Source organism: Streptomyces sp. NPDC031225, assembly GCF_055570355.1.
Genome location: NZ_JBVIHJ010000012.1, coordinates 1 through 104,833 on the forward strand (window position 1 = coordinate 1; position 104,833 = coordinate 104,833).

Annotated in this window: 96 protein-coding genes and 1 pseudogene; 44 read left to right on the top strand and 53 right to left on the bottom strand. The window is 70.8% G+C overall.

Features of this window, described 5'->3' with window-relative positions; translation table 11 throughout:
• Positions 1–89: 89 nt before the first annotated feature.
• Both ACZ48Z_RS21015 and ACZ48Z_RS21020 read right to left on the bottom strand, forming a co-directional pair.
• A complete protein-coding gene (locus ACZ48Z_RS21015) occupies positions 90–509 on the bottom strand; it encodes an IS3 family transposase (RefSeq protein WP_468737370.1) in 420 nt (139 codons plus the stop codon).
• On the bottom strand, positions 506–841 hold the full coding sequence (locus ACZ48Z_RS21020; RefSeq protein WP_468737371.1) for a transposase: 336 nt from the start codon (positions 839–841) through the stop codon (positions 506–508). Before ACZ48Z_RS21020 ends, ACZ48Z_RS21015 begins: the two co-directional genes overlap by 4 nt.
• 64 nt (positions 842–905) lie before the next feature.
• On the opposite strand from ACZ48Z_RS21020, the pseudogene ACZ48Z_RS21025 reads away from it, so the two are divergent.
• Positions 906–1,736: pseudogene (locus ACZ48Z_RS21025) on the top strand (IS5 family transposase).
• Positions 1,733–2,155, top strand: coding sequence for a hypothetical protein (locus tag ACZ48Z_RS21030; protein WP_468737372.1), 423 nt, complete (start codon positions 1,733–1,735; stop codon positions 2,153–2,155). Before ACZ48Z_RS21025 ends, ACZ48Z_RS21030 begins: the two are co-directional and overlap by 4 nt.
• Before the next feature lie 77 nt (positions 2,156–2,232).
• Here the strand turns inward: ACZ48Z_RS21030 and ACZ48Z_RS21035 are convergent, their stop codons facing one another.
• From ACZ48Z_RS21035 to ACZ48Z_RS21070, 8 genes are read right to left on the bottom strand one after another with little or no spacing between them, the layout of a single operon-like run.
• Entirely contained in the window at positions 2,233–2,565 is a 333-nt protein-coding gene (locus tag ACZ48Z_RS21035; protein WP_020130530.1) for a metal-sulfur cluster assembly factor, read from the bottom strand.
• The gene (gene sufU / locus ACZ48Z_RS21040; protein ID WP_468737373.1) at positions 2,562–3,026 is read right to left on the bottom strand and encodes a Fe-S cluster assembly sulfur transfer protein SufU; all 465 of its coding nucleotides are present in this window, start codon (positions 3,024–3,026) and stop codon (positions 2,562–2,564) included. The genes ACZ48Z_RS21035 and sufU overlap by 4 nt, the downstream gene beginning before the upstream one ends.
• A 14-nt stretch (positions 3,027–3,040) precedes the next feature.
• Complete coding sequence (locus ACZ48Z_RS21045) at positions 3,041–4,297, bottom strand: cysteine desulfurase (protein ID WP_468737374.1); 1,257 nt, start codon at positions 4,295–4,297, stop codon at positions 3,041–3,043.
• On the bottom strand, positions 4,294–5,058 hold the full coding sequence (gene sufC / locus ACZ48Z_RS21050) for a Fe-S cluster assembly ATPase SufC (RefSeq protein WP_468737375.1): 765 nt from the start codon (positions 5,056–5,058) through the stop codon (positions 4,294–4,296). Before sufC ends, ACZ48Z_RS21045 begins: the two co-directional genes overlap by 4 nt.
• A 7-nt stretch (positions 5,059–5,065) precedes the next feature.
• Positions 5,066–5,383: a bifunctional 3-phenylpropionate/cinnamic acid dioxygenase ferredoxin subunit gene (locus ACZ48Z_RS21055; protein WP_389109025.1), complete on the bottom strand. Its 318-nt coding sequence runs from the start codon at positions 5,381–5,383 to the stop codon at positions 5,066–5,068.
• Positions 5,383–6,600, bottom strand: a complete 1,218-nt coding sequence (sufD, locus tag ACZ48Z_RS21060; protein WP_468737376.1) for a Fe-S cluster assembly protein SufD — start codon at positions 6,598–6,600, stop codon at positions 5,383–5,385. Before sufD ends, ACZ48Z_RS21055 begins: the two co-directional genes overlap by 1 nt.
• Positions 6,601–6,657: 57 nt before the next feature.
• Positions 6,658–8,079: a Fe-S cluster assembly protein SufB gene (sufB, locus tag ACZ48Z_RS21065; protein ID WP_468737377.1), complete on the bottom strand. Its 1,422-nt coding sequence runs from the start codon at positions 8,077–8,079 to the stop codon at positions 6,658–6,660.
• Positions 8,076–8,819, bottom strand: a complete 744-nt coding sequence (locus tag ACZ48Z_RS21070; RefSeq protein WP_468737378.1) for a helix-turn-helix transcriptional regulator — start codon at positions 8,817–8,819, stop codon at positions 8,076–8,078. Before ACZ48Z_RS21070 ends, sufB begins: the two co-directional genes overlap by 4 nt.
• A 161-nt stretch (positions 8,820–8,980) precedes the next feature.
• Here ACZ48Z_RS21070 and ACZ48Z_RS21075 point away from each other — a divergent pair, with 161 nt between their 5' ends.
• The 3 genes from ACZ48Z_RS21075 to ACZ48Z_RS21085 all read left to right on the top strand — a co-directional run bounded on the left by ACZ48Z_RS21075 (position 8,981) and on the right by ACZ48Z_RS21085 (position 11,646).
• On the top strand, positions 8,981–9,853 hold the full coding sequence (locus ACZ48Z_RS21075) for an AAC(3) family N-acetyltransferase (RefSeq protein WP_468737379.1): 873 nt from the start codon (positions 8,981–8,983) through the stop codon (positions 9,851–9,853).
• A 10-nt stretch (positions 9,854–9,863) separates the two neighbouring features.
• The gene (locus tag ACZ48Z_RS21080; RefSeq protein ID WP_468737380.1) at positions 9,864–10,787 is read left to right on the top strand and encodes an ABC transporter ATP-binding protein; all 924 of its coding nucleotides are present in this window, start codon (positions 9,864–9,866) and stop codon (positions 10,785–10,787) included.
• 88 nt (positions 10,788–10,875) lie between these two features.
• Positions 10,876–11,646, top strand: a complete 771-nt coding sequence (locus tag ACZ48Z_RS21085; protein WP_468737381.1) for an ABC transporter permease — start codon at positions 10,876–10,878, stop codon at positions 11,644–11,646.
• A 7-nt stretch (positions 11,647–11,653) separates the two neighbouring features.
• Here ACZ48Z_RS21085 and ACZ48Z_RS21090 read toward each other — a convergent pair whose 3' ends face one another.
• Positions 11,654–15,001 (bottom strand): ABC transporter substrate-binding protein, encoded by a 3,348-nt coding sequence (locus ACZ48Z_RS21090; protein WP_468737382.1) that lies wholly within the window; start codon positions 14,999–15,001, stop codon positions 11,654–11,656.
• A 145-nt stretch (positions 15,002–15,146) separates the two neighbouring features.
• On the opposite strand from ACZ48Z_RS21090, the gene ACZ48Z_RS21095 reads away from it, so the two are divergent.
• Together ACZ48Z_RS21095 and ACZ48Z_RS21100 are read left to right on the top strand one after the other, a co-directional pair.
• Positions 15,147–16,049, top strand: coding sequence for a hypothetical protein (locus ACZ48Z_RS21095; RefSeq protein WP_468737383.1), 903 nt, complete (start codon positions 15,147–15,149; stop codon positions 16,047–16,049).
• 104 nt (positions 16,050–16,153) lie between these two features.
• Entirely contained in the window at positions 16,154–17,176 is a 1,023-nt protein-coding gene (locus ACZ48Z_RS21100) for a COX15/CtaA family protein (RefSeq protein ID WP_468737384.1), read from the top strand.
• Positions 17,177–17,237: 61 nt separating this feature from the next.
• On the opposite strand, the gene ACZ48Z_RS21105 is transcribed toward ACZ48Z_RS21100, so the two are convergent.
• From ACZ48Z_RS21105 to ACZ48Z_RS21115, 3 genes are all read right to left on the bottom strand, one after another.
• Positions 17,238–18,344 (bottom strand): amidohydrolase family protein, encoded by a 1,107-nt coding sequence (locus tag ACZ48Z_RS21105; protein ID WP_468737385.1) that lies wholly within the window; start codon positions 18,342–18,344, stop codon positions 17,238–17,240.
• A gap of 431 nt (positions 18,345–18,775) precedes the next feature.
• Positions 18,776–19,111 carry a hypothetical protein gene (locus tag ACZ48Z_RS21110; protein ID WP_468737386.1) on the bottom strand — a complete coding sequence of 112 codons (336 nt, stop codon included), beginning with the start codon at positions 19,109–19,111 and terminating at the stop codon, positions 18,776–18,778.
• A 44-nt stretch (positions 19,112–19,155) separates the two neighbouring features.
• On the bottom strand, positions 19,156–20,109 hold the full coding sequence (locus ACZ48Z_RS21115) for a heme o synthase (RefSeq protein ID WP_468737387.1): 954 nt from the start codon (positions 20,107–20,109) through the stop codon (positions 19,156–19,158).
• Positions 20,110–20,462: 353 nt separating this feature from the next.
• Here ACZ48Z_RS21115 and tkt point away from each other — a divergent pair, with 353 nt between their 5' ends.
• The 5 genes from tkt to pgl are packed head-to-tail and all read left to right on the top strand — an operon-like array spanning position 20,463 to position 27,156.
• Positions 20,463–22,550, top strand: a complete 2,088-nt coding sequence (gene tkt, locus ACZ48Z_RS21120) for a transketolase (RefSeq protein ID WP_468737388.1) — start codon at positions 20,463–20,465, stop codon at positions 22,548–22,550.
• Between the two features lie 32 nt (positions 22,551–22,582).
• Complete coding sequence (gene tal, locus ACZ48Z_RS21125) at positions 22,583–23,701, top strand: transaldolase (RefSeq protein ID WP_468737389.1); 1,119 nt, start codon at positions 22,583–22,585, stop codon at positions 23,699–23,701.
• 4 nt (positions 23,702–23,705) lie between these two features.
• Positions 23,706–25,229, top strand: coding sequence for a glucose-6-phosphate dehydrogenase (gene zwf / locus ACZ48Z_RS21130; protein WP_468737390.1), 1,524 nt, complete (start codon positions 23,706–23,708; stop codon positions 25,227–25,229).
• Positions 25,226–26,377 carry a glucose-6-phosphate dehydrogenase assembly protein OpcA gene (gene opcA, locus ACZ48Z_RS21135; protein ID WP_468737391.1) on the top strand — a complete coding sequence of 384 codons (1,152 nt, stop codon included), beginning with the start codon at positions 25,226–25,228 and terminating at the stop codon, positions 26,375–26,377. The genes zwf and opcA overlap by 4 nt, the downstream gene beginning before the upstream one ends.
• Complete coding sequence (gene pgl, locus ACZ48Z_RS21140; RefSeq protein ID WP_468737392.1) at positions 26,374–27,156, top strand: 6-phosphogluconolactonase; 783 nt, start codon at positions 26,374–26,376, stop codon at positions 27,154–27,156. Before opcA ends, pgl begins: the two co-directional genes overlap by 4 nt.
• A gap of 399 nt (positions 27,157–27,555) precedes the next feature.
• Here the strand turns inward: pgl and ACZ48Z_RS21145 are convergent, their stop codons facing one another.
• The 11 genes from ACZ48Z_RS21145 to ACZ48Z_RS21195 form a co-directional block, all read right to left on the bottom strand.
• Positions 27,556–27,891: an RNA polymerase-binding protein RbpA gene (locus ACZ48Z_RS21145; protein ID WP_082412914.1), complete on the bottom strand. Its 336-nt coding sequence runs from the start codon at positions 27,889–27,891 to the stop codon at positions 27,556–27,558.
• 214 nt (positions 27,892–28,105) lie between these two features.
• Complete coding sequence (gene secG / locus ACZ48Z_RS21150; protein ID WP_468737610.1) at positions 28,106–28,336, bottom strand: preprotein translocase subunit SecG; 231 nt, start codon at positions 28,334–28,336, stop codon at positions 28,106–28,108.
• Positions 28,337–28,440: 104 nt separating this feature from the next.
• Positions 28,441–29,217 carry a triose-phosphate isomerase gene (gene tpiA, locus ACZ48Z_RS21155; RefSeq protein WP_468737393.1) on the bottom strand — a complete coding sequence of 259 codons (777 nt, stop codon included), beginning with the start codon at positions 29,215–29,217 and terminating at the stop codon, positions 28,441–28,443.
• A 6-nt stretch (positions 29,218–29,223) separates the two neighbouring features.
• Entirely contained in the window at positions 29,224–30,435 is a 1,212-nt protein-coding gene (locus ACZ48Z_RS21160) for a phosphoglycerate kinase (protein ID WP_468737394.1), read from the bottom strand.
• Positions 30,436–30,566: 131 nt separating this feature from the next.
• Positions 30,567–31,577 carry a type I glyceraldehyde-3-phosphate dehydrogenase gene (gene gap, locus ACZ48Z_RS21165; RefSeq protein WP_468737395.1) on the bottom strand — a complete coding sequence of 337 codons (1,011 nt, stop codon included), beginning with the start codon at positions 31,575–31,577 and terminating at the stop codon, positions 30,567–30,569.
• 214 nt (positions 31,578–31,791) lie between these two features.
• Complete coding sequence (locus tag ACZ48Z_RS21170; RefSeq protein WP_468737396.1) at positions 31,792–34,743, bottom strand: M14 family metallopeptidase; 2,952 nt, start codon at positions 34,741–34,743, stop codon at positions 31,792–31,794.
• Positions 34,744–34,889: 146 nt separating this feature from the next.
• Positions 34,890–35,879 carry a DNA-binding protein WhiA gene (whiA, locus tag ACZ48Z_RS21175; protein WP_468737397.1) on the bottom strand — a complete coding sequence of 330 codons (990 nt, stop codon included), beginning with the start codon at positions 35,877–35,879 and terminating at the stop codon, positions 34,890–34,892.
• Complete coding sequence (locus tag ACZ48Z_RS21180; RefSeq protein WP_468737398.1) at positions 35,870–36,937, bottom strand: gluconeogenesis factor YvcK family protein; 1,068 nt, start codon at positions 36,935–36,937, stop codon at positions 35,870–35,872. The genes whiA and ACZ48Z_RS21180 overlap by 10 nt, the downstream gene beginning before the upstream one ends.
• On the bottom strand, positions 36,934–37,893 hold the full coding sequence (gene rapZ / locus ACZ48Z_RS21185; RefSeq protein ID WP_468737399.1) for an RNase adapter RapZ: 960 nt from the start codon (positions 37,891–37,893) through the stop codon (positions 36,934–36,936). Before rapZ ends, ACZ48Z_RS21180 begins: the two co-directional genes overlap by 4 nt.
• Positions 37,890–40,001 (bottom strand): excinuclease ABC subunit UvrC, encoded by a 2,112-nt coding sequence (uvrC, locus tag ACZ48Z_RS21190; RefSeq protein WP_468737400.1) that lies wholly within the window; start codon positions 39,999–40,001, stop codon positions 37,890–37,892. Before uvrC ends, rapZ begins: the two co-directional genes overlap by 4 nt.
• A 53-nt stretch (positions 40,002–40,054) precedes the next feature.
• Positions 40,055–40,729 (bottom strand): response regulator transcription factor, encoded by a 675-nt coding sequence (locus tag ACZ48Z_RS21195; protein ID WP_468737401.1) that lies wholly within the window; start codon positions 40,727–40,729, stop codon positions 40,055–40,057.
• A 248-nt stretch (positions 40,730–40,977) separates the two neighbouring features.
• Here ACZ48Z_RS21195 and ACZ48Z_RS21200 point away from each other — a divergent pair, with 248 nt between their 5' ends.
• Positions 40,978–41,139, top strand: a complete 162-nt coding sequence (locus ACZ48Z_RS21200; RefSeq protein WP_468737402.1) for a hypothetical protein — start codon at positions 40,978–40,980, stop codon at positions 41,137–41,139.
• A 111-nt stretch (positions 41,140–41,250) separates the two neighbouring features.
• Here the strand turns inward: ACZ48Z_RS21200 and ACZ48Z_RS21205 are convergent, their stop codons facing one another.
• Together ACZ48Z_RS21205 and ACZ48Z_RS21210 are read right to left on the bottom strand one after the other, a co-directional pair.
• Entirely contained in the window at positions 41,251–43,989 is a 2,739-nt protein-coding gene (locus ACZ48Z_RS21205) for a PAS domain S-box protein (protein WP_468737403.1), read from the bottom strand.
• Positions 43,990–44,233: 244 nt separating this feature from the next.
• Positions 44,234–45,622: an extracellular solute-binding protein gene (locus ACZ48Z_RS21210; protein WP_468737404.1), complete on the bottom strand. Its 1,389-nt coding sequence runs from the start codon at positions 45,620–45,622 to the stop codon at positions 44,234–44,236.
• 207 nt (positions 45,623–45,829) lie between these two features.
• Here ACZ48Z_RS21210 and ACZ48Z_RS21215 point away from each other — a divergent pair, with 207 nt between their 5' ends.
• From ACZ48Z_RS21215 to ACZ48Z_RS21230, 4 genes are all read left to right on the top strand, one after another.
• Positions 45,830–46,204 carry a response regulator gene (locus ACZ48Z_RS21215; RefSeq protein ID WP_468737405.1) on the top strand — a complete coding sequence of 125 codons (375 nt, stop codon included), beginning with the start codon at positions 45,830–45,832 and terminating at the stop codon, positions 46,202–46,204.
• A 692-nt stretch (positions 46,205–46,896) separates the two neighbouring features.
• Positions 46,897–47,853, top strand: a complete 957-nt coding sequence (locus ACZ48Z_RS21220) for a hypothetical protein (RefSeq protein ID WP_468737406.1) — start codon at positions 46,897–46,899, stop codon at positions 47,851–47,853.
• 168 nt (positions 47,854–48,021) lie between these two features.
• Positions 48,022–49,143, top strand: coding sequence for a LacI family DNA-binding transcriptional regulator (locus tag ACZ48Z_RS21225; protein WP_468737407.1), 1,122 nt, complete (start codon positions 48,022–48,024; stop codon positions 49,141–49,143).
• A complete protein-coding gene (locus tag ACZ48Z_RS21230; RefSeq protein WP_468737408.1) occupies positions 49,140–50,051 on the top strand; it encodes a carbohydrate kinase family protein in 912 nt (303 codons plus the stop codon). Before ACZ48Z_RS21225 ends, ACZ48Z_RS21230 begins: the two co-directional genes overlap by 4 nt.
• A gap of 133 nt (positions 50,052–50,184) precedes the next feature.
• Here the strand turns inward: ACZ48Z_RS21230 and uvrA are convergent, their stop codons facing one another.
• Positions 50,185–53,184, bottom strand: coding sequence for an excinuclease ABC subunit UvrA (gene uvrA, locus ACZ48Z_RS21235; RefSeq protein WP_468737409.1), 3,000 nt, complete (start codon positions 53,182–53,184; stop codon positions 50,185–50,187).
• 224 nt (positions 53,185–53,408) lie between these two features.
• On the opposite strand from uvrA, the gene ACZ48Z_RS21240 reads away from it, so the two are divergent.
• The 6 genes from ACZ48Z_RS21240 (at position 53,409) to ACZ48Z_RS21265 (ending at position 58,491) form a co-directional block, all read left to right on the top strand.
• Complete coding sequence (locus tag ACZ48Z_RS21240) at positions 53,409–54,095, top strand: maleylpyruvate isomerase family mycothiol-dependent enzyme (RefSeq protein WP_468737410.1); 687 nt, start codon at positions 53,409–53,411, stop codon at positions 54,093–54,095.
• A 126-nt stretch (positions 54,096–54,221) separates the two neighbouring features.
• Positions 54,222–54,860, top strand: coding sequence for a dihydrofolate reductase family protein (locus ACZ48Z_RS21245; protein WP_468737411.1), 639 nt, complete (start codon positions 54,222–54,224; stop codon positions 54,858–54,860).
• Positions 54,861–54,963: 103 nt separating this feature from the next.
• Positions 54,964–55,620, top strand: a complete 657-nt coding sequence (locus ACZ48Z_RS21250) for an MBL fold metallo-hydrolase (RefSeq protein ID WP_468737412.1) — start codon at positions 54,964–54,966, stop codon at positions 55,618–55,620.
• 350 nt (positions 55,621–55,970) lie between these two features.
• Positions 55,971–56,855 (top strand): ABC transporter substrate-binding protein, encoded by an 885-nt coding sequence (locus ACZ48Z_RS21255; protein ID WP_468737413.1) that lies wholly within the window; start codon positions 55,971–55,973, stop codon positions 56,853–56,855.
• Positions 56,852–57,742 carry an amino acid ABC transporter permease gene (locus ACZ48Z_RS21260; protein ID WP_468737414.1) on the top strand — a complete coding sequence of 297 codons (891 nt, stop codon included), beginning with the start codon at positions 56,852–56,854 and terminating at the stop codon, positions 57,740–57,742. The genes ACZ48Z_RS21255 and ACZ48Z_RS21260 overlap by 4 nt, the downstream gene beginning before the upstream one ends.
• Positions 57,739–58,491: an amino acid ABC transporter ATP-binding protein gene (locus ACZ48Z_RS21265; protein ID WP_468737415.1), complete on the top strand. Its 753-nt coding sequence runs from the start codon at positions 57,739–57,741 to the stop codon at positions 58,489–58,491. Before ACZ48Z_RS21260 ends, ACZ48Z_RS21265 begins: the two co-directional genes overlap by 4 nt.
• 35 nt (positions 58,492–58,526) lie before the next feature.
• Here ACZ48Z_RS21265 and aroQ read toward each other — a convergent pair whose 3' ends face one another.
• Positions 58,527–59,000, bottom strand: a complete 474-nt coding sequence (aroQ, locus tag ACZ48Z_RS21270; RefSeq protein WP_468737416.1) for a type II 3-dehydroquinate dehydratase — start codon at positions 58,998–59,000, stop codon at positions 58,527–58,529.
• Between the two features lie 86 nt (positions 59,001–59,086).
• On the opposite strand from aroQ, the gene ACZ48Z_RS21275 reads away from it, so the two are divergent.
• Both ACZ48Z_RS21275 and ACZ48Z_RS21280 read left to right on the top strand, forming a co-directional pair.
• Positions 59,087–60,133, top strand: coding sequence for a S66 family peptidase (locus ACZ48Z_RS21275; RefSeq protein WP_468737417.1), 1,047 nt, complete (start codon positions 59,087–59,089; stop codon positions 60,131–60,133).
• Positions 60,134–60,185: 52 nt separating this feature from the next.
• Positions 60,186–61,499 carry an MFS transporter gene (locus ACZ48Z_RS21280; RefSeq protein WP_468737418.1) on the top strand — a complete coding sequence of 438 codons (1,314 nt, stop codon included), beginning with the start codon at positions 60,186–60,188 and terminating at the stop codon, positions 61,497–61,499.
• Here ACZ48Z_RS21280 and ACZ48Z_RS21285 read toward each other — a convergent pair.
• From ACZ48Z_RS21285 to ACZ48Z_RS21315, 7 genes are all read right to left on the bottom strand, one after another.
• A complete protein-coding gene (locus ACZ48Z_RS21285; RefSeq protein WP_468737419.1) occupies positions 61,489–62,580 on the bottom strand; it encodes a calcium:cation antiporter in 1,092 nt (363 codons plus the stop codon). The two genes, ACZ48Z_RS21280 and ACZ48Z_RS21285, sit on opposite strands and share 11 nt — an antisense overlap.
• Positions 62,581–62,626: 46 nt before the next feature.
• Positions 62,627–62,929, bottom strand: a complete 303-nt coding sequence (locus ACZ48Z_RS21290; RefSeq protein ID WP_468737420.1) for a hypothetical protein — start codon at positions 62,927–62,929, stop codon at positions 62,627–62,629.
• 131 nt (positions 62,930–63,060) lie between these two features.
• Complete coding sequence (locus ACZ48Z_RS21295) at positions 63,061–64,062, bottom strand: TerC family protein (RefSeq protein ID WP_468737421.1); 1,002 nt, start codon at positions 64,060–64,062, stop codon at positions 63,061–63,063.
• Positions 64,063–64,289: 227 nt separating this feature from the next.
• On the bottom strand, positions 64,290–66,350 hold the full coding sequence (locus tag ACZ48Z_RS21300; protein ID WP_468737422.1) for a TerD family protein: 2,061 nt from the start codon (positions 66,348–66,350) through the stop codon (positions 64,290–64,292).
• 52 nt (positions 66,351–66,402) lie between these two features.
• Positions 66,403–66,981, bottom strand: a complete 579-nt coding sequence (locus tag ACZ48Z_RS21305) for a TerD family protein (protein WP_468737423.1) — start codon at positions 66,979–66,981, stop codon at positions 66,403–66,405.
• A 134-nt stretch (positions 66,982–67,115) separates the two neighbouring features.
• Positions 67,116–69,251 carry an excinuclease ABC subunit UvrB gene (gene uvrB / locus ACZ48Z_RS21310; RefSeq protein ID WP_468737424.1) on the bottom strand — a complete coding sequence of 712 codons (2,136 nt, stop codon included), beginning with the start codon at positions 69,249–69,251 and terminating at the stop codon, positions 67,116–67,118.
• Between the two features lie 73 nt (positions 69,252–69,324).
• Positions 69,325–70,194: an MHYT domain-containing protein gene (locus ACZ48Z_RS21315; protein WP_468737425.1), complete on the bottom strand. Its 870-nt coding sequence runs from the start codon at positions 70,192–70,194 to the stop codon at positions 69,325–69,327.
• Between the two features lie 280 nt (positions 70,195–70,474).
• On the opposite strand from ACZ48Z_RS21315, the gene ACZ48Z_RS21320 reads away from it, so the two are divergent.
• Positions 70,475–71,344, top strand: a complete 870-nt coding sequence (locus ACZ48Z_RS21320) for a glycerophosphodiester phosphodiesterase (protein ID WP_468737426.1) — start codon at positions 70,475–70,477, stop codon at positions 71,342–71,344.
• Positions 71,345–71,400: 56 nt separating this feature from the next.
• Complete coding sequence (locus ACZ48Z_RS21325; RefSeq protein WP_468737427.1) at positions 71,401–71,955, top strand: methylated-DNA--[protein]-cysteine S-methyltransferase; 555 nt, start codon at positions 71,401–71,403, stop codon at positions 71,953–71,955.
• Between the two features lie 85 nt (positions 71,956–72,040).
• On the opposite strand, the gene ACZ48Z_RS21330 is transcribed toward ACZ48Z_RS21325, so the two are convergent.
• Entirely contained in the window at positions 72,041–72,469 is a 429-nt protein-coding gene (locus ACZ48Z_RS21330) for a VOC family protein (RefSeq protein ID WP_468737428.1), read from the bottom strand.
• 102 nt (positions 72,470–72,571) lie between these two features.
• Here ACZ48Z_RS21330 and ACZ48Z_RS21335 point away from each other — a divergent pair, with 102 nt between their 5' ends.
• Together ACZ48Z_RS21335 and ACZ48Z_RS21340 are read left to right on the top strand one after the other, a co-directional pair.
• The gene (locus ACZ48Z_RS21335; protein ID WP_468737429.1) at positions 72,572–73,477 is read left to right on the top strand and encodes a pseudouridine-5'-phosphate glycosidase; all 906 of its coding nucleotides are present in this window, start codon (positions 72,572–72,574) and stop codon (positions 73,475–73,477) included.
• Entirely contained in the window at positions 73,474–74,538 is a 1,065-nt protein-coding gene (locus tag ACZ48Z_RS21340) for a carbohydrate kinase family protein (RefSeq protein WP_468737430.1), read from the top strand. Before ACZ48Z_RS21335 ends, ACZ48Z_RS21340 begins: the two co-directional genes overlap by 4 nt.
• Before the next feature lie 35 nt (positions 74,539–74,573).
• Here the strand turns inward: ACZ48Z_RS21340 and ACZ48Z_RS21345 are convergent, their stop codons facing one another.
• Positions 74,574–75,368, bottom strand: coding sequence for a methyltransferase domain-containing protein (locus ACZ48Z_RS21345; protein ID WP_468737431.1), 795 nt, complete (start codon positions 75,366–75,368; stop codon positions 74,574–74,576).
• Between the two features lie 211 nt (positions 75,369–75,579).
• On the opposite strand from ACZ48Z_RS21345, the gene ACZ48Z_RS21350 reads away from it, so the two are divergent.
• Positions 75,580–76,707: a magnesium and cobalt transport protein CorA gene (locus ACZ48Z_RS21350; protein WP_468737432.1), complete on the top strand. Its 1,128-nt coding sequence runs from the start codon at positions 75,580–75,582 to the stop codon at positions 76,705–76,707.
• A 22-nt stretch (positions 76,708–76,729) separates the two neighbouring features.
• Here ACZ48Z_RS21350 and ACZ48Z_RS21355 read toward each other — a convergent pair whose 3' ends face one another.
• Both ACZ48Z_RS21355 and ACZ48Z_RS21360 read right to left on the bottom strand, forming a co-directional pair.
• Positions 76,730–77,161 carry a CBS domain-containing protein gene (locus ACZ48Z_RS21355; RefSeq protein ID WP_468737433.1) on the bottom strand — a complete coding sequence of 144 codons (432 nt, stop codon included), beginning with the start codon at positions 77,159–77,161 and terminating at the stop codon, positions 76,730–76,732.
• Between the two features lie 323 nt (positions 77,162–77,484).
• Positions 77,485–78,117, bottom strand: coding sequence for a nucleoside/nucleotide kinase family protein (locus ACZ48Z_RS21360; RefSeq protein WP_468737434.1), 633 nt, complete (start codon positions 78,115–78,117; stop codon positions 77,485–77,487).
• 138 nt (positions 78,118–78,255) lie between these two features.
• Here ACZ48Z_RS21360 and ACZ48Z_RS21365 point away from each other — a divergent pair, with 138 nt between their 5' ends.
• From ACZ48Z_RS21365 to ACZ48Z_RS21375, 3 genes are all read left to right on the top strand, one after another.
• The gene (locus ACZ48Z_RS21365) at positions 78,256–78,975 is read left to right on the top strand and encodes a DUF2293 domain-containing protein (protein WP_468737435.1); all 720 of its coding nucleotides are present in this window, start codon (positions 78,256–78,258) and stop codon (positions 78,973–78,975) included.
• Between the two features lie 174 nt (positions 78,976–79,149).
• Positions 79,150–79,629: an anthrone oxygenase family protein gene (locus tag ACZ48Z_RS21370; protein WP_468737611.1), complete on the top strand. Its 480-nt coding sequence runs from the start codon at positions 79,150–79,152 to the stop codon at positions 79,627–79,629.
• 472 nt (positions 79,630–80,101) lie between these two features.
• Complete coding sequence (locus tag ACZ48Z_RS21375; RefSeq protein WP_468737436.1) at positions 80,102–81,589, top strand: glutamate synthase subunit beta; 1,488 nt, start codon at positions 80,102–80,104, stop codon at positions 81,587–81,589.
• A gap of 153 nt (positions 81,590–81,742) precedes the next feature.
• On the opposite strand, the gene ACZ48Z_RS21380 is transcribed toward ACZ48Z_RS21375, so the two are convergent.
• Positions 81,743–82,228 (bottom strand): carboxymuconolactone decarboxylase family protein, encoded by a 486-nt coding sequence (locus ACZ48Z_RS21380; RefSeq protein WP_468737437.1) that lies wholly within the window; start codon positions 82,226–82,228, stop codon positions 81,743–81,745.
• Positions 82,229–82,275: 47 nt separating this feature from the next.
• Here ACZ48Z_RS21380 and pdxR point away from each other — a divergent pair, with 47 nt between their 5' ends.
• Complete coding sequence (gene pdxR / locus ACZ48Z_RS21385; protein WP_468737438.1) at positions 82,276–83,754, top strand: MocR-like pyridoxine biosynthesis transcription factor PdxR; 1,479 nt, start codon at positions 82,276–82,278, stop codon at positions 83,752–83,754.
• A gap of 322 nt (positions 83,755–84,076) precedes the next feature.
• On the opposite strand, the gene ACZ48Z_RS21390 is transcribed toward pdxR, so the two are convergent.
• Positions 84,077–84,334: a DUF397 domain-containing protein gene (locus ACZ48Z_RS21390; protein WP_328746489.1), complete on the bottom strand. Its 258-nt coding sequence runs from the start codon at positions 84,332–84,334 to the stop codon at positions 84,077–84,079.
• Positions 84,335–85,195 carry a helix-turn-helix domain-containing protein gene (locus tag ACZ48Z_RS21395; RefSeq protein WP_468737439.1) on the bottom strand — a complete coding sequence of 287 codons (861 nt, stop codon included), beginning with the start codon at positions 85,193–85,195 and terminating at the stop codon, positions 84,335–84,337.
• Between the two features lie 255 nt (positions 85,196–85,450).
• Between ACZ48Z_RS21395 and ACZ48Z_RS21400 the strand changes: the two genes are divergently transcribed.
• The 3 genes from ACZ48Z_RS21400 to ACZ48Z_RS21410 all read left to right on the top strand — a co-directional run bounded on the left by ACZ48Z_RS21400 (position 85,451) and on the right by ACZ48Z_RS21410 (position 88,674).
• On the top strand, positions 85,451–86,113 hold the full coding sequence (locus ACZ48Z_RS21400; protein ID WP_468737440.1) for an ATP-binding protein: 663 nt from the start codon (positions 85,451–85,453) through the stop codon (positions 86,111–86,113).
• On the top strand, positions 86,104–86,550 hold the full coding sequence (locus tag ACZ48Z_RS21405; protein ID WP_468737441.1) for a hypothetical protein: 447 nt from the start codon (positions 86,104–86,106) through the stop codon (positions 86,548–86,550). The genes ACZ48Z_RS21400 and ACZ48Z_RS21405 overlap by 10 nt, the downstream gene beginning before the upstream one ends.
• Before the next feature lie 180 nt (positions 86,551–86,730).
• Positions 86,731–88,674, top strand: coding sequence for an ABC transporter ATP-binding protein (locus ACZ48Z_RS21410; RefSeq protein ID WP_468737442.1), 1,944 nt, complete (start codon positions 86,731–86,733; stop codon positions 88,672–88,674).
• Between the two features lie 2 nt (positions 88,675–88,676).
• Here the strand turns inward: ACZ48Z_RS21410 and ACZ48Z_RS21415 are convergent, their stop codons facing one another.
• From ACZ48Z_RS21415 to ACZ48Z_RS21430, 4 genes are all read right to left on the bottom strand, one after another.
• Positions 88,677–88,859: a hypothetical protein gene (locus ACZ48Z_RS21415; protein ID WP_328746496.1), complete on the bottom strand. Its 183-nt coding sequence runs from the start codon at positions 88,857–88,859 to the stop codon at positions 88,677–88,679.
• 173 nt (positions 88,860–89,032) lie between these two features.
• Positions 89,033–89,722 carry a DUF899 domain-containing protein gene (locus tag ACZ48Z_RS21420; protein WP_468737443.1) on the bottom strand — a complete coding sequence of 230 codons (690 nt, stop codon included), beginning with the start codon at positions 89,720–89,722 and terminating at the stop codon, positions 89,033–89,035.
• Between the two features lie 109 nt (positions 89,723–89,831).
• Entirely contained in the window at positions 89,832–90,047 is a 216-nt protein-coding gene (locus ACZ48Z_RS21425; RefSeq protein WP_468737444.1) for a hypothetical protein, read from the bottom strand.
• Between the two features lie 119 nt (positions 90,048–90,166).
• The gene (locus ACZ48Z_RS21430; protein WP_468737445.1) at positions 90,167–91,543 is read right to left on the bottom strand and encodes an amidohydrolase; all 1,377 of its coding nucleotides are present in this window, start codon (positions 91,541–91,543) and stop codon (positions 90,167–90,169) included.
• A 158-nt stretch (positions 91,544–91,701) separates the two neighbouring features.
• On the opposite strand from ACZ48Z_RS21430, the gene ACZ48Z_RS21435 reads away from it, so the two are divergent.
• On the top strand, positions 91,702–92,649 hold the full coding sequence (locus ACZ48Z_RS21435) for an endonuclease/exonuclease/phosphatase family protein (RefSeq protein WP_468737446.1): 948 nt from the start codon (positions 91,702–91,704) through the stop codon (positions 92,647–92,649).
• A 20-nt stretch (positions 92,650–92,669) separates the two neighbouring features.
• On the opposite strand, the gene ACZ48Z_RS21440 is transcribed toward ACZ48Z_RS21435, so the two are convergent.
• Positions 92,670–94,616 carry an FUSC family protein gene (locus ACZ48Z_RS21440; protein ID WP_468737612.1) on the bottom strand — a complete coding sequence of 649 codons (1,947 nt, stop codon included), beginning with the start codon at positions 94,614–94,616 and terminating at the stop codon, positions 92,670–92,672.
• A gap of 262 nt (positions 94,617–94,878) precedes the next feature.
• Positions 94,879–95,664 (bottom strand): nucleotidyltransferase domain-containing protein, encoded by a 786-nt coding sequence (locus ACZ48Z_RS21445; protein ID WP_468737447.1) that lies wholly within the window; start codon positions 95,662–95,664, stop codon positions 94,879–94,881.
• A gap of 164 nt (positions 95,665–95,828) precedes the next feature.
• On the opposite strand from ACZ48Z_RS21445, the gene ACZ48Z_RS21450 reads away from it, so the two are divergent.
• The 4 genes from ACZ48Z_RS21450 (at position 95,829) to ACZ48Z_RS21465 (ending at position 98,411) form a co-directional block, all read left to right on the top strand.
• Complete coding sequence (locus ACZ48Z_RS21450) at positions 95,829–96,470, top strand: hypothetical protein (RefSeq protein ID WP_468737448.1); 642 nt, start codon at positions 95,829–95,831, stop codon at positions 96,468–96,470.
• 65 nt (positions 96,471–96,535) lie between these two features.
• The gene (locus ACZ48Z_RS21455; RefSeq protein WP_468737449.1) at positions 96,536–97,459 is read left to right on the top strand and encodes a GNAT family N-acetyltransferase; all 924 of its coding nucleotides are present in this window, start codon (positions 96,536–96,538) and stop codon (positions 97,457–97,459) included.
• 92 nt (positions 97,460–97,551) lie between these two features.
• Positions 97,552–97,965 carry a RidA family protein gene (locus ACZ48Z_RS21460; RefSeq protein ID WP_468737450.1) on the top strand — a complete coding sequence of 138 codons (414 nt, stop codon included), beginning with the start codon at positions 97,552–97,554 and terminating at the stop codon, positions 97,963–97,965.
• Positions 97,962–98,411: a GNAT family N-acetyltransferase gene (locus ACZ48Z_RS21465; protein ID WP_468737451.1), complete on the top strand. Its 450-nt coding sequence runs from the start codon at positions 97,962–97,964 to the stop codon at positions 98,409–98,411. The genes ACZ48Z_RS21460 and ACZ48Z_RS21465 overlap by 4 nt, the downstream gene beginning before the upstream one ends.
• A 444-nt stretch (positions 98,412–98,855) precedes the next feature.
• On the opposite strand, the gene ACZ48Z_RS21470 is transcribed toward ACZ48Z_RS21465, so the two are convergent.
• Positions 98,856–99,575, bottom strand: coding sequence for an aspartate/glutamate racemase family protein (locus ACZ48Z_RS21470; RefSeq protein WP_468737452.1), 720 nt, complete (start codon positions 99,573–99,575; stop codon positions 98,856–98,858).
• 4 nt (positions 99,576–99,579) lie between these two features.
• Positions 99,580–101,052 carry an NCS1 family nucleobase:cation symporter-1 gene (locus ACZ48Z_RS21475; protein WP_468737453.1) on the bottom strand — a complete coding sequence of 491 codons (1,473 nt, stop codon included), beginning with the start codon at positions 101,050–101,052 and terminating at the stop codon, positions 99,580–99,582.
• Between the two features lie 158 nt (positions 101,053–101,210).
• Between ACZ48Z_RS21475 and ACZ48Z_RS21480 the strand changes: the two genes are divergently transcribed.
• Positions 101,211–101,879: a GntR family transcriptional regulator gene (locus ACZ48Z_RS21480; protein ID WP_468737454.1), complete on the top strand. Its 669-nt coding sequence runs from the start codon at positions 101,211–101,213 to the stop codon at positions 101,877–101,879.
• Here the strand turns inward: ACZ48Z_RS21480 and pip are convergent.
• Both pip and ACZ48Z_RS21490 read right to left on the bottom strand, forming a co-directional pair.
• The gene (gene pip / locus ACZ48Z_RS21485; protein WP_468737455.1) at positions 101,876–102,844 is read right to left on the bottom strand and encodes a prolyl aminopeptidase; all 969 of its coding nucleotides are present in this window, start codon (positions 102,842–102,844) and stop codon (positions 101,876–101,878) included. The two genes, ACZ48Z_RS21480 and pip, sit on opposite strands and share 4 nt — an antisense overlap.
• 74 nt (positions 102,845–102,918) lie before the next feature.
• The gene (locus ACZ48Z_RS21490) at positions 102,919–103,623 is read right to left on the bottom strand and encodes a uracil-DNA glycosylase (protein ID WP_468737456.1); all 705 of its coding nucleotides are present in this window, start codon (positions 103,621–103,623) and stop codon (positions 102,919–102,921) included.
• 142 nt (positions 103,624–103,765) lie between these two features.
• Here ACZ48Z_RS21490 and ACZ48Z_RS21495 point away from each other — a divergent pair, with 142 nt between their 5' ends.
• A complete protein-coding gene (locus ACZ48Z_RS21495) occupies positions 103,766–104,578 on the top strand; it encodes an RNA-binding S4 domain-containing protein (protein WP_468737457.1) in 813 nt (270 codons plus the stop codon).
• Positions 104,579–104,833 lie beyond the last annotated feature (255 nt).

Consider the following 104,833-nt stretch of genomic DNA (forward strand, 5'->3'; position numbering starts at 1 on the left):
CGTAGGCGTCCGTCCGGTGCCCACGCAGCCCACAGCACTCGAACAGTCCGCCTGACTACCCGTGCCGTCGGACCGTTCTTAACTCCGGATTAGGTGATGTCACCGACCAGTTTCCGCCCCGGGGCGGCGGCCGTGAAGTCGCGGCCGATCAGGTCGTGAGCGGGCACCGCCTTCTTCGCCGGACGGGTCAGCGACCGGCGCTTGCGCCAGGTGACCCCGGTGATGTCGCGCTCACGCATGATCCGCTCCACTCGCTTGCGGTTGACCCGCCGGTCCAGCCTGCGCAACTCGGCATGGATGCGCGGCACTCCGTAGGTGCACCGGGAGGCGATGTGCAACACGATGATCTCGTGGGCCAGGGCGTCGTCGGCGGCCCGGCGGGTGGCGCGGGCCGGCTCGCCGGCCAGCCAGGCGTAGAAGGAGGACCGGGCCACCTTCAGCAGCCGGCACAGCAGAGCAACAGGGTGGGTGGTCTTCTCCGCCTCGATGAACGCATACACCTCGCTCATCGATCGCTCTCCTTCGCGAAGAAGACCGCCGCTTTTCGCAGCACCTCGATCGTCTCGGCCTGCTCACGGCTTTGGCGCCGCAGCCGGCTCAGCTCTTCCCGCTCCGCGCTCGTCAGCTCACCCGGCGACCCCTGCCCGCGGTCGATCGTGTCCTGCTTGACCCAGTTCCGCAGCCCTTCGGCGCTGACCCCGATCTCCCGAGCCACCTCGGTGACGGTCTTGCCGGAGGACCGGACCAGCGCGACCGCGTCGCGCTTGAACTCCTCCGAGTACCGCCTGCTGCGGTTGCTCTTAGAGGGCGGTATGCGAGTTGGCAGGTGATTTGTCGTCACCTGAACGTGTGGGACTGCGGCATCCCTGCCGGTCGGAGGGCTCGGGCGTGCTGGGCTGAGGACCGTGAGCGAGCGCAAGCCGTACAAGACCGACCTGTCCGACGTGCAGTGGGCGTTGATCGAGCCGGTGATTGTCGCGTGGAAGGCCGCACACCGTTCGGTCAGCGGCCACCAGGGCCGGTACGAGATGCGGGAGATCGTCAACGCGCTCCTCTACCAGGGCCGTACCGGCTGCCAGTGGGACCTGCTCCCGCACGACCTGCCGCCGCGCGGCGCGGTGATGTACTACTTCACCAAGTGGCGCGACGACGGCACCGACCGGACCATCCACGACCTGCTGCGCTGGCAGGTGCGGGAGAGGGCGCGGCGGAAGGCGGACCCGAGCCTGGTGGTGCTCGACACCCAGAGCGTGCACGCGGCGGCCGGGGTGCCCGCGGAGTCGACGGGGTGTGATGCGGCAAAAAAGTACCGGGCCGCAAGCGCGGCCTGGCCGTTGACGTGTTGGGCCTGGCGATCGCGGTGGTGGTGCTCGCCGCGTCCGTGCACGACAACGCCGCCGGCATCGCGCTGCTGGACAAGGTCGCCGCCGACACTGACACCGTGCAGAAGGCCCTGGTCCACCAGGGTTTCAAGAACGCCGTCGTCGCGCACGGGGTGCAGGTCGGCATCGAGGTGGAGATCGTCGAGCGCAACCCGGCACAGACCGGGGTTCGTGCCGATCCTCAAGCGGTGGATCGTGGAGCGCGCCTACGGGATCTTGATGCTGCACCGCAGGCTGGTGCGCGACTACGAGCACCTGCCGCGCAGTTCGGAGTCGCGGGTGTACTGGGCGATGACCGCAGTGATACTGCGCCGACTGACCGGGGCCACCGCTGCAGCCTGGCGCAGCACATGACCGGCGGGGAGCTGACCCTCGGGGCGGTGCTGGCTCGGCTGGAGGAGCGGGAACGCGAGATCGCCGCGCAGGCCGAGACGGCGGGAGAACAGATCGCGCAGCTGACCGCACGGCTGGACGAGCTCGGCAGGGCCGCCGAGGAGGTCCGGATCACCCGCAAGACGCTGCTGGAGCTGCCCGATCCGCAGCCATCCGCGCCGCCGGCACCGAAGCTGCCCGACCATCCGGCCTACCAGCAGATCCTGGCGGTATTCACCGCGGCCGACGCTCCGCTGCGGGCGCGGCAGGTGTGCGAGGCGATGGACCTGGAGATCGCACCCAACAACATCAACAACACCCGCCTCAAACTCAAACGGCTGACCGAACGCGGAATCCTGGTCGAGACCGAGCAGGGCTTGTTCACCCAGCCACGGCCATAGCCGCCCGGCAACCCCGCGGCCAGCCCGCTTGCTCCTCCCGAAAGGGATAAACGGACATCAACTCACGTACCGCCCTCTCAGACGTTGAACCCGAGCGCCCGAAGCTGCTCCCGGCCGTCGTCCGTGATCTTGTCCGGGCCCCACGGCGGCATCCACACCCAGTTGATGCGGAGTTCGTTGACGAGGCCGTCCGTGGCGGACTTGGCCTGGTCCTCGATGACGTCCGTGAGCGGACAGGCCGCGGAGGTCAGGGTCATGTCGATCGTCGCGATGTTCGCGTCGTCGATGTGGATGCCGTAGATCAGGCCGAGGTTGACGACGTCGATGCCCAACTCGGGGTCGACGACGTCGTACAGCGCCTCACGGACTTCCTCTTCCGAGGCCGGCTTCATCTCAAGGGTCTCGCTCATGCCGTCTTCCTTTCGGCGTCGGCTCCCAGCGCCTGGGCCGTCGCGTCCTTCCACGCCATCCAGCTGAGGAGAGCGCACTTGACCCGGGCCGGGTACTTGGAGACACCGGCGAACGCGACCGCGTCCTCCAGCACCTCCTCCATCGCGTCGTCGGGCTCGATACGGCCCTTGGACTGCATCAGTTCCAGGAAGGTCTCCTGGATCCGCTGCGCCTGAGCCAGGTCCTTGCCGACCAGCAGATCGTTCAGGACGGACGCGCTGGCCTGGCTGATCGAGCAGCCCTGGCCCTCGTACGAGACGTCCTCGATCGTCGTGCCGTCGTACTTCACCCGGAGGGTGATCTCGTCGCCGCACGTCGGGTTGACGTGGTGCACCTCGGCGTCGCCGTCCCTGAGACCGCGCCCGTGCGGGTGCTTGTAGTGGTCCAGGATGACTTCCTGGTACATCGAATCAAGCTTCACGTCTCAGCCGCTCCTCAGCCGAAGAAGTTCCGTACGTGCTCCAGCCCCTCGATCAGTGCGTCGATCTCGGCCGGCGTGGAGTACAGATAGAACGACGCTCGCGTGGTCGCGGGAATTCCGTACCGCAGGCAGACCGGCCGCGCGCAGTGGTGGCCGACCCGGACCGCGATGCCCTGCTCGTCGAGGACCTGGCCCACGTCGTGCGGGTGGATGTCGCCGAGCGTGAAGGAGATCGCCGCGCCCCGGTCCTCGGCCGTGGTCGGGCCGATGATCCTGAGGTCGGGGATCTCCGTCAGGCGCTGGACCGCGTACTCGGTCAGCGCGTGCTCATGGGCGAGGATCTTGTCCATGCCGATGGCGTTCAGGTAGTCGATCGCCGCGCCCAGACCGACCGCCTGCGCGACCGGAGGGGTGCCCGCCTCGAACTTGTGGGGCGCCGGGGCATACGTCGACGAGTGCATCGACACGGTCTCGATCATCTCGCCGCCGCCGAGGAACGGGGGCAGGTCCTCCAGGAGTTCCTGGCGGCCCCACAGCACGCCGATGCCCGTCGGACCGCACATCTTGTGACCGGTGAAGGCCACGAAGTCGGCCTGGAGGGCCTGTACGTCCAGCGGCATGTGCGGCGCGGCCTGTGAGGCGTCGATGCAGACCAGGGCGCCGACCTCCTGCGCCCGGCGCACTATCGCCTCGACCGGGTTGACCGTGCCCAGGATGTTGGACACCAGCACGAAGGAGACGATCTTCGTCTTCTCCGTGATGATCTCGTCGATGTTGGACAGGTCGAGACGGCCGTCGTCGGTGAGGCCGAACCACTTCAGCTTCGCGCCGGTGCGCTGCGCGAGCAGCTGCCACGGCACGATGTTGGAGTGGTGCTCCATCTCCGTGATGACGATCTCGGTCTCGTCGTCCACGCGGTAGGGCTCGTCGGCCCAGCCCAGCATGTTGGCCACGAGGTTGAGCGATTCGGAGGCGTTCTTGGTGAAGATCACCTCGTCGCGGCTGGGCGCGTTGATGAACGCGGCGACCTTGTCGCGCGCGCCCTCGTACAGCGCCGTGGCCTCCTCGGCGAGCACATGCACACCGCGGTGGACGTTGGCGTTGTAGCGCTCGTAGTACTCACTCAGGGCGTCCAGTACCTGGCGCGGCTTCTGCGAGGTCGCCGCGTTGTCCAGGTAGACGAGCTTCCGGTCGTCGTGGACCATGCGGTCCAGGATCGGGAAGTCCTTGCGGATCGCCTCTGTGTCGAGGAGGCCCGGCAGCTGTGTCACTCGGATGCGCCACCCTTCGTGTAAGCCTCGTAGCCCTCGTTCTCCAGCTTGTCGGCGAGCTCGGCGCCGCCGGACTCGACGATCCTGCCGCCTGAGAAGACGTGCACGTGGTCGGGCTTGATGTAGCGCAGGATGCGCGTGTAGTGCGTGATCAGCAGGGTGCCGACCTCGCCGGTCTCGCGGACGCGGTTGACGCCTTCGGAGACCACCCGGAGCGCGTCGACGTCGAGGCCGGAGTCGGTCTCGTCGAGGATCGCGATCTTGGGCTTGAGCAGTTCGAGCTGGAGGATCTCGTGGCGCTTCTTCTCGCCGCCGGAGAAGCCCTCGTTGACGTTGCGCTCGGCGAAGGCGGGGTCCATGTGGAGACGCTGCATGGTCTCCTTGACCTCCTTCACCCAGGTGCGCAGCTTGGGGGCCTCGCCGCGGATGGCGGTGGCGGAGGTGCGCAGGAAGTTGGAGACCGAGACGCCGGGGATCTCGACCGGGTACTGCATGGCCAGGAACAGGCCCGCGCGGGCGCGCTCGTCGACCTCCATCTCCAGGACGTTCTCGCCGTCGAGGGTGACGGTGCCGCCGGTGACGGTGTACTTCGGGTGACCCGCGAGCGAGTAGGCGAGGGTCGACTTGCCGGAGCCGTTGGGGCCCATGATGGCGTGCGTCTCGCCCTGCTTCACGGTCAGGTCGACGCCCTTGAGGATCTCCTTCGTGGCGTTGTCGGCCTCGACGGTGACGTGCAGGTCGTGGATTTCAAGCGTTGCCATGGGTACCTCAGGACTCCTGGTTGAGGGAGACGAGAACGTCGTCCCCTTCGATCTTTACGGGGTATACGGGGACGGGGCGCGTCGCGGGCAGGCCGGACGGCTTGCCGGTTCTGAGGTCGAACGCGGAGCCGTGCAGCCAGCACTCGATCTGGCAGTCCTCCACCTCGCCCTCGGAGAGCGAGACGTTCGCGTGGGAGCAGATGTCGTTGATCGCGAACACCTCTCCCTCGGTACGGACGACCGAGACCGGCGTGCCGTCGAGTTCCACCCGCTTCGGGGTGTCCTCCTCCAGCTCGCTCAGCCCGCAGGCGCGTAGGTAGGCCATCAGACGGTGGCCTCCAGCTCCTCGTCGATCTTCACGAGAAGGCGCTCTTCGATGTCGGCGACGCCGATCTGCTGGACCAGTTCGGCGAAGAAGCCGCGGACCACCAGGCGCCGGGCCTCGTCGGCCGGGATGCCGCGGGCCATCAGGTAGAAGAGCTGCTCGTCGTCGAAGCGGCCGGTCGCACTCGCGTGCCCCGCTCCGACGATCTCGCCGGTCTCGATCTCCAGGTTCGGCACGGAGTCGACCCGGGCGCCGTCGGTCAGCACCAGGTTGCGGTTCATCTCGTACGTGTCGGTGCCCTCGGCCTTGGCCTCGATGAGCACGTCGCCGATCCACACGGCGTGCGCGCCTTCGCCCTGGAGCGCGCCCTTGTAGACGACGTTCGACTTACAGTGCGGGGCGTTGTGGTCGACCAGGAGGCGGTGCTCCTGGTGCTGGCCCTTGTCGGTGAAGTAGAGCCCGAACAGCTCGGCCTCGCCACCGGGTCCGGCGTAGGAGACGCGCGGGTTCAGCCGTACGAGGTCACCGCCGAAGGTGACGACGACCGACTTGAAGGACGCGTCCCGGCCGACGAGGGCGTTGTGCTGCGCCACGTGGACGGCCTTGTCGTCCCAGTCCTGGACGGAGACGACGGTCAGCTTGGCGCCGTCACCGAGCACGTACTCGACGTTGGCGGCGAGCACGGCGTCACCGGTGTGGTCGATGACGACCACGGCCTCGGCGAAGGCGCCCAGCTCGATCACCTGGTGACCGAAGGCGGTGCCGCCCTCGCCGTGCACGGCGATCCGGACGGGCTCGGTGAGGACCGTCTCCTTGGGGACGGTGATCACGCCGGCCTTCTCGAACGCGGAGTACGCCTGGGCGGCGACGCGGTCCACCGGGGTGCCGGCCCTGCCGAGGCGCGCGTCGTCACGGCCTACGGCCTCGACGATGACGCCCTCGGGGGCCTGGACGTCGACCTTCACGCCGTCGCCGCCGGCGATCGCGGTGCCGTCGTGCAGCCCGCGCAGGCGCTCCAGCGGGGTGAACCGCCACTCCTCCTCGCGTCCGTGCGGGACCGGGAAGTCCGCCACGTCGAAGGACGGGGGCGCGCTCATGCGCGTGGCGACGGTCGACTCGGCGGCCACCGCGATCGAGCCTGCGGTGGTGCTGCCCACCGGTGGGGGTCCCCCCGCACGAGTGGATTCGAGTGTGGGGGCGTTCTGAGCCTCAGCCATGGCTGTCGGTCTGCTCTCTTCCTACGTCAAGAAATCTTCGGGCTTCAGGGGGGCGGGTCAGCCGACCGCACCCTCCATCTGCAGCTCGATCAGCCGGTTGAGTTCGAGGGCGTACTCCATGGGCAGCTCCTTCGCGATGGGCTCGACGAAGCCGCGCACGATCATCGCCATCGCCTCGAACTCGCTCAGACCACGGCTCATCAGGTAGAAGAGCTGGTCGTCGGAGACCTTGGAGACGGTCGCCTCGTGGCCCATGGACACGTCGTCCTCGCGGACGTCCACGTAGGGGTACGTGTCGGAGCGGGAGATGGTGTCGACGAGCAGCGCGTCGCACAGCACGTTGGACTTGGAGCCGTGGGCGCCCTCGGCGATCTCGACGAGACCGCGGTAGGAGGTACGGCCGCCGCCTCGCGCCACCGACTTGGAGACGATGTTGGAGGAGGTGTTCGGCGCCATGTGGACCATCTTGGAGCCGGCGTCCTGGTGCTGGCCCTCGCCCGCGAAGGCGATGGAGAGGGTCTCGCCCTTGGCGTGCTCGCCCATCAGGTAGACGGCCGGGTACTTCATGGTGACCTTGGAGCCGATGTTGCCGTCGATCCACTCCATGGTCGCGCCCTCGTACGCCACGGCGCGCTTGGTGACCAGGTTGTAGACGTTGTTCGACCAGTTCTGGATGGTCGTGTAACGGCAGCGGGCGTTCTTCTTGACGATGATCTCGACGACCGCGGAGTGCAGCGAGTCCGACTTGTAGATCGGCGCCGTACAACCCTCGACGTAGTGCACGTAGGCACCCTCGTCGACGATGATCAGGGTCCGCTCGAACTGGCCCATGTTCTCGGTGTTGATGCGGAAGTAGGCCTGGAGCGGGATCTCGACGTGCACACCCTTCGGCACGTAGATGAAGGAACCGCCCGACCACACCGCGGTGTTCAGCGACGCGAACTTGTTGTCGCCGACCGGGATGACGGTGCCGAAGTACTCCTTGAAGAGCTCCGGGTGCTCCTTCAGCGCGGTGTCGGTGTCGAGGAAGATGACGCCCTGCTCCTCCAGGTCCTCGCGGATCTGGTGGTAGACGACCTCCGACTCGTACTGGGCGGCGACACCGGCGACGAGGCGCTGCTTCTCGGCCTCCGGGATGCCCAGCCTGTCGTAGGTGTTCTTGATGTCCTCGGGCAGGTCCTCCCAGGACTCCGCCTGCTTCTCCGTGGAGCGCACGAAGTACTTGATGTTGTCGAAGTCGATGCCCGACAGGTCCGAGCCCCAGTTGGGCATGGGCTTCTTGTCGAACAGCCGCAGGCCCTTGAGGCGCAGCTTCGTCATCCACTCCGGCTCGGACTTCTTGGCGGAGATGTCCTTGACGACGTCCTCGTTGATACCGCGCTTCGCAGAGGCGCCGGCGGTGTCGGAGTCGGCCCAGCCGTATTCGTACGTGCCCAGGCCCTCGAGCTCAGGGTGGGCAGTCTCCGTGGGGAGAGTCATGCGGGGTTCCTCCCGGCCGTGCTTGCAGATGCGTTAAGGGTGTTCTTGGAAATCTTGGGGATGAACGTCGTGCAGACGCCGTCGCCGTGGGCGATGGTCGCGAGCCGCTGGACGTGCGTGCCGAGGAGCTGGGAAAAGATCTCCGTCTCGGCGTCGCACAGCTGCGGGAACTTCTCCGCGACATGGGCCACCGGGCAGTGGTGCTGGCAGAGCTGCTCGCCGACCGGTGCGCTGCGCGCCGTAGCAGCGTACCCGTCCGCGCTCAGCGCCTTGGCCAGGGCTTCGGTGCGGTCCTCGGGGGCGGCGGCCTCGACGGCCTCGCGGTACCCGGCGGCCTGTTCCGTGATCCGCGCGCGGGCGAAGGCGACGACCGCCTCGTCCCCGCCGAACCGCTCCTGGATCCAGCGCAGGGCGTCCGCGGCGAGTTTGTCGTAGGACTGGTCGAAGGCGTCCCGGCCGCAGTCGGTGAGCGCGAAGACCTTGGCGGGACGGCCACGCGTCCGCGCGCCGTAGACCCGCTGCTCGCGTGCCTCCACGACGTCGTCGGCCACCAGCGCGTCCAGATGGCGTCGTACGGCCGCATGGGTCAGGCCCAGCCGTCCGGCCAGCTCGGCGACGGTCGAGGGGCCGTGGTCCAGGATGGATCGCGCGACGCGGTTGCGGGTGGACCGCTCACCGGTCGCGAGCTCCTCCTGCGGGGCCCCCGTGGGGGTCTCCCGAGCCTCGCCGACGTTTTTCACAACGCCATTGTTGCGTAATTCCTCAGGACCAGGCAACCCGCGTCCCGTCCACCGGACGGTGCCTTGCATCACTTAGGCATCCCTAACCTGACCTGCGGGAACGATCTTTGATCGATCAAAGCGGTGGCGTTTCGGCGGCCGGTCCTGGACACTCCGTAAGCATGCCGAAACCCCCTCCCACCGGCCCTCTTGTCACCCGCGGCACCATCGCCTCCGAGCTGCGTGAGCTGGGTGTCCGCAGCGGCGAGACCCTGCTCGTGCACTCCTCCCTCAACTCCCTCGGCTGGGTCTGCGGAGGCCCCGTCGCGGTGGTCCAGGGCCTGCTCGACGTCCTGGCTCCGGACGGCACCCTGGTGGTCCCCACCCAGACCGGCGACCTCTCGGACCCGGCTCTGTGGAGCAATCCGCCGGTGCCCGAGGAGTGGTGGGACACCATCCGGACGGCCATGCCCGCCTACGACCCCCTCGTCACGCCCTCGCGCGGTGTCGGCGTGCTCCCGGAGACCGTCCGCACCTGGCCCGGCGCCCTGCGCAGCGCGCACCCGCAGACCTCCTTCGCGGCGATCGGCGCCCGCGCGCGCGAAGTCGTCGACGGCCACGCCCTCGACTGCCGCCTGGGCGAGCACAGCCCGCTCGCCCGTCTGGAGGAGATGCACGCACGCGTGCTGCTCCTCGGCGCGGGCTACGACACGTGCACGAGCTTCCATCTCGCCGAGTACCGCGTCCCGACCCCACTGGTGCGGGTCGGCCGCCCGGGGCCGGCCGGCTGGGAGGTGGTGACGGAGGTGTCGATCACCTCCGACCGCTTCGACGAACTGGGCTACGACTTCGAGCGTGACCGGGGGTCCGTCGTCGTACGGGGAAAGGTGGGCGCGGCCGATGTGCGGCTGTTCCCGGTGGCGGACGCGGTGCGCTACGCGCAGCGGTGGCTGACGCTGCACCGCTCGCGGGAGGACGTGCCCGGGACTTCCCTCGGCGTGGACCCGGGTGGAGATCCTGCACCCGGCCGTCTGCGGCGCGAGCGGCGAACCTAGACTCGGGCCCATGCGAAGTGAGCCCGTGGTCCAGGTCCACGCCCTGGTGAAGCGGTACGGCACGAAGACCGCCGTGGACGGCCTCGACCTGGTGGCCCGGGCGGGCGTGACCGCCGTACTCGGGCCCAACGGCGCGGGCAAGACGACGACCGTCGAGACCTGCGAGGGATACCGCACAGCGGACTCCGGCACGGTGCGCGTCCTGGGTCTCGACCCGGTGCGGCAGGCCCGTGAACTGCACCCCCGGATCGGGGTGATGCTCCAGTCCGGCGGTGTGTACTCCAGTGCCCGGGCCGACGAGATGCTGCGGCACGTGGCCCGGCTGCACGCGCACCCGCTGGACGTGGACGCGCTGATCGAGCGCCTGGGCCTCGGCGGCTGCGGCAGGACCACGTACCGCCGCCTCTCCGGCGGCCAGCAGCAGCGCCTGGCGCTGGCCATGGCGGTCGTGGGGCGCCCGGAACTGGTGTTCCTGGACGAGCCGACCGCCGGCCTCGATCCCCAGGCCCGCCGTGCCACCTGGGACCTGGTCCGCGACCTGCGCGCGGACGGCGTCTCGGTCATCCTCACCACGCACCACATGGACGAGGCCGAGCAGCTCGCCGACGACGTGGCGATCATCGACGGCGGCCGGGTCATCGCCCAGGGCACACCGGAGGAGCTGTGCCGCGGCGGCGCCGAGAACACCCTGCGCTTCATGGGCCGCCCGGGCCTGGACGTGGGGTCCCTGCTCAAGGCGCTCCCGGCGGACTGCACGGCGGTCGAGCTGACCCCCGGCTCCTACCGGGTCGGCGGCAAGGTCGACCCGCAGCTGCTCGCGACGGTGACGTCGTGGTGTGCGCAGCACGGGGTGATGCCGGAGAGGATCTCGGTCGAACGGCACACGCTGGAAGACGTATTCCTGGAGCTCACGGGCAAGGAGCTGCGCTCATGATGTCGGCCCGCACAAGGATCTGCCGGGGGTCCGAGGCTTGTCCCCCGGCACGACACGGCCTGGAGCTCACGGGTAAGGAGCCGCGCGCGTGACGGCCACCGGTCTCTACACGCCGAAGCCGGGTGCGGCACCCCTGGGACGCATGATCGCGACCCAGGCCGCCCTGGAGACGAAGATGCTGCTGCGCAACGGCGAGCAGCTCCTGCTGACGGTGGTGATCCCGACCCTGCTCCTGGTCCTGTTCAGCTCGGTGGACATCGTCGACACGGGCGCGGGCAAGGCGGTGGACTTCCTCGCCCCCGGCGTCCTCGCCCTCGCGGTCATGTCCACGGCGTTCACGGGCCAGGCCATCGCCACGGGCTTCGAGCGCCGCTACGGCGTCCTGAAGCGCCTGGCGTCCTCGCCGCTCCCCCGCTGGGGCCTGATGACGGCGAAGACGGCGTCGGTGCTGGTCACGGAGATCCTGCAAGTGCTGTTGCTGACGGTGATCGCCCTTGCCCTGGGCTGGAACCCGCACGGCAACCCGCTCGCCGTCCTCCTGCTCCTGCTCCTGGGCACGGCGGCCTTCTCCGGCCTGGGCCTGCTGATGGCGGGAACGCTGAAGGCGGAAGCCACCCTGGCCGCCGCCAACCTGGTGTTCCTGCTCCTGCTGGTCGGCGGCGGAGTCATCGTCCCCCTGGACAAGTTCCCCCAGGGCGCCCAGGACGTCCTCGGCCTGCTGCCCATCTCGGCCCTCTCGGACGGCCTGCGGGACGTGCTGCAGCACGGGGCCGGGATGCCGTGGGGCGATCTGGGGATCCTGGCGGTGTGGGGGGTTGTGGGGCTGGCTGCGGCGGGGCGGTTCTTCCGGTGGGAGTGAGCCGGGGTCAGCGGACCCACATCTGGGACACGATCGGGCCGAAGGCCGGCGTCGCCTGATAGTTGCCGAGGCGGGTGGACGTGAAGGCCACCTGCTTGAAGTTCACCACGGGCAGCCAGAGCGCCTCGTCGATGACCCTCCGGTCGATCCGGGCCCACAGCTGCCGCGCTCTGCCGGGATCGACGTGCTCGGCAGCCTGCGCCGTGTCGACGAGCCGGTCGAAGGACGGAGAGCAGTACTCGGCGTAGTTCACGGTGCCGGGACCGTCGGCGGGCCTGAAGCCGTCACAGGTGAGGAGGGGCGTGAAGTAGGTGCCCGAGGACGGATAGTCGGGCAGCCACCCATGGAACATCAGCTGGGCCCGGGTCCGTGAGTCCCCCACCGTGCTCCAGTAGCGGTCGTCCTCAGGCAGGACGTGCAGGGTGGCCCGGTAGCCGAGTTCGTCCAGGAAGTCCACGAGGTAGACGGCGGCGCGGCGGGCCGACTCCATGCTCCAGGTCCACACTCCCACCGGCATGCCCCGGGTGCCCGACTCCGCGATCAGCTTCCTGGCCCTGGCAAGATCGGGCCCGTGCCACACACCGTCCGCGCCCGGTTCCCGCGTGTACGGGCAGTACGGCTGATAACCGGGAAAGCCCTTGGGCAGGGACTGGCAGGTGGGGGACACGATCTGGAGCCCGCCCATCAGGTCCACCAGCCGGTCGCGGTCCACGGCGTAGGACAGCGCCTGCCTGACCCGCCGGTCGTCGAAGGGCGGCACCCTCGTGTTGAACGTCTCGTACACCGTGAAGAACGAGGAGCTCGTGTGCAGCCGCGTCGGATACCGCACGACGAGCTGCCGCAGGTAGGACGGCTCGGGATCGGTGTTCAGCTGGATCGCCAGGTCCGCCCGCCCGGCGTTCACCTCTGCCACCTGTTGCCGCGTCGACCCGAACGTCCGCCAGCGGATGACGTCGGGATATCCGGCCGGCTGGGCCACATGCGACCACTCCCGGAAAAACGGGTTCCGCTTCAGCGTGAGCTGCTTGCCCTTCCGGTAGTCGGCGACCTGATAGGGGCCGGTCGCGGGCAGCGGGCGGGAGCCGACGTTCCGGTCCGGAACACCGGGAGGCGTCGGCACGACGAACATCGAGAGCTTGTACAGAAACGCCGGGTCCGCCGCGGTGAGGTGGAAGGTCACGGTATGCGTGTCGTCGTCGGTGCTGATCCCGCGCGAGAGGTCGCACCGCTGCGGACGGGCCACACACGCGGCGCCGCCGACGATCCTGGTGAAGTACCCGGGATTGCCTCCGTGAGTGGTCAGAGCCCGCCGGGCGCCCCGCAGAAAGTCGGCCGGTGCGACCCGGCGGCCGTCGGAGTACCGCAGCCCCCGGCGCAGCGGGAACGTGTAGGTGCGCCCGCCGTCGGTGGGGCGCGGGAGTTCGCCGGCCAGGTCCGGTACCAGGGTGAGCTCCGATCCGCCGGGCGACTGGCGCCAGCCCACGAGGTGGTCGTAGGCGACGCTGAGGGCCAGACCGGCCTCCGCGTTGTAGATGCTCGCCGGATCGATGCCGTAGTCGGCGGCACCGCCCCAGCCCAGCACGGTCAGCGTGCCGCCCCGGTGCCCCGGCGCCGCGAGGGCGCGTCCCGCCGCCCACACCGTCCCCCCCGCCAGGGCGAGCCCCCGTGGCGCGCTGCCTGTGGGGATCGTGCGCAACGGCCGGCCCGTACGGGGATCGAGCTGAACTACGGTGGCGTCGTACTCGTTGCTCACCCAGACGCCGTCCGGTCCCGCCACCACGGCACGAGGGCCGTCACCCACCTCCTGGGTGGTGGCCACGCCGGTGCGGGTGTCGATGCGGGAGACGGTGAGCGAGAGTCCGTTGGCGACCCACACCGCCTCCTCGGTGACGGCCACCCCCTGTGGTCCGGCGCCCACCAGGACGGGCCCGCGCGCCTGGGCCGTGCCGGCGTCGACCGGGGTCACCGTGCCGTCGCGGCTGTTGGCGACCCACACGGTCCGCTCACCCACACCGATACCGGCGGGCCTGCCGCCCACCGCGACGGCCTTTCCGGCCCGTCCGGACTTTGTGTCGACCCGCCGGACGGCGTCGTCCCCGCCGAGCGCCACCCACACCCCGGCGGGGCCGGCCGCTATCGCCGAGGGCAGGTTCCCCACGGGCACGATGTCGACGACCCGGTCTGCGGCGGCGTTGATCCGCGAGACCGTGCCGTCCCCGCTGTTGGCCACCCACACGTCGTTGCCGCTCACCGCGACGGCGACGGGGTCCGAGCCGACGGGGATGAGCTGCACGGCACGGGTCTGCGGGTCGATACGGCTGACGGAGTCGTCGCCGTTGTTGGCCACCCACACCGAACCGGCCCCGTACGCCAGCCCGTCCGGGCTCTGCCCGACCGGCACCGGCGTACCGCTCCCGCCGGACACCGCGCCGACGGTGTTGGCGGCCAGTTCCGGGACGACCGGCCGGGGAGCTCCCGCCCCGGAGACGAGACCGGCGCACAGCGCGGCGATCGCCGTGAGTGAGCCGACCGCGGCCGGGACACGCCGACGGCGCGGTCCCCGCACCGTCTTCCGCGTCGGAGAGGCGGCGGCCGGGTCGTGCGCCAGGATCGCCTGATGCACCTGCCGCACCGACTCGTCCGGATCCAGGCCCAGTTCGTCGCGCAGTCTTTCCCGTAGGCGCTGGTAGCAGGCCAGCGCCTCGGCCTGTCGGCCGCACCGGTACAGGGCCAGCATCAGCTGGGCCGACAACCGCTCGCGCAGCGGATGCGCGGCGGCCAACTGCTCCAGTTCACCCACGACGGCCGTATGCCGCCCCAGTGCCAGATCCGCTTCGAGTCGGGCTTCCAGTGCCGCCAGCCGCAACTCCGCCAGCCGGCCGGCCTCCCGCCGTACGAAACCGTGGTCGCCCAGGTCCTCCAGTACCGTGCCCCGCCACAGCGCGAGAGCACTCCGGAGTGTCCTGCCCGCCTCGGCGTACCGACCGGCGTCCAGCGCCTCCCTCCCCTCCCGCAGCCCGGCCTCGAAGCGGGCGGCGTCGGTGGCCAGGGGCCCGGCCTTCAGCAGGTAGCCGTGGTTCCGGCTGACGAGCACCTCGGCCGGGGCACCGCGGATCCGCTCCGGCTCCAGCAGCCGCCGCAGATGGAAGACGTACGTCTGCACCGAGGTGACCGCGCCGTCCGGAGGGTCGCCGTCCCACACCTCGTCGATCAGCCGGTCCGTCGGGACCGCCCGGTTCGACTCGACGACCAACAGGGCGAGCACGGCGCGTTGCCGCGGTCCGCCCAGCGGGAGAGCGGCGCCGGAGCGCTGGACGCGCAGAGGGCCGAGGATGCCGAATTCCGTGGCCGACATGGCACATCGCCCCCGTTCCAAGCCGACGCCAAGGCCCTCCAAGCGCCCACCAAGGAGCGTAGCGACGCAGCGCACTGAAATGTGTCCCAGTTCACACAAATGCCGCTCACCGACGGGATGTTGCGGCCGGAGAGAGAGAAGTGCCATGAACACACGACAGCGCCGGACGTGGCTCGGGCTCACCGCTGTGGCGACGGGGATGGGTTTGTTGACCACGGCGGCGCAGGCGGCGGTGCCTCCCCCGGAGGCGCCACAGGCGCCGGTATCGGGGTACAGCTACGTGTTCAAAGCTGGCGTTCACGACTCCAGCCGGACGCACTCGGTCCTCGCCCGCTGCCCTGCGGGCAGGGTGGCGCTCGGAGGCGGCGTCCGGATCGTGGGCGGCGCGAACCGCGTCCTGCTGCGGGGGTCGTACCCGTGGCGCCACGGATGGGCGGCCGTGGCGCAGGAGCTGGAGCCGCGGGGCGCCGGCAGCGGCACAGGGGCGGCGTGGCACGTGGTGGCCTACGCGGTGTGCGCCAAGGCACCGGCGGGGCTCACGTACGTAGCGCGTACGTCGGCGTACACGTCGCAGGATGTGAAGACGGCGCAGGCGTTCTGTCCCACGGGCAAGAGGCTCCTCGCTCAGGGCGGCAGGATCAACGGCGCCGACTTCGAGGTCGGCGTCAACTCCGTCACCGTCGACACGAGGCTTCTGAAGTCCGCCACGGTGCGCGGCAGCGAAGCAAGGCCCACGGCTGCCCGCTGGTCGGTGACGGCATACGCCGTGTGCACCAACCCGATCGGCCAGACACTCCACGAGAGCTTCTGGAAACCCGTCACCGGCGCGACCCGGTCGCGGACGGCCTCCGTCTTCTGCCCGCGCGGCACCCGGGCCTTCGGTGCCAGTGTGCGCCTGTCCGGGAACGCCGGGGTCCTCAACCGGCTCGCCCTCCTGGAGCTGCGTCCGACCCAGAGGCCGCCCGGAGCTCGGGCGAGCGTGTCCGAACTGGGTTCCGGACTGGCCGCCGGCTGGTACCTCAGGTCCCAGGCGGTCTGCGCCCGTTGACCTCCTGGCGCGCGGATGGCGGGGAACGGGAGCGGGGCACCGGCAGCGGTGTCCCGCTCCTTCCGCGCCCCCTCGTGAAAGCATGCACAAGCGAGCCCCCTACGATGGAAGACGTGCCGAACCTGACCCGCGCCGACGCCGTAGCGGCCGTCCGCAACCCGCTCGCCTTCATCGCCGCACGCTGGACCCCGGCCCCTCGGACGGTTCAGCGGGCTGCTCTCGCCGCGCTCGTCATGGCGGTGGTCATCGTGGTCACCGGCGGTGCGGTGCGGCTGACCGGGTCGGGGCTCGGGTGTCCGACCTGGCCCACGTGCACGGACGACTCCCTGACCACGACCAGCGCGATGGGATTCCACGGCGCCATCGAGTTCGGCAACCGGATGCTGACGTACGTGCTGTGCGCCGCCGTCGGATGGGCGATCATCGCGGCGCGCTCCGAGAAGCCGTACCGGCGCAGCCTGACGCGGCTGGGCTGGGCGCAGTTCTGGATCGTGATGAGCAACGCGATCCTCGGCGGCATCGTCGTGCTCGTCGGGCTCAACCCGTACACCGTCGCGGCCCACTTCGTCGCCACGACGGCCCTGATCACGGTCGCCGCCGTGATGTGGCAGCGCACCCGCGAGGGCGACGAAACACCCCGCCCGCTGGTCGGCAAGCCGGTGCAGCAGCTGGTGTGGTTCTTGGTCGCGGCCGCCGCCCTGCTGATCCTCGTCGGCACGGTCGTGACCGGCGCGGGACCGCACGCCGGTGACTCCAGCGAGGTCGAGCGGATGCCGCTGGACTGGGAGACCGTGAGCAAGGTGCACGCGGTCCTGGCCTGGATCGTGGTGTCGCTGACCTTCGCCCTGTGGTTCATCCTCAAGGCGGTCGACGCCGCCAGGAACCCCCTGGACCGCACCCGCGACCTCTTCCTGGTCCTGCTCTCCCAGGGCGTCATCGGCTACGTCCAGTACTTCACCGACCTCCCCGAGTTCCTGGTCGGCCTGCACATGCTCGGCTCGGCCCTGGTGTGGATCGCGGTGCTCCGGGTGCTGCTGGCCCTGCGCGAGCGGGACGGGGGCGAGCTGCCCGAGGCGCCCGCTCAGCCGTACGCCGCCACCAGCTCGTCGATCGCCGGGCCCAGGTAACTCCGGGCCAGCACTGCCCGGCGTTCCGTCCAGCCTCCGCGCCCGTACGCCCCTGCCCGGCTCACTCCAGCCCGTACAGCCTCCGCGCGTTCCCCGCCGCGATCAGGCCGGCCACCCGCTGCGCGTCCGCCGCCGACCAGGCGCCCTCCGTGACCCAGCCGCCCAGCACCCGGGCCAGCGCCTCACGGAAGAGACGGGCGCCCACCACATGCAGTTCGGGCAGGCTGTGGGCCCCGCTGGAGAAGACGATCTTGCCGAAGGGGGCCAGCTCCAGGATCTCCGCGAGGACGGTCGCCGCACGGGCGCCGGTGCGGACGAGGGCGGCGCCGGAGTCGGCGTAGACGTGCGGGAAGACGCCGGCGAGGTGGGCGGCGTGGCGGTGGTAGGGGTAGCTGTGCAGCAGCACGAGGTCGGTGCCGAGGCCGGCGGTGGCCCGGACGAAGTCGGTGAGCAGGACGGGGTCGGTGCGGTCGATGCGCAGGCCCGGTTCGCCGAGCCCGGCGTGCAGTTGGAGCGGCAGGCCCGAGGCGACCGCGATCCACAGCAGGTGTCGCAGGAGGACGGGGTCGGACAGTTCGCCGCCCACCCGGCGGCCCGCGAGCCACCGGCCCGCCGCGCCCCGCACCTCGCCCGGCCCCGGTGGCTCGGGCGCCAGTGCGAGGCCGTGCCGTACGCCCGCCACCGAGGTGAAGGCCACCGCGTTCACAGCGGCCCCGTGCACCGATTCGGCGAGGTTGGCGAGGAAGGACTCGACGGTCCCGGAGGTGTCGGCGACCTGTTCGGCGAGGAGTTCCAGGCGGACGATCTCGCGGGTCTCGGCGGCCGCCGCGGAGGCCAGCTCGGTGGGTCCCGTGAGGTCGCCGGGCAGTCCGGTGTCGACCAGATAGGTCGTGATCCCGCTGCCGCGCAGCAGCCTGCGGCCCGTTTCCAGTACGCCCAGTTCACGGCGCCGGGCCAGATAGCGGGCGGGCGGGCAGTGCGGTTCCAGGCCGAGCAGCGGCGGACACCAGCGTCGTAAGGCGAAGCCCGTCTGGGTGTCGAAGAGCGTGGTGCCCGGGGCGGGCGGGCCCTCGGTGCGGGCCAGCTGGGCCTCGAAGGTGCCGAGACCCAGCTCCGTTCTCAGTACGCCGTGGCAGTACTGGTCCACGAGGGACGGCGTTTCGATCATCCGGGCTCCCCGTGTCAGGACCGTGGCGCTGCTCACAGGTCCTAACGGGTGAACCGGGCATCAGGTGTTGCTGTCCCACACCCCGTGCGAAGCGCTCCGCGGGTCGAGCCGTTGCGCCCACGGTGCGGGGACATCGGCCGTCGCGCGACTGCGGGCCCGTCGTGGCTGGTCGCGCCGTTCCCCGCGCCCCTTTGAGGCGCGTTCGATCGGCCCGGGTCCGTCCGTTTCGCCCACGCTGCGCGCGCACCGGCCCTCGCACGGCCGAAGGCCCGTCGTGGCTGGTCGCGCCGTTCCCCGCGCCCCTTTGAGGCGGGTTCGATCGGCCCGGGTCCGTCCGTTTCGCCCACGCTGCGCGCGCACCCGCCCTCGCGCGGCCGCAGGCCCGTCGTGGCCGGTCGCGCCGTTCCCCGCGCCCCTTCGGGCGCGTTCGATCAGCCGTTGCTAGGTCCGCCGACCTGGAGGCCCGCCATCCGGCTCCACTCGTACGGTCCCGTCTTGACCTTAGCGGCGAACTCGCCGTCGAACTCCTCGTGAACAGTGATGCCGGACTTCTCGACGGCCTTCTCGGCGATCTCGTACGAGGGGGCCACCAGGTCGCCCCAGCCGCCGTCCTCGCCCACCAGGACGATCCGGGCACCGCGCTCGCCGATGTGGGCCAGCTGGCCCTCGGCACCGCCGTGCGCCTTGGAGAAGGAGCTGATCTGCTTGGCGAGCCGGGCGACCTTGCGCTCGGCCTTCGCGTCAACCTGCTGCGTCGTGTCTGCCATGACCAGGATGCTACCGATCAGTAGAGGGGGCGACGACGTGACGCTCACCTCAGGAAGGGGTCCACGGCGACGGCCACGAAGAGGATCGACACATAGGTGATCGACCAGTGGAACAGCCGCATCTCCTTGAGCTTGCCGCCCGTCGCCTCGGCCTTGGCGCGGTTCTGGAGCCCGTGCGCCTCCCACAGCCAGAAGCCGCCGGCCAGCAGCGCGACCACCGTGTAGAACCAGCCCGTGTAGCCGAGCACGGTCAGCATCAGCGAGACGGCGACCATCACCCAGCTGTAGATGACGATCTGCCGGGCGACGACCTTGTTGGAGGCGACCACCGGCAGCATCGGCACGCCCACGCGCGCGTAGTCCTCCCGCACCTTCATGGACAGCGGCCAGTAGTGCGGCGGCGTCCAGAAGAACATGACCAGGAAGAGGACGACCGGCGCCCACGACATGGAGTTCGTGACCGAGGACCAGCCGATCAGAACCGGCAGACAGCCCGCGATGCCGCCCCACACGATGTTCTGCGAGGTACGGCGCTTGAGGATCATCGTGTAGACGACGACGTAGAAGAGCAGCGCTCCGAGCGACAGCCAGGCGGACAGCCAGTTGACGGTGAGGCCGAACAGGAGCGTCGAGACGACCGCCAGTGTGATGCCGAAGGCCAGACACTCGCGCGGCGACACCATGCCGGTCACCAGCGGACGCTGCGAGGTGCGGTCCATGAGCGCGTCGATGTCACGGTCGATGTACATGTTCAGCGCGTTGGCGCCGCCCGCGGAGAGATAGCCGCCGAGGCAGGTCAGCAGGACCAGCTTCAGGTCGGGCACACCTTGCTGCGCCAGGAACATCACCGGAACGGTGGTGATGAGCAGCAGCTCGATGATCCGCGGCTTGGTCAGCGCCACGAACGCCTTGACACGGGCCCCGAACGGCCGGTGACGCGGGCTCTCGCTCGCACCGAGTACACCCGCTGGACGGGATTCGACGGCCGTCACGCACACCCCTACAGAGACATCCCAGCAGGCCTCAGCCGTGTGAAGTCCCGGTAAAGGCCCGCGCGTACCACGCCACTGTAGACGTTGCCCATACCCCGACATTCGCGGGGGTCGGGTCGTGTCCGAGGACACCCCCGGAAGAGCTCGGCGTCACTCGGTTGAGCACTCCGATGAGCAGGTCCGTATTCAGTTGCCGAATGCGTTCCGGGCCAGTCGGGAGGCGGATCACCGACAGGCCCGGCAGTCTGGAATGACTCGAAAAAACGCACGTACTTGCGGGGGTAGGCTCGACAAAGACCGGGCGTCCCGTGCACCGGCATTCGACATGCGTGACATGTGGAGAGGAGCCCTGACCCAGGGTGAGCACCAAGCCGACCACCACAGACCTCGAGTGGACCGAGCTGGACCAGCGGGCCGTCGACACCGCCCGAGTCCTGGCCGCCGACGCCGTACAGAAGGTCGGCAACGGCCATCCCGGTACGGCGATGAGCCTGGCCCCCGCCGCGTACACCCTCTTCCAGAAGGTGATGCGGCACGATCCGGCCGACCCGGAGTGGGTCGGGCGCGACCGCTTCGTGCTGTCCGCCGGCCACTCGTCCCTGACCCTCTACACCCAGCTCTACCTGGCCGGTTTCGGCCTGGAGCTGGACGACCTGAAGGCGTTCAGGACCTGGGGTTCCAAGACCCCCGGCCACCCGGAGTACGGCCACACCAAGGGCGTCGAGACCACGACGGGACCGCTCGGCCAGGGTGTCGCCAACGCGGTGGGCATGGCGATGGCCGCCCGCTACGAGCGCGGCCTGTTCGACCCGGAGGCCCCGGCCGGCGAGTCGCCGTTCGACCACTTCGTCTTCGCCGTCGCCGGTGACGGCTGCCTCCAGGAGGGCATCTCCGCGGAGGCGTCCTCGCTGGCCGGCCACCAGCGGCTCGGCAACCTGGTCCTGCTGTGGGACGACAACCACATCTCGATCGAGGGCGACACCGAGACGGCCGTGTCCGAGGACACCGTCAAGCGGTACGAGGCGTACGGCTGGCACGTCCAGCGGGTCGCCCCGAAGCCGGACGGCGACCTCGACCCGCACGCCCTCTACGACGCGATCGAGGCCGCGAAGCGGGTGACGGACCGCCCGTCCTTCATCGCGATGCGTTCGATCATCGCCTGGCCCGCCCCGAACGCGCAGAACACCGAGGCCGCGCACGGCTCGGCGCTCGGCGACGACGAGGTCGCGGCCACCAAGCGGGTGCTGGGCTTCGACCCGGAGCAGTCCTTCGAGGTCTCGGACGCCGTCCTGAACCACACCCGCGAGGCGCTGGAGCGCGGCCGTCAGGCCAAGGCGGAGTGGGAGAAGTCGTTCCAGGAATGGCGCAACAACAACGCCGAGCGCGCCGCCGAGTTCGACCGCATCGCCGCGGGTGAACTGCCCAAGGGCTGGGAGGAGAAGCTCCCGGTCTTCGAGCCGGGCAAGGGTGTCGCCACGCGTGCCGCGTCCGGCAAGGTCCTGCAGGCCCTCGGCGCCGTGATCCCCGAGCTGTGGGGCGGCTCAGCCGACCTCGCGGGCTCGAACAACACGACGATCGACAAGGACAGTTCGTTCCTCCCTGCGGACAACCCGCTGCCGGAGGCGGACCCGTACGGCCGCACGATCCACTTCGGCATCCGCGAGCACTCCATGGCCGCGGAGATGAACGGCATCGCGCTGCACGGCAACACCCGTATCTACGGCGGTACGTTCCTCGTCTTCTCCGACTACATGCGCAACGCGGTGCGGCTCTCGGCGTTGATGCACCTGCCGGTGACGTACGTGTGGACGCACGACTCGATCGGTCTCGGCGAGGACGGCCCCACCCACCAGCCGGTCGAGCACGTCGCCGCGCTGCGCGCGATCCCGGGCCTGAACGTGGTCCGCCCGGCGGACGCCAACGAGACCGCGATCGCCTGGCGCGAGATCCTCCGGCGCTACACGAAGGTCTTCGGCAAGGGTGCCCCGCACGGCCTGGCGCTGACCCGTCAGGGCGTGCCGACGTACGCGCCCAACGAGGATGCTGCGAAGGGCGGTTACGTCCTCTTCGAGGCGTCCGGCGGCGCTCCCGAGGTCATCCTCATCGCCACCGGTTCCGAGGTGCACGTCGCCGTCGAGGCCCGCGAGCAGCTCGAAGCCGACGGTGTGCCGACGCGAGTCGTCTCCATGCCGTCCGTGGAGTGGTTCGAGGAGCAGGACCAGGGGTACCGGGACAGCGTCCTGCCCCCGGCCGTGAGGGCGCGTGTCGCGGTCGAGGCGGGTATCGGTCTCACCTGGCACAAGTACGTCGGGGACGCCGGTCGCATCGTTTCCCTGGAGCACTTCGGTGCTTCCGCGGACGGCAAGGTCCTCTTCCAGGAGTTCGGTTTCACCGGCGAGAACGTGGCCGCCAAGGCCCGGGAATCCCTCGCCGCCGCCCAGCGCTGACGCTCACACACGACCGTAGGAGATGTAATTCCATGACAGACGCACTCAAGCGCCTCTCCGAGGAGGGCGTCGCGATCTGGCTGGACGACCTGTCGCGCAAGCGGATCACGTCCGGCAACCTCGCCGAGCTGATCGACCAGCAGCACGTCGTGGGCGTCACCACCAACCCGTCGATCTTCCAGAAGGCGATCTCGGAGGGCGACGGCTACGACCAGCAGCTCTCCGACCTCGCCTTCCGCAAGGTCTCGGTCGAAGAGGCCATCCGCATGATCACGACGGCGGACGTCCGGGACGCCGCCGACATCCTGCGCCCGGTCTACGACGCCACCGACGGCCAGGACGGCCGGGTCTCGATCGAGGTCGACCCGCGTCTGGCGCACAACCTCAAGGCGACCGTCGCCGAGGCCAAGCAGCTGGCCTGGCTCGTCGACCGCCCCAACACCCTCATCAAGATCCCCGCCACCCAGGCGGGCATCCCGGCGATCACCGAGGTCATCGGCCTCGGCATCAGCGTCAACGTCACGCTGATCTTCTCGCTGGAGCGCTACCGCCTGGTCATGGACGCGTTCATCGCGGGCCTGGAGAAGGCCAAGGAGCGCGGCCTGGACCTGTCGAAGATCCACTCCGTGGCGTCCTTCTTCGTGTCCCGCGTGGACACCGAGATCGACAAGCGGCTCGACGCGCTCGGCACCGACGAGGCCAAGGCCGCCCGCGGCAAGGCCGGTCTCGCCAACGCGCGCCTCGCCTACCAGGCGTACGAGGAGGTCTTCGCCACCGAGCGCTGGGCCGCGCTGGAGAGCGCGGGCGCCAACAAGCAGCGTCCGCTGTGGGCCTCGACCGGCGTCAAGGACAAGGCGTACAAGGACACGCTGTACGTCGACGAGCTGGTGGCGCCGAACACGGTGAACACCATGCCGGAGGCCACCCTGTTCGCCACCGAGGACCACGGCCAGATCCGCGGCGACGCGGTGTCCGGCACGTACGAGCAGGCCCGCGCCGAGCTCGACGCGCTGGAGAAGCTCGGGATCTCCTACGACGAGGTCGTCGAGCTGCTGGAGGAAGAGGGCGTCCAGAAGTTCGAGGACGCGTGGAACGACCTGCTCAAGTCGACCGAGGCGGAGCTCCGGCGCCTCGCCCCTTCGGAGGGCTGAACTCTTGTCGAGCAGCAACCCGCTGCGTGACCCCGCCGACCGACGGCTCCCGCGTATCGCGGGGCCGTCGGGCCTGGTCATCTTCGGCGTCACGGGCGATTTGTCACGAAAGAAGCTCATGCCCGCCGTGTACGACCTCGCGAACCGGGGTCTGCTGCCGCCGGGCTTCTCGCTGGTCGGCTTCGCGCGGCGCGAATGGCAGAACGAGGACTTCGCGCAGGAGGTCCACGACGCCGTCAAGGAGCACGCCCGTACGCCGTTCCGCGAGGAGGTCTGGCAGCAGCTCATCCAGGGGATGCGCTTCGTGCAGGGCACCTTCGACGACGACGACGCGTTCGAGCGGCTGCGCGCCACCATCGACGAGCTGGACAAGGCACAGGGCACGGGCGGCAACTTCGCCTTCTACCTGTCCGTGCCGCCGGGCGCCTTCCCGGTGGTCATCCAGCAGCTGAAGAAGCACGGTCTCGCCGACCAGTCGAGCGGCTCCTGGCGCCGCGCGGTCATCGAGAAGCCCTTCGGCCACGACCTGAAGTCGGCCGAGGAGCTCAACGCGACCGTCGAGGAGGTCTTCGCCCCGGACCAGGTCTTCCGTATCGACCACTACCTGGGCAAGGAGACCGTCCAGAACATCCTGGCGCTGCGTTTCGCCAACACGATGTTCGAGCCGATCTGGAACCGGTCCTTCGTGGACCACGTGCAGATCACGATGGCCGAGGACATCGGCATCGGCGGCCGGGCCGGCTACTACGACGGCATCGGCGCCGCCCGTGACGTCATCCAGAACCACCTGCTCCAGCTCATGGCCCTCACCGCCATGGAGGAGCCGGCGTCCTTCGACGCGGACGCACTGGCCGCCGAGAAGACCAAGGTGCTCGGCGCGGTGAAACTGCCGAAGGACCTGGGCCGCGACACCGTGCGCGGGCAGTACGCGGAGGGCTGGCAGGGCGGCGAGAAGGCGGTCGGCTACCTCCAGGAGGAGGGCATCGACCCCCAGTCGAAGACCGACACCTACGCGGCCATCAAGGTGGAGATCGACAACCGGCGCTGGGCGGGTGTGCCGTTCTACCTGCGCACCGGCAAGCGCCTGGGCCGCCGCGTCACCGAGATCGCGGTGGTCTTCCAGCGGGCCCCGCACTCCCCCTTCGACACGACGGCCACCGAGGAGCTCGGCTCCAACGCGATCGTCATCCGCGTCCAGCCCGACGAGGGCGTCACCGTCCGCTTCGGCTCCAAGGTGCCGGGCACCTCGATGGAGATCCGCGACGTGTCCATGGACTTCGCCTACGGCGAGTCGTTCACGGAGTCCTCGCCCGAGGCGTACGAGCGCCTCATCCTCGACGTCCTGCTCGGCGACTCGAACCTCTTCCCCCGCACGGAGGAGGTCGAGCTGTCCTGGAAGATCCTCGACCCGATCGAGGAGTACTGGGACCGGCACGGCAGGCCCGCCCAGTACCTCTCCGGCACCTGGGGCCCGGTCGAGGCGGACGAAATGCTCGCACGAGAGGGACGGAGCTGGCGCCGGCCATGAAGACAGACCTCACGGACACCACTGCCAGCAAGATCAACAAGGCGTTGGTGAAGGCCCGCCGTGCCATCGGCACACCGGCCGTCGGCATGGTGCTCACGCTGGTCATCGTGACCGACGAGGAGAACGCGTACGACGCCCTGAAGGCCGCGAACGACGCGTCCCGCGAGCACCCCTCGCGCACGCTCGTGGTCATCAAGCGGGTGTCGAGGAGTTCCCGCGACCGCACCCAGTCCCGCCTCGACGCCGAGGTACGGGTGGGCGCGGACGCGGGCACCGGCGAGACGGTGGTGCTACGGCTGTACGGCGACGTCGTCGACCACGCCCAGTCGGTGGTCCTTCCGCTGCTGCTGCCGGACGCCCCGGTGGTCGTCTGGTGGCCGGTGGACGCGCCGCTGGACCCGGCCGGCGATCCGCTCGGCGCGCTGGCCCAGCGCCGGGTCACCGACACGTACTCCTCCGAGCAGCCGGTGAGCGAGCTGTCGGCGCGCGCCGACACCTACACCCCGGGTGACACCGACCTCTCCTGGACCCGCATCACCCCGTGGCGCTCGATGCTGGCCGCCGCGCTCGACCAGGTCACCTGCGAGGTGGCGGCCGTCGAGGTGGAGGGCGAGGAGTTCAACCCGAGCTGCGAGCTGCTGGCGATGTGGCTGGCGGACCGGCTGGACGTGCCGGTGAAGCGCTCGCTGTCGAGCGGTCCCGGTCTGACGGCCGTACGGCTGCACACGGACAGCGGCCCGATCGTCCTGGACCGTGCGGACGGCTCGCTCGCCACGCTCTCCATCCAGGGGCAGCCCGACCGTGCGGTGGCGCTGAAGCGCCGGGACACGGCCGAGCTGATCGCCGAGGAGCTGCGGCGGCTGGACCCGGACGACACGTACGCGTCGGCGCTGCGGTTCGGGGTGGAGAAGCTGAACACGTCGGCTCCGTTTCCGGAACCTGCTGCCAAAGGAGACCCCGGCTCCGGCGCCGGAGAATCAGGCTCCGCAGACGCCGTCCCCGCAGAGCCGGCCGCAGCCGGAGCCTCCGCGGAAGTCGCCGTCAAAGCCCCTGTCGAGGGCCCTGCGAAAGCTGCCGGGAAGGAAGGGCCGGCGACGCCCGCGCTGAAGCCGGTCCCCTCCGGGCTGTCCGGGAAGGCGGGGAAGTGAGCACCCCGCAGCTGGTCGTGCACCGCGACAAGGAACTGATGGCCCAGGCCGCCGCGGCCCGGCTGATCACGAAGATCGTGGACGCGCAGGCCTCACGGGGCTCGGCGTCGGTGGTCCTCACCGGCGGGCGCAACGGCAACGGCCTGCTGGCCGCCCTCGCCGCGGCGCCCGCCCGGGACGCCGTCGACTGGAGCCGCCTGGACCTGTGGTGGGGCGACGAGCGTTTCCTGCCCGAGGGCGACCCGGAACGCAATGTCACGCAGGCCCGCGAGGCCCTGCTGGACTCCGTACCGCTGGACCCGAAGCGCGTGCACGCCATGCCCGCGTCGGACGGTCCCCACGGCGACGACGCCGAGGCCGCGGCCGCTGCCTACGCCGAGGAGCTGGCCCGCGCGGCCGGTCCCGAGAACCACGGCACGGTCCCGACCTTCGACGTCCTGATGCTGGGCGTCGGCCCGGACACCCACGTGGCGTCCCTGTTCCCGGAACTCCCGGCGGTACGGGAGACCGAGCGCATGGTCGTCGGGGTGCACGGCGCCCCGAAGCCGCCGCCGACCCGGGTCACCCTCACGCTGCCCGCCATCCGCGCGGCCCGCGAGGTCTGGCTCCTGGCGGCCGGCGAGGACAAGGCACGGGCCGCGGCGATCGCGCTGTCCGGTGCGGGTGAGATCCAGGCCCCGGCGGCCGGAGCCCGTGGCCGGGCCCGCACCCTGTGGCTGCTGGACTCGGCGGCGGCCTCCCAGCTGCCGAGGTCGCTGTATCCGCCGGCTTCGTCGTAACACCCGCCTTCGAGAAGGCAGTTGAACGCCGGGCCCCTCCTGGGAGGGGCCCGGCGTTCACGTTCTCAGCGGAAGACGCGCCCGTTCCAGTCCTGCGGGGCCTCACGGAGCCGGTCCAGGGGTGTCCCCTGCGCAACCTCCCGACCTGCCCGGCCAGTTCGAGCGGATGGGCGTCCGTGAAGCCTTCCACGGCCTCCTCGGGCTGGTGGGAGTGCAGGGCGTCGTCACTCGGACACACACCCGCCCGCGGCCCTGACCGACATCACGACTCCCCCTCCCGGTCCGCGCATCACACCTCGGTGCACAAACCGTGGAGGCCGCCACTGACAATCGGCGGGGACGGCAGCCGGGAAACGGCTCCGGCCAGTCACCTCTCGGTGCCCGGCCGGTTCTCGACTTCTAGATCTCGCCCCGCAGTTTGGCGAGCGCCTCGGCGAGGATCGCCTCGCCGTCCGCGTCGCTGCGCCGCTCCCGTACGTACGCGAGGTGCGTCTTGTACGGCTCGGTGCGCGGCGGAGCCGGCGGGTTGTCCCGGTCCTGTCCGGCGGGAAAGCCGCAGCGAGGACAGTCCCAGGTTTCGGGCACCTGCGCGTCGCTGGCGAAGCTGGGCACCGTCTCGTGCCCGTTGGAGCACCAGAAGGAGATGCGCAGACGCGGGGCGGACTCGCCCCGCTCGGCCTCGCCCATCGGCCCCGCCCCGACCCGGCTACCACGGATCGCGTTGCCACTTGCCACGGTCGTAACTCCCTGCGTGATGGTGCCGCGAAGCGAGTCGGCGTTTCGCTTCGTTGCGAGCGCCTCAGTCTACGTAAGGCCCAACGCGCGTCCAGTGATTGGAGTTACAGCCCCCACACCTAGACGCAAGCCCCATGATAGGCCGCGCTCAGCTGCGCGTACCGAACATGGGGCCTTACGTGCGGAATGTACGTGCTGTGTGTGGCGTGGCCGCTCAGCTGTTCGTCTTCATGAGCATGCCGAGCACGATGATGCACACGAACCACAGCAGACCGACCACCACGGTGATGCGGTCGAGGTTGCGCTCGGCGACCGAGGAACCGCCGACGGACGACTGCATGCCGCCACCGAACATGTCGGAGAGGCCGCCGCCCTTCCCCTTGTGCATCAGGACCAGCAGCATCATCAGCCCGCTGAAGACGATCAGGGCGATCGAGAACCCCAAAACCACGGCTGGACCAACTCTCTCGGATTCGGATGAACGACGGGGACATGGTGGCTGCCCACCATGCCCCCGCAAGGGTACGACGTATTGCCGCCGGGGCCTACTTACTGGTCCCGGAAGCGCACGATCTTGACGAACTCGTCGGCGTCCAGCGAGGCCCCGCCCACCAGGGCGCCGTCGATGTCGGCCTTGGACATGATCTCGGCGACGTTGCCGGCCTTGACGGAGCCGCCGTACTGGATGCGGACCTGGTCGGCCAGCTCCTGGGTGTACAGCTCGGCGAGCTTGCCCCGGATCGCCGCGCAGACCTCCTGGGCGTCGTCCGCGCCGCAGACCTTGCCGGTGCCGATGGCCCACACGGGCTCGTAGGCGATCACGACGGACTCGGCCTGCTCGGCCGGCAGGTCCTTGAGGCCGCCCTCGACCTGGGCGAGGGTGTGGGAGACGTGGTTGCCCGCCTCGCGGACGTCCAGCTCCTCGCCGACGCACAGGATCGGGGTCAGGCCGTGCTTGTAGGCGGCCTTCACCTTGGCGTTGACGATGTCGTCGGTCTCCGCGTGGTACTGGCGGCGCTCGGAGTGGCCGACCGCCACGTACGTGCACTTCAGCTTGGCCAGCATCGAGCCGGAGATCTCGCCGGTGTAGGCGCCGGAGTCCTGCGCCGAGAGGTCCTGGGCGCCGTACTTGATCTTGAGCTTGTCGCCGTCGACCAGGGTCTGCACGGAGCGCAGATCGGTGAAGGGCGGCAGGACGGCGACCTCGACGGCCTCGTAGTCCTTGTCCGCGAGGGCGAAGGCGAGCTTCTGGACGTGCGCGATGGCCTCGAGGTGGTTGAGGTTCATCTTCCAGTTACCCGCCATGATCGGCGTGCGAGTGGTCATGCGGGGTCAGTCCTCCAGTGCGGCGAGGCCGGGGAGCGTCTTGCCCTCGAGGTATTCGAGGGAGGCGCCGCCGCCGGTCGAGATGTGGCCGAATGCGTTCTCGTCGAAGCCCAGGATGCGGACGGCCGCGGCGGAGTCGCCACCGCCGACGACCGTGAAGGCCGGGGAGTCGAGGAGTGCCTGGGCGACGGCCTTGGTGCCCTCGGCGAAGTCGGGGTGCTCGAAGACGCCCATCGGGCCGTTCCAGAAGACGGTGGCGGCGTCGGTGATCTTCGAGGCGTACAGCTTGCCGGACGCCGGGCCGATGTCCAGGCCCAGCTGGTCGGCCGGGATCGCGTCCGCGGCCACGGTGGTGGCACCGCCGGGGGCCTTGGTCTTCAGGTCCGGGAACCCGGGGGCGACCACGGCGTCGACGGGCAGCACCAGCTCGACGCCGGTCTTCTCCGCGCGCTCGATGTACTCCAGGACCGCCGGGATCTGGTCCTCCTGGAGGAGGGACTTGCCGACCTCGTACCCCTTGGCCTTGAGGAAGGTGTACGCCATGCCGCCGCCGATGAGGATGCGGTCGGCCTTGCCGAGCAGTTCGTCGATGACGGCGAGCTTGTCGGAGACCTTGGCGCCGCCGAGTGCGACCACGTACGGGCGCTGGACGTCGTCCGTGAGCTTCTTCAGCACGCCGACCTCGGTGGCGATGAGGTAGCCGGCGTAGTGCGGGAGCTTGCCCGGGAGGTCGAAGACCGAGGCGTGCTTGCGGTGCACCGCGCCGAAGCCGTCGCCGACGTAGACGTCGGCGAGAGCGGCCAGCTGGTCCGCGAAGGCGCCGCGCTCGGCGTCGTCCTTGGAGGTCTCGCCTGCGTTGAAGCGGAGGTTCTCGACGACCGCGACCTGGCCGTCGGTGAGGCCCGCGACCGTGGCGGTGGCCGACTCGCCCACGGTGTCGGTCGCGAACGCCACGGAGGCGTCCAGGAGTTCACCGAGGCGGGCGGCGGCCGGGGCGAGCGAGAAGGCCGGGTCCGGGGCGCCCTTGGGGCGGCCCAGGTGAGAGGCGACGACCACGCGGGCGCCGGCCTCGGCGAGCGCCTTGACGGTGGGCAGTACGGCGCGGATGCGGCCGTCGTCGGTGATCGTGGTGCCGTCGAGCGGCACGTTCAGGTCGGCGCGGACGAAGACCCGCCTGCCTGTGACGCCTTCGGCGAGAAGTTCGTCGATCGTCTTCATTGAGAGGGCTCCCGAATGACTGGTGGTGCTCGTGATCGTAAGAGGGCCGGTCCGTACGCGAGTCAGGGCCCGGACGGCGCGTCCCTGCGCCGCCCGAGCCCTGCTCTCACATCAAGTGCCTGCTCTGTGGATCAGAGCTGGTTGCCGACGAAGACCGTGAGGTCGACGAGGCGGTTGGAGTAGCCCCACTCGTTGTCGTACCAGCCGAGGATCTTCACCGTGTTGCCCTCCTGGACCATGGTCAGGGAGGAGTCGAAGGTGCAGGACGACGGGTCGCCGACGATGTCCGAGGAGACGATCTCGTCCTCGGTGTAGGTCAGGAAGCCCTTGAGGTCGCCGTCGTCGGAGGCCTTCTTGAACGCGGCGTTGACCTCGTCCTTGGTGACCTCGCGCTGCAGCGTCACGACCAGGTCGGTGGCCGAGCCGGTCGGGACCGGGACGCGCATCGCGATGCCGTCCAGCTTGCCCTTGAGCTGCGGGAGGACCAGGGCGGTGGCCTTCGCGGCACCGGTCGTGGTCGGGATGATGTTCTCGGCGGCGGCGCGGGCGCGGCGCAGGTCCGAGTGCGGGAAGTCCAGGATCCGCTGGTCGTTCGTGTACGCGTGGACCGTCGTCATCAGGCCCTTGACGATGCCGAAGTTCTCGTCGAGAACCTTGGCCATCGGCGCCACACAGTTGGTGGTGCAGGAGGCGTTGGAGATGACGTGGTGGTTGGCCGCGTCGTACTTGTCCTGGTTGACGCCCATCACGATGGTGATGTCCTCGTCCTTGGCCGGAGCCGAGATGAGGACCTTCTTCGCACCGCCGGCGATGTGCTTCTCGGCGTCGGCCTTCTTCGTGAAGATGCCGGTCGACTCGATGACGATGTCGACGCCGAGTTCACCCCACGGGATGTCGGCGGGGTTGCGCTCGGAGAGCACCTTGATGGTGTGACCGTCGACGGTGATCGTGTCGGCGGTGTGCGACACCTCGGCCTTGAGGCGGCCCAGGATGGTGTCGTACTTGAGCAGGTGAGCGGTGGTCGCGGTGTCACCCAGGTCGTTGACAGCCACGATCTCGATGTCAGCACCCTGCTCCAGCAGCGCGCGGAAGTAGTTACGACCGATGCGGCCAAAGCCGTTGATGCCTACGCGGATCGTCACGAAACCGATCTCCTCGTTGGTACGCCGGGTTCGACTCCGGCGAGCTGTATGGGATGTCCCCGACCACCCCCGACCCTACCTCCCTGAGACCGGCGTGGTGACATCGAGATGCCCCATACACGGCAGGGCGGTCCGTACCCGCCAGTAGGGGTACGGACCGCCCCGGACCGAAAGCTCCGGTCACCCCGGACGACTACGTCGAGTCATCCACGGTTCACCCGCCGATGGCCGCGAGTGCCTTGCGCAGCAGGGCCGTGCGGTCGGCCGCCGCGGCGACGTGCTCCAGGCCGAAGCCCAGCAGCACGGTGTCGTCCGTGGTGACCGCGCCGTACGTCTTGAACAGTTCTCCGGCACGCCCCCAGTCCTTGACGACCGCGGGGCTGCCCGCGGGCGGCCCGGGCACGCTCCACGCGCCGAGCGAGGTCTCGAAGCCCTCGGTCTCCACGGCCTGGCCGCCGATGACGACGGACGCGTTGTCGGCGAGGACGCCTCGGCCGCCGGAGCCGGGGTCGGTGATGTAGCTGAGGGAGACCTCGACCTTCTTGCCCGCGTACGCGGAGAGGTCGAAGGAGACCTCCTGCCAGCCTGCCGACGCCCCGGTGAGGCTGTTCCACTGGCCGCTGGTGCCGGAGGCCGTGCAGCCGTCGGCGCCCTGCGTCAGATACCGCTTGAGCGCGGGGTGGGCCGCGATGAAGAACCCGGCCTCGCACTCGGCGGGCACGGCGGTGCTGGTGGCGCCGCCCTTCTCGGGGAGCGTGGTCCAGTCGTCGGCCCCGGCGGTGTGCGCCTCCAGGACGGCGTGGTCGTAGCCCTCCTCGGTGTCCCACAGCAGCCGGGTGCGCAGTGCGGGCGCCTGCGCGGCGGTCACCTGGGTGAGGTCGATGGTGCGGGTGAGACGGTTCCAGGCGTAGTCGCTGTGTGTGACGGCCGCCATGGAGGAGCCCTCGTACGGTCCGTACGGGTTGGGCGTGCCGGGATAGGTGCCCGCTCCCGCGCTCGCGAACTGCGGGTAGGCCGCCGCGGGCAGGTTGTCCGAGGTGACGCTGAAGGATCCGGCCGCATCGAGCGGGTTGCCGGGGGCGGCGCCGAGGGTTCCGGAGGCCCCGGCGAGCTTGCCGGTGCCCTGGAAGGCGGTGGCGCCGGGCAGGGTCGTACGGGTGTAGGCGCCCAGGTAGTACTGGCTGAAGTCGTTCGACAGGGTGCCGCCGCCCAGGTCGACGTTGCCGCCGGCCCGCTCGCCCGCCTCGACCAGTTTGCCGCCCTCGTTGAGGTAAGCGCGCAGCTGGAGCTGGGTGGCGTTGCCCGGGACGGCCGCGCCCGTGTAGTGGACGACCGACCTGAAGTGGTCCAGCACGCCGAGCGCGTCGGGCGCGCCCTGGGTGGCGACGTTCCAGACGACCGCCTTGCGCCCGCTCGCCTTCAGCGCGTCGACGTACGTCTGCGCCTGTGCGGCGTTCGCGCCCTCCTCGGCGACCACGAGCACGTCCGCGCGCGGCCGTTCGGCCACGACGTAGGTGAAGTGTGCGCTGGAGGTGGGCTTTTTGCTCTTCGTCCCGCCGGTGAACCAGACCTCGACCTTGTCGCCCGGATCGGCGTCGGTGACCTTGGCGCGGTACTCGTCGAAGTAGAGGTTGTCCTCACCGCCGTACGTCTCGCCGCCCTTCCAGGCGCGGAGCGCCGTGTGCTGGGTACGGCCGCCGTTGACGCGGTACTTGAGCTCCTTGTCGCGCACGGACCTGCGTACGACGACGGAGACCTCCTGGTCCGCGCCGCGCGCGTAGGACGTGGTGAACGGCTTCGGGGTGAAGTCGGCGGCCTTCAGGCCGAGTGAGGAGGCCGGCTGGTCGGGGTGGACGGCGGTCTCGGCGACCGAGAGCGCGAACGGGATGTTCTTCTCGAACTCCTGCTGGATCAGCTTCTCGTCGTCCGGGAAGTTGAAGACCGACTGGCAGTCGGCCGCGTTCCACTGGTCGTTCGGGTCGAGGTCCGAGGCGGTCTGGCAGGTCGACATCTCGGGGGTGAACATCGCCAGGCCGTTGACGTTCGACGCGTGGCCGTCCGCCTCGCCGTTGGTGGTGTACAGCTCGGAGGAGACCTGCGGACGGTAGCCGGGGATCGCCGAGTTGTCCGGGGTGCCGGCGAGGGACCGGTAGAGGACGTCGTCCGGGGTGTCGGTGGCCACCTGCCAGCCGACGCCGTAGAGGAGGAGCTGGGCGGCGGAGTGGTAGTTGATGCCGTACGTGAAGCCGATCCGCTTCTCGAAGGCGTCCAGGGCCTTGGTCTCGGGCTCGGAGCCCGGGGCCGTACCGCGGTAGGTCTCGCTGGTGGGGTTGGGGGACGAACCCTCGTCGTCGTAGCCCCACTTGTAGGAGAAGTTGCGGTTGAGGTCCACACCGTCGCCGACGCTGATGGTGCCGTCGCCGTTGTTGTCGCGCAGGTTCTTGCGCCACAGACGGTTGTCGGTGTTCTGGAAGGTGTAGTCGTAGCCGTCGGGGTTGGCCGACAGGACGAACCACAGTTCGGTGGAGTCGACGATCTTCTTGATGCGCTTGTCGCTCTTGTAGTGGTCGACGTAGTGGTGGAGCAGCCGGCGGGTCATCTCCGGCGTGATCCACTCGCGCGCGTGCTGGTTGGACATGTACAGGACGGCGGGTTTGGCGCCGTCCTTGGACTTCTTCGCGTTCTTGGTCAGTTTGAGCGCGAGGATGTCCTTGCCGTTCACGGTCTTGCCGATGGAGACGACCTTGGTGAGGCCGGGGTTGGCCCGGGCGGTCGCGAGGATCTCCTCCTGCAGGCCTCCCTTTCCGCTGTAGGGCCGGAACACGCCCTCGGCGGCCTTGTCCACGCGGGCCTCGGCCTTGGCGGTCAGCGTGTGCTCGGTGAGTTCGACGCCCTGCCCTTCGAGCTTCTCCGCCTCCTGGTCGGTGAGGTAGACCTCGACGGTCGCGGTGCCCTTCGCGGGTACCTGCTCGCTGAGTTCGTGACCGTCCTGCCCGGCCGCCAGCAGCAGGGGTACCTGCCCGCTGGTGACCTCGGCGCGGAAGACCTTGACTTCGTTCGGATCAGGAGAACCTGCGCTCTGCGCGGCATGGGCGACGGGTGCGATGCCCGCGCCGCCGAGCAACAGTGCGCCAACAGCGAGGATCGGTCTCGCTCTTCGTCTCATGAGCCCCCCTTGCGGTGGTCCGCCACAGCAGCGAACAGATGCCAGGCTCATGACAGTTCATGATCGAGTCAAGGGGGCCTCACGGATACGCAAACGCCGGTGCCGACGTCCCAAGTGGGAGTCGGCACCGGCGTGGTGACTGCTGGTCAGCCGACCAGGTTGTCGGCCATCTCCTCGGTGATGCTGGATTCCGTGCCCGGGATGCCGATGTCGGAGGCACGCTTGTCGGCCATCGCCAGCAGGCGGCGGATACGGCCTGCGACGGCGTCCTTGGTCAGCGGCGGATCGGCGAGCGCACCCAGCTCCTCCAGGGAGGCCTGCTTGTGCTCGATGCGCAGTCGCCCGGCGGCGGCGAGGTGCTCGGGCACGTCGTCGGCGAGGATCTCCAGGGCGCGCTGGACCCGGGCCCCGGCGGCGACGGCCGCGCGCGCGGAGCGGCGCAGGTTGGCATCGTCGAAGTTGGCGAGCCGGTTCGCCGTGGCCCGCACCTCGCGGCGCATCCGGCGCTCCTCCCAGGCGAGCACCGACTCGTGGGCGCCGAGGCGGGTGAGCAGGGCTCCGATCGCGTCGCCGTCCCGGACGACGACCCGGTCGACCCCGCGGACCTCACGGGCCTTGGCGCCGATCGACAGCCGGCGGGCGGCGCCGACCAGGGCCAGGGCGGCCTCCGGACCCGGGCAGGTCACCTCCAGGGAGGAGGAGCGGCCGGGCTCGGTGAGCGAGCCGTGCGCCAGGAAGGCCCCGCGCCAGGCGGCCTCGGCGTCGCAGGTGGCGCCGGAGACGACCTGCGGGGGCAGGCCGCGGATCGGCCGGCCCCGGCCGTCGACCAGGCCGGTCTGGCGGGCCAGCTGGTCACCGCCCGCGACCACCCGGACGACGTAACGCGAGCCGCGGCGCAGCCCGCCCGGTGCCATCACGATCAGTTCGGAACTGTGGCCGAAGATCTCCAGAATGTCCCGCTTGAGGCGACGGGCCGCCATCGCGGTGTCCAGCTCCGCCTCGATCACAATGCGCCCGCTCACCAGGTGAAGGCCGCCGGCGAACCGCAGAACAGCGGAGACCTCCGCCTTTCTGCAGCAGGTCCGGGTGACGGGAAGCCGGGAGATCTCGTCCTTCACCGCTGCCGTCATCGCCATGGGCCGATCCTTCCATGCATCCGAAAAATACGGTCGTACGCGGCGGCCAACAGCTCCGGGTCGTGCCTCGGGGTCCCGTCGGGCCGGGCCACCGGCGCCAGCTCGACCGCGGCGCCGAACCGCTTGGCGGCATCGGTGAGGGAATCGCGGTCGGGCACGGCGGCCTGGTCGGCCAGCACCACGTCCAGGGCGAGTTTAGGGGCGTGTCGTCCCAAAACCTCCAAATGACGCTGCGGGGAGAAGCCATCGGTTTCTCCCGGCTGCGGAGCGAGGTTCAGGGAGAGCACCCGGCGCGCCTTCGTCTGGATCAGCGCGTCCAGCAGTTCCGGCACCAGCAGGTGCGGGATGACCGAGGAGAACCACGAGCCGGGACCGAGGACCACCCAGTCCGCGTCCCGCACGGCCTCCACCGCCTCGGGGACCGCCGGCGGGTCGTGCGGCACGACGTGCACGGACTGCACCTCGCCCGGTGTCAGGGCCACGGTCGCCTGCCCCCGTACGGTGTCCACGTCCTCGGGCCGCTCCGGGTCGTGCCCCTTGACCAGGGCCTGGAGCTCCAGGGGTACGGCGGACATGGGCAGCACGCGCCCGTGCGCGCCCAGGAGCCTGCCGACCAGGTCGAGGGCCTGGACATGGTCGCCGAGCTGCTCCCACAGGGCGACGATCAGCAGGTTGCCGACCGCGTGTTCGTGCAGGTCGCCCTTGGACTGGAAGCGGTGCTGGATGACCCGGGCCCAGGTCTGGCCCCAGTCGTCGTCCCCGCACAGTGCGGCCAGCGCCTTGCGCAGGTCGCCGGGCGGCAGCACACCCAGCTCGTCGCGGAGCCGGCCGCTGGAGCCGCCGTCGTCCGCCACGGTGACGACGGCGGTCAGGTCACCGGTGATCCGGCGCAGGGCGGCGAGCGAGGCGGACAGGCCCATGCCGCCGCCGAGCGCGACCACCTTGGGCTGGGCGCCGCGGCGGCGCGGTTTGGCTCCGCGGGCCTCGACGGGGCGGCTCACGCGTCCCTCGGGCACCGCCCGGCGCAGCCTGCTCAGCCGGGAAGAACGTTCTGTCATTCCCGTCCCATGTCCCGGTGTACGACCACCGTCTCCACACCCTCGGCCGCGAGGCGCGCGGCGAGCTTCTCCGACGTGGCCACCGAGCGGTGCTTGCCGCCGGTGCAGCCGATCGCGATGGTCACGTACCGCTTGCCCTCGCGGCGGTAGCCGGCCGCGACGAGGCGCAGCAGCTCGGCGTAGCGGTCGAGGAACTCCTTGGCACCGGGCTGGTTGAAGATGTACGCCGACACCTCCTCGTTGAGGCCCGTGAAGGGGCGCAGCTCCGGCACCCAGTGCGGGTTGGGCAGGAACCGCATGTCCGCGACCAGGTCGGCGTCGACCGGGAGGCCGTACTTGAAGCCGAAGGACATGACGGTGGCCCGCAGCTCGGGCTCCTCCTCGCCGGCGAACTGGGCGTCCATCTTGGCGCGCAGCTCGTGGACGTTGAGGCTGGAGGTGTCGATGACCAGGTCGGCGTCGCCGCGCAGCTCGCGCAGGAGTTCGCGCTCGGCGTCGATCCCGTCGACGATGCGCCCGTCGCCCTGGAGGGGGTGCGGGCGGCGCACCGACTCGAAGCGGCGCACCAGGGCGTCGTCGGAGGACTCCAGGAAGACGATCCGCCGGGTGACGTGCTTGGCCGCCAGGTCGGCGAGGGAGTCACGGAGGTTGTCGAAGAAGCGCCGGCCCCGGACGTCGACGACCACCGCGATCCGGGCGACATTGCCCTGGGAGCGGGCGCCGAGCTCCACCATGGTGGGGATCAGGGCGGGCGGGAGGTTGTCGACGACGAACCAGCCGAGGTCCTCCAGACACTTGGCGGCGGTCGAGCGGCCGGCGCCGGACATCCCGGAGATGATCACCAGCTCGGGAATGGCCGCCTCCGGGACTCCGGCCGTGTCGTGGGGCGCGCCCGTGCTCACCTGTGCGTCGTCTCCGCTCGGGTCCTGTTGTTCTTCGTGCTCGTTCACATTCATGTCTCCTGCCCCCGTCGTTCGTCCGGGGCACCCGCCGTCACGGGCTCCCCACCGGAACCCGTGGTGCCGGGTTCCTCCTCTTCCATGATCTCTCCAGTCGCCGTGTTCACGGCGGGCGCGGGCGGGGCCGCCTGGGCGAGGGCCACGGCGATCGTCTCGGCCGTCTTGCGGCCTATACCGGGGACCTCGCAGATCTGGTCGATGGTGGCGGATCGTAGTTTCTTCAAGGACCCGAAATGTTTCAGCAGGGCCTGCTTGCGCGTGTCCCCGAGACCGGGCACCTCGTCGAGGGGGCTCGACCGGAAGCGCTGGGCGCGCTTGGTGCGCTGGTAGGTGATCGCGAAGCGGTGGGCCTCGTCGCGGACCCGTTGCAGAAGGTACAGGCCTTCGCTGGTGCGGGGGAGCACGACCGGGTCGTCGTCGTCCGGGAGCCAGACCTCCTCCAGGCGCTTGGCGAGGCCGCAGACGGCGATGTCGTCGATGCCGAGCTCGTCCAGGGCCCGCTTGGCGGCGGCGACCTGGGGCTGTCCGCCGTCGACGACGACGAGCTGGGGCGGGTAGGCGAACTTCTTGGGGCGGCCGTCGTCGTCCTTGAGGCCGTTCTCCTGGGCGCCCTGGGGGCCGGTCCCGGAGACGCCCGGGACGTCGTTGCCGGAGGCGTCCTTGAGGTCGGCCTGGGAGGCGTCGTCCACCCACTCCCCGGTCTTCTCCTTCTCGGCCAGGTACCGCCTGAACCGGCGGGAGATCACCTCGTGCATGGACCGGACGTCGTCCTGCCCGGCGAAGCCCTTGATCTGGAAGCGCCGGTACTCGCTCTTGCGCTGCAGCCCGTCCTCGAAGACGACCATGGAGGCGACCACGTCGTCGCCCTGGAGGTGGGAGATGTCGTAGCACTCGATCCTGAGCGGGGCGCTGTCCAGGTCGAGGGCCTCGGCGATCTCCTCCAGCGCGCGCGAGCGCGTGGTCAGGTCGGAGGCGCGCTTGGTCTTGTGCAGGGCGAGCGAGTGCTGGGCGTTGCGCTGCACGGTCTCCATGAGGGCCTTCTTGTCGCCGCGCTGCGGGATACGCAACGAGACGTTGGACCCACGGCGCTCGGTGAGCCACTCCTGGACCGGCTCGACCGGGTCGGGCAGGGCCGGGACGAGGACCTCCTTGGGGACCGCGTCGCCCTTCTCCTCGCCGTAGAGCTGCTGCAGGGCGTGCTCGACGAGGGCGCCGGTGGTGATCTCCTCGACCTTGTCGGTGACCCAGCCGCGCTGGCCGCGGACGCGTCCGCCGCGGACGTGGAAGATCTGGACTGCGGCCTCCAGCTCGTCCTCGGCGACCGCGATCAGGTCGGCGTCGGTCGCGTCGGCGAGCACGACCGCGCTCTTCTCCATGGCCTTCTTCAGGGCCCCGATGTCGTCGCGCAGGCGGGCCGCCCGCTCGTACTCCATCTCCTCGGCCGCGTCCGTCATCTGCTTCTCCAGACGGCGGATGTAGGTGCCGGTGCGGCCGGCCATGAAGTCGCAGAACTCCTCGGCCAGGTCCCGGTGTTCGTCGGCGGAGACGCGGTCGACGCAGGGCGCCGAGCACTTGCCGATGTAGCCGAGGAGGCAGGGGCGGCCGGTGCGGGCGGCGTTCTTGAAGACGCCGGCGGAGCAGGTGCGGACGGGGAAGACGCGCAGCAGGAGGTCGACGGTGTCGCGGATCGCCCACGCGTGTCCGTACGGCCCGAAGTACCTGACGCCCTTGCGTTTCTGGCCGCGCATCACCTGCACGCGCGGGAAGTCCTCGTTCATCGTCACCGCGAGGTAGGGGTAGCTCTTGTCGTCGCGGTACTTGACGTTGAACCGGGGGTCGTACTCCTTGATCCAGGAGTACTCCAGCTGGAGTGCCTCGACCTCCGTGGACACCACCGTCCACTCCACGGACGCGGCCGTGGTCACCATCGTGCGGGTGCGGGGGTGCAGGCCCGCCAGGTCCTGGAAGTAGTTCGCCAGGCGCTGGCGCAGGCTTTTCGCCTTTCCGACGTAGATCACCCGGCGGTGCTCGTCGCGGAACCTGTACACCCCGGGAGAGTCCGGGATCTCCCCTGGTTTGGGGCGGTAGCTGGAGGGATCGGCCATGTCTCACACCCTACTGGCGAGGGCTGACACTCCGACGAGCCTGTGGACAACGGCTAGCGGGACTCCAGGAACGTCAGCACGGCCAGGACACGACGGTGGTCGTCGGTGTCCTCCGTGAGACCGAGCTTGCCCAGGATGCTGCGGACGTGTTTCTCGACGGTGCCCTCGGTGACCCACAGGCGGCGGCCGATGCCGGCGTTGGAGCGGCCCTCCGCCATCAGGGCGAGGACCTCGCGCTCGCGGGCGCTGAGATGGGCGAGGGGGTCGTCGCGGCGCTGGGCGGAGAACAGTTCCTGCACCAGGGACGGATCGACGACCGAGCCGCCTCGGCGGATGCGCTCCAGGGCCTCGAAGAACTCGTCGACGACCGTGACCCGGCTCTTGAGGAGGTAGCCGATCCTGCGTCCGCTCGCCAGCAGTTCCAGGGCGTCCTCGACCTCGACGAACGCCGACAGGACGAGGATGCCGGTGTCGGGGTGGCGTTCGCGGATCGTACGGGCCGCCTTGAGGCCCTCCGTCGAGTGGTCCGGGGGCATCCGGATGTCGACGATCGCCAGTTCGGGGCGTTCCTCGTCGACCAGTTCCAGGAGCCGGGCCGCGTCGCCGGCCTGGCCCGCGACCTGGTATCCGAGGCGCTCGCACAGGCTGGCCAGGCCCTCCCTGAGCAGGATGTCGTCGTCGGCGAGGACGACCCGTCCCCGTGCCGGCCGCTGCGATGCGTCGTCCATGACCCCGGTCCCCCCTGCCCGGCCTCCGCGGTGTGCCGTCAACGGTCCGAGCCGCCCCGGCCCCGCCCGCTGCCTGCGCCCCAACAGCCTGCCCCACCCGTGGGGTTACGGCTAGCCGGAAGCGGAATTGGAGGCTTGCCGTGACGACATGCGGACGTGTCCGGGCGATTCTCGAACCAGTGCAGATGCAGTCCGACCGGCCGTCCCGGGCGAGGGACGGCGGGTCGTACGGCCGAAGGGTGCGGAAGATGCGGCGGACACGGATCGAGAAGCAGCGGCGACCGGTCCGTGTCCGCCGCTACCCGGACGAGACGTACGGCGTGATCGACGACCCGGATCCCAGGGATCCCGACATCGTGCGTGCCAAGCGGCTGCTGAGCGCACAGCACGGCGGTACCCACCGCCCCTAGAGCCGGACGGATGCCTCTCCGTCCGACCGGACCGCCCGCGGTGCACGCGACGTCACCTGGTTCAGGCTCCCCCTCCTGGACCGACTCCCCGGCGTGCGCCTCGGGCGGTCATCAGCCCGGCGAGGGCCCGCCCAGGGGCAGCCGCACGTCCAGGGTCGTGCCCTCGCCGGGAGGACTGACGAGGGTCAGCCTGCCGCCGATCGCCTCGGCCCGGTCGGTGAGCCCGATGAGGCCGGAGCCGCGGCCCGGGTCGGCACCTCCGACGCCGTCGTCGCGGATGGTCAGCTCCAGGCAGCCGTCCCGGGTCTCCGCCGCCACCTCCACCACACGCGCGTGTGCGTGTTTCGCGGTGTTGGTCAGGCACTCTGACGTCACGTAGTAGGCGGCCACCTCCAGTTGTTCCGGCAGCCGGGCCGCGGGCAGCTTCAGGTCGAGCTCGACGGGGACGGCCGACCGGCGGGCCAGGGAGCGCAGGGCAGGGCCCAGACCGCCCTTGGAGAGGATGGCCGGGTGGATGCCGCGGGCCACCTGGAGCAGGTCGTGGAAGGCGTCGTCGAGACCCTTGCCGACGTGCGCCAGCTGCTCGGCGAGCTCCGAGGACGGGTCGGTCACGAGGGTCTCGGCGAGCCGCAGATCCAGCCGGCAGGCGACCAGCCGTTGCTGGACCCCGTCGTGCAGATCGCGCTCGATGCGCCGCCTGGAGGCGTCCGCCGCGGCCACCACACGCGCGCGTGAGGCGGTCAGCTGGTCGCGGCCGTCGGCGTTCGCGATGGCGGTGGCGACGAGTTCGGTGAAGTCGGCCAGCCGCGACTCGGTGCCCGCGGGCAGCGGGTCCAGCCGGGAAGCGGCGAGCACGAATCCCCACAGCCGGTCGTCGACGACGATGGGGGCGCCCACGGCATGGCCGACGTGGGCGGCGCGCCGGGTCCGGATGACCTCGTCGACGGCCTCGCGGCCCGCCTGTCTGCGTTCCTCGCGTGTGGCCTCCTCCAGTTCCGCCGGGAGGCCGAGAACGGTACCGAGGACGGTCTGGCTGCCGTCGGACTCCTGCCGCAGTACGGCCGCGGTGGTGTCGAGCAGGTCCCCCACCTCCTCGGCCACCCTCGCGAACACCTCGGGCGGCGGCGCTCCGTGGGCCACCAGGGTGGCGACGCGGCGCAGGGCGGCCTGCTCCCGCGCGGTGCGGCGCCTCTCGGTGACGTCCCGCGCGGTGGCGTAGACGAGGCCTTCCTCGGGGACCGGCCGGGCGCTCCACTGCAGCCAGCACTCGGTGCCGTCGCTCCGCATGTAGCGGTTCTCGAACTCGGCGACCTCGACGCCGTTCGACAGCCGCGCGAGGGCCTGCCGGGTGGTGTCCCGGTCCTCCTCGTGCACGAACTCGAGGAACGGCGTCGCCAGGATCGTCTCGCGCGGGCGGCCCAGGGTGCGCTCGAAGGCCGGGTTGACCCGCTTGAAGTAGCCGTCGACTCCGCTGATGCAGAGCAGGTCCAGGGAGAGGTTGAAGATGCTCTCCAGTTCCTGCTCGGCCTTCTCGCGCCGCCCGTGCGCCGCCGCGAAGGACGCCATGGCACCGTTCATGCCGCCGAGCAGCCGGCTCCAGGTGCCCTCGAAGGCGGCTTCGTCGGCGCGGTGTTCGAGGCGGTTGTCGTCGACCGCCGTGTTCATGGCGAGGATCTCGGCGGCCAGCCGCTCGGTGGTCACCCTCAGTTCGCGGAAGGTGTCGGCGACCTCCCCCAGTTCGTCGCGGCCCGTGTACCGGATGTCGTACGAGAGATCCCCGTACGACAGTGCCCGGGCGCCCGCGGAGACCTGGCCGAGGGGCCGGGTGATCGACCGGCTGAGCGTGAGGGCGAGGAAGGTGACGAGGGCGCACACCGCCAGCGAGAGGGTGAGGTCGCGCACCACGCGGGTCTCCGCGCTACGGCGGTCGTGGCCGGCGGTGGTGTCGAGTGCGCGGGCGGCCCGGTCCTGGATGCCGCGCAGGGCGTCGATGCGGGCGCCGGAGTCGGCCAGCCAGCGCTCGTGCGAGGGCCAGGAAGCGTTCTCCGGGCGGGCGGTGGCGAGCAGGTCGCGGACCGCGCGGACGGTCCGGCCGGCGTCCTGGAACTGGATGGCGTACAGCCGGGAGCGCAGGTCGGCCGAGGTGTTCTCCCGGAAGGCGTCCAGCTGGGCCGTCTCCAGGGCGGGCCAGCGTCCGGCGCCGGTGGGCCGGCCCGCGGGCCCGGCGAGCAGGGCGGCGACCTCCGCCTGCTCGCGTTCGGCGGCCTCGATGGCCCGCAGCAGCGCGATGTGGGCGTCGGCCGCGCGTCCCGACGCCCGGGTGGGGCGGCCGGACTCGAGCGCGGCGACGCCATGGAGCAGGGTCTCCTCGACGTTGCCGTACTGCTCGGCGATGTCGGGTGCGGTGAGCGAGCCGGTGGCCGTCTGGGCGTGCAGGGAGTGCAGTTGACGGCCGAGGGCGTCGAGGTCGCCGGCGACGTCGGATCCGGACCATGCGGCGGTGCGGGCCACGGCACGCTCCAGGACCCGGCCGGTGGTGCGCTCGGCCGCGGTCCGCTCCGCCAGGGTGCCCGGTCCGGGGCGCAGGCGGGCCTCGACCGCGGCGAGCCGTTCACGCGCGACGGCGTCGGTGACCTCGGTCGTGGCGAACGACACCGTGGCCCCGGTGTGGAAGTCGCGCAGCGTTCGCGCCTCCCGCCACTGGTTCGCGGAGCTGAACGCGGTGAAGACCAGGAGTCCGGCCACCGGCAGCAGGACCAGCAGCATCAGCTTCCGGCCGACGCGCAGCCGGGCGAGAAGCGGGACGCGCTGCGGGGCCCGGGGGTGTCGTCTGAGCGGTGAGCGGCGCATGACAGGGCCTCAGACGGCGTCTCTTCCGGGTGTCGTGCCGTGGGATTCCGTCATGCCGTGGGATTCCGTCATGCGAAACACCTCTTCGCGGACGGCACCGGCGTCGCTTCCTCGTCGGCGTGCCGCTTGTCGGCATCGAACGCTCCGGCGTGGCCCGGCTTCCGCGATGTCCTCAGCATGCTCGTGAACTCCGCTGCCGTCCATGTGGTGCGAGGGCCGGCCCCGTGACACGGACGGCGGTGGCTCATGATCCGCCCGTCGGGTAACCGTCGTGGGCGGCAAGGTCCTTGTCGATCGCCTCGACCGCCTCGTCCAGGGTGGCCTTCACCGGCGCCCGGTCGATCATGATCTTCGGGAAGGCCCGGGAGAACGCCTCGGTGATCGCCGGATAGGCGGGCGTCCGCGGCCTCGGCCGGGCCACGCCGCCCGTCAACTGCTCGATGAACAGGTGCTCGGCGCCGCCCTCGGCGTACTCCGGCGACAGCTTCACCGCGCTGTCCGTGGCCGGGATCGCGCCGTTGGCCTCGGTCATCCGGTGGATCTGGTCCGGCCTCAGCAGATAGGTGAGGAAGCGCCATACGGCGTCGCCGTCGGCCCCGCCCGAGGTGAGGCCCCACTGCCAGGAGCCCATCCCGGTCACGGTGCCCTCACCGAAGTCGGGCAGGGGCACGATCGCCACGTCACCGGGGAAGTGCTCGGTGTGGTCCGGGTACCGCCAGTGGCCGGACCAGGAGATGACGCTGCGCCCCTGGTCGAACGCCTGGTCGTTCCTGCCGGGCTCGACGAGCCCCTCCTCGGCCCAGTTCTGCAGGACGGTCAGCGCCCTGACCGACTCGGGTCCGTTGAGGAAGCCGTCCGCGGTCCGGAACGTCCTGGGGTCGATGAGCTCCCCGCCCGCCGACCACACCGCCGGTGCGAAGCCGTAGGTGTTCCACTCCTCGCCGGGTCGCGCGTGGACGAGGCCCAGGTCGAGCGGGTGCCGGTATCCCGCCCCCCGCAGGGTCCGCAGGATGCCCGTGAACTCGCCGACGGTCCAGGCGTCCGCCGGGCCCTCGGGAATGCGGATACCGGCCTTCCTCAGGACCGACGGCCGCACGTAGAGGGCCAGCCCCGAGTCGAAGGTGCCGATGCCGTACAACCGCCCGGCGTAGGTGCCCTGTTGGCGGATCGACGGCAGCAGGTCCTCCCGGAGTGCGTCGGACACGCAGGAGTCGATCGGCTTGATCCTGCCGGACCAGGCGTAGCTGTAGAGCCGGGGCCCGTCGAAGTCGAGCAGGTCCGGCAGATCACCGCTGGCCGCGGCGGAGAGCACGAGTTCGTTGTACGGCCGCTGCTCGGGAAGGGTGACGGCCTCGACCCGTACCTGCCGCTGCGACGAGTTGAAGTCCTGGACCTGGCGCCGCAGGGTGCTGGACTCGGCGCTCGGCCCCGCGTGGAACCACACCGTGACCTGCGCGGTGCCGTCGATCCTGCCGTCGCAGGTGGTGTCGGTACGGGCCCGCTCGCCCTTGTCGCCGTCGCCTCCGCCACCGCACGCGGCGAGCAGCAGCGCGGCCACCACCAGCGCCGAGGCCAGGGCGCGAGGCCCGCGGCGCCTTGCGAATTCGCCGACGTTTTCGAGCGGTGCCTTCATCGCACACCCCCACTCGACCGGACTTGCACGGCCTCCCCAGGGCAGCCCACATGCTACCCCCCGTCACCTTCCGCTGCGCTGCGTGAACGAGAACTGGCGGAACCGGCAAAGGACTTGAGCACATTCCAGGTGCCGGGAAGCAATCCGCCCCGACTCTTTCCGGCTAGCCGGAAAGCGCAATCACCCGCCGGTTGGGACCCTGTCCGCATGTCCATGCGCTGTCTTCTCGTCGATGACAGCATCCGGTTCCTGGAGGCCGCGCGGAGTCTTCTGGAACGCGACGGGATACCTGTCGTCGGCGTCGCACTGTCCGGTACGGAGGCTCTGGCACGGGCCGCCGAGCTGGCCCCGGACGTCGTTCTGGTCGACCTCGACCTCGACGGCGAGAGCGGCTTCGACGTGGCGACGGAGCTGGCCCGTCATGTCTCCGCCGTCGTCATCCTGATCTCCACGCACGCGCTGGAGGACTTCGAGGAGCTGGTCGCCGGCAGTGCGGCACGCGGCTTCCTGCCAAAGTCGGCGCTGTCGGCACGGGCCATCCGCGAGCTGCTGGACAGCGACGGGGAGACGACGCCCACCTGAGCGCGTACGGGCTGTGGTCCGGTCGTGAGCGCGCCCGCCGTCCGGCCGTGAGCCCGCCCGCGACGCGGTCATGAACTGCGCCACGGGCCGGCGGTGGCTGCATCGCCGTTCGGCTGCGAACCCACCCCCGTCCAGCTGCGAACCCCCACCCACAGCCCAGCCGTGAACCCACCCGCGACGCGGTCATGAAGTGGGCCTGAGCCCGGCCGCCACGGCATCACCGTTCGCCTGCGAACACGCCCCCGTCCGACCATGAACCCACCGGCAGCCCAGCCGTGAACCGCCCGCGACGCGGTCATGAAGTGGGCATCGGCCGGCCGCCACGGCATCACCGTTCGGCTGCGAACACCGGCCCCCGTCCAGCCATGAACCCACCCGCAGCCCGGCCGTGAAGCACGCCCCCAACCGGCTGTCACAGCATCGCCGTTCGGCTGCGAACACACCCCCGGTCCGGCCGTGCGCCTGTCCCCAGCGCGGTCGCTGCGTGCGCTCACGCCCGGCCATGAGTGAGCCGCCGTTCGGCGACAGGTGTTGTCGGGACTTGGTCAACACGCTTCAATGCGGGGGAACTCGGGGCCGGGAGCGACGGCGTACGGATGTGCGGCCTCCCCCCGGCACGGCCGCGGACGGCCCCGGGACACTCTCACGTGCGGCCTGACCAGCCGCCCGGACCTGCACAGAAAGGCCCCTGCATGCCGCACGCCACACAGCACGCGGACGTCGCGACCCTCGCCGACGCGGAACTGGACACGGCCCTGCGCGGCGGCCCCTTCCACGTCGCGCTGCGTGCCGCGATCGCCGCCCGGGGGCTGCCGTTGCAGCGTGTCCAGCACCATCTGTCGCGGTACGGGGTCAAGGTGGGTGTCACGAGCCTGAGTTACTGGCAGCAGGGTGCCCGGCGCCCGCAGCGCCCCGAGTCGCTGCGGGCCGTACGCGCGCTGGAGGAGATCCTTCAGCTGCCGGAGGAGTCACTGATCCGGCTGCTCGCCGAGCACGAGGACCGGTCGGCCGGAGAGCGGCCCGCGACCCGCTCCTACCGCTCCCTCCTCGCCGCCTCGGACGTTCTCGAACAGCTGCTGGCAGAGCTGGACTCGCCCCTCGACGGCGGGCTGCACACCCTCGGCCACCACGAGCGGATAGACATCGGGCCGCGCCGGGAACTGGGCAGCCGCGAGTCGCACCACATCGTGCGCGCCCACCGGGAGGGCGTCGACCGCTTCATGGCCGTCCACCACGGCGACCCGGGGTGCGTACCGGAGCTCATGACCGTGCACGCCCTGGAGAACTGCCGTACCGGGCGCGTGCGTTCGCACCACGACACCGGTGTGCTCGTGGCCGAGCTGCTTCTCGACGCACGGCTGCGGGCAGGGGACACCTTCCTCTTCCGCTACCGCGTCGAGGACGGCACGGCCGGTGCGTCCCGCGAGTACGTGCGCGGCTTCGGCTCGCCCGGGGGCCAGTACGCGCTGCAGGTCCGGTTCGACGAGAACACCCTGCCGCTGCGCTGTCACCGCTTCGCCCAGCACTCCCCCGCGGCACCCCGCAGCGGCCGCCAGGAACTCGCCCTCACCGGCCACCACCACTCGGTCCACCTCGTCGAGCAGCGGGTGCGGTCGGGGATCGTGGGGATCGGATGGGACTGGGAGTGACGGCGGTGCCGGTGGGTGTGGCGGCGAGGAGGGGGCGGGAGTGGTCAGTGGCGCGAGTGGTGTGACGTCAGGTCGGTGACGGCACGTAAACGCTTGCGCAAGCGTTTACGTGCGGCGTCCGATGGGATACCTTCCGGCCGTGGGCCGCCGTTCCGGGAGGGGGACTCGATGCCGACCATGGCCGATGTGGCACGCAGCGCGGGCGTGTCCGTGGCGACCGTCTCGCATGTCCTCAACGGCACCAGACCGGTCCTGCCGCACACCCGCCAGGCCGTGCTGGACGCCGTCGACGAACTCGGCTACACCCCCAACACCCTCGCCCGGTCCCTGGTGACCTCCCGCACCCGCTCCATCGGGCTCGCGGTGTCGGCGATCAGCAATCCGTACTTCACGGAGATCCTCCAGGGCGTCGAGGCGAGCGCCCTGGAACACGGCTACAGCCTGCTCATCGCCGATCCGCACGACGACCCCGAACACGAGCGCAAGGTCGTCCAACTGCTGCACGAGCGGCGCGTGGACGGCATGATCGTCGCGCCCTCGGTGGACCCGCGCGAGCTCGTCACCTACCTCGGGCGCCACGAGGTCCCGACCGTGTTCCTCGATCGGCTGGCCGACGCTCCCGCGGACGGTCCGCAGCGCTTCGACCAGGTCTGCGCCGAGAACACCGGGCCGACGGCACGCCTGGTCACCCATCTCGCCGGACTCGGCCACCGGCGCATCGGACTGGTGGCCGGTCTGCCGGGCCTCAGCACCACCGCCGAGCGGATCGCCGGATACCGGCAGGGCCTCGCGGCCGCCCGGCTCCCCTACGACGGTGACCTCGTCGCGCACGGCGACTCCGCGTCGGCCGGAGCCGAACGGGCCACGGCCGCCCTGCTCGCCCTGGCCGCACCGCCCACCGCCCTCGTCACCGCCAACAACACGATGACCATCGGCACCCTGCGCACGCTGCGCGAACGCGGCCTCTCCGTACCGGACGACCTCGCCCTGTGCTGCTTCGACGACTTCGCCTGGGCCGATCTGTTCTCCCCCAGGCTCACCGCGATCGCCCAGCCCAGCAGGGAGATCGGCGCCCAGGCGGTACGGGTGCTCCTGGACCGCCTCGCGGCGCCGGACCGGCCTGCCCGGACCGTGCGCCTCGCCTGCACCTTCGTCCACCGCACGTCGTGCGGCTGCGCCGACTCCGGGGAGCGGTCCGCGCGCTCCGGGCCGGCCCCGGAAGACCCGACTCCCCCGCAGGGCTCGCAGCCCGCGCGGTCCTCGCAGTCCAGGAAAGGAACCGTCTCGTGATCGTCGTCGCCGGTGAGGCCCTGATCGATCTGGTACCGCAGGGCCGGGGCGCCCTCGCGGGTCTCAAGCCGGCGCTCGGCGGTGGCCCCTACAACACCGCGGTGGCCCTCGGCCGCCTCGGCTCCCCCACGGCCTTCTGCTCCCGGACCTCGCTCGACGCCTTCGGCGAGGCGCTGCTTCAGGGGCTGCGGGAGGCCGAGGTGGACGTGTCCGCCGTGCAGCGCGGTGCGGAACCCACCACGCTCGCCGTCGCCACGATCGACACCAACGGCTCGGCCGCCTACTCCTTCTACGTCGACGGCACCGCCGACCGCCTGTTCACGGCACCCGGCGAACTCCCCGCCGGGACCCGCGCGATGTCCTTCGGCACCTGCTCGCTCGTCCTGGAACCGGGGGCGAGCGCGTACGAGGAGCTGCTGCGGAAGGCTGCCGCGCAGGGTGTGTTCACCGCGCTCGACCCGAACATCAGGGCCGGGCTGATCCCCGACGCGGACGCCTACCGGGACCGGTTCAGGAGCTGGCTGCCGTCGGTGTCCCTGCTCAAGCTCTCCGAGGAGGACGCGCTGTGGCTGGGCGGCACCCCACGCGAGTGGCTGGCCGCGGGGCCCTCGGCCGTCGTGATCACTCACGGCGGTGACGGGCTGACCGTGTTCACCCGGGACGGGGCGGCGCTTCCCGTACCGGGCGAGAAGGTCGACGTCGTGGACACGATCGGCGCCGGCGACACGGTGAACGCGGCGCTGCTGCACGGCCTTGCCACCCTTGACGCGCTGTCCCCGGCGGCGCTCGCGGCGCTGGGCGTCGACGACTGGACCCGGCTGCTGCGATTCGCGGCACGCGCGGCGGCGATCACCTGCTCACGAGCGGGCGCCGAGCCGCCGTACGCGTCCGAAGTGGGCGCGCTCTAGAGACCGCCCGGCCGCAGCAGGCAGAGGCGTCGGAGGCCGGACGGGCGGTGCCCCGCGGGGAGTTCCCGCGGGGCACCGCCTTTTCGTGTCGTTCCCCGAGGTGTCCGGGGCCCGGGGTCATTGGCCGAGCGTCTCAGGCCTTGCGGGCCCGGGTCGTCTTCTTGGCCGGTGTCGTCCTGGCCGTCGCCGTCTTCTGGGCCGTCGACCTGGCGGCGGCCGTCTTCTTGGCGGCGGTCGCCTTCTTGGCGGCCGGCTTGCGAGGAGCCTTCACCGAGGAGGCGTCGCTGACGCGGTCCGCCCCGAGGATCTCCCTGAGGAACTTGCCGGTGTGGCTCGCGGGAACCCCTGCGATCTCCTCCGGGGTGCCCTCGGCGACGACGAGTCCGCCGCCGGCGCCACCCTCGGGGCCCATGTCGACGACCCAGTCGGCCGTCTTGATCACATCGAGGTTGTGCTCGATGACGATGACCGTGTTGCCCTTGTCGACGAGGCCGGACAGAACCGTCAGCAGCTTGCTGATGTCCTCGAAGTGCAGACCGGTGGTGGGCTCGTCCAGGACGTAGACCGTACGGCCGGTGGACCGCTTCTGGAGCTCGCTGGCGAGCTTCACCCGCTGGGCCTCGCCACCGGACAGGGTGGTCGCGGCCTGGCCGAGACGGACATAGCCGAGCCCGACGTCCTTGAGGGTGTTGAGGTGACGGGCGATCGCGGGGACGGCCTCGAAGAACCCCGTGGCCTCCTCGATCGGCATGTTCAGGATGTCGGCGATGGACTTGCCCTTGTAGTGGACCTCCAGGGTCTCCCGGTTGTAGCGGGCGCCGTGGCAGACCTCGCACGGGACGTAGACGTCCGGGAGGAAGTTCATCTCGATCTTGATGGTGCCGTCGCCCGCGCAGTTCTCGCAGCGGCCGCCCTTGACGTTGAAGGAGAAGCGGCCGGGCATGTAGCCGCGGACCTTCGCCTCGGTCGTCTCGGCGAACAGCTTGCGGACGTGGTCGAAGACACCGGTGTACGTCGCCGGGTTGGACCGCGGGGTGCGGCCGATGGGTGACTGGTCGACGTGGACGACCTTGTCGACGAGGTCGTCGCCGTCCACACGCGTGTGTCGTCCGGGAACGCTCCGGGCGCCGTTCAGCTCGCGGGCCAGGTGCGTGTACAGGATGTCGTTCACCAGCGTCGACTTGCCGGAGCCCGAGACACCGGTGACCGCGGTGAACACGCCCAGCGGGAAGGACACGTCGATGTCCTGGAGGTTGTTCTCGCGGGCGCCGTGCACGGTGAGCCGGCGGGACGGGTCCAGGGGGCGCCTGATGTCGGGCAGCGGGATGGCCTTCTTGCCCGACAGGTACTGGCCGGTCTGCGACTCGTTGTTGTCCAGCAGTTCCTTCAGGGAGCCGCTGTGCACGACCCTGCCGCCGTGTTCACCCGCGCCGGGACCGATGTCGACGATCCAGTCGGCGACCTTGATGGTGTCCTCGTCGTGCTCGACGACGATGAGCGTGTTGCCCATGTCCCGCAGCCGGACCAGGGTCTCGATGAGCCGGTGGTTGTCGCGCTGGTGCAGGCCGATGGACGGCTCGTCGAGGACGTACAGGACGCCCACGAGCCCGGAGCCGATCTGGGTGGCCAGGCGGATGCGCTGGGCCTCGCCGCCGGAGAGGGTCCCGGCCGCGCGGTTCAGCGAGAGGTAGTCCAGGCCGACGTCGACCAGGAACTTCAGCCGTTCGTTGACCTCCTTCAGCACCCGCTCGGCGATCTTCTTGTCGCGGGCGCTGAGCTTCAGCTCCCCGAGGAAGTCCGCGCAGTCGCTGATGGACATCCCCGAGACCTCGGCGATCGACTTGCCCATGACGGTGACCGCGAGGACGAGCGGCTTGAGGCGGGTGCCCTCACAGGTGGGGCAGGGCACCTCGCGCATGTAGCCCTCGAAGCGCTCACGGCTGGCGTCGCTCTCGGACTCGCTGTGCCGGCGCTTGACGAAGGGCACGGCGCCTTCGAAGGGGGTCGTGTAGACGCGCTCGCGGCCGTACCTGTTGCGGTAGCGGACCTCGATCTGTGTCTTGTGCCCGTACAGCAGGGCCTTCTTGGCGCGCTGCGGCAGCCCCGCGAAGGGGATGTCCGTCCGGAAGCCCAGCGCGTCCGCGAGGGCGCCGATCAGGCGGCCGAAGTAGTCCTTGGTGTGTCCGTGGGACCAGGGGTGGATGGCGCCCTCGTCGAGGGACTTGTCCTCGTCCGGGACGATCAGCTCCGGGTCGACCTCCATGCGCGTGCCGATGCCGGTGCACTCGGGGCAGGCGCCGAAGGGCGAGTTGAAGGAGAAGGAGCGGGGCTCCAGCTCCTCGAAGGACAGGTCGTCGTACGTGCAGTACAGGTGCTCCGAGAACATGCGCTCACGCTCGGGGTCGTCCTCGGGGAGGTCGACGAAGTCGAGCACGACCATGCCCCCGGACAGCCCGAGCGCGGTCTCGACGGAGTCGGTGAGGCGGCGCTTGGCGGAGTCCTTCACCGTGAGGCGATCGATGACCACCTCGATGGTGTGCTTCTCCTGCTTCTTCAGCGTGGGCGGGTTGGAGAGCTGGACGGTCTCGCCGTCCACGCGGGCGCGGCTGTAACCCTTGGTCTGGAGATCGGCGAAGAGGTCGACGAACTCCCCCTTGCGCTCCCGCACCAGCGGCGAGAGCACCTGGAAGCGACTGCCCTCCGGCAGCTCCAGGACCCGGTCGACGATGGCTTGCGGCGACTGGCGTGCGATCGGACGGCCGCACTCGGGGCAGTGCGGCTTGCCGATGCGCGCGAAGAGCAGACGCAGGTAGTCGTAGACCTCGGTGATGGTGCCGACCGTCGAGCGCGGGTTGCGCGAGGTCGACTTCTGGTCGATGGAGACCGCGGGCGAGAGGCCCTCGATGAAGTCGACGTCCGGCTTGTCCATCTGGCCGAGGAACTGGCGGGCGTACGAGGAGAGCGACTCCACGTAGCGCCGCTGGCCCTCGGCGAAGATGGTGTCGAAGGCCAGGGAGGACTTGCCCGACCCGGACAGGCCCGTGAAGACGATGAGCGAGTCGCGAGGCAGGTCGAGCGAGACGTTCTTCAGGTTGTGCTCGCGCGCGCCACGGACGATGAGACGGTCGGCCACGCCGGTCCGCACCTTTCTTGAGAGTGGTGACAGGGGCGGGGCCCCCGTGCTTTCTCAGACTAGGGGGAGCCACTGACAACGCCGGTCGGATTCCCCGGAGGCATAACAATCCCCGGCCCTCCAGCATGCCCGACGCCGCACCCGACCATATAGCACGTGCATTCGATTTCCGGCACTGCTTCACCACCTTCACCCAAAGGTGTGGCGGGGCTAGGGTCAGCAGCATGATTGATCACGCTCATGACCTGGAGTCTGTACGTGGCGCGACCGAGCGGCTGCTGACCGCAGCCGCCTCGATGGACAACGCGTCGGTGACCGAGTCGTCACGGCTGCCCGGCTGGAGCCGCGGGCATGTACTCGCACATCTGTCCCGGAACGCCGACGCCCTGGTGAACGTTCTGCGCGGACAGCCCATGTATCCGTCCGCGGACGCACGCGACTCCGACATCGAGCGGGACGCACCGCGCTCCCTCGATGTCCAGCTCGCCGACCTCCGCGACAGCGCCGCACGCTTCCAGGAGGCGGGTGCCGAGCCGGCCGACTGGTCGCGCACGGTGGAGCTGCGCAACGGGGTCACCGACTCGGCGTCCCGGGTGCCGTTCCGGCGATGGGTCGAGGTGGAACTGCACCACGTGGACCTCGGGATCGGGTACGAACTGGAGGATCTCCCGGAACAATTCACCCAGCGTGAGATCGACTTCCTCACGGAGCGGTTCCGGGGCCATCCCGGCGTACCGGCCCTCCTGATCGAGGAGGACGACGGTCGCCGGAGCCCGACCGGGCGCCAGGACGAAGCGGCACTCATCGTCTCCGGGCGCCGGGCCGATCTGCTCGGCTGGCTCGCCGGCCGCCGCGACGGCACGCTGCTGAGGGTGCACGGCGGCACCCTGCCGTCGCTGCCCCCGCTGTAGTGGCCCGCCCCGCCGGCCCTCGAAAAGAAATGTGGGCGGGGATGTCGATCCGGGCGGACCCCGCACGACGCAGAGGTGAGAGAACGACACCACACGGGAAACGGCTCCACACGAGAGGTGAAGACCATGCCCAAGGTCCGGGTGCACAACGTGACGATCTCCCTCGACGGCTTCGCGGCCGGCCCGAACCAGCGACCGGACGCCCCGTTCGGCGACGGGGTCGGCTGGGGTGACGAGCTGCACGGCTGGCTCTTTCCCGCGATGGAGGACGCGGCCGCGGGCAGGACCGGAATCGATGTCGACCACGTCGTCCGCGGCGACCGGAACATCGGCGCCACGATCATGGGGCGGAACATGTTCGGGCCGCAGCGCGGGCCGTGGGAGGACGAGTCCTGGCAGGGCTGGTGGGGCGACAACCCGCCCTACCACCACGACGTCTTCGTGCACACCCACCATCTGCGCCCCTCGCTGAAGATGGCCGGCGGAACCACCTTCCACTTCACCGACGAGTCGCTGGAGACGGTGCTCCAGCGCGCGTTCGACGCCGCGGGCGGCAAGGACGTCCGGATCGGCGGCGGGGCGGCGATCATCCGGCAGTACCTGCGCGCCCGGCTGATCGACGAGGTCCACCTGGCGATCGCGCCGATGCTCATCGGGCGCGGAGAACGACTGCTCGACGACCTGGGCGACGGGATCGACGGATACCGGGTCGCCGAACTGGTCAGCTCACCGAAGGTCACCCACGCGGTACTGGTCCGGCGCTGACGGACGGCCCCGTCATCGCCGCCGGCGGACGCCGGCCCGGGTGGACCCATGGCGGTCGCCCGACCCGTCGGCACGCCCTCGGGAACGGATTAGGCTGACCGCCATGACGTACAGCGGACAGGTGACGGTCGGCGGGTCCGCCGACGTGCACGAGCTCAAGGACCTGATGATCACCAAGATCGCGGTCGGCCCGATGAACAACAACGCCTATCTGCTGCGCTGCCGGGCCACCGACGAGCAGTTGCTGATCGACGCCGCCAACGACGCGCACACCCTGCTCGGCATGATCGGTGACGACGGCATCGCGTCCGTCGTCACCACGCACCAGCACGGTGACCACTGGCAGGCGCTCGCCGAGGTCGTCGCGGCCACACGCGCGCGTACGTACGCGGGCCGGGACGACGCCGACGGCATCCCCGTGCCCACCGACGTCCCGCTCGAGGACGGCGACGTCATCCGCGTGGGGCACGTGGAGCTGACCGCGCGTCACCTGGTCGGCCACACACCGGGTTCGATCGCCCTCGTCTACGACGACCCGCACGGGCATCCCCATGTGTTCACCGGGGACTGTCTCTTCCCGGGCGGGGTGGGCAACACCCGCAAGGATCCGGAGGCGTTCGCGAGCCTGATCCACGACGTCGAGACGAAGATCTTCGGCGAGCTGCCGGACGAGACCTGGGTGTACCCGGGGCACGGCAACGACACCTCGCTGGGCGCGGAGCGGCCGCACCTTCCGGAGTGGCACGCGCGGGGGTGGTGAACACCGGCGTGCGCCTCTGAATCCGTTCCTGCCTGCGCGTCTGCATCCGATCCGGCGTGCGGCCGGCGCCCCCGTTTCGGCTCACGCGCCCCGTGTGAACGATTCACACGAGCCGGTGTCACACGCGCGCTCCCGGCGCAGGTGGTTGCGCAGTCAACTGGGGGCAGCCCCGCACAGGAAGACGGCTCCTGCGCGGTACGGGCCGCCGGTCTTTCGATCCCCGCCCTCGACCGGCGGCCCCGGCCGCCTGGCCGGAATGCGTTCACAGAAATGAAACACCCGTTCCCAATATGCGGACAATTGCCGTCGTGACCTCGACAAACGGGACAGTGGACTGTCACTCTCCCGCCATGCACATCGCCCCTCGCACACTGCGCCGCGCGGCCGCCGCGACATCCATTGCCCTGCTCGCCACCGCCGTCGGCTGTGCTCCGCAGCCGGAGGACGACGCGAGCACCAAGGCCTCGGCGTCGACCGGCACCACGTGTGCCAAGGGCAAGTTGGCCACCCAGAGCTCCGGCAAGCTCACGATCGCGACCGACGAGCCCGCGTACGAGCCGTGGTTCAAGGACGACAAGCCCGCCAACGGCAAGGGCTTCGAGTCGGCCGTCGCCTACGCCGTGGCGAAGCAGCTCGGCTACGACAAGAGCGCCGTCGTCTGGCAGAGCGTCCCCTTCAACAAGGCCTTCGCGCCCGGCGAGAAGACCTTCGACTTCGACATCAACCAGGTGTCGATCAGCGCCGAGCGCAAGAAGGCCGTGGACTTCTCCTCCGGCTACTACGACGTGCGCCAGGCCGTCATCGCGCTCAAGGGTTCCAAGGCCGCCAAGGCGACGAGCATCGCGGATCTGAAGGGCCTCAAGCTGGGCGCCCAGGTCGGCACGACCAGCCTCAACTACATCGAGGACGTGGTGAAGCCGACCCGGGAGGCCGCCGCGTACGCCAAGAACGACCAGGCCAAGTCCGCGCTGGAGAACAAGCAGGTGGACGCCATCGTCGTCGACCTGCCGACCGCCTTCTACATCACCGCGGCCGAGGTGACGGACGGCACGATCGTCGGGCAGTTCGAGAACCAGGGCGGCACGCCGGAGCAGTTCGGGCTCGTGCTCGACAAGGGCAGCGCGCTCACCTCCTGCGTCACGGCCGCCGTGGACACGCTGCGCAAGGACGGCACGCTCGCCAAGCTGGAACAGCAGTGGCTGTCGGACGCCGTCGACGCCCCGGTGCTCAAGTGACGCTCACGAAGGACGAGTCCGGCACGGAAGACACCGGTGACTCGTACACGCCGTCGCAGCGGCGGGTCGAGCGGGAACGTCTCAAACGTGCCCGCGCCCGCCGCGCGACGGCGATCGCCGCGGTCTCGACCCTGGTCACCGCCGTGGTTCTCTACCTGGTCGTCGTCAGTGCGCCCGGCTGGCCGCGCACCAAGGAGACGTTCTTCAACGGGCAGTACGCGCGCGAGGCGTTCCCCAAGGTCCTCGAAGGGCTGTGGCTGAACGTCCGGCTGCTGCTGATCTGCGGTGTCGCCGTGCTGGTGCTCGGCATGCTGATCGCCATCGCCCGCACGCTGCGCGGCCCGGTGTTCTTCCCGCTGCGCTTCCTGGCCGCCGCCTACACGGACTTCTTCCGCGGGCTCCCGCTCATCATCAACCTCATGATCGTCGTCCTGGGTGTCCCGGCGCTGCGGCTCCAGGGCGTGACGGTCGACCCGGTGTGGCTGGGCGGCACGGCTCTCACGCTGACGTATTCGGCGTACGTGGCCGAGGTGTTCCGCGCCGGCATCGAGTCCGTGCACCCCTCGCAGCGCGCCGCGGCCCGCTCGCTCGGGCTCTCCAACCGGCAGGCGCTGCGGTACGTGGTGCTGCCGCAGGCGGTACGCCGTCAGGTGCCGCCCCTGCTGAACGACCTGGTGTCCCTCCAGAAGGACACCGGTCTGGTGTCGATCGGCGGCGCGATCGACGCCGTACGGGCCGCCGACATCATCGTCGGGCGCAGCCTCAACTACACGCCCTACATCGTCGCGGGCCTGGTGTTCGTGGCGCTGACCATCCCGATGACCCGGTTCACGGACTGGGTGACGGCACGGATGGACCGCCGGCGGGCCCAGGGAGGGACCACATGAGCGACGCACCGGTGCTGCGGATGGAGTCCGTCCGCAAGACCTTCGGCGACACGGTCGTGCTGCGGGACGTCGACCTGGAGGTCACCCCGCACACGGTGACCGCGCTGATCGGCGCCTCCGGCTCGGGCAAGTCGACGCTGCTGCGCTGCGCCAACCTCCTGGATGAGATCGACGACGGCGCCATCTGGCTGGACGGCGAGGAGATCACCGATCCGCGCGTCGACCAGGACGCGGTACGGCGTCGTATCGGCGTGGTCTTCCAGGCGTACAACCTCTTTCCGCACATGACGGTCCTGGAGAACATCACGCTGGCCCCGCGCCGTGTGCACGGCGTGACCCGCGCGGAGGCCGAGGGGCACGCGCGCGAGCTCCTGGAGCGGCTCGGGCTCGCCGGGAAGGCGGGCGAGTACCCCGACCGGCTCAGCGGCGGTCAGCAGCAGCGGGTGGCCATCGTGCGGGCCCTCGCCGTACGTCCCCGGCTGCTGCTGCTCGACGAGATCACCGCGGCCCTCGATCCGGAACTCGTGGGCGAGGTCCTGAACGTCGTGCGCGACCTCAAGGGCGACGGCATGACCATGGTGCTGGCCACACACGAGATGGGCTTCGCGCGCGAGGTCGCCGACCAGGTCTGTTTTCTGGACGCGGGTGTGGTGCTGGAGCGCGGGACGGCCGAGCAGATCTTCGGCGACCCGCAGGAGGAGCGCACCCAGCGCTTCCTGCGGCGGATCGTGGAGGCGGGGCGCCTGTAGGAGCTGTAAGGACCGCGCGCCCAGGACGTCGGTCCTTACACGTCGGCCCGGGCCGGCCCCGCCAGCGCCGCGACCCGCTCCACACCGAAGACGTAGCCCTGCACCCCGCATCCCGCGATGACGCCGTCGGCGCGCAGCGAGACGTAGGAGTGGTGCCGGAAGGACTCGCGCTGGTGGATGTTGGAGATGTGCACCTCCAGCACCGGCAGTCCGTCGCAGGTGTTGAGCGCGTCCAGGATGGCGACCGACGTGTGCGAGTAGGCACCGGGGTTGATGACGATCCCGCAGTGGTCGAGCCGCGCCTCCTGGATCCAGTCGACCAGCTCGCCCTCGTGGTTGGACTGCCTGAAGTCCACCGTGCCGCCGTGCGCGGCCGCCGCCTTGGCGCACAGGGCCTCGACGTCGGCCAGCGTGTCCCTGCCGTAGATCTCCGGCTGGCGCTGACCCAGCAGGTTCAGGTTGGGGCCGTTCAGGATCATGATCGGGGCGTTGGCCAGGGTGCGGGGCACGGTTCCTCCGGTCCGGTGGGAGCGGGCTGCTCAGACCCCGGTTTATCACGGTGCGGGGCGCGCGGTACGGCCCGTACCCTCCCGGCATGACGACGATCTCGTACCCGCCCAAGCCGGTGTCCGGCGACCGCATAGCCGTCATCTCCCCCGGCGCCGGCCTGCCCGGTCTCTTCCCGCGCCCCTTCGAACTGGGCCTGGAGCGGCTGCGCAAGGAGTACGGACTCGAACCGGTCGAGTATCCGACGACCCGCAGGATGGGTTCGACGCCGAAGGACCGTGCCGCCGACATCCACGCGGCGTTCGCCGACCCGGACATCAGGGTGGTCATGGCGTCCATCGGCGGCGACGACCAGATCACCGTACTGCCCTTCCTGGACCGGGAGTTGATCCGGGCGAACCCGAAGCCGTTCTTCGGGATGAGCGACAACACGAACCTGCTGGCGTACCTGTACAACACCGGCATCGTCGGATTCCACGGTGCGACCGTGATGACCGCGCTCGGACGCCCGGTGGCCATGGACGCCCTGACCGCCGACTCCCTGCGGGCGGCGCTGTTCACCTCCGGCACGTACGAACTCACCGCCGCCGAGCGCTGGAACGACGTCAACCGTGACTGGGCGGACCCCGCGACCTTCGACGCGGAGCCCGAGACCCGTCCCGGCGGCGGCTGGACCTGGGTGAACGCCGACCGGGTGGTGGAGGGCCGCAGTTGGGGCGGCTGTCTGGAGATCCTCGGCTGGCTGCTGATGGCCGACCGCGAGATCGCGCGCGACCTGAGCGCGTACGACGGCGGAGTGCTGCTCCTGGAGACCTCGGAGGAGTTGCCGAGCGACGTCGAGGTCTTCAGCACCCTGCGGAACATGGGCGAGCGCGGGCTGCTGGAACGCTTCTCCGCGCTGCTGATGGGCCGCCCCAAGTCCTGGTCCTTCGAGCACCCCAACAGTCCCGAGGAGGCGGATCGTTACGCCACCGACCAGCGCGAGGCCGTGCTGCGGGCCATGCACATATATGCCCCCGACACGACCATCGTCTTCGATGTGGACTTCGGGCACACCGATCCCCAACTCGTCATCCCCTACGGCGGCATCGTCCGCGTCGACGGCCCCGGCCGGCGCATCACCGTCACGTACTGATCCCGCCCGCGCGCTCCCGTAACCCCCGCTCACCGCTGGTGGTTGACGCGGCATGCACGACGTACGCACCGCAAGGGCGCCCTCCATGCCGCGGCTCGCGGCCGCCTCGCTCGCCGGCACGGCCATCGAGTTCTACGACTTCTTCGTCTACGGGACGGCCGCGGCGCTGGTCCTGGGGCCGCTGTTCTTTCCCACGTTCTCGCCGGTGGCGGGGACGCTGGCCGCCTTCGGGACGTTCGGTGTGGGGTTCGTCGCGCGGCCGCTCGGGTCGGTGCTGTTCGGGCACATCGGGGACCGGCGCGGACGGCGTCCGGTCCTCGTGGCCTCACTGCTGCTGACCGGCGCCGCCACCGTCGCGGTCGGCTGCGTGCCGACGTACGGCACGATCGGGGTGACCGCGCCCGTACTGCTCCTGGTGCTGCGCTTTCTCCAGGGACTGGGGCTGGGCGGGGAGTGGGGCGGCGCCGTCCTGCTGGTCGCGGAGCATGCGCCCGCCGAGCGGCGCGGACTGTGGACGAGCTTCCCGCAGGTGGGGCCCGCACTGGGCTTTCTGCTCGCCAACGGAGTGGTGCTGACGCTGTCGGCCACCCTGTCCGACGCGCAGTTCGCGCAGTGGGGCTGGCGGGTGCCGTTCTGGGCGGCCGGAGTGCTGGCGATGGTGGGGCTGTGGCTGCGCGCCTCGCTCACGGAGAGCCCTGGTTTCCTGGAGCTCGACGACCACGCGCGCGTGCCGTTCGTCGAGGTGGCGCGCGACCACTGGCGGCTCGTTCTGCTGACGGCCGGAGCACTCGCCGTCGGGTACGCGATCTTCTACGCGGTGACGACCTGGTCCCTCGCCTACGGCACTGAGCGGCTCGGGGTGAGCCGGACCGTCATGCTGACCTGCATCATGGCCGCGGTGCTGGTGAAGGGCTCACTCACACCGGTGGTGGCACTGCTCGGGGACCGTTACGGGCGGCGGCCGTTGTGTCTGGCCGGGTGCGCGGGGGCCGCGCTGTGGATGTTCCCGATGGTGGCCCTGCTCGCGACCGCCGAGCCGCTGTGGATGTTCCTCGGCTTCCTGGGCGCGATGATCGCGTTCATCACGATGTTCGCGGTGATCGCCGCGTATCTGCCGGAGCTGTACGAGCCGCGGGTGCGCTGCACCGGTGCCGCGGTCGGCTACAACCTCGGCGGGGTGGTCGGGGGCGCGCTCACGCCGATCGCGGCGACGGCGCTGGCGGAGCACGGCGGGCGGGTCCCCTGGGGTGTGGGGGCGTATCTGACCGGGATCGCGCTGCTCAGTCTCGGGTGTTTCGCGTTGCTGCCGGAGACGCGTCCGGTGCCCGCGGCGGTGACGGCCGTGGCGGAGCCGGCTATGGATTGATCGCCAGCTCCAGGTAGGCCGCGAACAGCACCAGATGGACACCGCCCTGGAGCGGTGTCGCCCGGCCCGGCACCACCGTCAGCGAACTCACCACCACGGTCAGGGCCAGCAGCACCATGTGGGTGGCGCCGAGGCCGAGGACGAGCGGACCGGAGAGCCAGACGGATGCCAGGGCGACCGCGGGGATGGTCAGGCCGATGCTCGCCATGGCCGAGCCGAGGGCGAGGTTGAGGCTCGTCTGCACACGGTCTCGGCGCGCGGAGCGCAGCGCGGCGATGGTCTCGGGGAGCAGCACCAGCAGGGCGATGACCACACCGACCACGGCCTGCGGAAGGCCGGCCTTGGCCACCCCGGACTCGATGGTCGGCGAGACCCCCTTGGCCAGACCGACGACGCCGATCAGGGCCAGGCCCAGCAGCGTCAGGCTGATCAGCGCGGTGCGGGCGGTGGGCAGGTCGGCGTGGTCGTCGGCGGTGATGACCTCGCCCTGGTGGGTGACCGGGAGGAAGTAGTCGCGGTGCCGTACGGTCTGGGTCGCCACGAACAAGCCGTACAGGACCAGCGAGGAGAGCGCGGCGAAGGTCAGCTGGGCGGTGGAGAACTCCGGGCCCGGCTTGCTCGTCGTGAACGTCGGCAGCACCAGGCTCAGCGTGGCCAGGGTGGCGACCGTGGCGAGGGCAGCGCCGGTGCCCTCGGGGTTGAAGACCGCGGTGCCGTGGCGCAGTGAGGCCACGAGGAGACTGATGCCGACGATGCCGTTGCAGGTGATCATCACGGCCGCGAAGACCGTGTCCCTGGCCAGGGTCGAACTCTTGTCGCCGCCATCCGCCATCAGGGTGACGATCAGGGCGACCTCGATGATCGTGACGGCGACGGCGAGGACGAGTGATCCGAAGGGCTCACCGACCCGGTGGGCGATCACCTCGGCGTGGTGCACGGCGGCCAGCACGGCCCCGGCGAGGACCAGCGTCACGAGGACTACGGCCGCGCCGGGAAGATCGCGGCCCCAGGTGAACACCAGCAGAAGGACAGCGAGCACCGGCACTGCGGACGTCCACCGGTTCGTGAGCCTGGCGAGCATGCAGTGATCGTCGCAGAGGCGAACCGGCTGCGCACCATGCCAGTGGCTACTTGAGCTCGCCCGATTCCAGGACGTCGTAGTTGGTGTAGACGCGGTCACCGATGCACAGCGCGCCGAGCCGTTCCGCCAGTTCGCCCGTCTCGGGGGCGTCGCTGTTGCGCATGGCCTCGTCGTACGACTCGAATTCGAGCAGCGCCGCATAGCGGTTGGGGTTGTCGCGGTCCTTCAGGAGCATGCGGTAGGTCGGGCCACCCGGCTTGCCCTCGTTGCGCTGCCCCGCCTCCTGGAGCACCTGCTGCATGTCTTCCAGGCGCTCGGTCTCGAAACCGACGATCTGCACGAACTTCATGAGTGTCTCCAGTCGGCCACGGCGTCCCCGGGCCGGGGAACGCGCTCTGGAACCAAACAAGCACCGGGAGCGGCACCCGGCAATTCGCCGCGTCCCGCTCCCGGTGGTGGTGCTTGCTGCGTCGGCCTTGGTCAGGCCTCGATGCTGTCCTTCTGAGCGTCTTCGGTCCCCGCCTGCGCCGCCTCGGCCGCGGCCTGCTTCCTGGTAGCCATCAGGCTGGTGATCGTGGTGACGATCAGGACCGAGCAGATCACGCCGAGCGAGACCGGGATGCTGATCTCGGGGACGTGGACCCCGGACTCGTGCAGGGCGTGCAGCACCAGCTTGACGCCGATGAAGCCCAGGATGATCGACAGGCCGTAGCTGAGGTGGACCAGCTTCTTCAGCAGGCCGCCGATGAGGAAGTACAGCTGGCGCAGGCCCATCAGGGCGAACGCGTTGGCCGTGAAGACGATGTACGGGTCCTGGGTCAGGCCGAAGATCGCGGGGATCGAGTCGAGCGCGAACAGCACGTCGGTGGTGCCGATGGCGAGCATCACGACCAGCATCGGGGTCATGACCCGCTTGCCGTTCTCCTCGATCCACAGCTTGGTGCCGTGGTACCGGTCGGCGACACCGAACCGGCGCTCGGCGGCCTTGAGCAGCTTGTTCTCCTCGAACTCCTCGTCGTCCCCGTCGGCACGGGCCTCCTGGATGAGCTTCCAGGCGGTGTAGATGAGGAAGGCACCGAAGATGTAGAAGACCCAGGCGAAGCTGGCGAGGATGGCGGCTCCCGCGGCGATGAAGATCGCGCGCAGCACCAGGGCTATGAGGACACCGACGAGGAGCACCCGCTGCTGGTACTGCGAGGGCACCGCGAACTTCGCCATGATCAGGACGAAGACGAAGAGGTTGTCCACGCTCAGGGACTTCTCGGTGATGAAGCCCGCGAAGAACTCCCCGCCGGTCTGACCACCGCCGAAGATGAGCAGGCCGAGGCCGAAGAGGCCGGCCAGGGCGATCCAGACGACCGTCCAGATGCCCGCTTCCTTGATGGACACGTCGTGCGGCTTGCGGCCGATGAAGAAGTCGACCGCGATGAGGGCGGCGAGGCCCACGATCGTAAGGACCCACAGGGTCACGGAAACATCCACAGTTCCTCCGGCAATACGTAACGGCAAGTAACCAGCGTCGTCGCGCTGCCGGAGGTCTCCTCCACCCACGGTGGGCCGACGCCCCGGGATCAGGCCTGATCCGTATTGACGGGTACGCCGCGGTCGACAGGGAGTACTCCCCTCCGTGCTTTCAACCGTACCTCAATCACCAAGTAAAGGTAAAGCGATTGGCAAAAGAAAGGTCAAAATAGCTGGTGGGGGCGGCTTTACGTGTACTTGGTACGGGCCGTCGCGACCTGGTTGAGGACCTGCTGGAGCACCTGGCTGCCGAGCGGGACGGACGCGGGCTCGAAGGTCCAGGCATGCCCGACCCACGGGTCGGCGAGGTGGTCGTCGGGCACCGGTGTCAGCCGCATGAGCGAGCGCCACAGCGGGTCGAGAAGGGGGCCGTAGGCGGCGGCCTCCTCACGGTCCGCGACCATCATCAGGTGGACGCCGACGGACGGTCCCTCGTCCGCGAGGTAGCGCAGCTGAGTCACGGCCCTGTCGTCGAAACCGTGCGGGAAGTCGTTGACGATCAGGAGCTGTTCGGAGGTGTCGAGGCCGGGCGGGAGGGAGTCGGCCGCGCCGCCGCGCACCGCCATCTGCACCAGGTCGACGCGCTGGGTGAGCCGGGTCAGGACCTCCGCCACACCCGCGGCGCCGACCGCGGGCGGGGCCGCGAGCACGCCGGTCTGCGCCAGCGGGGCGAGCGCCTGCGCTCCCGAGCCGGCCGGGTCGATGACGTGCAGCGTGTAGTCACCGGCGGGATGGACGGCGAGGAGCCGGGCCGCGAGGGCGACCGCCGTGTCCATGGCGAGCCGATGCAGTTCCTGGGCGTCCAGGAACGAGCCGTCGAGGGATTCGACGGCTCCGCTGTCGATCCACAGGCCGCGCTCCAGCGGCAGCCTGACCAGCATCGGGATACGCAGCTCGGCGCACTCCGGCAGGTGCAGATCACCCAGGCGCACCGCCATGGGCATCTCGAACGGCACCCGGTATCCGTGCCAGACGGGGTTGTCCCAACGGGCGTACGCCGGCGGCAGGGCGGGCTCGACCACCTCGGACTCCGCCGTGAGCTGGGCGAGATCCCGGTCGTAGGCCGCGCGGGCCTGTTCGACGAGCTGGGTGTACTTGGCGCGGGCCGCCTCCCGCGCGGCGTCGCCCTGCCCGCCGTTCCTGCTGCGCGGGTCGGCGAGCGCCGCGTCGAGTTCCTTCTCCATCCGCGAGTCGGCGAAGTCGACGGCACTGCGGTAGGCGGCAGTCGACCGGGCCAGGTCCTCGAACATGCCCCACACCTGGTTGTAGAGCCGCTCGTCCATGGACCAGCCGGTCGCGTCCCCGGCGACGGGCTGCGCGGGACGACCGGGCGGGGCGGGAGGCACGGCAGGCGGTGGAGTCGGTGGGGCGGCGTCCTGCCGCCGGGGATGGCTGTAGTCGATCGGGCCACCGGCCGAGGGGGACGGCGGCTGCGCCGCACCCGCGGCCGGGATGCCCTGCGCGCTGTAAGGAGCGGTGGGCTGCGGGGTGCCGGAGACCGGGCCGCCGTTCGGCGACAACGGCTGCGGTGGGGTCCCGGGAGGCTGTGTGCCGTACGGCGACAGCGGCTGCGGCGGTACGGCACCGGAGGCACCGTGGGCCGTGGCGGGTCCCTGGTCCGGGCCCGGCGTCGGCGTGGCGGTCTGCCGGGAACGGTCTCCGTCCGCCATGAGCGGCGGAGCCATCGGTACCGCGCGGGCCAGCCCTCGGGCCACCGCCTCCTGGATGCCGTTCGCGAGCTGGTGGGCCTGCGCGAGGCCCTGATCGGTGAGGAGTTCGGCGAGACCGCCCGCGTAGCCCTGGCCTACGGCACGCACCTTCCAGGCGCCCTGGCGGCGGTAGAGCTCCAGCGCGACGACCGCCGACTCGGCGTCCAGGCCGGTGATGGTGTAGCTGGCGAGCTCGGTGCCGTCCAGGCCCGTCACCGCGACGAACGGGGCGGCGACGGCGCCGAAGCGCACGGGGCCGCCCGCCGCGGGCAGGGCCAGCAGCACATGCACCCGGTGGACGGCCTCGGGCACGGCGCCGAGATCGACCGCGAGACGGTGATCGGCGGCCGCCTGCCGCGAGACCTCCAGACCCGGCAGGGTGGGGGCGCCCGGGTGGACGACCCACTCCACGCCCTGGACCCGGCCGTGCTCGTCCCCGAGTGTCGCTCCGGCCACGACCGGGGTTCCGGCCGCGATCCGGATCTCGAGACGGGCCTGGGAGAGCGGGTGGTTCTGCCCCCGCACCAGCTCGGCCGTCATCGCCTTGTCCCCCTGTGTCGTGGTGTCGGTCGGGTGCCGCTCGGCGGGCCCGTTACAGGTGCGGCAGGATCGCCGGCATCAGGTCCTGGAAGGTTCGACCGCTGGCCGGCGTACCGAGGGCCGTCAGCGTCCAGCCCGGGCCCGTGCGGTGCACCTTCGCCATGATCTGGGCGGTGTAGGAGCCACCCCCGTCAAGCGTGTAGCGGGCGAGTTCCTGGCCGTTGGTCTCGTCGACGAGGCGGCAGAAGGCGTTCTGCACCTCCTGGAAGGTCTGGCCCGTGAAGGAGTTCACGGTGAAGACGATCTGGTCGATGTGGACCGGCACGCGGGCCAGGTCGACGAGGATGGACTCGTCGTCCCCGCCCTGGCCGACACCGCCAACGAGGTTGTCGCCGGTGTGCTTGACCGAGCCGTCGTCGCTCACCAGGTGGCGGAAGAAGACCACGTCGACGGGCTGCTTGTCCGCGAACAGGACGGCGGAGGCGTCGAGGTCGACCTCCCGCGTGCGCGAGCCGAACAGGCCGCGCCGGGGGGCGGCCTGCCAGCCGAGGCCCATGCGCACCGCGGTCAGACTGCCTCCGTCGTTCTTCTGCAGACTGATGGCCTGACCCTTGGTCATGTTGACGGTCACGCGCCGAACCCCTCTCGCTGCTGTCCCCTGTTGCCGCGCTGCCCGCGGTTGTCCAGCACCCTACGCAGGGCCGCTGACGGTGACGCACCCCGGACCGCACTTTGTGTCGGTCTTGCAACACAGTGCGATGGAGGTCAGGCCAGGCCCGCCTCCTTCATCTGACGGAGTTCCTTCTTCATCTCGGAGACCTCGTCGCGCAGCCGGGCCGCGATCTCGAACTGGAGGTCGGCGGCGGCCGCACGCATGCGTGCGGTCATCTCCTCGATCTGCCCCGTGAGCTCCGCCGCGGGACGGTCGGTCGGCACGGTCTCCTTGGCCTTGCCCTTGGCCGCCTTGCCGCCTGCCGCCTTGCCGCCGAGGGAGGGCACGGGCGCCTTGGCCGCCTTGCCGTCCTTGCCCTTGCGGTAGCCGGAGCCGAGCAGCTGCTCGGTGTCGACGTCCTCACGGGCGATCTGCGCGACGATGTCATTGATCTTCTTGCGGAGCGGTTGGGGGTCGATACCCCGCTCCTTGTTGTACGCGACCTGCTTCTCCCGACGGCGGTTGGTCTCCTCGATGGCCTTCTCCATCGCCGGGGTGATCTTGTCGGCGTACATGTGGACCTCGCCGGAGACATTGCGCGCCGCGCGGCCGATGGTCTGGATCAGGGAGGTGCCCGAACGCAGGAAGCCCTCCTTGTCGGCGTCGAGAATGGCCACGAGGGACACCTCGGGCAGGTCGAGGCCCTCCCGCAGCAGGTTGATGCCGACCAGGACGTCGAACTCGCCGGCGCGCAGCTCGCGCAGCAGCTCGACACGGCGCAGGGTGTCGACGTCGCTGTGCAGATAGCGGACCTGGATGCCGAGCTCCAGGAAGTAGTCGGTGAGGTCCTCGGCCATCTTCTTGGTGAGCGTGGTGACCAGGACGCGCTCGTCCTTGTCGGTGCGCTTGCGGATCTCGTGCACCAGGTCGTCGATCTGACCCTCGGTGGGCTTGACGACGACCTCGGGGTCGATGAGACCGGTCGGGCGGATGATCTGCTCCACCGCGCCGTCCCCGCGCGAGAGCTCGTACTTGCCGGGCGTCGCCGACAGATAGACGGTCTGGCCGATGCGCTCCGTGAACTCCTCCCACTTCAGGGGGCGGTTGTCCAGGGCGGAGGGGAGCCGGAAGCCGTGGTCGACGAGGGTGCGCTTGCGGGAGGCGTCGCCCTCGTACATGGCACCGATCTGCGGCACCGTGACATGCGACTCGTCGATGACGAGCAGGAAGTCGTCCGGGAAGTAGTCGAGCAGGGTGTTCGGCGGGGAGCCGGGCTCGCGGCCGTCGAAGTGCATCGAGTAGTTCTCGACGCCGGAACAGGAGCCGATCTGGCGGAGCATCTCCAGGTCGTACGTCGTGCGCATGCGCAGCCGCTGGGCCTCCAGGAGCTTGCCCTGCTTCTCCAGCTCGGCGAGGCGCTCGCCCAGCTCCTTCTCGATGTCGTTGACGGCCCGCTCGAGCCGCTCGGGGCCCGCCACGTAGTGGGACGCCGGGAAGACGTACAGGTGCTCGTCCTCGCTGATGATCTCGCCGGTGAGCGGGTGGAGGGTGGACAGCGCCTCGATCTCGTCACCGAACATCTCGATACGGACGGCGAGTTCCTCGTAGACCGGGAAGATCTCGATGGTGTCGCCGCGGACCCGGAAGGTGCCGCGACTGAAGGCCAGGTCGTTGCGCGTGTACTGGATGTCCACGAAGCGGCGCAGCAGCTGGTCGCGGTCGACCTCGTCGCCGACCCGGAGGGGGACCATGCGGTCCACGTACTCCTGGGGCGTGCCGAGGCCGTAGATGCAGGAGACGGAGGCGACCACGACGACGTCACGGCGGGTGAGCAGCGAGTTGGTCGCGGAGTGACGCAGTCGCTCGACCTCCTCGTTGATCGAGGAGTCCTTCTCGATGTAGGTGTCCGACTGCGGGACGTACGCCTCGGGCTGGTAGTAGTCGTAGTACGAGACGAAGTACTCGACGGCGTTGTTCGGCAACAGCTCGCGGAACTCGTTGGCCAGCTGGGCCGCCAACGTCTTGTTCGGTGCCATCACGAGCGTGGGGCGCTGGAGCTTCTCGATCATCCACGCGGTGGTGGCGGACTTTCCGGTGCCGGTCGCGCCCAGCAGGACGACGTCCTTCTCACCTGCCTCGATGCGCTTGGCCAGCTCGGCGATGGCCGCCGGCTGGTCGCCGCTGGGCTGGTAGGAGCTGACGACCTCGAAAGGCGCCACCGTGCGTTCGATGTGGGAAACGGGCCGCATGGAGTCAACCGTACGACCCCCCACTGACAACGCGGCCGGATCAGGGGTTCCGGGCGCAGCCGGAGCCGGCGGATCAGCGGCTCTGCGGGGTCCGGGAGTCGTGGTGGGTCACGTCGCGGCGGGTGCGGGGCGCGGGGCGCCGGCCGGCGGAGTGGTGCACGAGTTCGCGCGCGGGCACCCCGGGTTTGTTCTCGGCGGGTGACCACACTGGCTTGCCCATCACCATCAGCGGATCGAACATCACGACCACGCCCGCGAGCAGCAGGAAGGCGAGCGGGCCGATCATCATCGGCGCGAGCAGGGAGGCGGGTGAGTCACCCGCGACGGGGGCGGACGAGTTGTGCACGTGGACGCTGAGGGCGGCCATGCCCGTGTAGTGCATGCCCGTGACCGCGAGCCCCATGACGAGGCTCGCGCCCACGCTCCACAGGAACCCCCGGACCTGCCCTGCGGCCCACAGGGCGGCCGTGGCGGCGGCGACGGCTATGACGACGGAGGCGGCGACGGTGAGCGTGTTGTACTCCAGCTGACCGTTCAGCCGCATGCCGGCCATGCCGAGGTAGTGCATCGAGGCGATGCCCAGTCCGGTGATGGCACCGCCGGTCATCAGGGCCGTGCCACGCGCCCCTCGGTAACCGACGATGAAGACACCGACGCCCACCATGACGATGGCGACGCCGAGGCTCGCGAACGTGATCGCCCGGTCGTAGTGGATCGGCGCCTGCCGGACCTTGAACCCCATCATCGCGACGAAGTGCATGGTCCAGATGCCGGAGCCGATCGCCGCCGAGCCGAGAGCCAGCCAGCCGGGTCGCCAGGACCGGCTGACCAGCATGGATCTGGTGGTGCAGCGCAGGCCGAGGGCACCGCCGAGGCAGGCCATGAGGTAAGCCACCAGCGGTGTGACGAGTCCGTAGCTGAATCCGTCGACCGTGCCTTGCATGCGCGGCTGCCCTTCCGCCGTACTGCGTCCTGGAATTCCCTGAAATGTGTCCCTTCCCAGTACCGCCCGGGCGGTCGGGGTTGAGGCAGAGAGTATGACCCCCACCAGAATGGTCGAACGACTTTCCGGCAAAGAAACACGCCCTTGCCCCAGTTGTGCGGCACCGGTGTGCGGACTTGGGACGAGCCCGTTCAGGATGTGGCCATTCTGTACCCAGTTGCCGATGCCGCAGTGCTGTCACAGTTGTGCTGTACGTCATTGCTCGACGCGAGGGGTACGTATGCACGCGCGCGCCGCGACCGCCATGACCACCGCCCTGCTGGGGACCGCCGCCCTTCTCCTTCCCGCAACCGACGTCCGGGCGGTCGAGGACGGCACGCCGCCCGCGGTCATCGCCCACCGGGGCGCCTCCTCCCGCGCCCCCGAGAACACCCTGGCCGCCGTCGACAGGGCCGCCGCGCTCGGCGCCGTCTGGGTCGAGAACGACGTCCAGCGCACCAGGGACGGTGAACTCGTCGTCCTCCACGACGACAGCCTCCGGCGCACCACCGACGTGGAGCAGCTCTTCCCCGGCAAGGCGCCCTGGAAGGTGAAGGACCTCACCGCCGCGGAGATCGCGCGCCTGGACGCGGGCAGCTGGTTCGGCGCCTCCTACGCGGGCGTGCGCGTACCGACGCTGAAGCAGTACCTGCACCGGGTCGATCTTCACCATCAGAAGCTGCTCCTCGAACTCAAGAACCCGGAGCTGTACCCGGGCGTCGAGCGCGAGACCCTCAAGCTCCTCAGCAACGAGGGGTGGCTCGACCGGCGGCACAGGGACCGGTTGGTCGTGCAGAGCTTCAGCAAGGGTGCCCTGCGGACCGTCCACCAGCTGAAGCCCGGGGTGCGGACCGGCTTCCTCGGGACGCCGGCCGTGGCGGACCTGCCCGCGTACGCGACGTTCACCGACCAGATCAATCCGTCGTACCGCTCAGTCTCCACGGCGTACGTCTCCGCGGTCCACGCCTTCTCGGGGCCGCACGGCAAGCCGCTGAAGGTCTTCACCTGGACCGTCGACACCGCGGACACCGCCCGGCTCGTCGCCGGGTACGGCGTGGACGGCGTCATCACCGACAAGCCCGACGTGGTCCTGCGCGCGCTGCGCGACTGACGGTCCGTTTCCGCAGGTCACGGGGCATTGTCAGTGGCGGCCCGTACGGTGGGCGCATGAACAGCCATGGGCAGGAAGAGCAGCAGGTCGTGTGGGCCGTGGTGGGCACGGACATCGGCCCGCTGCTGCTGGCCGCCACCCGCGAGGGTCTGGTCAACGTGGTCTTCCACGCCACCGACACGGTGCGCGACAAGGCGCTGGTTCGGCTCGCGTCCCGGCTGGGCACCGAGCCCGTCGAGGCGCCCGGCTCCCCGTTGCTGGCCGAGGCGATACGCCAGGTCGAGGCGTACTTCGCCGGCGAGCGGCACGACTTCGAGCTGCCCCTGGACTGGTCACTGATCTCGGGCTTCAACCGGCAGGTGCTGCGTGAGCTGGCATCCGGCGTGCCGTTCGGACAGGTCGTCGGCTACGGCGACCTGGCCGGGCGGGTCGGCCAGCCCGGCGCCGCCCAGGCCGTGGGGATGGCCATGGGCTCCAATCCGCTGCCGGTCGTCGTGCCCTGCCACCGGGTCGTCGAGCGGGACGGCGGCATCGGCGGGTTCGGCGGCGGCCTGGAGACCAAGCGGCAGCTGCTCGCGCTGGAGGGCGTGCTGCCCCAGCCGCTGTTCTGAGCTGCTGTTCTTCGGCTACGCCGGCCGATCCTGCCCCCCCCTTCCGGTGAGGGGCACGCGCACGCACGTGTGGCCCCCGCCCGGGTCAGTCGTAGTGGCGCGCCTCGAAGACGTTCCCGTCCGGGTCGCGGAAGTAGAAGCTGCGCCGGGCCGCTCCACGGGCGCCGAAGGCGTCGTGGGAGATGTCCGAGACGGGCACGGACCTCTCCTCCAAGCGGGCACGGAGTGTCTCGAAATCGTCGGCGGGCAGGGCCAGGCAGACATGGTTGACGGGGTGTCCCGCGCTCTTGGCAGCGCCAGGGACCATTTTCATGTGTGCGGCCATGGTGAGCGGCATGAGGTCGAAGATGGTCTCGTCGTTGAGCCGTACGGAGGGGAAGGACACCGCCCCCGCGGCGTATTCGGTGATCCTCAGGGATTCCATGCCGAGCGTCTTCTCGTAGAAGCCGGCCGAGGCCACCGGGTCCTCCACCCAGAGCACGACGTGGTCGAGACGTATCGAGTTGTCCGTCATGCACCCCAGGCTGGTGTCCTCCTCCACAGCCCGCAAGGGTTTGACCGGACGTGCCGCCTGCCAGAGATGAGGGAAGACCGATCGACAGAAGGCAGGACCGTGATGCTGGTGATGTCCGAAGAGGTGCGCGAGGCAGTCGACGCGCGTCGACCTGTGGTGGCCCTGGAGTCCACGATCATCGCGCACGGGCTGCCGCGGCCGCGGAACCTGCAGGTGGCGCTGGAGCTGGAGGACGTCGTACGGCAGGAGGGAGCCGTACCGGCAACGATCGCGGTGCTCGACGGGCGTCCCCATGTCGGCCTGGACAAGGAGCAGTTGGAGCGGGTCGCCAACGAGGACGGGATCCGCAAGCTCGGCCACCGCGATCTGCCGCTAGCGGTGGCCACCGGGGCGAGCGGGGCGACCACGGTGTCGGCGACGGCCCAGCTGGCGGCCCTGGCCGGGGTCCGGGTGTTCGCGACCGGCGGGCTCGGCGGGGTGCACCGGGAATGGACCGTCACACAGGACGAGTCGGCCGACCTCGGTCTGCTGGCGCGTACACGGATCACCGTGGTGTGTGCAGGGGTCAAGTCGATCCTGGACGTGCCCGCGACCCTGCAGCGGCTGGAGACCCTGGGGGTCGCGGTGGCCGGGTTCGGCACGGACCGGTTCCCGGGCTTCTACCTGTCCGACTCGGGACACCCCGTGGAGTGGACGCTGCACACGCCGGGTGAGGTGGCGGACGTGATGCGGGCCCAGGACGCGCTCGCCGGGTCCGAGTCCTCGCTGATCGTCGCCAATCCCGTGCCCGAGGCCCAGCAGCTGGATCCCGGGCTGCACGCGCGCGTGCTCGCTGAGGCACTGCACGCGTGCGAGGAGGCTGGCGTCACCGGGCAGGGAGTCACGCCGTTCCTGCTGGACTACCTGGTGCGGCACACCGACGGAGCCTCACTGGACGCCAATCTGGCGGCGGTGCGGGGCAATGTGCGGCTGGCGGGGCGGATCGCGGCGGCCTGGGCCGGGGCATGACCACGGACCGGCCCGGGTCCGGTACGGCCGCGGACCGGCCTGGACGCGGTGCGGCCGCTGCGGCGAACGCGTCGGGGTCCGCCGTCACGGGTGCGGGAGCGAACGATCCGGCACGCGATGCCGACACGACAGCGGAGGGACAGCGCGAGCGGCCACGTCCGGGTGGTGCCCTCCTGGTCGTCGGGGACGTCATCACGGACGTCGTGGCCCGCCATCGGGGGCCGCTCGCCGCGGGTACGGACACGGTCGCGGCGATTCGCACGGTGCCGGGCGGCGCGGGCGCCAACGTGGCCTGCTGGGCCGCCCACGGGGGCGGTGCCGAGGTGCGGTTGCTCGGGCGGGTGGGTGCGGAGGCCGTCGCGTGGCACGAGCGGGAGCTGGCCGCGTCCGGGGTACGGCCGCGACTCGTCGTCGACGCGGAGGCGCCCACCGGGACGGTGATCTGCCTTGTCGACACGGGTGAGGCCGCCGAGCGGACGTTCCTCACCGACAGCGGGGCGTCGCTGCGGCTGGAGCCGGACGACTGGTCGGACGCGCTGCTCGACGGAGTGACGCGACTGCACCTGTCGGGCTATCTCCTGTTCTCGGAACCGAGCCGGGCGCTGGTGGCGGTCGCCCTGAAGTCGGCACACGCGCGTGGTGTGCCGGTGAGCCTGGATCCGGCGTCGGCGGGGTTCCTCCGCGAGCTGGGGGTGGCTCGCTCCCTCGCGCTGGTGGAGGGGGTGGACGTCCTGCTGCCCAGCCGGGACGAGGCGTGTCTGCTCACCGGGCTGCCCGACGCGGCGGACGCAGCAGCGAAGCTGAGCCGCCATGTCCCGCTGGTGGTCGCCAAGCAGGGGGCGCAGGGGGCGCTGATCGCCCGGTCCGGCAGCGTGGTCGCCCACGTGCCCGCCGTGGCGGCGACGCCCCGGGACACCACCGGGGCGGGCGACGCGTTCACGGGCGCGTTCCTCGCGGCCCTGCTGGCGGGCGCCGGGCCCGAGGACGCGGCGGCGGCGGGATGCCGGGCGGGTGCGCTCGCGGTGGAGCGGGTGGGCGGGAGACCTCCGCTGCCGGACTGACGCCTCGCCGGCCGGCCCGGCTCCCGCTCCCCCTGCTACGCCTTGCGCCCCCATGCCGAGATGAGGGGAGCCGTGGCCAGGTCCATGGTGCCGGTGGCGACGTTGGCGAGATGCTGGTCGATGTCCTCGTCCGTGGCAAGGCCCGCCGTGACCAACTGGTCGCGGATCTGGCGGATCGTGGCGGATTCCAGGGCTGCGCAGGCCGGCGAGGCGAGCGGGAAGTACGCGTCGGCCGCCACCTGGCGCAGACCTGCATCGCGGAGCAGGCGCGGGAGCGTGCGGCCGTAGGAGAGGTCGGCGCCGCGGTCGGCGAGCAGTCGGCGGAAGCCCTGCCGCAGCCGGTTCGCCAGCTGTTGCTCGGGGCCGTACTCGTCGGGGCAGGTCAGGGGCTGGAGGGCGGGGTCGGCGTCCTCCAGCAGAAGTCGTCCGCCGGGGCGCAGGGACTTGATCATCGACTGCAACGCCCGTTCACGGTCCGGCACATGGACGAGGACGAGCCGGGCGTGCACCAGGTCGAAGCCCTCCCCGGGCGGTTCCGCCGCGCTCACGTCGTGGACGCGTACGTCCACCGGCGGGCGGGCCGCTGCCGTGAGCCGGGTGGTGTCGATGTCGGTCGCGACGATCTTTCCGGTCGGACCGACCTTCTTGGCCAGCCAGGACACCACGGACGTGCCTCCGGCGCCGACCTCCCAGCAGCGCCAGCCCGGCCCGACACCGAATCCTTCGAGATGCCGGAAGGTCGTGGGGTCGAAGAGGGTGGCGAAGGCGTCGAAGCGTTCCGCCGCCTCCCGCTGCCGGTTGTCGAGGAGATACCCGTCGGTTCGTGTCATGCCTCGATGATCCCAGTTGCCGGGCTTGTCGGAAGGAGACGACGCGACGGGACAACCGGTGCCTCTCCGGATGGACCCGGGTTGTCCACAGGCGGGAACCAAGCGGAATGCGCCTTTTCCACAGGCTCACCTGCCGCTTACGTCGACCTGGCAAACTGGCTCGCCAGGACGCAGAAACGCGTTGCACGGGGATCCAGGCGAGGAGATCCAGATGTCCATGGCAGGGAATCTGCGAAAGGTCACGGGCCTCGGCAGGGTCGGCGGCCTGAGCAAGGTGGCCCGGCTGGCCCGGCGGCGCCCGCGCGTCGACCTGAGCCACCATGCCCGCTCCCCGCTGGGCACCTCGGTGGTCAACTGCGTGACCTACAAGGAGGGGGCACGGGTCCCCACGGACGGCGATCTCGTCGACACCGTCGAACATCTGCGCAAGACCCGTGACGGTTTCGTCTGGCTCGGCCTCCACGAGCCCTCGAACCACGAGTTCGAGGGCATCGCGGACCTCTTCGACCTGCACCCGCTGGCCGTCGAGGACGCGGTCGAGGCACATCAGCGCCCCAAGGTGGAGCGCTACGGCGAGACCCTGTTCGCGGTGTTCAAAACCGTCTGTTACGTGGAGCACGAGGAACTCACGGCCACGAGCGAGGTCGTCAACACCGGCGAGATCATGGTGTTCGTCGGCCGGGACTTCGTGATCACGGTCAGGCACGGCAGCCACGGATCGCTGGGCCCGTTGCGCGAGGAGCTGGAGTCCGACCCCCGGCAGCTCACGAAGGGACCGGCGGCGGTACTGCACGCGATCGCGGACCACGTCGTCGACGAATATCTGCGTGTCACCGACTCGATGCAGACGGACATCGACCTGGTCGAGATGGCGGTGTTCGCGGAGAACGGCGGGCGGGTCGACGCGGGCCGCATCTACCAGCTGAAGCGCGAACTCCTGGAGCTGAAGCGGGCGGTGGTCCCGTTGAGCCGCCCGCTCGAGGAACTCTCCACCCGGCCGATCCAGGTGGTCGCCCCGGAGATACAGACGTACTTCCGGGACGTCTCCGACCATCTGCTGCGCGCCAAGGAGCAGATCGCCGCCTTCGACGAACTGCTCAACTCGATCCTCCAGGCCCACCTCGCGCAGGTGACGGTCGCGCAGAACGAGGACATGCGGAAGATCACCGCATGGGCCGCGGTGATCGCCGTTCCGACGATGGTCTGCGGTGTGTACGGCATGAACTTCGACCACATGCCGGAGCTGCACTGGACGTTCGGCTACCCGTTGGTGATGGGTGTGATAGCCGTCGCGTGCGGTGTGCTGTACCGCGGCTTCCGGCGCAACGGCTGGCTGTGAGCGGGGCCGGCCCCGCGGTGGGTCAGTGGGTGGTGGAGGTGCGCACGTAGACGCTCTCGGCCCATCCGGCGATCTGTTCCTCCGTCAGATGCCGGGCCAGGTCGGCCTCGCTGATCATGCCCACCAGGCGCTTGTCGGCGATGACGGGGAGCCTGCGGATCTGGTGCTCCCGCATCTCGTGCAGCACCTCGTCGACATCGGCGCTCGCGTCGATCCAGCGGGGTGTGCCCTGGGCCATCTCGCCCGCGGTCACCTTCGCCGGGTCGTGGCCCATGGCGACACAGCCGATGACGATGTCGCGGTCGGTGAGGATGCCGCACAGCCGTTCGTTCGCGTCGCTGATGGGCAGGGCTCCGACGCCGAGTTCACGCATCAGCTGGGCGGCGCGGTCGAGGGTCTCGTGGGCGGGGATCCACTGTGCACCCCGGTGCATGATGTCTCCGGCGGTGGTCATGGAGTACCTCCCGGTGCCGGACGGCCGGCGCGGCGCGGAGGGGCTCCGCAAGTCCCGGCGCCCTACATTCTCGCCGCGCCACCGGGGGCTCGCACCCGGAGCAGCGCGACAGCACGGTGAGGGTGGTCTGATGCGGGCCATCGGTCGGGCGGCAAGCGCCATGGACTCCCCGAGGACCGCGCACGCACATCATGCCGGCTCCGGTTCGGGCCTCCCGCTCCCGGCCTCGGGCTGCGGCTTGCGGCTACCGGCTGCGGTTTGCGGCTTCCGGCTCGCGGCTCGCGGCTTCCGCGGCTTCCGGCTTCCGATTCGGTGCGGCCGGGTCAGCCGCTCCAGGCCGGATGGCGGGGATCGTCGGCGCGGACGAGGACGTCGGCCGTACCGGCGGGGTCGGTCTCGTCGGCGTAGCGCTCGTAGGCGGGGAGGGTCCAGTGGTCGGGCTCGGGGGTTCGGCGGCGGAGGGCGCCCTCGGAGAGGAGGACGTGGACGGTCAGGTCGAAGGGGAACCAGTGCCGCAGCAGGAGGGGGCCATGGAGCAACAGGACGCCGCCGGGCGGGAGATGGACGTAGGGGCTGCGGGTGGCGCGGTCGGTGGCCGGGTCCCACAGGTCGGGCAGGACTCGACCGTCGCCGCCGGGTTCGAGGGGACCGAAGACCTCGCGCCAGAGTGCGCCGACGTCGAACCAGCCGTCGTAGTAGGCCTCCAGGTCGTGATGGCCGTACTCCAGCCGGAGCGAGGCGGGGCGCAGGAAGCCCTGCATGCCGACGACGACCGAGGGGCGTCCGCGTATGCGCAGGGCTTCGCGGACCCGTTCGGCGAGGTCACCCGGGCGGGCCGCCGGGGCGCCGTCGAGGGCGATGCGGGGCCAGGGGCTGCCGTCGGCCGGTTCCAGGTCGAGGAGGCGGTCGGCCAGTTGGTCGCCGAGCCGGTCCCAGGTGATCGCTTCGAGTCGCACACGGCCATGATGCGACAGCGGACGCTCAGGTCGCGTCGTGCCAAGGGCAGCGAGCAGGTGCGGGAGGCCGATGTCGCTCCAGACCGGGGGCGGAGCTCGTGGTGTCGGTGGTGAGGGTGCCTGGGGAATGAACCTCTCATGGCAGGTCTCGTGACTCCCCCGCCCCGTGGCGGACCCCTTGTCGTCCAGCCGTTGCGGAGACGGCACTGCGCGGAGTGCCGGGGCGGGCCGTTGGCGCTGCTCGTCGTCGAGGGCGGGGCGCCGCGGTGTCTCGACTGCGCCGACCTCGGGCATCTGGTGTTCCTGCCGCGCGGCGACGCGGCCCTCACGCGTCGGTCTCGGGAGGAGAGTGCGCTGTCGGCGGTCGTCGTGCGTTTCAACCGGCGCAAGGGGCGTTACGAGCGGCAGGGCGTCCTCGTCGAGGAGGCCGGGCTGGTGCGGGCCGAGGAGCGGTGCCTGGCGGACGCGGAGGCGCGGCGACGGCGTCGGGCGCGGGATGCTCAGCGGCGGGCGGTGGTGGACGCGCGGTTCACGGAGGCGTTCGCGGCGGAGATACGGCGGCGGTTTCCCGGGTGCCCGGGCGACCGGGCCGCGGCCATCGCCTCGCACGCGTCCCTGCGGGGCAGCGGACGGGTGGGGCGGAGTGCGGCGGGGCGGGCGTTGTCGGAGGGGGCGGTGGTGTCGGCGGTGGTGGCATCCGTACGGCATGTGGACACGCCGTATGACGCGTTGCTGATGGGCGGGGTGGCGCGGCACGAGGCGCGGCGGCGGATCTCGGCGGGTGTGGAGGCGGTGCTGAGCGGGTGGCGGGGTGCGGGAACGGCTGAGGAGGAAGGCGAAGAGGAAGCGGTGGGCTGAGGGCTTCGGGTGCGCTCGGTCGGCGCCGCTGGGCTGAGAGACCGGCAGAGTGTGGACGTTTGCGCATGGCGGTGCGCGGAATGGCCATGGTGGGCAGGAGTGGGGCGGGATTCACTGGTGGGGACGGGTGGTGCCGGGCCTGGGGCTCGGCCGAAGGCGGGAGCTGGCGTGGAGATGATCGAGGGGCCCTATTTCGTGCTGGTCGTGTTGGGGGTGCTGGGGACCGGGCTGGTGGCCGGGGTGTTCTGCGCGTTCTCGACCTTCGTGATGAGCGGGCTCGCCTCGTTGCCGCCCGCGCAGGGCGTCGCCGCGATGAACGCGATCAATGTGACCGCGGTGCGGCCGCCGTTCATGGCTCTGTTCGCCGGCTCGGCGGTGCTGTCCGCCATGATCGGGGTGGTGACCTTCGTCCTGTGGCCGGACGAGGGGACGGTGGAGCTGCTGGTGGGCAGCGCGTTGTATCTGTTCGGCTCGTTCGGGCTGACGTTGGTGGCGAACGTGCCGCGCAACGACGCCCTGCTCAAGCTGGACCCTGGCACCCCGGAGGCCGCGGCGTACTGGCCGACGTTCGTGCGCGAGTGGACGATGTGGAACCACGTGCGCGCGGCCGCCTCGGGCGCGGCGGCGCTGGCGTACGTCCTGGCCCTCACCTGAGCGTCGCTCCCCGCCCCCGCCCCCGTGAACCTCGCGCGCCCTCTCCCCCCACTCGGAAGCCTCGCGCGCACCGCCCCCGCCCCGTGAGCCGTGAGCCCAGCGCGCACCGCCCCCGCCCCCGCCCCCGCCCCGCGAGCCCCGCCCGCACCGCCCCCGACCCGTGAACCTCGCGCGCCCCTCTCCCGACCCGCAAGACTCGCGCCCACACGCCTCCTCCCCCGACCGTCAAAAAGCGCTGGCCCCTCCCCCGACCGTCAAAAAGCCCTGTCCCGGCGCCTTTCCGGCACCCTGCGCGAGTGGCCGATGAGTCGTATCGTGGCCGAAAGAAGTGCCGCGAGCGTGCCGCCCGATGACGAACGGACACGCGTCGGACACGCCGGACACCCCGGATGCGTCGCCCCCCGGCCGCACCGGGCACACCGACCGCGTCGGCGCCGCGTCGGCGTCACCAGCGCGAGCAAGGAAGACGGTCATGGCCGATCCCAAGGGATTCATGACGACGCCTCGCCGGGACTGGCCTCGCCGGCCGGTCGAGGAGCGGGTCCGGGACTGGGACGAGGTGTACGTGCCCGGGGCGTTGCTGCCCATCATCAGCGGGCAGGCGGACCGTTGCATGGACTGCGGGATTCCGTTCTGCCACGAAGCCTGTCCGCTCGGGAACCTCATCCCCGAGTGGAACGACCTGGTCTCCCGGGAGGACTGGCGCCAGGCCGCCGACCGGCTGCACGCGACGAACAACTTCCCCGAGTTCACGGGGCGGTTGTGCCCTGCGCCGTGCGAGGCGGGGTGTGTGCTCGCCATCAACCAGCCGGCGGTCACCATCAAGAACGTCGAGGTGGCCGTCGCCGACCGGACCTGGGAGCTCGGGTTCGCGCCACCACGGCCGCCGGACCGGTTGTCCGGGCGGACCGTCGCGGTGATCGGCTCGGGGCCGACCGGGCTCGCGGCCGCACAGCAGTTGACGAGGGCGGGGCACACGGTCGCCGTCTACGAGAAGGACGACCGGCTCGGTGGGCTGATGCGCTACGGCATCCCCGAGTTCAAGTTGGAGAAGCACCATCTGGAGCGGCGGATCGGGCAGATGCGGGCCGAGGGGACGAAGTTCCGTACCTCCACGGCGGTCGGCCGCGATGTCGGGGCGGCGGAGTTGCGGGTGCGGTACGACGCGGTGGTGATCGCCACGGGGGCCACGGCATGGCGTGAACTGGACGTGCCGGGACGAGAGTTGGCCGGGGTCCGGCAGGCCATGGAATATCTGCCGCTGGCCAACCGGGTGTGTGAGGGGGATCTGGGGGTCTCCCCCATGTCGGCCGCCGGGAAGCACGTCGTCATCGTGGGCGGAGGCGACACGGGGGCCGACTGTCTGGGGACCGCGGTGCGTGAAGGGGCCGCCTCCGTGACCCAGTTGGACATCTACGCGCAGCCCGGAGGCGAGCGGGACGAGGATGCCGAGCCGTGGCCGACGTATCCGAAGATCTATCGCTTGTCGGCGGCGCACGAGGAGGCTCGGGACCTGGAGACGGCGCCCGCTGCGGACGCGGACGCCCGGTTGTTCGCCGCGTCGACGCTGCGCTTCGAGGGGGACGCCGAAGGGCGGGTGCGGTCGCTGCACCTCGTCGAGGTGGACGCGACGCGGCGGCCGGTGGAGGGGACGGACCGGACGCTGCCCGCCGACCTCGTGCTGCTCGCGCTCGGGTTCTCCGGGCCGGACCGGGGAGACGGGCTGGTGGCGCAGTTGGGACTGGAGATGGCACCTCGGGGCACGGTCGCCCGGGATGCGGGCTTCGGGACGAACGTGCCGGGGGTGTTCGCCGCGGGGGATGCCGCTCGGGGGCAGTCGTTGATCGTGTGGGCGATCGCGGAGGGGCGGGCGGTCGCGGCGGCGGTCGACCGGTATCTGACGGGGAGTTCCCAACTGCCGGCGCCGATCGGTCCGTACGACCGGCCCATGACCGTGTAGGGACCGTGCAGGCCGTACGGCCCGAGGGTGCGGCGAAACCGGCGGTGCCGCGAATCCGGCGTGTGCGGCGAAACCGGCGGTGCCGCGAGTCCGGCGGGTGCCGGGCCCTCGGGCCGTCGCGCTCGCCCACCGACGAGCGGGTTCTCGCGTCGCTCAGATCCGCTCGTCGGTGCCTGCCACCTTGCCCGTCGACAGGGCAACCCTGTTCCACGTGTTGATGGTGAGGATCAGGGACAGTACGTGGGCCAGTTCCTGCTCGTCGAAGCGCGCCGCGGCCTCGGCGTAGACCTCGTCGGGGACGCCGCCGTCGGCCACCAGGGTGACCGCCTCGGTGAGGGCCAGGGCTGCCTGTTCCCTCTCGGTGAAGAAGTGACGGGCCTCTCGCCAGACCGGGACCATGTGGAGACGGTCCTCGGTCTCGCCGGCCTTGCGGGCGTCGTTGGTGTGCATGTGCAGGCAGTACGCGCAGCGGTTGAGGTGGGAGGCGCGGATCTGGATCAGTTCGACGAGAGCGGGGTCCAGGCCCTCGCGGGCCGCCGCGTCGAAGCCGACCAGGGCGCGGAAGACCTTGGGGGCGGCCTTGGCGAGGTTCAGCCGGGCCGTACCTGTCGCGTTCGTGTGCGTGTTCGTCGTCGTCATGGGCACCAATGTATGAGCCGGAAAGACCGGCTGTAGGGTGCATTTCCATGGCGGAATCATGGGTCAATTACGCGGAGCGGATCGGCTCCGACCTGCACCTTGAGCTCTCCGCGCCCGGGAGTCGGCGCGCCGCGCTGATCCGGGCCCTGCGTGAGGCCGTACGCAGTGGGCGGCTGGCTCCCGGCACCCGGCTGCCGCCGTACCGCTCGCTCGCCGTCGACCTCGGCGTGGCCCGCAACACGGTCGCCGACGCCTACGCCGAACTCGTCGCGGAGGGCTGGCTGACCGCCCGCCAGGGTTCGGGCACCCGGGTCGCCGAGCGGACCGAGCCGCTCCGCCCCGCCGTGTCCGCACCCCGGAAGGCGTCCCCACCTCCGAAGGCGCCCGCACGCGCGCGTGGCCCGCGCCACGACCTGCGTCAGGGCACGCCGGACGCCTCCGGCTTCCCCCGGACCGCCTGGCTCGCCTCCTACCGCCGGGCCCTGCACCGGGCCCCCAACGAGGTCTTCGGCCCGGGTGACCCCGCCGGACGCCCCGAACTGAGGGCGGCCCTCGCCGAGTACCTCGCACGCGCGCGTGGCGTGCGGACGGAGCCGGAGCGGATCGTCGTCTGCTCCGGGTTCGCGCACGCACTGCGGCTGCTCTTCGGCAGAGGCGGACCGGTCGGATCAGTCGGATCGGCCGGACCGGCCGGATCGGTCCTGCGCGGTCCGCTGGCCGTGGAGGCGTACGGACTCCCCTTCCACCGGGAGCTGCTCGCGGCCGAGGGCGTACGGACCGTGCCGCTCCCCCTCGACGAACACGGCGCACAGGTCGACCGGCTGGGACGGGAGCGGGCCGTACTGCTCACGCCCGCACACCAGTTCCCCACCGGCGGTCCGCTGCACGCCGAGCGGCGGGCGGCGGTGGTCGACTGGGCACGCGCGCGTGGCGGGGTGGTGCTGGAGGACGACTACGACGGGGAGTTCCGCTACGACCGCAAGCCCGTCGGCGCCCTGCAGAGCCTCGACCCCGAGCGGGTGATCCTCATCGGCTCGGTCAGCAAGAGCCTGTCGCCCGCGGTGCGGCTGGGCTGGATGGTGCTGCCGGAGCGCTACGTCGGTGACGTCCTGGCGGCCAAGGGCGAGCGGGAGGCCTGGGCGAGCATCCCCGACCAGCTGGCCCTCGCCGACCTCATCGTCTCCGGGGCCTACGACCGTCATGTGCGGCGGATGCGGCAGCGGTACCGCGGCCGCCGGGACCGGCTCGTCGCCGCACTGGCCGAGCACGCGCCGCACATCGGGGCCGACGGGGTCGCGGCCGGGCTGCACGCGGTGCTGCGCCTGCCGCCGGGCACCGAACGGTCCGCCGTCAAGGCCGCCGTCTGGCAGGGCGTCGCCCTCGACGGGCTCGCGGAGTTCCGCCACCCGGACACCGACATGCCGGCTCGCGACGGTCTGGTCGTGGGGTACGCGACGCCTTCCGAGCACGCGTACGGCGCTGCGCTGGAAGCGCTGTGCGGGGCGTTGCCGCCGGGTGAGGCGTAGGTTCCGGTGCCGGCACCGCCGTACACGTCACCCTCCGTCGGTGTCGGTGTCGCGGGCCTCGCCGGTCTGACGCGGACCCGCCGCCCTGCCACCGCCCGCCCGCCCACCGGTGCGGTGCGGTGCGGTGCGAGAAAACGCCGTCGGCCCACGCGCCGTCACCGGCATGCGCGGGCCGAGGCCGAGGGCGAGTTCAGCTCACCCGGTACCGGTCGTCCATCCGTGCAGGGTGGAGCTGGGGGTGTGGATCTCAACCATTAATCAAGCGCCTGTCAATTCATCACCAAGAAAGGAACAGAGGTCGAGCGAGCGTCGGACCATCACGTCACGACAGCAGGAAGTCGGCCACCCCCGCCTTCGCGCCCTCGATGAACGCGGTCATCTCGTCGGTGGTGTAGATCAGCGCCGGTCCGTCCGGGTCGGTGGACTGGCGGACGGCGATCCGGCCGTCGGCGAGCTTCATCGCCTCCAGGCAGTTGCCGCCGTTGCCTCCGCTCCAGGGCTTGTGCCAGCCTTCGCTCCCCAGCTCCCGGGCGGGCATCCCGTTGTAGACGGACATGCGCGGCGACTTGATGCGGTTCATTCACAACTCCTTGCGGAGATCCCGGAGGATCTCCTTCGTGCGATGTGCTGTAGCGGCCTGCGCCGCCATGCGGTCCATGACCTCGAGGTGGGTCGCCACCTCGACTCGCGCGTCCAGGTAGATCGCGCCGGTCAGGTACTCGCTGTAGACCATGTCCGGAAGTTCGGGCACGGCGAATCGGAAGAGCACGAAGGGCCCGTACGTGCCGGGGTGCGGCCCGTTGGCGAACGGGGCGACCTGGAGCGTCACGTTGGGCAGCTTCGTAGCCTCGAGCAGTTTGTCGATCTGGGCGCGCATCACCTCCGGGCCGCCGACAGGGCGGCGCAGCACTGTCTCGTCCATGACGACCCACAACCGGGGCGCGTCGTGACGGGTGAGCAGTCCCTGGCGTTCCATGCGCAGGGCGACATGGCGCTCGATGTCCTCGGGGCTGGTCTGGCCGATGGCGCCCGAGCGCAGGACACCACGCGCGTAGTCCTCGGTCTGGAGCAGACCGGGCACGAAGTGCGGTTCGTACTCGCGGATGAGCGCGGCCGCGCCCTCCAGGCTGACGTGCATCGAGAACCAGCCGGGCAGCACGTCGTGGAAGCGCTGCCACCAGCCGGGGCGGTTGGCGTCCTCGGCGAGCTGGACGAAGTCCTCGGCCTCCTGGTCGCCGACGCCGTAGGCCTTCAGCAGGAGCTGGAGGTAGGGGATCTTGAGTCCGACCTCGGCCATCTCCATCCGGCGGACGGTGGCAGGCGCGACGCGGAGCACGCGGGCGGCTTCCTCGCGCTTGAGCCCGGCGCGTTCCCGCAGGTCCAGCAGGCGCCGGCCGAGGACGACCTGGCCGACGGTCGGCGCGGACCGCGGTTCACTCACGCTCCACCTCCACGAAGTCGCGTACGGGGGCCACACGGCACAGCCACATGCATGCTGACAGCCCAGCGGCGCCATTCGAAGACCTGATTCGAAGATTTGTACGAATACGAAGAGGATGCGTACGGATCTCCGGTGATCCCAACTGGCGCCGCTCAAGATGCTGTTGCGAGCAGTGTGCCACGGCCCCTCACCGCGTCACACGGCACTCTGCATTTTTCAGAGTGACACTTGCCAAGTGTTCACGACGGGGCGATAGTGGCAAGCGTGATTCCGTCCCCGCCCTTAGGAACAGACGCCGCCGCGGACCGTCCCCAGGGTCTCGGTGCCGCCGCGGGAGTGGGGCCCGAGAGGGCCGCTGCCCGGCGCCGGTTCCGTTTCGAGCTGGCCGCGCATCCGGGTTCCCCCGCGCAGGCCAGACGCCTGACGAGGGCGAGACTGACCCACTGGTCGGTCTGCGAGGACACCTGCGACTCGGCCGCCCTGGTCGTCTCCGAGCTGGTCACCAACGCCATCGTGCACACCGCGAGCAGTCGTGTGGTCTGCGAGCTGCACGACGATGACGACCTGGTGCGAATAGCCGTACGTGACGAGGGCTGCGCGCCGGGTGAGCCCCACCCGTCCCCGCAGCGTGGCGACGAGGAGCACGGGCGGGGACTGCTCCTCGTCGACTCCCTCTGTCACGCGTGGGGAGCCCATGAGCACGGCCCCGGTCTGCTCGTCTGGGCGGAGCTGCCGCGCAAGTCGGACGAGCCCCTCGCCGACGCCGGACCACGTAACGACCTGGGCTGGGGAGCCCGCCCGAAGCCGGTTCCCTCCGGGGAGCCGGGCCAGGGCGACGACGCCGAGGAGCATCACAGAGCGGCACCCGACGGGGAAGCGCGGGATCACGGGACGGGGGACGCGAGCGCATGGGCGTAAGGAGCGGATCCGGCGGCCAGGTGCTGACCCTGGACACGCTGGTCCGCCTCAGACGTGGGCTGGACGCGCCGGGGACACCGCGGAAGCTGGCCGTGCCGGAGGGGATGACGGTACCGCTGGGCTGCGACGCGGTGCGGATGCCGGCGCTGCTGGGGCAGCAGCTGGTGCCGCGGCTGCCGCGGGTCGGGTGCGTGTACGCCGATGACACGCACTGGTGGTGGCTGGTCCCCGCGGACTCCGACTACGCGCTCGACTGGCCCGCGCCTGCCCAGTACGCCACCGGGGCGGTCGTTCCGGACGCCCCGGTGGTACCCGACCTCGTGCACCGGCCGGAGGGGACGTTGCCGTACACGCCGCCGATACCGCTGTACTTGGCGTTGTGCCGGCTGACGGGTACGACCCCCAGCTGGTCCCGGCCGGTCAGCTCAGCAGGCTGAGTCGCCGGGGCCGGTCCGAGGCCGGTCCGGGCCGGTCGCACGGATCCCGCGCCTCCAGGGCGGCCGTCATCCCCACCCCGAGGTGTGCGCCCGCGCTCTCACCGCACTTCCCTCTGCGCCCTCCCCCGATGCAGCCGACCCCGCCATAGTTGCCCCGTTCACGATCGGGGGAGGTCCGCGGTGGGGAAACGGCGTGGCACCGAACAGCCCGGGGTCTCCGAGTCGGAGCGACTGCTCTTCGGGGGGCCGCTGCGGTACGACGGCGGGTGGAACTCGCACTCCGACGCGTTCATGGAGTTGGGGTTCCGGGCCATGGTGGCGCGGCTGCCCTCGCTGCTGTCGGCGAGCTTCCGGCTGGCCTGGCAGGCGGACCGGCGGGCCGCGCGGACCGTGCTGGCCGCCGAGGTGAGCAGGGGACTCACCCAGGCGGTGAGTCTGCTAGCGGTCAACATCGTGCTGGGGCGGCTGATCGGCGGGGGTCCGCTGGAGGACCGGCTGCGAGGTGCCGCGCCCGCACTGGTCACCATGGCCGCCGTGATGCTGGTCGGAGCGCTGCTGCGGGCCGTGTCGACGCATGCCACCGGCCGCCTGGAGCCCAAGGTGGAGCGGGTGGCGACCGAGCGGTATCTGGAGCGGGCGGCGACTGTCGAGCTGGCCGCGATCGAGGACCACGCCTTCCACAAGCTGCTGGACACCGCGCAGTACGGCGCCGCCTCGGCCCGCCGGATGATCTCGTTCGCGACGCGTGTGGTGAACGCGATGATCTCGCTGATCACGGCGGCGGGCGTGCTGACCGTGCTGCACCCGGCGCTGCTGCCGCTGCTGGTCACGATGACGATCCCGAGCGGCTGGGGCGCGCTGACGATAGCGCGCCGCCAGTACGAGTCGTTCCACACCTGGGTGCAGCACGTGCGGGCGGGCCGGCTGCTCGGCGCCCTGCTGATCGAGCCGGAGGCGGCGCCGGAGATCCGGGTCCACGGGGTGGGCCCGTTCCTGCTCCGGCACTACCGCGCGATGGCGGAGACAGCGGAGACGGAGCAGGCCCGGCTGGCCCGGCTCGCGGCCCGTACGGGGCTGATCGCGGCGGCCTGGACGGGCCTGGCGACGGTGGCCACGTACGCGACCCTGGGCGGTCTGCTGCTGGCGGGCGCGATGGCGCTGTCGGTGGCCGGTACGGCCGTGATCGCCGTGCGCACCGGCTCACAGAGCCTGAACACCCTGGTCATCGAGATGAACGCGCTGCACGAGGAGGCCCTGTTCGTCGGCGACCTCCAGCGGCTCTACGCGGAGGCGGCCCAGTGGGCGATCCCGGCGGGCGGCGCGGCACTGCCGGACGATCCGCGCGAGATCCGTTTCGAGCACGTCACCTTCACCTACCCGGGCGACGCGACCCGCCCCGCGCTCGACGACGTCTCGCTCACCCTGCCGCTCGGCAAGATCGTCGCTCTGGTCGGGGAGAACGGCTCCGGCAAGACCACCCTGGTGAAACTGCTCGCGGGCCTGTACGCGCCCGGCGGAGGGCGGATCCTGTGGGACGACGTGGACGCGGCACACGCCGACCGGAAGCTGCTCGCCGAGCGGGTCGCGATGGTCGCCCAGGACTTCAAACGGTGGCCGTTCACCGCCCGCGTCAATGTGGCGGTGGGCCGCTCCTCCGTGCCGCTCACCGACGAGCGGGTGTGCGGCGCGGTCGCGGAGGCCGGGGCCGGCGAGGTGCTGGAGGATCTGCCGCGCGGCCTGGACACGCTGCTGGCCCGCAACTTCAGCGGCGGGCACGAGCTGTCGGGCGGGCAGTGGCAGCGGCTCGGCATCGCCCGGGCCGCCTACCGGCGCGGGCACATCCTGATCGTGGACGAGCCGACGGCAGCCCTGGACGCGCGGGCCGAACTGGAGGTCTTCGAGAAGATCCGCGCCCTGGCCGGTACCGGTCAGACGGTCGTCCTGATCACGCACCGGCTGGCGTCCGTGCGTCACGCGGACCTGGTGCACGTGCTGGAGCAGGGCCGGCTCGTGGAGTCGGGCACGCCCGACGAGCTCCTGGCCTCCGGTGGTGTCTACGCGGAGCTGTACTCGCTCCAGGCCGAGCAGTTCACGGCAAAGGTGCCCGCCAAGGAGGCGGGCTGACCTCATGCGACGGCGTCGGCCGCCTCCGCACCCGGGACGATCACCAGGAACATGTCCGTGGCGAGGTCCATGACGACCTCGGCCGCCATTCCCTCGAGTCGCCTCGCGTGCGCGAACTCCTCCGCCGGCCACGATCCTCGCGGCCCGCCAGCGGGAAAGCGTTCGAGCACTGTTCGCCCGTTCACCACCCTGCACCTCCAGAAAGCGTTGTACTCACCCGTAGGAGCACTTGTAGGAGTTAACGCCTTCCAGGGCCCGTTGGCGTCGCTGAGTTGCCGTACTGAGACGTAGTTGACACGGGTTCACCCCGGAGTGTGAGGATCCTGTCACCGTACGACAGCTGTTATCACTTTCCGTGTCAGTCCTCGTACTCGTCGTGATATCGGGTGCGTACGGCGCCCGCAGGCGCCCCGAGAGCGGACGCGCGCCCCCTGGGTTCCTCCCACTCCTCCTGCCGTCCCAGCGCGGTGAGATCGAGGAAGCCGGTGGTCGAGCCGAGCCCGTCCAGGCCGCGTTCATAGGTCGAGTAGGTGTGGAAGACGCGGTCACGGTCGCGCAGGAAGCAGCTGACGCCGGGCCGCTCCGCCAACTCCCCGTCGATCTCCAGGGTGGCCTCGAAGTCGAGGTTGAAGTCGGCGCCGTTCGACGAGTACCAGGGCACCGTCCAGCCCATCCGCGCCTTGAACGGCAGGATCTTGGTGTACGGCGCTCTCGACACGGCCGCGAACGTCGTCCCCCGTGCCCACAGATGGGCCAGATGTCCGATCTGGTCGAGAAAGGCGGAACAGCCGCGGCACCCCGCGTCCCACTCGGGCGCGAACATGAAGTGTTGGACGACGAGCTGGCCGCGCCCCTCGAAGAGTTCCAGCAGCGTGGCCTTGCCGTCGCCGCCCTCGAAGAGGTACTCCTCCTTGACCTCGACCATGGGCAGCCTGCGCCGCTCGGCGTTGAGCGCGTCCCGCGCCCGCGTGGCCGCCTTCTCCCTGACCAGCAACTCCGCGCGTGCCGCGCGCCATTCGTCCCGCGAGACGATCTCCGGAAGCGACATGGGCCCCTCCTGTACAACGGTCCGTTCGGGGTGGTGACCGTCGGACGGGGCGGAACTCATCGGCGGCGCGGGAGATTCTTTCCACCGGCGCCGGTCCAGGGCCCCGGGGTCATGGACCGTCCGCCCGCGTGACCCCTTGGGCAAGTTGGCCGACCACGTCGGCGACGCCGTGCCCGAAGGCGGTCGGAGCGATCAGGATGCCGAAGACCAGCACGATGATCACGGTCAGTTTCTCGTCGTTGCGGCTGCGCGAATGCGTTGTTCGACGCAGCCTCAGCACGATGATGACAGCGAGCAGTACCGCGACGTCGATCGTCAGCTCCACCCGGCCGGCCCTCCCCCTCAGACAGGTGTGTCCCGGCCTTCATGTGTAGCGTGAATCCACCTGACGCGCCCGTCCGTTCACCGGTGGTTGGCGTCAAAGTACTTCTCCGCGACCGGATTTCAGGTCTTGTAGTCCTGGATCCGCCTGCCATGGCTCCGGTCGAGCAGCGCGGGCATCCGCTCCCCCAACTCCCTTACGACGGCTGCCACATCGAGGGTCAGCAACTCCCGGTCCCGCATCAGGACGCGGCCGTCGACGATCGTCGTGCGGACGTCGCAGGAGCGGGCGCTGTGGACGAGGGTGGCGGCGAGGTCGTGGACGGGCTGGGTGTGCGGGCCGGTGAGGTCGACCAGGATGATGTCGGCGCGCCGGCCTGCCGCGAGGGTGCCGACGACGTCACCGAGGCCGACCGCGCGGGCACTCTGGGGGCCCGCGTGGTGCAGGGCCTGGCGGGCCGTCAGCCAGCGTGGGTCGCCGGTCGTCGACTTCTGGAGGAGCGCGGTGAGCGCCATCGACTCCCACACGTCGAGGGAGTTGTTGGAGGCGGCGCCGTCCGTGGCGAGTCCGACGGGGACGCCGATGTCGTACAGGGCGCGGACGGGGGTGGTGGTGGGCCAGGCGAACTTGAGGTAGCCGCGGGGAGCGGTGGCGACGGCCGTGCGTCCCGCGGCGTTCGCGAGGACCGGCAGATCGCGGTCGAGGATGCCGCTGCCGTGCGCGATCAGGACGTCCGTGTCGAGGATCCCGGTGCGCCGCAGCACCTCGATGGGTGTGACGCCGTGCCGGGCGAGGCTCGTCTCGGCCTGGTCGCGGTTCTCGGCGGCGTGGAGGTGGACGGGGAGACCGTGCTCGTGGGCGAGGCCGGCGGTCGCGGCGAGGTCGGCGTCGTCGACGGTGTAGGGCGCGTGCGGGGCGAGGGCGGTGGTGATGCGGCCACCGGCGCCCCCGCGGTGCCGTAGCGCGAACTCCAGGGATTTCTCCCGCCCTTGGGGCCCCTGTGAGGAGAAGTAGGCCTCGCCGAGGTGGGCCCGGATCCCGCACTCCTCGACGACGGCGGCGACGGTGTCCATCGAGAAGTAGTGGTCGGCGAAGCAGGTGACACCGCCCCGGATCATCTCCGCGCAGGCCAGCCGTGCCCCCAACTCCACGTCTCTCGCGGTGAGGTTGGACTCGATGGGCCAGACGACGTCGTTGAACCACTCCTCGGTCGGCAGGTCCTCGGCGACTCCGCGCAGCGTGACCATGGGCGCGTGGGTGTGGCAGTTGACGAGCCCCGGCATCGCGACCTGGCCCCGGGCGTCGATCCGCTCGACTGCGGGCAGGTCCCGTACGGCGTCGGCGCTCGTCACCGACTCCACGATCCCGTCCCGTACGACGACGGCCGCGTCCTCCTCGAACCCGATCCGCTCTTGATCGTCGTGCACGAGGACGGTGCATCCGGAGATGATGAGTGAGGCGGGAACGTCGGCGGCAGAGGCGGTAGGAGAGGCGGTCATCACGCCAACGTACGACGTCATGGGCGCTGCGTGTGAGCCGGACCGCGCATCCGGTCGGGCCTCTGTTCGCGCCCCGCCCGGCCCGGCACCCTGGGCATCACGGCTTCGGAGACAACGGCTTCCGAGGCCGACGTACCGGCTTCTGAAAGGAGCCCGGCATGCTCCTCGGCACCTGGAACCTGGAGAACCTGTACCGTCCCGGCGGCCAGTACGGCCCGGAGGACAAGGCCGCCTACGAGGCGAAGCTCGCCGCTCTCGCCGCCGCGGTCACCGCGCTCGACCCGACGCTGCTGGCCGTGCAGGAGGTCGGCGAACCCGAGGCGCTGGGGGACCTGGTCGGCCTGCTGGACGGCGGCTGGACTGTCGCGACCTCGCGGCATCCGGACGGCAGGGGCATACGGGTGGGCGTGATCTGCCGTACGCCGTTCGAGGTGCTGGCCGACACCACCGCGTTCCCGCCGAAGCTGCACCCCGTGCAGGGGGACGACGGGGGCGCGACGGTGGCGGAGTCGGGCCGCGGGTTCCTGGCCGTGGAGACGCAGACCGACCGCGGACCGCTGCGGGTGGCGGTGGCCCACCTGAAGTCGAAACTGCTGTCCTACCCGGGAGGCCGCTTCCAGCCGCGTGACGAGGGCGAACGGGCGCGCTACGGGGCGTACGCACTGTATCGCCGGGCGGCGGAGGCGACGGCGCTGCGGGCGCTGGCCGACGTACTGCTCGACGGTGACGGCCGCGAGCGGGACGTGATGGTGCTCGGCGACCTGAACGACGAGGTGCAGGCCGCGACCACCCAGATCCTGCTCGGGCCGCCCGGCTCCGAGATCGGTACCGCCGGCTACCGGATGCCCGACAAGGGCGACGCGGTCCGGCTGTGGGACACGGCCCCGCTGATCCCCGCCGAGCAGCGCTTCTCCCGCGTCAACTCCGGGCGCCGCGAGCTGATCGACCACATCCTGTGCAGCCACCGTCTGGTGCACCGGGTGCGGGAGGCGGGCACGGGGCTGCCTGGCGGGGACGCGATGCGGCTGCCGTCGGTGGGCGCGGATCCGTCGGCGCGTCGGGACGCGGCGGGCTCGGATCACGCGCCGGTGTGGGTGCGCACGTGACTCCCGTCCGGGTGTGACTCCTAACCGGCGAGCGGCAGTTGGGGCAGCCGGACCGCCACGCGTGCGGCCCCTTCGGCGGGCCGGTCGAGTTCGCCGAGTTCGTCGAGGAGTTCGGTGAGCCGCCGGATGTGCCGGGGGGTGAGACTCCCGGAGTCGTCGAGGTGGACCGCGCACGCGGTGGTCGTGTCGACGAGCCGTTCGAGGACGGCGACGATCTCGTCGGCGCCCTCCGAGTGCCGTGCGAGCGCGGGGAGTTCGGCGGCGGCGAGGGCGATGGCGGTCCGGGCCTCGGCGACCGCGCGGTAGGCCTCACGGCGCAGGGTCCAGCGCCGGGCACGGGAGTCCTGGGCGCCGATGTCCCGCAGGGCTCCGGAGTCTTCGGCGCCGGTGTCCCGCAGCGCACCGGGATCTTCGGCACTGGTCTCCCGCAGGGCACCGGGGTCTTCGGCACTGGTCTCCCGCAGCGCTACGACGTCTTCGGCGCCGGTCTCGCGCAGGACGTGCGCGAGGTACGCCTGCGCGGCCGCGCCCGCCGCGGACAGCCGGGACCGCACTGCCCCGCCCCGCTGGCCCGGCATCGGCAGATGCCCCACGATCAGCACGATCGCGCAGGCGAGCAGGGTCTCCGTGATCCGGCCGGCGGAGGCCTGCGGCTCGCCGCCGACCATCACGAGCGCCAGGACGAGGACCGTGACGACGGCGGTCTGCGCGGCGAAGTGCCGGGTGGCCACGGGAATGAGCGCCCCGCAGACGGCGACGAGCGCGATGAGCCCCTCGGGCCGCGGCAGCACGAGCGCGAACCCGGCGAAGACCAGCGCCCCCAGCACGGTCCCCGCCGCCCGGCACAGCACCCTGGAGACGAGCGGCCCGAGGTCGGGCTTGACGAGGAAGACGGTGGTGGCGGGCAGCCAGTACCAGTGCTGGTGCTCCCCGTACCAGTGGGAGTGGTGCAGCGCCTGCGCGACGGCGACGCTGGCCCCGAAGCACAGGGCGACCCGCAGCCCGTACTCCCGCCCGCCGGCCCCGAAGACGGACCGCAGCAGGGCGCGGAGGGTGAGCCGGCGCGTGTGCAGATCGCCGCCCCGGCCCCGGTCGAAGGCCTCGGCGGCCCGCAGCAGCGCGTCGTCGAGCGCGCGCAGCGCGGGTGCCGACCGGGTGGGCGCGGGCAACGGCCCGGTGTGCCCGTTCTCCCGTACGGCGACGGCGAGCCGCCGGGGCGCCGCGGAGGTCCGTCCGGGCACCGCCTCGCCGGTCCAGGCGAGCGCGGTGGCGGCCTCGGCCAGGGGCAGCGCCGCGGCGTACTGCGCGTGCAGCCGCCGCTCGGCGGAGGAACTGGCGTACCGCCGCAGCCTGGGTCCGGCGAGCGCGTCCTGGGCGTGGTCGAGGGCGGCGGTGAGTGCGACGCGGCGGACGGTGGCCTGGTCGCTCCCCACGGCGTCGAGGAGTTCGGCGACGGCCTCGTACACCGCCGCGACGGCTGCGCGCTCCCCGTCGAACCGGAAGTCCCCGGCGATCGCGCCGGGGGTCGGCAGCGCGAGCCGCAGCCCGAGCAGCCAGCAGGCCCCGCCGAGATAGACGACCGCCCGCAGCCGGCCGTCCTCCGGCAACGGCATCCCGGCCCCGATCGCGGAGGCGACGAGCAGCTGCGTACCGGCCCCGGACGCGACGGGCCCGACGGCACTGATGCCGCCGGCGACGAGTCCGACGAGGGTGAACGCAACCGTGAGGGTCACGGCCCCCACGTGCTCCCCCGCGTACGTCCCGACGACCATCCCGACCGCCCCCGCGAGCGCGGGCACCCCGATCCTCTTGACGGAGACGCGTCGGCTCCCGGGCCGGTCGTTGATCCCGGCGAGCATGGCGGCGATGGCGGCGACGACACCGAGGGAGGTCCGGTCGGCGAGCACGGCGACGAGCAGGAGGGGCCCGGCGGACAACACACCCCGCACCACGGCGTTCCACGGAATCGGCCCGCGCTGAGCACGGAGTGCGTGAGCGAGCCAGGGCGGTACGGCGAGTGACACGGGGCTCCTGTCGTCGGGGGAGGCGGGGGTGTGCCTTCGGGCGACGGTGGCCGGGCGGTTGCGGGCTGTGGTCTCCACGGTAGGCCGTGTCCTTGGAGAGCCCGGGACACTTGTGTTACCCGCGTGTGACGATGTATGCAGAGGCCACGTTCTTTATGAACGCAATGGCTCCGCGTCCCGCAGACCACAGCATCGGGCGCTCCTGTCAGACCGCGCCCGGGACCGAGGACCGGGCGGCCGAAAAAAGTTCCTCGCCCTCGGCGATTGCCCGGAGCAGGAGTTCCGGGTTCGGCCGCACAGCCTCGATGATCCCGTCCATGGGTCGAAGTCCGGCCCGTTCCAGCAGCCGCTTCTCGTTGGTCACCCACTCCCCTCGCGCCGCCAGCACCGAGTGCCCCGTCTGCACGGCGGCCGTCGCGAGCGCTCCGACCGTCTCGGTGAGGCGGCCGGCCGGGGCGTGGTTGGCCCTGGCGTAGGCGAGGGTGGCCTGGGCGGTGCCGTGCCAGCGGCCGGCCGCGGAGACACGGAGCTTCTCCGGGTATGCCGGTGGTCGCGGCAACGCCCCCCTCAGCACCCGGTTGATCGCGAGTTCGGCCACGATCAAGTAGGTGGGAATCCCCGCGAGATGGAACAGCAGGGGCTCCACCCGGAACCGCCCCTCCTCCGCCTCCGTCAACTCCCGTTCCACCACGTCGAGATCCCGGTAATGGACGTCGACCCGGCGCCCGTCGACCGTCAGCCAGGCACCCCCGTTGAACACTCCGCCGCCCCAGCCGCCGACCTCGGAGACCTCGCCCTCCCAGCCGACGCCACGCAGGTCGGCGGGGTCGAAGTCACCCCGGTAGTAGAGGGCCAGGTCCCAGTCGCTGTCCGGCCGTTCGGTGCCCTGGGCGCGTGAGCCGCCGAGGGCCACGGCCAGGACGGCGGGGAGGGCCGCGAGGCGGTCGGCGACGGAGTCGAGGAATGCGGAGTCGGAGAGGGCGGTGGGCATGGGCGCAGCGTACGGAGTGGTGCCCCGCCGCCTCCACGCAATTCCGTGAGGCCTCACCCCCGTCGCGCCGGCGGTCCGGCGATCCCGGCCTCCGAGGCCGTTGTCAGTGCCGCGCGTTATCAATGAAGTCGTCACGCAGAGTCACGACGATGGGGGAAGCGCTGATGACGACGCACGAGAAGGATCAAGAGGGTCAGAGCGGTGGCCAGGAGGCGGCACCGCACCCCCGCACCCATGTCTCCGCGGCCGGGCTTCGGATCCGCGGCTGGACCGCCGGCATGATCCGCCGACTGCTCGGGGAGCCCGATCTGCGGCGTGCCAACCCGTATTTCCGTACGGCCCCGCAGACCCGTCTCTACAGCGTCGAGCGAGTCGAGGCCGTCGAGCGGAGCGAGGAGTTCAAGGCTGTTTCGGCGGCCGCGGCCCGGCGTTCCGCCGCGGTGAAGGACGCGGCGTTGCGGAGGCGGTGGGAGGTGCTCGCCCGGATCGCGGCGGAGCCGATCGACGTGCCGGTGCTCGCCCCGGACAGACTGACGGCGCTGGCCGTCGAGCACCGCGACCGTCAGGACAGGGGCCGGGAGCCCGCGTCCGGTACGCCCGACAGCTGGAAGGTCGATTACCTGTGCCATCGGCTGGCTCGCTACGACAGCATCCTCGACGAACTGTCCGGCAGCACCGGACGCGCGGCGGCGGAGCAACTGCTGCGGCGCCGGATCCACACGGCCGTCGCCCGGACGTACCCGGAGCTTGCACAGGAGTGCGAACGCCGGTCGTGTGCACAGGAGCGTGGTCCGTCGCCGGGATGACACAGCCACCCGGTGAGGCCTCGAAGGGCGTCGGCCGGCGGTGTGTCTCCCTACGCTCCGGGCGCATGAGAGACGATCAGGTCGCCCGCGTGCACGAACGCCTCGCGGCCCGCCCCGAGTTGTGTGCCATGGCCTTCGGCGAGGGCCGCCGGTTCGGGCTCTGGGAACTGGCCTCGCTCGCCGAGGGTGCCATCGGCGAATGCGTCGACCCCGACTCGCTCACCGTGACCGGCGAGAAGCGGTGGCGGCTCCGGTTGGGGGCGGCCTGGCGGGCGCACGACCGCGCCGACGACTTCCGGACGCGGTACTGGATCCGCTCTCCGGAAAGCCGAGCCGGCGGGCCGCTCGGGACCGTCGCCGTCGACACCTGGCCGGTCGGCGTGGGCGCGGTGCGCATCACCTCGCTCTACGTCCATCCGGTCGCCCGGAGGCAGGGGCTCGCCTCGGCCGTGCTCGACCTGGTCTACGACGCCTGCCGCGCCGAAGGTCTGCGGGGGTACCGCCTGGACACGTACTGGACCTGGCAGCCGACCGTCCGCTACTACCTCCGGCGCGGGTTGTGGGTCACGTCCTGGAAGCACGCTCTGGGCTTCGCCCGGCTGTCGCACCTGCCTCGGTACGAGGTCGAGGAGAGCGGACAGGGGGAGTTGACGTTCCTGGTGGCCGGCGAGGAGGGGCCGCCGGTTCCGGTGCTCGTCGCCGGGAGCGTGGGCGGCCGGCTGTGGCTGCGGGAGCGCGGGGAGTACCGCGGGACACCGGACCGGCTCGATGCCGTACGGCTGTACGCGCTCTCGACCCTGGCACTGCATCTGGCGGTGCGGGGACGGCCGTTGGTGCGAGGGGAGGAGGAGCGGGCAAGGGCACATCACTGGTGCGACATCGGTGAGCCGGAGGGACTCGCCCACCGGATCGGCGACTTCGAAAAGGAGGCACGGGACAGGGGGTGGCGGGTGGAAAGCCCGTACGGCGGCGGCCTCCCGGCTCTGTGACACGTACGCGTGCGCCGCGGAAATTCGGGTGCGGTCCCGACCGACACCCCCGATGATCGGAAAGTTGTCCGCCGTTCACCCCAGGAGCCCACGTGATCCAGCGCGTCACCGCCCCGGCGCTCTTCCCGCCGCCGACCTACGCCCACGCCTCCGTCGTCGAGGCCGGCACGAAGCTCGCGTTTCTCGCCGGGTCCGTTCCGCTGGACGCGAAGGGGAATCTCGTCGGTGAGGGGGATCCCGCGCGGCAGGCCGAACAGGTGATCGCGAACCTGCGGGAGCAACTGCACGCGGTGGGCAGCGACTTGGAGCATGTGCTGTCGACCGATGTGCACGTCGTGAGCAGCGAGCCCGCGGTGCTGTCCAGGGTGTGGGAGGTCGTCGAGGCGTCCGGGCTGAGTACCGGCCCGCACTCGTCGACGCTGATCGGGGTCGCGTGCCTCGGCTACACGGGCCAGCTGGTGGAGATCACGGCGACGGCCGTGGTGCCGGAAGCAGCGGCACGGTGAGCGCGGTCGTCATCCGGCGGGCCGCCGCGCCCGACGCCGCCGCCACGGCCGACGTCTACCTGCGCTCCTTCGCCGCCGCGCTGCCCACGGTGGTACGGCCCCGTGCCGACGACGAGGTGCGCGCCTATATCCGGGACGTCGTGGTGCCGTCGCGCGAGACATGGGTGGCGGTGGCCGAGGAACAGGTCGTGGGTCTCATGGTCCTCGCCGACGATCTGCTGTCCCAGCTGTATCTCGACCCCGACTGGCGTGGCTGCGGCATCGGCGACCGCTTCGTCGCGCTCGCCAAGGAGCGCAGCCCACGGGGGCTGACCCTGTGGACGTTCCAGGTCAACAAGCCCGCCCACCGCTTCTACGAGCGTCACGGCTTCGTCGAGGCCGAACGCACCGACGGCAGCGCCAACGAGGAGCGGGAGCCGGATGTGCGGTACGTCTGGCGCCCCTGAGAGCGATCAGCCCATCCCGACAACGACGGTCGCCCGCGGTCGCCCCCGCGATCCCCACGACGGTCTCCCCGGTTCAGCCCGACCGCGATCCCCACGGCGCTCCCCCGCAGCCAGCCCGGCCGTGATCCCCACGGCGGTCTCCTCAGGTCAGCCCCACCGCAATCCCCGCAGGGCCTCCCGCAGCCGACCCGGCCATGACCCCACAACGGTCTCCCCAGGTCAGCCCCACCGCAATCCCCGCAGGGCCTCCCGCAGCCAACCCGGCCATGACCCCACAACGGTCTCCCCAGGTCAGCCCCACCGCAATCCCCACGGCAGTCCCTCACAGCCGGCCCGGCAATGAACCCCACACACAGGGGTCTCCCCAGGTCAGCCCCACCGCGATCCCCACAGGGGCCTCCCGCAGCCGACCGGGCCATGCCCCCCCCACCGTGGTCCCCTCGGTCAGCCCGACCGCGGTCGCCAGACCCGCTCCTTCGGCACCGGCTTCGCATAGCCGCCCGCCCGGCTGGTGCTCAGCCCCAGTCCCACCAGTGACTCCGCCAGCTTGACCGCCGCCCCCACCCCGTCGACCACCGGAAGCCCCAGCTTCTCCCCCACCGTCCGCTGCAGCCCGGTCATCCCGGCGCACCCCAGCACCAGCACCTCGGCGCCCGCCTCCCGCGCGCGCTCGGCGGCCGCCAGGAACGCGGCCTCCGTTCGGTCGGCGTCGCCCAGGTCGAGGACCCCGAGTCCCGTCCCGACGACGGCGGCACAGTTGCGCCCCACCCCCGCCAGTTCCAGGCTGTCCTCGATCTGCCCGCAGGAGCGCTCCAGGGTGGTGACGACGCCGTAGCGCCGGCCGAGCAGACAGGCCAGATGGGCGGCGGCCTCGGTGATGTCGACGACCGGTACGTCCACCAGCTCCCGGACGCCCTCCCGTCCGTGCTCGCCGAAGCCGGCCATGACGACGGCGTCGTAGGAGGGACCCTCGTATGTACGCAGCAGGTCGATGACCGCCGCCGCGGAGAGGTAGCTGTCGAGCCAGCCCTCCGCGGACTCGGGTCCCCATTCAGGGGTGAGCCCGAGCACGGCGGTGCCCGGGCCTGCGGCGGCCCGGGCACCTCGTACGATCTCCTCGGTCATCTCCTGCGTGGTGTTGCAGTTGGTGACGGCGATCCGCACGTTCTCAGACCTCCACGGCCTCGGGGATCTCACGGGCGGCCGCTTCCTCGCTCCGGCACAGCAGGGCGTACAGCCCGGCCGCGAGCGCCGTACCGATGAACCACGAGTACGGGGCCACGTCGCTGAAGGTCTTCACCAGGGCGAGGACGCCGGCGACGGCCGCCGCCGGCAGGAACGCCCACAGGGCCTTGGGGTTGACGCCCTTGCGGTAGTAGTAGCGGGAGCCGGGCTGGGCGTCGAACAGCTCGTCGACGTTCACGCGGCCCTTCTTGACCCAGTAGTAGTCGAGCATGATCACGCCGAACAGCGGGCCGAGGAAGGCTCCGAGGCCGCCGAGGAAGTAGTTGACGACCGTGGGGTTGGAGAAGAGGTTCCACGGGGTCACGACGAGCGCGGCGACCGTGCTGATCATGCCGCCGATCTTGAAGGTGATCTTCTGCGGCCAGACGTTGGCGAGGTCGTACGCCGGTGAGACGAAGTTGGCGACGATGTTGACGCCCATGGTGGCGACGGCGAAGGTGAGCGCGCCCAGCACCATGACCCAGGTGTTGCCGACCTTGGCGACGAGTTCGGCCGGGTCGGTGATGGCCTGACCCCAGACCTCAAGTGAGCCCGCGGTGACGATCACGGAGACGACCACGAAGGCCGTGGAGTTGATGGGCAGGCCCCAGAAGTTGCCGCGGCGGACGGTCTTGTAGTCCGGCGCGAAGCGGGAGAAGTCGCAGAAGTTGAGCATCAGCGTGCCGTAGGTGGCGAGGATCAGGCCGATCGCGCCGAACCACTGCCGCCACTGCTCGCCGACGGAGACGGGGTGCGGGGTGCTGGTGAGCGAGATGCTCCAGCCGGCCTTGGCCAGTACCCAGACCGCCAGCGCGATCATGACCAGCCAGATCGCGGGACCGCAGAAGTCCTGGAACTTGCGCACCGACTCCATGCCCTGGCTGATGATCAGCGCCTGGATCAGCCACAGCGAGAGGAAGGAGACCCAGCCGAGGGCGTCGAGGCCGAGGAAGGAGCTGTGCGTCCAGGACTCCAGTCCGGGCCAGGCGGCCAGCAGCATCACGTTGACCGCGACGGAGGCCAGGTAGGTCTGGATGCCGTACCACATGATGGCGATCACGGCCCGGATCAGGGCCGGGATGTTGGCGCCCCACACGCCGAAGCTGATGCGGCTGATGACGGGGAACGGGACGCCGTGGCGCTGGCCGATCCTCCCCATCCAGTTCATGCCGATGTAGATGATCACGAATCCGGCCAGCAGGGCCGTGAAGACCTGCCACACGTTCATGCCGAGGACCAACAGGCCGGCCGCGAAGGTGTAGTTGCCCAGGTTGTGGACGTCGGACATCCACATGGCGAAGAGGTCGAAGACCTTCCAGTTCCGCTTGCCCGCGGGTGCCAGGTCTTCGTTGGTGAGCCGGGGATCGGGGACGAACGCTGGGATGCCGGTGGCTTCGGCACGGTCGGCGAGGGACACAGGGCCTCCAGGGACAGGGGGACAGGAGGGTGGCGGCCGCCTGGTATCCAGTTTTGGTATACCAAACTGCCGACATGGTCCCCCCGTCAAGAGGTGCGTCCGATGTCGCGTTCGTTAACGCTCCGTAAAACACCTCGGGAGTCGGCGAAGATGGCTCCATGAGCTCCACGACGAAGATCGAGCCCCTCGGCGCCGTCCGCGAACGTGTTCTGGCCACACTGCGGCAGGAGATCATCGCGGGCGGACTGCGCCCGGGTGACCGGCTGGTCGAGCGGGAGCTCGCCGAGCGCTTCGGGGTCTCCCGGGTGCCGGTCCGTGAGGCGATCCGCGCCCTGGTCGCCGAGGGCTTCGTCCACTTCGAGACCCCGCGCCGCACGGTCGTACGGCGGCTGACCCCGAAGGACGTCAAGGAGCTCTTCGAGTTGCGCGAGGCGCTGGAGGTGTACGCGGCAGGTCTCGCCGCGGCCCGTGCGACCCCGCAGGACCTCGCCGAGGTGGAGCGGCTCCTCGACCTGGCGGCGGCCGCGACCGAGGCGGGCGACGCGGAAACGATCACGGACGTCAACAGCCGGCTGCACGACAGCATCCTGGCCATGGCCCGCAACAGCCTGCTGATCGAGGCGCTGGAACCGGTTGCCGGACGGCTGCGCTGGATGACCCGGCGCAACGAGGAGTGGCCCCAACTCCTCGTCGAACACCGGGACCTGTACGAGGCGATCGCGTCCGGCGACCCGGACCGGGCCCGCGCGCACGCCCTGGCGCACGTGCGGACCAACTACGAGTCGACGGTACGGCAGTTGTTCAAGGACAACGCCGAGGTGATCTAACGGGCCCTGACGCGGGCGTACTTGTCCGTCGCCGCCACCATCGCGGCCACACCCCGCTCCCCCGCGTTGTGCCCGCCGTCGTCGATCACCGTCAACTCACTGCCGGGCCAGGCGTGATGGAGCCGCCACACGGTGCCGAGGAGGTTGCCGAAGTCGAGGCTGCCCTGGACGAGGGTGCCGGGAATGTCCTTCAGCAGGGGCGCGTCACGCAGGACGACGCCCTCGTCGTTGCCCTCGCCCAGGAAGTGGTCGTTGCCCCAGTAGTGGGTGACGGTACGGGCGAAGCCCTGGCGGAACACCGGGTCCTCGTAGCGCGGCACCGACCGCGGCGGCGCGGGCTCGATCGCGGTCTCCCAGTCGGTCCAGGCCCGCGCCGCCCGCTCGCGCACCTCCGGATCGGGCGACTCCAGCAACCGGTTGTAGGCGGCGGGGAGGTTCCCGGCCCGCTCCTCGACCGGCAGCTCTGCGACGAACCGCTCGAACGCCGCTGGGAAGATCTTCCCAAGTCTCCTGGTCAGCAAGGTGACTTCGGGAGTCGCGGCGGTCGCGACCCCCGTCAGCACCAGCTCCGTCACGGCCTCCGGATGTGTCTGCGCATACCGCAGCCCGAGCACCGACCCGAACGACACGCCCCACACCAGCCACCGCTCGATCCCCAGATGCCGCCGCAGCAGCTCCAGATCCGCGATGAGATGCGGGGTCGTGTTGACGCTCATGTCGGTGTCGTACACGCTCGCGTGCGGCGTCGACCGCCCGGCGCCACGCTGGTCAAGCAGCACGATCCGGTACGCGGCCGGGTCGAACAGCCGCCGCGCCCACGGCGTGCAGCCGGACCCCGGCCCACCGTGCAGCACGACCGCCGGCTTGCCGTCCGGATTCCCACAGGTCTCCCAGTACACGCGGTTGCCGTCACCGACATCGAGCATGCCGTGGTCGTACGGTTCGATCTCCGGGTAGAGAGGCATCCGGCGACCCTAACCGCCGTACGACGACCTCGTCGCGCCGTTTTCCCGCGGTACGGCCGTCCCGCGCGCCGTCCTCACGCCGTACCGCCGCGCCCCTGCACCCCGGCCGCCTCCGCCGCCGTACCCAGCACGTCCCGGAGCATGGTGGGCGTGAGCTTGCCAGTGAAGGTGTTGCGCTGGCTGACGTGGAAGCAGCCGAAGAGTTCGAGGCCGTCGAGCGGGACCCGGGTCCCGTGTGCGAAGGCGGGCCGCGGCCGTGGCACGTTCCAGCCCGCCTCGCTGAGCGCGGGCAGCGCGGCCTGCCAGCCGAAGGCGCCGAGCACGACCACGGCACGCAAGGTCGGCCGCAGCAGGTTCAGCTCCTGGACCAGCCAGGGACGGCAGGTGTCGCGTTCGCCGGGGGTCGGCTTGTTGTCGGGCGGCGCGCAGTGCACGGGCGAGGTGATCCGCACGCCGTACAGTTCCAGACCGTCCTCCGCGGTCACGGCGGTCGGCTGGGAAGCGAGCCCGATGTCGTACAGCGCCTGGTAGAGCACGTCCCCGGAACGGTCACCGGTGAACATCCGCCCCGTACGGTTCCCGCCATGCGCGGCCGGCGCGAGCCCGACGATCAGCAGCCGCGCGTCCGGCGGCCCGAATCCGGGGACCGGGCGCCCCCAGTACGTCCAGTCGGCGAAGGCGGCCCGCTTGGTACGTGCCACCTCCTCACGCCAGTCGACCAGACGCGGACAGGCACGGCAGTCCGCGATCCGGCGGTCGAGAGCAGCGAGGGCATCCACGGGTCCACGGTACGGCCATGACCGGACAGCGGTGATCGCCCGGGCCCGTCGCGACCCCCCGGCCGGACGAGCCGCCCGTCGGCGGGGCGGCCGGTGAAAAACCCGCCCGGGCTGCACGGCCCCGGGTACTAAGGTCGAGGGCATGGCTGCGGAACGTACGGACGACAACGGGACCGGTGGGACAGGACGACCCGACCCGACGACCGATCGTCCCGGCGGACTCGACGGACTCGACGGCCCCGGCACCGATGTCGCCGCCCCGGACCCGGCGGTCCCCGCGACCGCCGCCCCCGACGCACCGGACCCCGACACCGCCGCCGCCGTAGCCGCCGCGAAGGCCGCCGGGCCGCAGAACGGCGAGAGCGTGCGCACCGACAGCTGGATCTGGTCCGTGCGGCTGGTCAAGACCCGTTCCGCGGGGGCCACCGCCTGCCGGGGCGGACATGTGCATGTGAACGGTGAGCGGGTGAAGCCCGCCCATTCCCTGCGCGTCGGCGACGAGGTGCGGGTCCGTCAGGAGGGCCGGGAACGGATCGTCGTCGTCAAGCACCTGATCCGCAAGCGGGTCGGCGCTCCCGTGGCCGCCCAGTGCTACGTCGACAAATCTCCCCCGCCGCCGCCCCGCGAGGCCTTCGCTCCCGCCGGTGTCCGCGACCGCGGCGCAGGCCGGCCGACCAAACGCGACCGCCGCGAACTGGAACGCCTGCGCGGCCTCACGGAAGGCAGCCGCCGCAACCGCTTCGCCGGACCGGGCGGCCCGAGCAGCCCTGGCGGGTCCGAAACCCCGGCCGGTCCCGACGGCCCGGACGCCCCCGCCCGCGCGGACGAACCCCGCCGCCCGGACAGGGCCGGACACCTCGACAGAGCACGCCGCTCGGACCGGAGCGAGCGCTCGGGCAGGGCGGGGAACCCTGGCAAGGGCGGAAGCTCGGGCAGAACCAGACGCTCGAACTGAGCCGACGTCCCAAGCGCAGCCCGGCCCGGCGGCGCCCCGCACCCGAGCACGATCGTGCGCGGCACTAAGGCTGCCCGCGCCACCCGGCACCCCGGCACCCCGGCACCCCGACACCCCGACAAGCGTCGGGCAACGGGGGGGGGGGGGGGGGGGGGGGGAGGGGGGAGGGGGGGGGGGGGGGGGGAGGGGGGGGGAGGGGGGGGGAGGGGGGGGGGTGGGGGGGGGGGGAGGGGGAAGAAAAGTGGGTGGGTGTGT

Excerpts from the sequence above, each read along its gene's own strand:
- ACZ48Z_RS21160 (WP_468737394.1), bottom strand. The coding sequence starts at position 30,435 with ATGAAGACGATCGACGAACTTCTCGCCGAAGGCGTCACAGGCAGGCGG.
- rapZ (WP_468737399.1), bottom strand. The coding sequence starts at position 37,893 with ATGAATGTGAACGAGCACGAAGAACAACAGGACCCGAGCGGAGACGAC.
- uvrB (WP_468737424.1), bottom strand. The coding sequence starts at position 69,251 with ATGCGGCCCGTTTCCCACATCGAACGCACGGTGGCGCCTTTCGAGGTC.
- ACZ48Z_RS21245 (WP_468737411.1), top strand. The coding sequence starts at position 54,222 with ATGCCCAAGGTCCGGGTGCACAACGTGACGATCTCCCTCGACGGCTTC.
- ACZ48Z_RS21195 (WP_468737401.1), bottom strand. The coding sequence starts at position 40,729 with ATGGACGACGCATCGCAGCGGCCGGCACGGGGACGGGTCGTCCTCGCC.
- ACZ48Z_RS21240 (WP_468737410.1), top strand. The coding sequence starts at position 53,409 with ATGATTGATCACGCTCATGACCTGGAGTCTGTACGTGGCGCGACCGAG.
- ACZ48Z_RS21110 (WP_468737386.1), bottom strand. The coding sequence starts at position 19,111 with ATGGCAGACACGACGCAGCAGGTTGACGCGAAGGCCGAGCGCAAGGTC.
- ACZ48Z_RS21215 (WP_468737405.1), top strand. The coding sequence starts at position 45,830 with ATGTCCATGCGCTGTCTTCTCGTCGATGACAGCATCCGGTTCCTGGAG.
- uvrC (WP_468737400.1), bottom strand. The coding sequence starts at position 40,001 with ATGGCCGATCCCTCCAGCTACCGCCCCAAACCAGGGGAGATCCCGGAC.
- ACZ48Z_RS21330 (WP_468737428.1), bottom strand. The coding sequence starts at position 72,469 with ATGACGGACAACTCGATACGTCTCGACCACGTCGTGCTCTGGGTGGAG.
- ACZ48Z_RS21200 (WP_468737402.1), top strand. The coding sequence starts at position 40,978 with ATGCGGCGGACACGGATCGAGAAGCAGCGGCGACCGGTCCGTGTCCGC.
- ACZ48Z_RS21255 (WP_468737413.1), top strand. The coding sequence starts at position 55,971 with ATGCACATCGCCCCTCGCACACTGCGCCGCGCGGCCGCCGCGACATCC.
- ACZ48Z_RS21345 (WP_468737431.1), bottom strand. The coding sequence starts at position 75,368 with ATGACACGAACCGACGGGTATCTCCTCGACAACCGGCAGCGGGAGGCG.
- ACZ48Z_RS21090 (WP_468737382.1), bottom strand. The coding sequence starts at position 15,001 with ATGTCGGCCACGGAATTCGGCATCCTCGGCCCTCTGCGCGTCCAGCGC.
- ACZ48Z_RS21365 (WP_468737435.1), top strand. The coding sequence starts at position 78,256 with ATGGCAGGTCTCGTGACTCCCCCGCCCCGTGGCGGACCCCTTGTCGTC.
- ACZ48Z_RS21335 (WP_468737429.1), top strand. The coding sequence starts at position 72,572 with ATGCTGGTGATGTCCGAAGAGGTGCGCGAGGCAGTCGACGCGCGTCGA.
- ACZ48Z_RS21100 (WP_468737384.1), top strand. The coding sequence starts at position 16,154 with ATGGAAGACGTGCCGAACCTGACCCGCGCCGACGCCGTAGCGGCCGTC.
- tpiA (WP_468737393.1), bottom strand. The coding sequence starts at position 29,217 with ATGACCACTCGCACGCCGATCATGGCGGGTAACTGGAAGATGAACCTC.
- ACZ48Z_RS21105 (WP_468737385.1), bottom strand. The coding sequence starts at position 18,344 with ATGATCGAAACGCCGTCCCTCGTGGACCAGTACTGCCACGGCGTACTG.
- opcA (WP_468737391.1), top strand. The coding sequence starts at position 25,226 with ATGAAGACAGACCTCACGGACACCACTGCCAGCAAGATCAACAAGGCG.
- ACZ48Z_RS21205 (WP_468737403.1), bottom strand. The coding sequence starts at position 43,989 with ATGCGCCGCTCACCGCTCAGACGACACCCCCGGGCCCCGCAGCGCGTC.
- ACZ48Z_RS21300 (WP_468737422.1), bottom strand. The coding sequence starts at position 66,350 with ATGACGGCCGAGCTGGTGCGGGGGCAGAACCACCCGCTCTCCCAGGCC.
- ACZ48Z_RS21375 (WP_468737436.1), top strand. The coding sequence starts at position 80,102 with ATGGCCGATCCCAAGGGATTCATGACGACGCCTCGCCGGGACTGGCCT.
- ACZ48Z_RS21430 (WP_468737445.1), bottom strand. The coding sequence starts at position 91,543 with ATGACCGCCTCTCCTACCGCCTCTGCCGCCGACGTTCCCGCCTCACTC.
- ACZ48Z_RS21480 (WP_468737454.1), top strand. The coding sequence starts at position 101,211 with ATGAGCTCCACGACGAAGATCGAGCCCCTCGGCGCCGTCCGCGAACGT.
- ACZ48Z_RS21095 (WP_468737383.1), top strand. The coding sequence starts at position 15,147 with ATGAACACACGACAGCGCCGGACGTGGCTCGGGCTCACCGCTGTGGCG.
- ACZ48Z_RS21035 (WP_020130530.1), bottom strand. The coding sequence starts at position 2,565 with ATGAGCGAGACCCTTGAGATGAAGCCGGCCTCGGAAGAGGAAGTCCGT.
- ACZ48Z_RS21285 (WP_468737419.1), bottom strand. The coding sequence starts at position 62,580 with ATGCTCGCCAGGCTCACGAACCGGTGGACGTCCGCAGTGCCGGTGCTC.
- ACZ48Z_RS21280 (WP_468737418.1), top strand. The coding sequence starts at position 60,186 with ATGCACGACGTACGCACCGCAAGGGCGCCCTCCATGCCGCGGCTCGCG.
- sufC (WP_468737375.1), bottom strand. The coding sequence starts at position 5,058 with ATGGCAACGCTTGAAATCCACGACCTGCACGTCACCGTCGAGGCCGAC.
- ACZ48Z_RS21250 (WP_468737412.1), top strand. The coding sequence starts at position 54,964 with ATGACGTACAGCGGACAGGTGACGGTCGGCGGGTCCGCCGACGTGCAC.
- ACZ48Z_RS21320 (WP_468737426.1), top strand. The coding sequence starts at position 70,475 with ATGCACGCGCGCGCCGCGACCGCCATGACCACCGCCCTGCTGGGGACC.
- sufB (WP_468737377.1), bottom strand. The coding sequence starts at position 8,079 with ATGACTCTCCCCACGGAGACTGCCCACCCTGAGCTCGAGGGCCTGGGC.
- ACZ48Z_RS21170 (WP_468737396.1), bottom strand. The coding sequence starts at position 34,743 with ATGAGACGAAGAGCGAGACCGATCCTCGCTGTTGGCGCACTGTTGCTC.
- ACZ48Z_RS21390 (WP_328746489.1), bottom strand. The coding sequence starts at position 84,334 with ATGAACCGCATCAAGTCGCCGCGCATGTCCGTCTACAACGGGATGCCC.
- ACZ48Z_RS21275 (WP_468737417.1), top strand. The coding sequence starts at position 59,087 with ATGACGACGATCTCGTACCCGCCCAAGCCGGTGTCCGGCGACCGCATA.
- ACZ48Z_RS21350 (WP_468737432.1), top strand. The coding sequence starts at position 75,580 with ATGTCCATGGCAGGGAATCTGCGAAAGGTCACGGGCCTCGGCAGGGTC.
- pip (WP_468737455.1), bottom strand. The coding sequence starts at position 102,844 with ATGCCTCTCTACCCGGAGATCGAACCGTACGACCACGGCATGCTCGAT.
- ACZ48Z_RS21435 (WP_468737446.1), top strand. The coding sequence starts at position 91,702 with ATGCTCCTCGGCACCTGGAACCTGGAGAACCTGTACCGTCCCGGCGGC.
- ACZ48Z_RS21180 (WP_468737398.1), bottom strand. The coding sequence starts at position 36,937 with ATGACAGAACGTTCTTCCCGGCTGAGCAGGCTGCGCCGGGCGGTGCCC.
- ACZ48Z_RS21225 (WP_468737407.1), top strand. The coding sequence starts at position 48,022 with ATGCCGACCATGGCCGATGTGGCACGCAGCGCGGGCGTGTCCGTGGCG.
- ACZ48Z_RS21370 (WP_468737611.1), top strand. The coding sequence starts at position 79,150 with ATGATCGAGGGGCCCTATTTCGTGCTGGTCGTGTTGGGGGTGCTGGGG.
- ACZ48Z_RS21450 (WP_468737448.1), top strand. The coding sequence starts at position 95,829 with ATGACGACGCACGAGAAGGATCAAGAGGGTCAGAGCGGTGGCCAGGAG.
- ACZ48Z_RS21495 (WP_468737457.1), top strand. The coding sequence starts at position 103,766 with ATGGCTGCGGAACGTACGGACGACAACGGGACCGGTGGGACAGGACGA.
- whiA (WP_468737397.1), bottom strand. The coding sequence starts at position 35,879 with ATGGCGATGACGGCAGCGGTGAAGGACGAGATCTCCCGGCTTCCCGTC.
- tal (WP_468737389.1), top strand. The coding sequence starts at position 22,583 with ATGACAGACGCACTCAAGCGCCTCTCCGAGGAGGGCGTCGCGATCTGG.
- ACZ48Z_RS21405 (WP_468737441.1), top strand. The coding sequence starts at position 86,104 with ATGGGCGTAAGGAGCGGATCCGGCGGCCAGGTGCTGACCCTGGACACG.
- pdxR (WP_468737438.1), top strand. The coding sequence starts at position 82,276 with ATGGCGGAATCATGGGTCAATTACGCGGAGCGGATCGGCTCCGACCTG.
- ACZ48Z_RS21210 (WP_468737404.1), bottom strand. The coding sequence starts at position 45,622 with ATGAAGGCACCGCTCGAAAACGTCGGCGAATTCGCAAGGCGCCGCGGG.
- sufD (WP_468737376.1), bottom strand. The coding sequence starts at position 6,600 with ATGGCTGAGGCTCAGAACGCCCCCACACTCGAATCCACTCGTGCGGGG.
- ACZ48Z_RS21445 (WP_468737447.1), bottom strand. The coding sequence starts at position 95,664 with ATGCCCACCGCCCTCTCCGACTCCGCATTCCTCGACTCCGTCGCCGAC.
- ACZ48Z_RS21055 (WP_389109025.1), bottom strand. The coding sequence starts at position 5,383 with ATGGCCTACCTACGCGCCTGCGGGCTGAGCGAGCTGGAGGAGGACACC.
- ACZ48Z_RS21420 (WP_468737443.1), bottom strand. The coding sequence starts at position 89,722 with ATGTCGCTTCCGGAGATCGTCTCGCGGGACGAATGGCGCGCGGCACGC.
- ACZ48Z_RS21290 (WP_468737420.1), bottom strand. The coding sequence starts at position 62,929 with ATGAAGTTCGTGCAGATCGTCGGTTTCGAGACCGAGCGCCTGGAAGAC.
- ACZ48Z_RS21455 (WP_468737449.1), top strand. The coding sequence starts at position 96,536 with ATGAGAGACGATCAGGTCGCCCGCGTGCACGAACGCCTCGCGGCCCGC.
- ACZ48Z_RS21075 (WP_468737379.1), top strand. The coding sequence starts at position 8,981 with ATGCCGAAACCCCCTCCCACCGGCCCTCTTGTCACCCGCGGCACCATC.
- ACZ48Z_RS21015 (WP_468737370.1), bottom strand. The coding sequence starts at position 509 with ATGAGCGAGGTGTATGCGTTCATCGAGGCGGAGAAGACCACCCACCCT.
- ACZ48Z_RS21315 (WP_468737425.1), bottom strand. The coding sequence starts at position 70,194 with ATGCAAGGCACGGTCGACGGATTCAGCTACGGACTCGTCACACCGCTG.
- ACZ48Z_RS21325 (WP_468737427.1), top strand. The coding sequence starts at position 71,401 with ATGAACAGCCATGGGCAGGAAGAGCAGCAGGTCGTGTGGGCCGTGGTG.
- ACZ48Z_RS21080 (WP_468737380.1), top strand. The coding sequence starts at position 9,864 with ATGCGAAGTGAGCCCGTGGTCCAGGTCCACGCCCTGGTGAAGCGGTAC.
- ACZ48Z_RS21380 (WP_468737437.1), bottom strand. The coding sequence starts at position 82,228 with ATGACGACGACGAACACGCACACGAACGCGACAGGTACGGCCCGGCTG.
- ACZ48Z_RS21265 (WP_468737415.1), top strand. The coding sequence starts at position 57,739 with ATGAGCGACGCACCGGTGCTGCGGATGGAGTCCGTCCGCAAGACCTTC.
- ACZ48Z_RS21355 (WP_468737433.1), bottom strand. The coding sequence starts at position 77,161 with ATGACCACCGCCGGAGACATCATGCACCGGGGTGCACAGTGGATCCCC.
- ACZ48Z_RS21340 (WP_468737430.1), top strand. The coding sequence starts at position 73,474 with ATGACCACGGACCGGCCCGGGTCCGGTACGGCCGCGGACCGGCCTGGA.
- ACZ48Z_RS21220 (WP_468737406.1), top strand. The coding sequence starts at position 46,897 with ATGCCGCACGCCACACAGCACGCGGACGTCGCGACCCTCGCCGACGCG.
- ACZ48Z_RS21030 (WP_468737372.1), top strand. The coding sequence starts at position 1,733 with ATGACCGGCGGGGAGCTGACCCTCGGGGCGGTGCTGGCTCGGCTGGAG.